Raw genomic sequence first — 102,919 nt, 5'->3', positions numbered from 1 at the left:
CAAGTTTTCAGCTATCACTATGGGCTATTCCCAATACAATGGTAAGTATGTGATGTCAGATGGAGGTGTGATTAGAAACTGCAGTATCGAGAAGGCACATTATGGTTATGGCCTGGTACAATCTCAAGCACTCCGAAATGTATTTTTTAAAGATATTTGGGGCGATGGTGGCGTTACACTACGTTTGGAGACAGGATTAAAAAAAATGAATGCTTTACAGATTGGTGGCAATCATAATATTTATGCAAAAAATGTATACTGCCAGAATGGAAATGCGGCAGTGATGATTTCGCCACATGCCATAAAAAATGGTCATGTTGAGATAAATGGAGTAGAAGCCATCAATACAGGTTTTGCAGTGAGGATTGATAGAGGTTATCTTACTAAAGAACAAGATTCGTTGGGTCTTACACCAGGGTATTATGCTAATACGAGTATTGTGAAAAATGTGAAGGGAACTTACGGCAAAACTGCACAAGTTAAAGAAAAACATTTCGGTTATTTGCCTTGCCAAGTTCGAGGATTAATCGGTGAGGAATACAATAAAGATGGGGAGAGTTACACGGCACCTGCAGTAGCTACAGTATTATACAGAGGAGGCAATGGCGATAATGCAGAAGGGTATTATAAAGTAGTAATTTCAGCCGTTGAATCCATAGGTTTTAAATATCAGAAAGCAATTATTGGTGAAGAAGACTGGATAGAGGATTGTACCAACGTACCTGATGAGCCTGAAGATCCAATTACTCCTGAAGAACCGACCACGAAGGAAGATTTATTGAATTTAGGCTACCAAGTTTATCCCAACCCAACAGATGGTGTTTTCAATGTGAAAAGCACAAAAATCACAAGCACTTCAAATCTAGCTATCTATAATATTTTTGGTCAGCAAATTAATCCGATTCTTCTTAGAAGATCTCAAAGGGTTAAAGTAGATATTTCCGCTTACCCTCCTGGAATTTATATGGTTACTGTGGATGGAGATCGTTTCAAAATCCTGAAACAGTAGGTGATAGTTTTAATGTTTGACTTTTACTCTGCCTCAGAATAAGCCAAAAAACAAAAAGGTGGGTTGAAAAAGAACTATGAAAACTTATCAAAATGTCGATTAAAAGTTGACGACAGCTTTTCGTGGATGAGGAAAAAAGTAATTCGTTATTATTTTCCTCATCCCATTTTAAAATTAAATCCTTTTCAGATATCGTACAGGAACTTCCTCAGTGAGCCAAACACCATTTTCACTTTTGAAAAATTGGAGACCATCAGCATTCATTTTGCCAGCGTAAACTTCAAACAAGATCAACTTTCCATGTCGTTTACCTACCGTTTTGGCAGTGGCAATATCAGCACTTAAATGCACGTGATGACGCTGTTTTTTCATAAGCCCTTGTTCAAGGATACCGTTGAGGTATTTGTCTGCAGTGCCATGATAAAGTAGATCAGGAGGAGTGATAGGTTGAAGATTCAGATCTACCGTAACGGAATGCCCCTGATTAGCTCTAATTTTTGTTTTATCCTCATTGAAAGAATACCTCTTTTTGTTATTGTTTTCCACTAGGTATTCTAATTCTTGAAAATTGATGTGCTTTTGGAAAGCATTCATCTGTTGGAGGAGTATATCTACATCTGTCCAACCATTTTCGTCTAATTTTATTTTTATTGTTTCAGGTCTATGTCTCAATACTAAACTGAGAAATTTCCCTTTACTTTTTAATTGTTTTTCATTCATAATACAAATGATTTTTTGATTCTGATTTAGATAATCAGATAAAGACTGAGCCCTGCTGAAATCTCGTTTCCGTTGGTAATACCTGCACCAGGAACATAATAAACAGGGTAATCTTTGTTTTCAGGATTATAAAAAACGTAGGTAAACCTTAGAGAAAGGATCATTTTAACTTTTTTCCCAAGATCGTTTTCAAAATCAATATTCGGTTCTATGCCCATTGCAAATAAGTTGTTATGAGTATATTCACCTTTATAATCTCCAAAATATTCACCTTCTAAAACATAACTATTGTTGATAGAATAGTTGGAAACAAGAAAGTTTAAAAAGGCAAAATTCTTTTTGCCCAAGGAAGTACCAATCCCAGGTTTAAGATAAAAGCCAGATGTTTTGATATTGCTGTTTACATGGACATCATCGTGTCTCGTATTACTATACCCAACCACTGCTTTGAACTTGGCACTTTTGTCTTTATCAGTATAATAATACACTGGTTCAATCACAAAACCACGACCTTTTGCAATTAAAGGAAGGGTAAGCGTTTTAGTAATATCAATGCCAAAGTGATGAGGACGCTCGTCTTGTGCATAAGTAATGTGCTGAAACAGCGTGATAAACAGCAGTAGACTAGTTATATATGATAATATAGTATTCATTTCTATTAAGTTCTTTAAGTAATGATTGAGAAGATGTAGAAGTAAAAATTGTAACACTATCAAAAGTGGTTTCTTTAAGGTTTTGAAAATCACTTAAGGTCACAGTGTAACCGCATTCTTTAGACTCGAAATCAAAGTTTCTTGTGTATTTGATGGACAACGTATCTATTTGTTCATTATTGCTAAATATCAACGTAGTGGTGTCAGATACAATAGAAAGTGGATATTTTAATGAATGACTAAATGTTAAGACACTATCACTTCCTGCTAGGATTACCTTATCATAATCAGGTGGATAATATTCCCCTTCGTGATTAGTATGATCATGGGTAAACTGAAGGTTCATCGTTGGTTCTGAACCATACTCACAGTCATTGCAGGATGTGAAAATCAACGTGAAGATGATGAGTTGAAGAAATCTTTTCATAATATATAATTTGAAGTTTGCTTACATGAAATGAGACTAAAATAGTGCTTTTAAGTTTTTTTGCATGAAAAATGTAAACAGTTTAGTCTTTAAATCATTAATTCAAAATAGTATTACAAAGTTAACAAAGGAAGATGAATTTAAAATTAATTTTTTCAGCAAAAGTAATAAAGACTGCCACAAAGCTCTCATTGATAGTAGGCACTATACTGGGATTGATCAATCACGGAGAAGATATAATTAGTAATACATTAAGTAACAAACAAATTGTTCAAATCCTCACAACTTACTTAGTACCCTATATTGTATCTACCTATTCGTCGGTTAAAGCATTGTCTGATCTTGATCAAAAATAGAATTCTGAAGTTTTGTTTATTCACTATTGTACTGTTTCCAAGTCAAAAAATTTGATTTGGACAGATAAAAGAATCGCAATGAAGTGTTTAAAAAGCAGGTCAAATGCAAGCAGACAATTCTACTTTAGTGCCATTTTTTCATACTCCATTCTATTGATAAAACCTAAAGCCATCAATTCATTTTTAAAGGATTTGATACGTTGTTCATTTTCGTAAACAAAAACTTTTCCGTCTTCATGCTTTAGTTCTAATGCTGGTTTACTTGGTCTTTTCTCTTTCATGAATCATTTATTTTAATTCAAAAAATAGGTCTCATTTCACTATAATTGACACTAAAATAAGGGATATGGTTCCAATAACTTCTGTTAGCCTTGTTAATGAATCTTTCTATTTCAAGAAAATAACTTAATTAATTTATACAAATTATAGGTATAGTTATAAAAAATACCTTTATTCGATCTTCTCAAGTTTAGGGTTTCACAAGATATTTTTTCCAAATTTTAATTAAATATTCACTTCAAAAATAGTATTTTTTTATTTTGAATGACGAACAAATCAGGGTCCTAGTTTCTTTGAATTTTAGAGGTGTTTTATTGGAAAAACAACTGTAGTGAATAATGTTATACATCCTTTTAAAAGGAACAAAATCAAATAATTAAATCAGAAATAAATAATGTTATCACTATTTTGGAAGTAGGTCAATGGGAGGAGTGGAAGATTATTAATGAATAATTATTACAGTAAAAAAGACATCATTTAAACCCTTTTTCTTTCAAATAGACCTCTTTAATATAATTTATCTTAATTACCTTTGAGACAACAAATAACAAGTGGTGGATTACTTAGATAATTACACTTTACCACAAGTAGTTATTTTTCTAATAATTAACAAACTATCTAATAATGAAACGTATCACTCAAGCAGTGAGAACATTGGTCATGTGTGTGACTATGACTTTAATCTCTACATCTATGCTCTATGCACAAAACCGTATAACAGGAAAGGTGCAAGAATCAAGCAATCAAACACCAATTGAATATGCCACCGTGGCATTGTACAATTCATCTGACAATAGCTTAGTAACAGGTGTGGTTACTGATGCTAAGGGGGTGTTCAGCCTTCCGAAGTTGAAAAAAGGGTCTTACAAATTGACCGTCGCTTTTATGGGATTCCAAACTTACACTAAAGAAGGAATTTCTGTTTCGGGTAACATAGTAAACCTCGGTTTAATTACCTTGAAAGAAGACAATCAGATGCTTCAGGAAATTGAAGTGAAAGGAGAACAATTGACTGCAGTAACAAAAGTAGACCGTCAGGTGTATGATGCCACAAAATTTGAAGCGGCAGCAGGTGGTACAGCCACGGATGTATTGAGAAATATGCCGTCGGTAAGTATCAATGCTGAAGGTGATTTGTCTGTAAGAGGATCATCCGGTTTTGTGGTTTTATTAAACGGTAAGCCTGTACAGTCAGATGCGGCAACAATCTTAAACCAATTACCTGCCAATGCGGTGAAAAATGTGGAGGTGATTACGGCTCCTTCAGCAAAGTATGACTCTGAAGGAAAAGCAGGTATCATCAACATCATCACAACCAAAGGAGCGACTGATAATCTTTATGCTCAAGTAAATGTGAGATATGGTTTGCCTGCAGTGGAGAATTATGATAATGGTAAAAATCCTTTGCGTTATGGTGGTGACTTCACAATTGCACAGCAAAAAAACAAGCTGAACTGGGCACTAGGAGCTTCTTATCAAAGAAATGACAAATCAGGAAGAAGGGAAGGTGATGTTTGGACGCAGATTGATGATGATCCGAAATTCATGTTCCCATCTGATGGAGAGCGTTCTTATGTGGAAGAAAATTATTCAGCCAACTTATCATTGGGGTATCAAGCAACTGATAACACAAGCTTCAATTTTGCCGCTATGGGTGGTATCAGAGACAAAACACGTTTGGCAGATATCTATTATAATGATAACCGTTTTGCAGATCAAGACCCTTCAGAAGCTTTCCAATATTATAACCACAACTCAAGAAACAGACAGTCTGATTTCTTCGTGACAAGTTTCGATTTCAATCACAAATTTGCGAATGCATCAAAACTTTCAGCGTCGGTGTTATATGAATACACGTTATTGGGAGGTCCTACATTTAACGACAATCAAAGACATGGATTTACAACACCTGTGGAGCAACAGTTTTATTATCTGAAAGAAAGAAATACCAATGAAAACCCTTTGAATGGTTTTAGAGCTAACATTGATTATAGCTTTAAGCCTTCAAAATTAGGGCAGTTTGAGATTGGATATCAATTCAGATCGTTGGATCATAAAGGTGATTTCTTATATGAAAGAGAGCAATTGCAGGATGGCAAACCCACTGGAGAGTGGGAAATTGTAGATAACTATTCTTCTAACTTAAACCTTCAAAGAAACATTCACTCAGCTTATGGTCAGCTTTCTGGTGAAAAAGGAGCATGGACGTATGGTGCTGGTTTGAGAGCAGAATATATGGATCGTCAAGTGGATTTCTTGGGTTATGAGAATGGTCAGTTGATGCCAGAAAACAATAGAGAGGTGAAAAACTATGATTACTTCAAATTGTTCCCATCTGCTAATTTACAATATCAAGTGACGGATGGTTTTGCATTGAAAACAGCTTACTCAAAGCGTGTACAGAGAACGACAACTTTCAAAATGAATCCATTCAAAGAGAAAGAACACTCTGAAACGTTGGAACAAGGTGATGCTGATTTATTACCAGAATTTATTGATTTGGTGGAATTGGGTGCTACTCAAGAAATCGGTGATCATACTATTTTCGCAACAGCGTATTTCAGAAACACTGACAACTTGATCAACAGAACGAATACATTTGACAGTGATTCGGTACTAAACCGTATTTATACGAATGTGGGTAATTCTAAAGTCTTTGGATTGGAGCTAGGAACTTCATTGAAATTGACAGATTGGTGGGATTTCTATGCAGGTGGTAACGTTTATCATCAACATATCACAGGTCAGTTTGATTATGATGATACAGACCGTGATTGGAAGATTACGATTCCAGTAGATACAAAAGCATGGCAATACAGCTTTAACATCAATACAACATTCCAAATTGCGAAGACCTTATCTACGAACTTCGCCTTCAATTACCTGTCGGAAAGAGTGACAGCCCAAGGTGAGGATTCAAGATTCTATAGCCCGAATTTATCGATCAAGAAAACATTCTTGGATAACCGTTTGGCTGTGAATTTCCAATGGCTGAACATGGACATGGGATTATTGGAAACCAATGAGCAACGTATTACTACAAGGGGAGATTACACGGCACGATTAGCTGATGGATCGACTCAAAGACAACAATTCTACACGACAACCAACTATGTATATGAGGTCGATCAATTGATCATCAACATTACATATAACTTCAACAGCTTGAAGAACAAGTCGAAGAAAGTGAAGTCTGAATTCGGAGCGAAAGAATTCTAGTTTTAATTAAGAGTTAAGAATGAAGAATTAAGAATGGTGTTGAAGATGCTATCTCCACGAATCCCCACTGTTTGTGGTGTTAAGCGGTAGCGTCACTACGAACTTACATATTGAATAAGTTTTCAACTTATAACAACAAACAAAAAACAAAAACCTCTTTGGTCACTACGACTGAAGAGGTTTTTATATTTATGTATTGAACAGTAAAATGTTTTAAAGTGGTACAGTGGACGTTGCAATGCAACATCCCTACAAAATGATTTAATACGACAAACTAAACCACCACCACCCTTAACTTCTTCCTCAAATGTGCCAAAGCCTGCCCAATTTGTTTCTCCACCGTTTTTGGAGAAATCTCTAAAAGTTCAGCAATCTCTTTATAAGTAAGCCCATCATTTCTACTCATTCGAAAGGCATTCTGACAAGCAGGAGGTAATTCATTGGTTAGTTGTTCAATGTAGGACGAAAGGTCTTCAGCTTCTAAATCCAGTTCGGTATGCTCCTCAAACGGTTGGTTCTGTTCAAACTCAAAATAATCAGAACCTTCACCTTCATAACGTTGTTTAGCAGAATTTTTAAAATTAAGAACAGCGTTTTTGACACTACGGAAACAATAGGCCTTTAAAGACCCTTCAATTTCAATCTTTTCCTTGTTTTCCCACAGTTTAAAAAATACTTGACTGATGATATCCTCACCATCAGAATGAGTGACACCTAAGTGATGAGTATAGAGTAATAGGTTGTCATAAAGCTCTAAATATAAAGCTTTGAATTGATGAACATCCCCATTTTGAATTAGTCGCCAAGTATTATTGTTTTCGTCTCCCATAGCAATACAAAACTACAATTTCATCCCCTGCTCAGCGTTATAGCAATTTTAAATTTTGTATTAACGACTGTAAATATTGTGAACCTTGTGTTACATAATTTATCAAAACATTAATTCAAAAATTTCTATGGGGGTACCCAATATTCGACTTTGTCTTTACTTATGAATGACAAAAAATATGACAGAAAACAAAGAAACATATAGTCTAATAGGCAAAGCACTTGCAGAAGAATTAAATGAGGAAGAAAGAGATCTTTTCATTGAGAAAATGCTTTCTGATGCTTCATTTAAAGAAGAGTTTGAGCAATCAAAAAAGCTTTGGAATGCTCCTGCAAAAGTGTCTGATGAGGCTATTAGATCAACAGATCATTTAATGCAATCTATTGAGTATACTAAGAAGGAAATGAAGGTAATTCCTTTTTATCAACAATGGAGTAGATATATAGGAGCGGCAGTGGTTGTGTTAACAACTTTTATTGGTGGCTATAATTATATTAATCAGCAAGAAGAAATATTGACACAAAGCACAGGTTTTGGTGAGAGCAAAGAAATATTGCTTGCGGATGGTACGAAAGTATTGTTGAACTCAAAGTCTTCTTTAGAATATCCTGCTACATTTAAAGGTGATTTTAGGAAAGTAAACTTAGTAGGAGAGGCTTTTTTTGATGTCACAAAAGACAAAGAGCATCCTTTTATCGTCAATGCTTCAGACTTGGAAGTAACCGTATTAGGTACCTCATTCAATGTTTCGACTTACGTTAAAGATAAAGAAAATTCAGTGGCCTTGTTAACTGGAAAGGTAAAGCTGAAAAATGCATTAAATAGTGATGTCACAACTTTGTCACCGGGGCAGACTTATGTGATTGATAAAGATATTCAGAAGGGAAGTGTCATTACTGAAAACCAATTGAATAGAACCTCTTGGCTGAGTGGTCAGGTGGTCTTTAAGTATGCTTCATTGAATGAAGTAATTCATAAAATGGAAAGGTTGTATCCAATCTCTTTTAAAGTAAAAAATCAAAAACTTTTACAGAGAAAAATAACAACAAAAATCAATAAAGGTGATCAGCTAGAAGAAGTGTTAGCACTTTTGGAGATCCTCTTAGAATGCAAAATTGAAAAGAAAAACCAACTAATAATTTTACAATAAAAAAAGGTACTAGACTGCTGCAACAGTCGAATACCTCTTAACTAATTTTCGTTACGCAAATTTATGCAATTTTCTTCGAAACTTTCAAGAGCCTTAAGAATATTTTTTCTTTTAGGAGGGCTCACTACATCCTCATTTGCCCATGCAAGTGGACTCACAGAGGGTATTTCTACGACAATCACAGTAGAAAAAATGCAATTGAGAGACTACCTTTCAAAGGCAGAAAAACAATTTAATGTTCAATTTTCTTACAGTAACAACGTGGATGATGCCAAGTGGATCAGCGTTTCAGAAGCTGCAACTTTTGAAGCAATGATTGCTCAGCTCAAAGCAGAAGGTTACGACCTTAAGAGAATTGGAGATAATATCATCATTACGCCATCAGCCAAAGAAGTACAACAGGAAGTTCGTATCAAAGGGCAGGTGACGGACAAGAGTGGTGAATCCATTATCGGTGCGGCTGTACAAGTGAAGGGAACCAATATCGGTTCTATTACTAATTTAGACGGAGAGTTTGAATTACTTGTGCCATCGTCGGAATCTGTTCTTGTCGTTTCTTTTGTGGGTTTTATCACAAAAGAAGTGGTCGTAGGAACGGCAACCAACTTCTCAATTCAGTTGGAAGACAACACGCAGGAATTGGAAGAAGTAGTGGTGATCGGTTATGGTTCTCAATCCAAAGAAGAGGTAACGGGAGCGATTTCTAGTGTCCGTTCGGATGAATTACAAAACTATGCGGCTAGTGGTCTTGATCAGCAAATGGTCGGTAAGATGGCCGGTGTTTTGATTAATGAAAATAACGCCGCACCAGGGCAAGATGCAAAGATTACGATTCGTGGTACTTCTTCATTGACAGCCGGAACTAATCCATTGATTGTGGTAGATGGAATGCCACTTTCGGAAGGAACTTCAATGAACGATATTCCTCCAAGTTCTATTGCTTCCATTGACGTATTAAAAGATGCGGCGTCTTCTGCGATTTATGGATCAAGAGCCTCTAATGGTGTGATTTTGATTACCACAAAACAAGGGTATCAAGGAAAAACGAAAGTGAGTTTCGACTATTTCACAGGTATTCAACAGGCGGCAAGTTTGGTGGATTATGCAGATGCCTATGAGTCTGCACAATTCTTTACTCATGCACGTGATTGGGGATATGTTTCTAAAGACCCTGAAAATAGAAGTATTCATGACAGCCCAGATGTAAGAGCGGCAAATGGAGCTTCAAAAAGAGAGTATAGATTGCATTATGTAGATCCATATTTAAGAGGTGAACAAGGTTTGACAAATACGAATTGGAATGATCACCTTTTCCAAAATGCTCCTATCAGCAACTACAGCGTTTCACTGAATGGAGGTAATGAGAAAACAAGTTTCTATACCAATGTTGCCTATATGGAGCAAGACGGTATTGTACCGACTACAGGTATGGAAAGATTTACAGCCAACCTTAATTTGAGAACAAAATTAAGTGACAGAGTGGAGGCAGGTATTAGTATGAATACGGCTTATTCTGTAATTGAGCAAGGGTCAAATCTTGCTATTTCAAACCTTTGGATTGCATACCCTTTCTTTGATCCTTATAACCCTGATGGTACTTTAAATATCGGTGATCAACATGAGGCAAACGCTCCAGAAGATGGTGCATTGCAAGAAAATCCGTTGGCACTTTTGACATACACAAAAGACGTAATGACTCGCTTCAGAACGTTTGGTAATGCTTATGCTAGTGTGGAATTGTTGGAGGGTTTGAAATATAAACTTTCAGCAGGTATGGACTATAATGGAGAGTTTACAGATTTCTATTCACCCAACAGCATTGGAGGATACAGACAGCCTTTCCCTACTAAGCCGGCAGAAGCTAGAGAGATCAATGACAAGTATTTTAATTATCTTTTTGAGCATATCTTAACTTACAACAAAGTCATTGGAGACCATAATATTAGTGCTTTGGCAGGGATGACGATGCAGAGAGAAGATGGTACAAGAACAAGAGTGATTGGTATGGGAATGGTCGATGATAATGTGGACAATATTGGTGGTGCCTCTTCATTTAATGTGGATGCTTACCGTTACACATGGACGCAACAATCTTTATTAGGTCGTTTGCAGTATTCGTACAAAGGAAAATACCAAATGGCACTAGCGGCGAGAGCAGATGGTTCATCAAGATTTGGTGATAATTCAAAGTGGGGTTACTTCCCTTCGGTTTCAGGTGGATGGATTTTATCTAAAGAAGACTTCTTCCCAGAACAAGATGTAGTGACTTTTGTAAAGCTTCGTGCCAATTGGGGGCAAACGGGTAACAACCAAATTGGTGCTTACGGATCAAAAGCTTTGGTGACCCAAACAGATTATATTTTTGGAGGGGGATTACACCCAGGATATTCAGCAACTACGGCTCCTAACCCTAACTTATCATGGGAGACCAACGATTCTTACAACATTGGTTTTGATATGCAGTTGCTAAAGAAAATCAACTTATCGGCCAACTATTATAATTCCATCACAACGGACTTATTACTAGAAGTTCCAGTGCCGGAACAGTCGGGTTATTCTACCTCATTACAAAACATCGGTTCTTTAAGAAACAACGGTTTTGAATTAGAATTACAAGGTTATGATTTCCATATTGGTGGCGTAACAATTGGTTTTAATGCGAATATCACAACGAACAACAATGAGATTTTATCATTAGCTCCGGGTCAAGAACAGATCATTACAGGTTACAATGGCTCATTTAGAACGAGAGTGGGTGGCCCAATGGCAGAAATGATCGGTTATGATATTATTGGTGTATATAAAGATCAAGGAGAGATTGATAATTCGGCTCACTTACAAGGGACACTTGTAGGAGATTATATTGTCAGAGATGTGAATGGTGATGGTGTAATTGATGAAAATGACATGGTTTCTTTGGGTACTTATGAGCCTAAATTCCACTACGGTTTTGGAGCGAATTTAACTTACAAAGGGTTTGATTTCTCTTTCACTTTCAATGGTATTCAAGGGCGTAAGATCTTTGATAGAGACATGATGCAGTCGAATACAGGTGAAGGTTTTGCCGTACCAACCAAAGATTATTATGATAATTACTACCACCCAGAACACAATCCAAACGGTCATTATGCACAGCCAAACATGGGTAATTTCTCAGCAGCAAGAAAGAACACAAGAGGTAGTAGTATTGATGTAGTAAGTGGTGATTACTTACGCTTAAGAAACGTGACTTTAGGCTATAATTTGCCAAAATCAGTGCTTCAAAAATTAAATATTGCAGGACTAAGAATCTACGCTACAGCCAACAATCCATTGACGATTACAAGTTATAAAGGTATCAATATGGACGGTTCAAACACCAATAACTTGGAGCAAGGCTGGATCACAAATAACCCTCACCCCATTGTAAGGTCTTACTTACTAGGTGCTAATCTTAAATTCTAAATCAAACACAATCATGAAGACTAGAAATAGTTTATATATATTAATTTTTACTGTTTTACTATCGTCATGTGACTTTAGTTTAGACCAGAACCCAATCACTGAAAAGGATGGAGATAAGTTTTACAAAACGGAGGTTGAGATTGAAGAAGCGGTAACTGGTGCTTACAGTATGTTGAGAGGAAATGGCCTTTATGGTACCAATATGCCAGTTTTAGGTGAAATTCCTTCAGACAATACTTTTGATGAAGTACCTGCTAATGACGGTGGTAATTATGGTGAATTGGATGAGTTTACGACAATCCCTACCAACAGCGTAATCTCTTCTAATTGGAGAGAATCTTACCGAACGATTCAGAGGTGTAATACCGTTTTAAATCGTATTACTGATATCGCTTTCAAAAATGAGGAAGTGAAAATCAACCGAATGGGAGAGATGAAGTTTATCAGAGGTTTGATGTACTTCAATATGGTTCGTCTTTTTGGTGATGTTCCTTTGGTGATTACAGAAACAACAGACGTAAATGATCATTTCGGGCAAGGTAGAACAGATTTGAATTTGATCTATGAGCAAATCATCATCGATTTAGAAGAAGCGATTGAAGAATTGCCTGTAAAAGGAGATATGGATGGAAGAGTTGAAAAAGGTGCCGCTCAGACTTTATTGGCCAAAGTATATTTGACATTAGATGATAAAGTGAATGCAAAGAAATACCTCGATGAAGTAATCAATTCTAACCAATACCAACTTTTGGAAAAGGGTGAAGAAGTATTTACAATTGCCAATAAAGGAAATGCTGAAGTGATTTTTGCAGCAAAGTTTGCCTCTGGAATCAATGGTAATGCAATGGGATCTCAATATTACAGAATGTGTTCTCCATCAGGACATTTCGCAGGTGGAAAAGGTCATAATATCCCGACCCAGCAATTGTATAATTTATATGATGATAACGATGCTCGTAAGGATCAATTTGTATTGCCTGTAGAGACGATCTATTACGTTTCTGGAAAAATGGAAGCTCCCGTTACGGATCAAAATGATTGTGGTAGCGACTATGTCATCCTTCGTTACGCAGACGTAGTATTGATGTCCGCTGAAATTGAAAATGCGTTAGGCAATACTTCTTTAGCATTAGAAAGGTTGAACAGTATCAGAAGAAGATCGAATGTATCAGAAGTTACATCAACGACTGATTTGGAAGCTGTAATTGCAGAGGAAAGAAGATTGGAATTAGTAGGAGAAGGGCACCGTTGGTTTGACTTATTAAGAACAGGTAAAGCGATTGAAGTTATGAACGCTCACTTTGAAGAAAGAGGTCAAAACATCACTGTTCCCGAATTCAGATTATTGATGCCAATTCCTCAATCACAGATTGATACAGATCCGGCGATTAAGCAGAATCCGGGGTACTAATACCTTGTGGTGTCCCTAGCGCAAGTGTTAAGCGACAGCGTCACTTGTGCTTTACAGATCATCAGAAGTCTCTGACTTCTAAGAAACAAACAAGAATTTTAGATTGGATTAGATCAAGCGGTGCCGTGAGTTAGGGCGGTGCCGCACCTCCAAAAAACAAAAATATGAAACCGATTATTTCCCTTTTTATCAAAATTGGAGCTGTATTATTATGGTCATTATCAGCCCAAGCACAACAAAAATCAGCACAAGACTGGATCAATATTCTCCAAGATCATCAAGCAAAAGAAGTAATGGTGATTGCTCATAGGGGGGATTGGAGAAATGCGCCGGAAAATTCTTTGCAGGCCATTGAAAATTGCATTAAAATGGGAGTGGCTGTAGCAGAAATTGACATTCAAAGATCGAAAGATGGACACTTTGTATTGATGCATGATAGAACCATTGACCGTACAACTAATGGAAAAGGCAAAGTCGAAAACTATACATTAGCGGAGCTTCAAGCTTTTTACCTAAAAGACGGATTAGGAGTTCCTCAACCTGTTTACACGATTCCAACATTAGAAGATGCTTTGAAAATTTCGAAAGGAAAAATCCTATTGAACTTGGATAAAGCCGACAGATGGTTGGAGGAAGTTTTGGCTTTAGTGGATCGAATGGAAATGAGAGATCACTGTATTTTCAAATCTTCAAAACCTTATGCAGAGGTAAAGGCACAAATGGGTGATGAATTAGAAAAAGTATGGTTTATGCCAATCGTTCGCCCATCCAATCCTAATGTGATGGAAGACATCAAAGAGTACCAAGCGAAGATCAAACCTGTAGCTTTTGAAGTGTGTTTTCCAGAATACAATCAAACCACTCAAGATATCTTCGATGCTGTAAAAGAGGGCAATGGAAAAGTATGGATCAACTCACTTTGGGATTTCTTAAGTGGAGGACATTCCGATGAAAGAGCCATGGTTGAAGGTAAAGACCAAACGTGGGGTTGGATTTTGGAACAAGGAGCAACTATGATCCAAACAGACCGTCCAGAAGCATTAATCCATTTCATCAAAAACGAAAAACAAAATGAAGAACTATAAATTATATATCACTTTAACATTAGCTATTGCCTTAGGAGCATGTAATGTAAAGCAAGGTCAGGCACCACTTCAAGAAGCAAAAGTAGCCTCGCCAATTGCTTCAAAAAGCAGAGCTGAAAAGATCTTAGACAAGATCAAAAATCCTACAAAAGATTATGTTTTAGCCGTTGCCCATCGTGGAGATTGGCGATACGCACCAGAAAATAGCTTATTGAGTATTCAGCGTTGCATTGATTTAGGAATTGATATCGTGGAGCTTGATTTCCGTTTGACAAAAGATGGTCATTTGGTGGCGATGCATGATTACACTGTAGATAGAACAACGACTGGAAAAGGGAAGGTTTCTGATATGACATTGGCAGAGGTCAAAGCTTTACGATTGAAAAGTAATTGTGGTATCCGTTATTCCCGTCAGCAAGTCCCTACTTTGGAAGAAGTGATGGAACTTTGTAAAGGGAAAATCATGGTAAACTTGGATAAAACGGAAGGAGAAACTGTACAAGAAGCTTTTGATGTTTTAAAGAAAACAGGAACGGTAAATCAAGGGATTTTCAAAGGAGATGATTCCATTGAATTTATGCGAGAGAAGTATGGCCCATTGATGGACAGCATCATTTATTTCCCTAAAGTATGGCCAAGAACAAAAGACAAAACAGCTTTTATCGCTAATTATAACAGAGAAATTGCCCCGATTGGTTATGAAATGATTTTTGATGAAGAAGAATGCTTTATCACAGAGGAAATCAAAAGAATGAACCAACAAGGAATTACCATTCAAACGTGTGCATTGTGGGATGATCTTGTGGCAGGGCACAATGATGAGAGAGTATTGATTGATGGACCCGATGCCGCTTGGGGTTGGTTGATCGACAATGGAACCAACGCTTTGATGACTGATCGACCTGAAGAATTGATTAAGTATTTAGAGGAAAGAGGAGTAAGAAACCTGTAATGAGGTGTATTATTGAAAGTGAGTCAACCCTAGCAATGGGGTTGGCTTTTTTGTTTTGAAGAAAGATAAAGAGCAAGGAAGCTGGAAAACAGAACATTAATATCTTGCAGAAATTCCAATTGATAGTTGAGGGTAGTTTATTATATCATTGAGTAGGTCGTAATAAAAAAACAAAGCTAGCCCATTTTACTGAGCTAGCCTTTTAAGTTTGTTAAAACACTGTGAACTACTACAGTGTTTTTGGATTGAAAGTAGAGAGAGTTAGCGACGATTATATTTTTAAACTTCAGCAGGTGCTTCCGTTAATTTATTCTTGATTTTGTCTTCGAATGCTGAAAGTGCAGCTTTTGAACCTTCGCCCATTGCAATCACAATTTGCTTGTAAGGAACGATAGAGACATCACCTGCAGCGTAAACACCTGGTACAGAAGTACGGTTATGTGCATCAATCTCAATTTCACCCATACGGTTTGTTTCTATAATATCTTTGAAAGCATCACTATTGGCTTTTAAACCGATCTGAACAAATACACCATCTGTAGTGATCGTTTGTACATTTCCAGTTTCTCTATTATTGTATTGGATACCTGTAACTTTACTGCCATCACCGTCTACGCTTAATGTCTCAGCGTTAGTAACTACGGATACATTTGGAAGATCGTTTACCTTGTCTTGTAAAACTTGATCGCCTTTTAAGGTGTCCATATATTCTAAAACAGTCACTTCAGATGCAATAGCGGCTAAGTCAATTGCAGCCTCTAAACCTGAGTTACCACCACCAACAACTACAACTTTTTTACCTTTGAAGTAAGGTGCGTCACAGTGTGTACAGAAGGCTACACCAGAACCGATGTATTCCGTTTCACCAGGAACACCTAATTTTCTCCAGCTTGCACCTGTAGCAACGATTAATGCAGGAGCAGTGAATTTCTCACCCATTGAAGTTGTGATTTTCTTCACACCATCTACCACTTCAACCTCTTCCACCATACGGTTTTCTAAGATGTCGATAGGGTAGTCTTTCAAGTGACTGTATAAGTTGGCTGTCAATTCAGCACCTGTTGTTTTTGTAATTGAAATCATATTTTCAATACCCACAGTTTCTTTTACCTGACCACCGATTACACCAGCAATCACAGCAACTTTGAAACCTTTACGAGCAGAGTAAACTGCTGATGAAACACCGGCAGGTCCACCACCAACAACAATTACATCATATTCTTTTTCTACTGCAGCAGAAGCGTCAAAGCTAGTACCCGCAATATTCTCAATTTTACCTAACAACTCACCTAATGAAGCTCTGCCTACATGCAATTGCTCACCATTGGCTGTTACTGTTGGTACAGCTTGAATACCTAAGCTTTCCACTTCCTCTTTATTGATACCCCCATCAATGATATGATGTTCGATATTTGGATTGTAGATGGCCATAATGTTCAAGGCTTGTACAACTTCTGGACAGTTGGTACAAGTCAAAGAGATGTAGCTTTTTACAACCACTTTTTCATTGATCCCTTTAATTTTTGCTGTAATACCTTCGTCCGGTAAGTTTTTACCGATTCCTTCCATATTCAGAACAGCCATCAAAAGTGTTGTGAACTCGTGCCCTGTTGGTACTGCTCTGAAAATGATGTTATTTATTGTCTCACCATTTTTACTGATTGTAAAAGAAAGACCTTCTCCCTCTTTTACTTCTAAGGCAACTTTATCTGAACAAGAAGCTACATCTTCTAATAAATCTAATAAAGATTGTTTGCTAGGATGGTTCGCTTCAATTTCTACATTGAAAGTATATTTGTTGTTTAGATTTTGAAAAAGTCCTTTTACTTGGTTTTTTAATGCTTGTTCTAACATGGATTATTCGGTTTTTATATTTTTAATGTCCTTTTTATCACTGTTGATGGAACAAATTTAAGAGGACTTTTACGATAAGTAAAATTGATTGTTCCTATGATGGTATAAATAAATCTTATGTAGCATTTTATTATTATCTATTAAACCTTCTAGCTTCTATTTTCAAACAATCAATCTCTTCTTCGTTTTGTCTTTGTACTTAACACAAAAAAGAAATAAAAAATTCAAGGGAGATGGACGACTTTAAAATGATGAGTTTTACCAAACCTTCCAATTGTTTTCTATCGTTTCATTTCGACTAGTGGGCTGTTGTAAGCCATTGGTGATTTCTTGTACCTGTTGACTGACGGCCTTTTTGAGTTCTGAAACAGTAATTGTTTCTTTGTTCATCATCTGATTCAAAATACAATAGGTAAACACTCCATTTCGGAGATCTCCTCTTTCTTGAGCAAATTGAGTTCCTGCAGCGGCGGAGATAACTGTGGTACCAGTAGATCTGTCTATATTATTGAAAAGTTCTTTCATCAGTTCAAAACTGTTTTTAAGGCCCACTTTTGTCTTTTTATTCATGATGACGATCAAACCTTTCAACCCTTCTTTTTCGTTCTGAACTTTTCGGATAGAAGCAATCTCGTCTTTGTCCACTTCACCGCTGTGGCAAGCATCAATTAATAAGAGTTTCTTTCTTGATGGAATACCATCTAACAAAAATTCTAATTCTTCATAAGGCAATCCCTGTTCCTGTGGTTGCTCAAAATTGACATTATAGGTAGCCAAATAATAATCCAAATCTTCTGAGAGTAAACCATGCCCAGAAAAGCTGATCAACACCTTATCATCTACAGAAGTGTTTTTCAACCTTTCTTTTAATTGAAGAATATTGTCAACTGTAACGTTCTGATCAAACAGCGTATCTATAACAATTTTATCCCCATATTTTATTTTCAGCTGACGCGAAAGGTCACGGATATCTTTGACAGAATATTGTAGGTCATAGCCTTTTTCTTGATAGTGATCTACTCCAATTCCTACAAAAAACAGCTTTTCATCAAGAGTTTTCTTGGGTGTGTAATTCACATTCAAGGGAAAACGATAGCTTTCAATTCCATTATTATTAGTTACAGAAACTTCTATTTTATTACTGCCTTTTGAAAGCTTCAAAGCAATGGTTTTTGCAATACTATGTGTTTTATTTTTTCTAATTGAAATGCCTTTTTCACCAAAAACCGGTACCTCATTGATCCACACATTGTATCGGTCCAAATAATATAAACTATCCACAGCTTTGATTTCCAATAACAATTCACCTTTCGTCTGTTCATAGGCAATACCATTACGGTTTTCAATTGTGCATTCTGGAATGGAAAAGCCCGTATCGAAACTTGCCGTATCAATGTCTAATTTTTTTATTCGTTTCTCCCAAGCTTTTCGGTAAGCTTTGATCATAGTAGAATCCACTGCACCCGAAATTTGATCAATGATAGCCAAAACTTTATCTGGACGATTGTACTTTACATCCAATTGTTCAAACCCTACAGTCTGAATCCCTTTTTTATAAAATAACCGTTGGGCAGAGGCCTTTGTTGCCATGTAATATCCATTAGGGAGCAACCAAACAGGGTATTTCTGCTCAAAGACCAATTGTTTTAGAATAGGTTTTCCAGTTTTGAGATCCCAGAAAATGGTGCTTCCATCATAAGAAGAAGATACCAAGTAGTGAGTATTATTTATAAATTGAAAAGAAGTAATCAGATCTTGATGTTCTGTGAGTTTGTGGAGTAGTTGATTCGTTGAAGAGACATAGACATTCAAAATATTTTGATCATAATCATTCACCACTTTATACTGTTGATTTGAAATTTCACCACTTTTTCTTTCTTTTTTTGGAGGTAGAGTAATGGTCATTAATTGTTTAGGAATAGTAAGGTCCCATAGCATTTGCTGTTCATTTTCTAGTACTAAAAGCAGTTGATTTTTCTTTTGAAAAAACTGAGCATGTTTAACTTTTGAAGGAAGAGGAGTAATGTCACAAAGCATTTTTCCTGTTATGGCATCCCATACTTTAGCGGTTTGATCCAAGGAAGCAGTAATGGCAATCTTTTGATCTTTGCTTAATTCAGTAAAATAAACGGTATCAGTATGACCAATAAGATCCATATAGGGCGTCACCCAACCATTATCGTCTTCTTTATTAAGGTGAACAATTTTTCGATCATCATAATCCACTTCAATTAAATCAAACATCGCTTGACCATAACTGTTGGAGTATTTCACATCTTTAATATACATCAAATCTCCTGTTTCAATATCCCACACCCATTGGGAGTCTTGATTAAGAATTTCCGCTCCTAAATCACTACCCGTATCAATGGCTCTTTGATCAGAATATGTGATCAAGTACTTATGATCGTTGGTGAATTCAGAAGTGACGGCGTATTCCGTTTTTAGCACATGCTTTAATTGTCCGTTGGTCAGATCAAAAAAAGTGGAAGCATAAGAATGTGTAATATTGGATAAGTACTTTCGGTCTTCACTTAAAGTACAGGACATTAATTCATCTACACTTGAGAAAAAAGCATTGATAAACTGTCCACTCTGAGCATTGAGAAGTAGAAAACCATTGTTGGCTCCAATTTCTGCTACGTAATCATTAATAGAAGCACAATCTACAACAGATAAATAATTCTGATCGGCACTGACCCTGAAACCGCATAGCCCTTCATCAAACCCATTAATTCTGTATACTTCTTTTCCAGAGTCAATCAGTTGAGCCACTAAATTTCCATCTTTCAGTTGTAAAGCCATTGTATTTCCTTTCTTGTCTTTCAGGAAATCAAGCAGTGTGGATTGATCCGTTTTCAACAACTTATTTTTTGTCTTTTTCCGAAGAAATATTTTTGAACTATCATTCTCAAAATTAATACCCCAATAAGCTCCCTCTTTATCAAATGTCACATCATGAAATTGATGTTGAAAAGTATGTTTTTGAAGGAGTGCACCGTCTGTTTTTCGATAAAGGAGGACACTGGATTCATCATTGATGATTGCAAAGAAATCTAGATTTTTGAGTAATTGTATATATTGTCTCCCTTGAGCAGGTTCAATTTGATATTTTGCCTTTAGTGTTTTGATATCAATGGCTTGGTATTGTTCCAACTTCATCAGCAACGTTTCCTGATCTACAAAACCTTTTAAATATCCTTTTAGCTCTCCTTTTTTACTCAAAGTTCCTGTATCCCAAATTTGAGTGATGCCATAATAATTGGAATAGGTAGCCACCCATTGACCATCAGGAGAAAGGTAGGCAGAGGTGCCTTTGAATGTTTTCAATAATTGCCCTTTGTCAAAATCCCATAGATGAATACTATTTTTTCGGTGATGTACTGTGAGTAGCAATTTTCCTCTCTCTGAAGTCTGAAGATCCTGAAAACGATATTGTTCACCATCAAGTTTCTTTATAAAACGACCCGTATAAGTTTCCCATAGATAGGTGCCGTCATAGGCCGATGAGATAATGTATTGACCATCATCTGAAAACTCAGTGAAACTGATGGGTGATTTATGCCCAAGAGGAAGCCCAAGTTCTAACTGTTGAGCCAGCAAAGTGGTATTAAAACTGTAAGAAAAAAGGAGTGTAGAAATGAGTAGAATATAGAACCTGATCATCAGTAAAAAATAAGATTAAAGTAAAGGTTTGCATTATATGACGAATTGGACTTCAATATAAGAAGTAATCCCTAAATAAAGCACATTATGAGTAGTGTGTACACTTTGTTTACTGGCGATTATAGTTGTAATTTCACACACATAACTAACTCCTTTAAATAATGAATATTACAAAAACACTTTTACCGGAACAGTCTCTATTAAATCAAACAAACTTTGAATACACGGATAGCTTTCAAGGCACATTAAAAGACAAAAATAACCTTCTGAATATTAAAGATATCGGGAAGGCTTTTTTTACCTCTTCACCAAAATGGATTGAACATTTATTTACACTCCGTAATAAAATAGTAGCCGTTTTTGGTTTGAAAACAGCTGGTAAAATCACAGATAGAGCAACACAATTGAGCAACTTTCAGTGTGAGCCCAATGAAAAAATGGGCTTATTTAGAGTTTATCAACGCAATGAAAACGAAGTGATTTTAGGAGAAAACGACCATCACCTCAACTTCAGAGTTTCATTATATTGTGCTCCCTCTTCAGAAAGTAACGAACATAAAAACCTGATCATTTCTACGACAGTACAATTCAATAATAAATGGGGTAGACTTTATTTTTTACCCGTCAAACCTTTTCATCAGCTGATTGTACCTACAATGTTGAAAGGGATCATCCGTCAGCTTGAAAGGCAGTTGGCTCATCAATATCAAAAATAAGGTACTGAAATTCAATGTTGGGCGAATTCTTATGAAACATTATAAGAGAAGGGGTAAAGGATCATTTGAGTAAATTCTTGAATCTTCTAACTTTGACCTTGCAACTTTAAATATGGGGTTGTTATCAGCAAGACGTCACACAAATTATTTTAATAAAAATGAAATCAAAGAAAGAGCAGTTAGAGGAGTTGGAGAAAGAGTTGGAACAGCATTTAGGAACTTTAAAACAAGATCTTGAAGTTTTACCCTCACTAAAAAAACAGCAAAAATTTGTCAAGAAGGCAAAAGAATTAGAGGAGAAGATCAAAGCACTGAAAGAAGGGTAATTGATTTTCAAAAAAGTGAAATCTTGAAGGGAAAAGCTAAATTTCATTTCTATTGCCTCATTGATTTTAAACTCGTTGTGCTCAAACATCAAAATCATTATTAACGGCTTAACCCATGAAATTTTTGACGCTTTCCCTTCAAGACTAAGTGTTGTACTACCAAACTAAAAAGGTAGAAAGCTCATCGGTATAAATACCTTGATACTGTCTAGAATTAAATTATAAAAGGGCGTCTTTATTCCTCTCAAAATAGGTTTCTGCACTTGTATATTCTTTTCCTGTGATGTTTTTATAATCTTCACCATATCCTGCGCTCCATCCTTGCTTGATGATGTAGTTTAGTTCCATCATAGCATCCACAAGCCATTCAGGCATTTGATTCTCCAGCATGCTTTCCCTTGCTTGGTCTTCAGGAACATCAATATAAGAGATCTTTCGGCCTAAAGTATCACTGATGATATTTGCAATTTTGTCGTTGGAATACTTCAAACCACTCAATTCATAAGTCTTACCATAATGCTCTTCACTTGTTAAAGCGATAGCGGCAATTTCTCCCAAGTCGCTAACATCCAGTAAAGACAACTCTGCATCACCATTTGGAATGTAAAAACCATTGTAATCTTTGATCGTTTGACCATAGTAATTGATATAGTTTTGAACGAAATTGTAAGGCCTTAAAATAGTAAAATTAAGAGAAGATGCTTTAATCAGATCCTCACTGTTTCCTGCCCATCGAGCCATCTGAATTTGTCCGTTGCTATCGGCTCCAGCAGCTGTACTTCTTACAATATGTTTTACATTATTTTTTTGAGCAGATTGAAGTACTTTTTCAGTAACAGCCTCTGGATTTTGCATTAATGGAGTTACAAGAAAAACTCTATCTTTTCCTTTTAAAGCCTTGTCTAAACTCTCTTGATCCGTAAAATCCACCAAAATAGGAGTGGCATTGTAACGGTTTACTTTATCAAAGTCAGCTTCTTTTCTTACCCCTGCAAACACCTCAACATTGCTATCTTGCAAGTGTTGTAAAACAGCTTGACCAATATTTCCTGTAGCACCTAATACGATTATTTTTTCCATTGTTTTTAAATTTTTGTTTCTACAAATGTCGGTCGAAAACGAAGGCACCTGATAACCAAAAACAATGGGATAATGACCAAAATTACATCAATTGATTTCGATACTCTTTGGGAGTAGTTTGTGTTTGGTTTTTAAAAAAACGAATGAAATGTGTGGGTTCATCATACCCTAAAGCGTAACTGATTTCAGCGATATCATCTGAAGAATATTTCAAATAACGTTTTGCTTCTTGAATGATCTGGTCAGAAATAATTTCCTTGGCTGTTTTGCCCGCAACAGACTTTACAGTTTGATTGAGCGTATTAGAAGATACCGAAAGTAAATTGGCATATGTACTCACCTTTTTATGCTTGATATAACTGTTTATCACCAGGTTTCTAAAACGATGGACCAAGTCTTCTTTCTTAGAAAGTTTTTTACTCTTATTGCCTATTGCTTCTTCTATACTTTTACATTTAAACAAAAGAGAAAGGAGAGAAGATTGTAAAATTTGATGACGATAGGTGTTAGAGGTATAGAATTCCTGATATAGTTTTTCAAAGTCTGTAATGATGCTTTTTAGATCCTCCTCATTCAGTTTCAGAAAGTTTTTATTGGAAAGGTCAAAAAGCCCAAACTCATTTTTGAAGTTACCACCAAAAAAATCAAGAAATTCAGCTTTGAAAAAGACATTAAAGCCTGTCATTTTGATATTTCTTTGCCAAGAAAAGATGTGATCAGGGGAAAGAAAATAGAGGGTGTTGCCAAGCTGATCAGTAGATTGTACATCAATGGCCGCACTTGCATTTTCGCCATTGAGCATTAATGCTACCTGATAGAAATCCTTTTGATAAGGAGGCATTTTTAAAGCCGTATCAAGGTTAAGCTCTTCAAATCGAAAAACAAAAAACTCTGGAATATCTGTTCTTTTTTCAAAGCCAGTAGTTTCAAAAAACGCGTTGATTTCTTTAAATCGTTTTAACTCTATTTTCAATGTTTAGGTTAATTAAGATGAGGAGGTCTATTCTTTTTATTTTACTTTAAAACTAACGGTTTCCTGTTGTTTATGTTTTAGAGCATGTTTGGAATGTCTCTTCTTTTTCATTTTGTCCTAAGACAAAACGAATTTAAAATGCCAAGATTAAGGTAAAGGTTGTGAATTAATTACTTGGTGATGTGGTGATTATTATGAATTGAAAGAAGTCTCAAAACTTCAAAAATAAAATGGTATTGAAGTTTTGAGACTTGATCTACTATTCTAACAGCAATAGGTTATAATGGCTAGCTGATTGGAATAGTGAATTAAAAATTATACTGAATCATTCCTTTTAGATAGAAGGGATTACCTGGTGTGAAGTGTAGTTCTTCCACAGGTTCTGATTCGTTTGGTAATCTTGATTCAGTGGCAAATTGTGTTTCATTCCACTCGACATCAAAGAGGTTCTGAATTTGAATACCAACACTCATTTTCTTCATTTTATACCCCAAGTTTAAATCAGTCACTGTATACCCATGCGCTACAATGGAATTGTCTTCATTGGCTGGGCGATCGTTGATATGACGTAAATTAATACCACCGTACAACCCTGATTTAAATTGGAAATTCAGACCGGTGATAAATGTGAAATCAGGAGCTAAAGGAATATAATTGGCTCCTTCTGGCTCATCAATGGCACGGGCGTGGGTATAGTTGAGGTCCACATTCCAAAACAACCATGATAATGGCTGATATCGATAACTTAATTCGACCCCTTGACGTTTTGTTTTTCCACTTGGCTCAACAACTCCAGCATCGCCGACATAGACAAACTCCTGCTCCATATACAAATACCAATAAGCCATACTCAACAACATCTTTGGAGTGGGTTTCCAAATATATCCAACATCAAAGCCATAAGCGGCAGGTAAAATCTCAGAACCTTGCTCTGCTACTACAACTCTACTATCATTGGAGTGGAACCCTTTTCCTGACTTTAAGTACAATTGAAGTTCATTGGTTGCATTATAAAAAACATTCAACTTTGGACTGATAATGGCCTTTTTCTCAGATAGTGTTTGGTAAGCTGTTACGAGTTTATCGTTGTATTGGAAATTGAAATAATCTACTCTTACAGAAGGATTTAAAGTCCATTTATTGAGGTCAATAAACGTTCCCACATAGGCACCAACATTGGTTTCGTTGATGTCTCCCAGCTTCATATATTCTAGTGTTTCCGTTCTGTTGGCAGTGTGTGAAAGCTCGTTGTTCATGCTCTGATCATTACGTAATGTGATGCCTGCTTGCCAGCTTCCGCTAAATGAATTGGTAGTGAAAGACTTATTGTATTCACTGCTAACTCCAAAAATATTTCTGCTTTCTTTTTGCTTTATTTGATCACCATTGACTGGATCATCAAGGAAGAAAGTAAAGTTGGAATAGAGCTCAAAATCATATTTACTGAAATAAACTTTACTTGTGATCGATGAATTTTCGTCTATGATTTTAGTATGATCTACAAGAATATTACTTCTAGAAGTGGCTCCACCTTCTGTATCATCAATGGCTCCAAAACGAGAAATCAAACCTGTATCTACTGCACGCTGAGGGATCTGTCCAGAGGCATCCCATTTACTGTCAAAATATGAAAAAGTTACTCCTAGAAGATCATTGCTTGTTGGCTGACTTGTATATTTACCTAATACATTGACTCTGTTGAAATTCTGCGGACTCTCAAAAAAGCCATCAGTAGAAAGGAACTCCGTAGCCACATAAGCATTTTGTTTCTCGCTTTCCATCAGGTTAAACATTCCCAGAAGCCTGTAGGTCTCAAATTGTCCAGCTTCCACCTTCAAAGTGCTGTGGTCCAATCGCTGTTTAGTTCTAAAATCCACATAGCCTGCCGTTGTGAAATTGCCTCTTTTTTGATAATAAGGTCCTTTTCCAAAATCAATTTTCTCTACAGTTTCAGGAATTACAAAGTGAAGGTCAGCATAACCTTGGCCATGAGCGTGTGATACCATATTGACAGGCAAACCATCAACGGTGATGTTAATGTCGGTGCCATGATCGAGGTCGAAACCTCTTAAAAAGATTTGCTCGGCCTTACCGCCACCTGCGTGCTGTCCGATGATGATACCCGGAATTTTTCTTAAAATGTCTTGAGAGGAATTAACAGGAGTAGTTTGTATATCCACATCCGTAAGGATATGATGTGCGTCCACTTTCGAAGAAATACTTACTTCTTCTAGGTTTAAAACCTGTTCTTTTAAAAGAATTGTAAGTGGTTGCTCCAAATCTTGGACAATCACTTGGAGTGTATAATACCCCACCATAGAAACCTGAAGAGTATCTCCAAGTGTACAATCTTTAGATTGGAATTCCCCGTTTTGATCCGAGTGGGAATGATAGCCAGTACTTTTATTTACAACATTGGCACCCGAAATACCATTACTCTTTGCTCCAACCACTTTACCTGTAATGGTTTGAGCAAAAAGAGTGCTACTGAATAGCAATAAAATGAAGGTCAAAAAATGTGATTTCATCCAATTATTTTCTTTGAAGTTTTTGTAGTAGAATAATGTCAACGATGTATGAATCTGCTTTACTGAAATATCGTATGACATTTTACTTATTTTTTGTGTAATTTTTGTTTATCAACAAAAGACAACATGAGGTAAGCTTATTTTGACCGTACTTATTGTAATACAATTTTTTGCATTGAAGATGGAGAGATAAAATAAAACGTTGTTTGTTGTAGTATTTTGTTGAAGAGCTTTTAGGAAATACTATCGTATTTCGTTTCGCTTAATGTACTTTCAGAAAGTATAGTTTTATTGACTGATTTGATTTTTGAACATATTATTTAGTTTAGAATAGATGAAAAGAAGTTTGATGTTAGCGATCACTAACATGTCTTATATGATAGAATGAATCACTATCATATACTTTGTTATTAGTTTTGAGGGCGAAAATAATGATTTCTTCTAGAAAAGAAAATGATGTGAGTATTACCTATTTTATTTTTCAAAAAATGCGTAATACTTAAATAAGAAAACTATTCTCAACGGTTCATTTCATGAAATGTACTTTATAGATCACAAAATGCTTGGCTTATATTTGGGTAAAGTGATCTCTTTACTATTGTATCATACGTTACTCTCCACCGTACAGTCTGTGCGGTGAAGAAAGAGTATATCATAAAAGCTTTAAGAATTACATCTTTATTAAAGACTCAATTTTATTCATTGTGGCATGTCTAATTTTCTCCTTGTATAAAATCCAACCTCCAAGAGCACCAATTATACTCCCGATCACAATCTGTTCAAATCGCAAGGCAATGAGAGTATTTGTATTGAAAAGGGGATTAGCGGCTTCATTTAATAAGATAGTAAAAGGGGTAATAAATACCACGGCAACTGCATATTGTTTTACAACTAAAATCTCAATGAAAAACTGGAGAATAATAATCGATAGGCATATTGAAAACGGACCATAATCGATAAAATGAAATAAACACCAAGTAAAGCAAATACCTACAAATGTTCCAATAATTCTTTGAAACATACGCTGTCTGATATGATATAGAGAAACTCCTTGCATCACAGCCGCACATGAGATGGGAATCCAATAGGGATTGTCAAGCTCAAAATAATGGGCAATGGCCAAAGAAGTTGACATAACTCCTCCATAGATTAGGGTTTCCCAAATGTCAGCATAAGGGTTTTGTTTGAATATGGGAACAATTTTGTCTTTGGAAGAAATGGGTTCTTTGTAAGATAAATACAAAAGATAAACAAGGGCAAACATACAAGTTAGCATGGTCCCTAAAGCCATTAACCCTACTTTGATGGGAATAGATTCCATGTCGAAAGGTTGACAGATCGACATAGCGGCAATTAAAATGAAAAAGAAGCTTTTGGGGGCCGATGTTTTATAAAACAAGATAATCCAATGCACTATCATGGAAAATAGACCAAAGGCAATGATAGATACGATCGGATTGAAACTGAGAAGATACCCAAACGCAGAAGACACCATAAACCCGAAAGAGCAAACTAATAAGGTTAAAATTCTATTGGTATAAGTGCCCGATTCAGGTAGGTATATGATCACTAAACCACTTAAACAGGCATTTAATCCGTATTTAATATTTCCGAGGAACAAACCCATCAGCAACGGAACTCCAATACTAATGGTGGTTAATAATGGTTTTTGCCACTTATTTTTAGAGGCTTTAAATTCAAATAGGAGTCGAAACTCCTCAATTAATTTTTCAGTCATAAGTTATTGAACTCTATTCCTTTTGAAAGAGGAGGAGTTGTATGGTTTGTAGTTTTTACTTCAAAAAGGCACACTTTCTTTTGCACAAAGATAATTTAATCTTCTAGCAGGGGCAAGTAATCTGAAAAATGAATAAGTCTTTGTAAAATGAGAATCTTACTTATCTTTCCTGAATAATAACATTATACAAAGTGATAGAACAGTCATATGGAAGCGTTTGAAAGTATAAAAAATTATTACAAACCAATTCAGCCAGCGGTAAAGGCTGATGATGGCAATATTGTCTATATCGAGGTGAAGCCTTCAAAAGCAATCGAAAATTTTGTGTACTGTTTTTGGCAATTGAAAACAACAAATCCTTTAAAAGAAGATTATAATTACCGAGTGGTGTCTGATGGTTGTATAGATATATTTTTCAATCATAAGGATCCAGTTGAAAACTTTGTGATGGGCTTTTGTAGAAAATTTACAGAATTCCCCATAGGAAAGGAATTTGATTATATAGGTATTCGATTTTTGCCTTCTGCATTTCCTCTTTTGTTTGAAGTGAATGCCAAAACATTGAGTCATCAATCTGAGGAATTAAGACATGTATTGCCTGATGTTTCTGACTGGATCAGTTCAACTATTAAAGTAGCTGCTACTTTTGAGGTTATAATTCAAAGTCTGGATGATCAATTGATTGCACTTTTAGAGCGGAAGGATATTCAATACGATCATCGTTTTTTTAATGCCTTAAAGTTGATTTTTCAGAAGAACGGACATCTTGATACTGAGAAAGAATTGACGACCGGTTTAAGTGCTAGACAACTTCAAAGAATCTTCAATTTTTATATTGGTACTACAGCCAAATCATTTAGCAATGTGGTCCGCTTTCAGTATATTTTAAATGCAAACCCAACAAAATATAGTTTGAAAGAAAGTAAGCTTTACTTTGATGTTGGCTTTTTTGATCAAGCACATTTTATCAAGAGTTTCAAAACTTTTTATGGAGTTACCCCTTCTGAGGCTTTTCGTTGATCTTGTCCGATTTTTACAATATTCTGATTTTTGGTCTATCTAAATTTGTGAGTATGAAAACACTTTTACTCATCGCGTTTGTATTCTGTTTTGGAATATCAAATGCACAGACCACGCAGAAAATGAAACTAAATGCAGGAATAATCACGGAAAAACTCGAAGAAACAAAACAATTTTATACAGAAGTTTTGGGTTTTGGAGTCAGTTTTGAAAATGAGTTCTACTTACTGCTTCATACGCCTGACCACACCGCTGAAACCAGTTTTTTGAAGCCTAAACACCCGAGTCAAAAACCAATTTTCCAACCTCCTTTTAATGGAAAAGGAGTCTATCTTACGATTGAAGTTGAAGATGTGGATAAAGTATATCAAGCATTAAAAGAAAAAGGAACTGCCATAGAAATTGAGATTAGAGATGAAGTGTGGGGTGATCGTCATTTTGCTATTATTGATCCTAATGGTATTGGAATTGACATTGTGACTTATACAACACCTGAAGATTAAGGTCACTTTAGTCCTAAAAAATGCAGTAGGAACAATTCAAAATGGCTCCTACTGCATCTAATTTTCTATTCAAAGTCTAAGATATTACTCAAGGATATTATAACCTTTCAAGGCATTATTGGGCTCAATAAGATCTTCTTCAATACCTTTTTCGTTCATTCTATCATTTTCAAGATCAACCCAAATATTGTATTCAAACTCATTCAATATCTTTTTGATTTGCAGTTTGTATTTTTCGTAATTCTTATCTCTAATTTTTAAGTATTCTGGAGGGTTATCACCATACTGTATAATAGCATTTCTGTTGGCGATAAAATAGGTTTGGGCGGCCATTTTCCATAAAGCTTTGGTCTCATTTGAAAGCAGAAAGCGAACACCCATACTCGAAAGTTCAGAGTTTAGGACAATGTCACTCATCTCTATTGATTTTTTATGATCAATAGAAGACGTGATATACATTAATGGATCATATCTGTATTTATGTCCTGTAAAGGTTTTGGGAGAAGTAAAGTCAATGATTTTTTTACCGTCTCTTTTTATTCTGACGTTGATTTTAGTTTCCCCGTTTTTTTTGATGTAGAAATCGCTGATGCCTTTTTTGGCAGATCCTACCAGCTTGTTATTTACATAAACTTCAGCGGGTGATTTCAACAATGTCACCACTTCAATCATTGCTTCTCCTTTATAGTTATCCTTCTTAGTTTTAATGGTAAACTTATCTCTTTCACCTATTTCATCAGGATAAAGGTTTCTGAAGGCCACATAAGTCATTTCCTCTTCTACTTTATTTTCTTTTTCATTCCACTGATTGATATAATAACTCAAAAGTGATGATAAGGCATAGCCATTATGGATCTCAGGGTTCAGGTTATTGGATAAGTTGTATAAGTTCCATGAAGAGAGACTTAACAATTCAACATCAGCACTCAGTGACATTTCCAATAGCGCTCTAAACTTCTTTGTTCCAGCAGGGGTATTAGCCATTAAATAAGTCTCATCAATAGGACGGTTTTTAGTAACATAAACTCTTTTACCATTCTTCTTACTGATAAATGAATTAGGCATATAATTCAAATAGAGATGAGGGAAGAATTTGACATTACTATTAGAAAATTTATCAATCAGTTTTTGATAGTCCTCAAAACTTTTCAGATAAATAAAAGAATGAGTTACAGCATCAAACTGCTTTATGATTTCATCTTGTACATCTGATAAATACGTTTGTACATGATAGACAGGGACGATGTTGAGTTTACTTTTTTCAATAAGGTCGTCAAAGAAAGTTCTGATGATTCTAATATCATCTTTGACAAACTTTTTAGGTCCTTTTAATTTGACATAGGAAATAATGTTTTTCGTATTTCCGGTAAATAAAACGATTTCATCTTTGGTGTTTCGAAGCCATTTTTTTGACATACGAGTACTACCATAAATTTCTCCCAAATCATTGGATACCCTAGCAAAGAGTTCATCTCTCGTATATCTAGTGCCCTTATTCTTTGGAAAAAAGACATCTAAACAGAAATTGAAATCAATGTTCTTATCTTCCGCCACTTTTACAGTGAGCGCTAGAAGTTGTTTAAAGTTGGTCTTGTATTGCTCACTGCCGAAAACATTGTATTTGATCTTAAAAACGTCAATACCATACATTTTTGCAGTTCTCAGCTCCACTTCAATGGCATCTTTCACCTCCAATAAGTTCACCTGCAATGAAGTTTCAGACACTGCAGTTTTGTATTTGTTTTTGATCATACTCTGATCCATTCCCAAAGTATAATCATACTTATAGGCTTGAAGGTTAGAAGATTCATCACCCAAAATATTATTCAGGTTGTAGGTAGCCATTACTCTTTTTTTCTTTAAAAAAGGCGGTGACGAGTCGGCAACTTGTGCAGAAGTAAGAGGGGCAGTAAGTGACAGTATTAATAGTAGTACAAATAAATTTTTAATAAACATCTTAAAAAGTAATTAGTATTTAGTAGTTTGTTTGTGATATACAATCTTGAAATGATTTTAGGCCGCAATTTTACATTTATTTCATAACATAACCAAATAAAGTAGATGAACTTTCATTCACAAATGTTCAACTTTTATAAAGTATTTTGATATTGATTTTGTTAAGTATTCAAATTCAAAAGGTTAGTCTAATTTTACAAATGAGAAACTTTATTCTAAAACTTAAGAAAAGCATTAAAATGTTTCCTAGAATCAACATCATAATCATTAAAAAGGACACCTATAAAAGAGTGTCCAATCATTTTAATATCAATTATTTTTTATTATCAAGGAAGGGATTATACATCATCACTGCATGGTTTTCTACCAGTAATTTTTCCTTCTTAAATGCTCCCTCTTTTTCAATTTGAAAAATCTGATTATGTCTAGAATAACCGCCCCACATTTGCTGTTTCATCTGATGATTTCGTTCAACTACTTCATACTCCTGGTGTACCTTGTCTTTACTCCATAACGATCCGTTAAGGTACGTTTGATCCAGCCATAAATTGAGCTGGAAAGTGTTCTCTGTCTCGTTTTTGATTTGTAAATCAATATGATTGTAAGAGAGTGTTGCTCCCGCACCAAATGGTACTTTTCGGTTAATGTCAGGAAACACATCAAAGCCGTGTCTATACCTCTCCGTGATGCTTAATGGAGAATGAGCAAAAATCCAAAAGAGCAGATTTCCCAATTGACAAAGGCCTCCTCCAATATCTTTACCGATTTTTCCCTGATTCAATATCAATCCTTCTAAATATCCTTTTTGCTTTGTAGGTCTTCCCACAAGTTTCCAAATAGAGAAGGTCTCACCTGGTTGGATTATGATTTTATCAAGATGCGAAACGGCAATTTTAAGATTCGTCCTTTTGTTTTCTTGCAAATACATATCAACATCCTTAAGTGGTCTTAAGATCATTGATTTATGCTGAAAGACATTATTATCAAATAGTTCTGTTTGTCTTGTAGTGGCCCATTTTTTATCACCAAAAAGCCAATCCATTTTTCGTTTTAATATGTAATATTCTTTCCCCAGCTTTTGTCTTAAAAGGCCCCTTTTAATAGGCTTTTCAATTTCGTTCATCTTTTAAAAAATTTGAATGTTTCCATCAATACACAGTAACAACATCTTATTGACTTCAATATAAATGATGCTTTCTATTATTCAACAATAGTTAACCGCTTCAAAGATCTTAAAAAATTGGAGATTTACTACTTAATATAGATAGAAAAGAATAGGTCAATTACAGATCTGCAACTGCTGTGACAGATATTTCAATCAGAACATCGCCCTCTAGGTCAACACCCAAACAGGCTCTTTGGGGCCAGTGATCTGGGTTGTCCCCAATCCATTTTTTCCATATTTCATCCATTACAGGTTTATCTTTGATATTAGCAAGATAGACTTGTGCAGAGACAATTTGATGTTTGTTTGAATGAAGTTCTTTTAAATTATCATCGATGATCTGAAGTGTTTCCTGTATCTGTGTTTCCAATGGAAGAGTGGTGTCTTTTGTAGTAGCCACGGTCCATACAAGGTCTTTATAAGCCGATGATTTATTTCGTCCTGTATAGGCACCTCTTTTTCTTGTAATCATTTTTAAGTGTTAAGTTTGTTTATGCTTTATTGAGTGTATTGAACTCCACCCATTGCAAAGGGCTTGCCAATTGATGTTGATTAAATTCTAGATGAATCACCCTTCTTCTTTTGCCGTTTACAGTTCTGTTAGAGGCATGTAATGTCAATGGTTTCATTAGCATTGCTCCACCTTTATTGATGGCACAGATGTATTCATCCTCCATATTCCATTCTTTCTGATCAATTTGAATGACACCTTTTAGATGAGATTCAGGAATAACTTTTAACGCACCGTTTCCTTCGTTTGTGTCATCTAGATGAATACGTACAGTGATTGTATCTTCCAAAACATGAAGAGGAGGTTGTACACCATATTGCCCTTTTTTATAGGTCCAATTGCTATAGCCATTCAGTTCCAATTTTTGATCAACAGTGATACTTAAATCCTGATGATAAGCCACAAACCAATTAGAATCGCTTGGTTTATCAAAGTAAATGGCCTTAGAAAGGAAATAGTTTGTATTTGAAAATGTACCAATTAGTTTTAAAAGGTTTTTATTCAATAATAAGCCTTTCAATTCTGGAATATGATTGATCAACTGCCTGATTGCAAATACATCTTTTGTTCTGACACTTCCTGAAGCGTCAGAAGCCTCCAAACAATTTACGATATCCTTTATTTCTTGTTCTGTATAGAGCCCATTCACAAGTGAATACCCTTGTTTTTCTAGCTCATCTTTATTTTTTGTGAAGTTCATAATTAGTAGTCTGATTATCAATGTTAACGTCCTTTGAAAGTGGAATCTATAAAAGCTTGTAGTAAGATCGACTGGACGTTAACAACAACTTAGCGATGTTTCAAACATGCTCTTAATGGTTACTCTGTTTCCAATCCACTCATTTCAAGCTTTTTATTTAATGGTAAACTTTGAACTTCAAAAGTCCTTTCCACAGGAACAGTCAGTTCTTCAATACCATTTGTATCAAGCTTCAATTTTTCCGCTTTAACAAAGTCCGTAATATCACTAATTTCTAATATCCATTCTTGGCAAAATTTTTCTAATGTGCTTCCTTTTAATCCTAATTGAATGGCTTTCCGATCTTTCTTTTCACCGTAAGGGTCATGAGCAGGGTCCCATTGTAATCTCACATTAGAATGATTCATAGCTTCTTTCCATGCTTCATGCGTAGAATAAATATTGGGTTTGAAAGTCGAATGAACGGCTTCTTCTAAAATTTCAATAAAGCCTTCTTTTTTGATGCGAATGGCCAAAATCCTTTCCTGATTTTCCTTGCTGGCCCATCCCGCACGGTACATCATCCATAAGAAATTGGGTTTGATCCAAGTCATACGGTTAAAGCTGAAAGAGCCTCCAAAAGTTTGATGAGCGACAGCATAATTGGCTATTTTAGAATTATATGCTTGATAAACAATGATTGATTCATCATCGTATTGCCCTATAATGTGTTTACCTGTTGAAGGTAGTTTGTTTTCTTGTATTGTATATTTTTCGTGATTAATGTTCATCATAATTATGTGTTTTTTTGTTAGTCTATAAATAGATAAAACCAGTGTCAAAGTACTGCCTCAGGTCAAAATCAAATTATATGTATGGCCTTTTACCTATTACTGAAAAGCAAAATATCGATGTCTTTCAAAGAACAAATAGTGTTTATTTTCGTCATAAACGATCAGGTCTTTATAAAAACCAATTTTATCTTCTTCCATTGACCGCAACTCATAAGATCCATTTTGAAGCGTAATAATGGTATCATGGTCAGGTGGTTTTGCATAGATAAAAATGGAAATTCCATCAGAAATTTCATCACCACGTAAAAGCCTCAGCCTGGCACTAAACGTTTGGTTGTAAAACTCTGCAAAACTGATTGAATTGCTCAGCTCAATTATTTCAGAGGTGTTCAATGGAAATTGGTGTTCGAACTTGAAAGTAGAATCGAGTCGTATTAAAGTTCTAAAAATTACTTCCCTATCCAAAGCTTCTTCAATGATCATTGCTTGATAAATAACATCATGATTTGCAGAGGTTTTCAGATAAGACGGAATACTGTGTTCTAAGAAATCAGTATTTTCAGCAATTAAAGCATCGCTGAAAGGTTGACCTTGAAAATGAATATGATTAGGTCTGGTTGAAAAGTAGATGAATACTATGATTGCAATGAATAGAGAAGCAACACTAAAAAGACATCCCAATTTAAATATTTTTGATTTGCTCATTCTTAAGTTTGGCAGATGTAATGATACCCTTAATTATTAAGTTTGCTTCTGCAAAGTTCGAAAAAAGTATTTACTTTTCAGCCATTATTTTCAATTTTTCATTCATCAACTCAAAACCTTTTTGTGTATTTGCTACATTTAGAAGGCCGGTCAAAAGGCCACTAAACCTCTCATTTTGTATGAATGTCGTAGTTCCGTTGCCATGATCAATCAATTCAAAACGATGTTCTCCATCAAAAATACCTTTAAAAAATAGATGACCTACCCACGTTAATTCCTTATTCATTTTATAGCGGACTACTTTAGGTTTGAAGGTCATTCCCTTGCCTTTTGGTGGAGTGATTTCCACTTTTATTGTATTCCCTATCTTTACATCACCAGTCAGCGATTTAATAAAAGGGTTCCATTGAGGATAATTTTTAAAATCGGTTAGTATAGTCCATACTTTTTCAGAAGTTGCATTGATTAGAATTTTCGTTTTAATTTCCATTACCATAATATTTTAAGGTTAGACATTTTTTATCTGTTTATTTACCTTACAAAGGTCTAACACTTGGATGGTATTGCTCTTGACAAATATCAAGAATTCAGGAAAGTCGCTTTTTTCGTATTCTGCTAAATGTTTCAGCAGACATGCCTAGCATAGAGGCGATGTATTGTAATGGTACCTGATTAAAGAGGTCCTTATTATTCTCAAAAAAACTTTGATAGCGTTCTTCAGCTGACATAGATAAATGACTAAAAACTCTATCTTCCAACATCGTAAAACACTTTACAATAAAAAGCTTTTCAAGCTCACTCCACTTGGGTGCTATTTCATCTATTTTTTTATAATCGTCCTTTGTCAATACATAGATCTCTGTATCTACTAAAGCTTGGATGTTCCAACGTGAAGGAGTCTCAAAAATAAAGCTCGATAAGTCTATTGAAAATTGTCCCTTAGTAGAAATCCATTGAGTTACTTCTTTATCTTCTGTTTGAGCAAATATTCTTAGAAGGCCGGATTGCACAAAACATAATTGATCACTTTTCTTTCCTGTTTGTAATAGAAACTCACCTTTTTTTAATAAAGTTAATTTGAAAAGTGAGCTGATTTGATGGAGCTCTTCTCTTTGGACAACCCCAAAATAGGAATTAATGTATTGTTCAAGTTCTGTCATCTTAGATAGGGGACTCTTTATTTTAGCTTAAAAGTAGGGAAAAGTTATTGAAGTGTAGTTAAATAGATTGTTAGTTTTTTATTTGCCTAACACTCTAGCTCAATGCATTATAAACAAAAAAGGCAGAATATCACTTCATTTGGAAACGATATTCTGCCCATTAACTTAATATATTTTCTAGGTGTTTAGTGCCCTGAAAAATAGCCAGACATTTGCATGATAAATAAACCAATGCCTGCCAGGACTAAGTACCAATTGACAGCTTTATAAAAAGAGGGGAATTGTTTCTTTTTTCTAGAAAAAGTAATGACAAAAACAATGGGAATTAAGGCTACAATTTGACCAATTTCTACTCCAAGGTTAAAACATAAGATTTTTGCTAGAAGGTCTTCAGTTCCATTTTCAAATGACTGTAACCGGGTGGATAAACCAAAACCATGAATCAATCCGAAGATAAGAACCATGAGCAGTAGGTTGGGTGACTTGACTTTCAATTTTTCAAATCCACCTAAATTTTCAAACCCTTTGTAAAGTACGCTTAGAGCAATGACTGCATCTACCAAGTGTTCATTGGCTGTAATGCCCAAATAAGTAGCCCCAATTAGCGTAACACAGTGCCCAATAGTAAAGGCTGTAATAAACTTTACAATGTCTTTGAAGCCATTCAGATAAAAGACAACACCCGCTAAAAACAACAAATGATCATAGCCGGTTAACATGTGAGTAGCTCCAACATGTATGTAAGCAAATAAGCCTCCGTTCCTCAGTATTTCCTGATCAGCACTTGTTACATCATGAGCAAAACTCAATATTGGGAGAAAAAGGAACAATAAGGTGAATGCTTTTTTTGAATCGAGTTTCATATTTATTCCTTTGTTCTAAATACCATAAATAAAACACCAATGATGGCGATACTTCCTAATATAAAGACCCAAGTAGGGAGCTCATCATCATGGTGATGTTCGTGGTCGTCATGTGTATGTGTATGCGAACCGTGTTGATGTGTAACCTCAAAAGTTAAAGTACTCCATTTTGATTCATGTGTGATGTCACCTTTGTCGACTTTTGCCATATGAATGGTACGTAAATAGTAAATACCATCTTCTGGCAATTTGACAGTTACAATACCTTCTGCATTGGTACGTAATTGTTCGCCATTGGTGTGTGTATGATCTGTTCCGTGTTCGTGATCATGACTATGGTTTCCATGATGATCATGATGATGGCCATGGTCGTTGTGAGAATGCCCGTGTGCACTTTTGACAAAGTCTGCATAAACCAATTGATTGGCTAAGGGTTGACCTTCTAATAAAAGTTTTACATCAAGTGTTTGTCCGCTGTATTTTTCATAAGGATTGGATACAGGAACAAACTCAATGGGGTACCCTAAAACAGTTTTCCAATCTTCTGTCTTTTTATCACCCACTTGGTAAATGGCTTTTACATGTTTCTCGTAACTCTCGTTTACATCTTCATTCAGTGTATTGGTTTCGGTACGTTCTTTCAACATATCCAAGACGCCGTCATGTTTTAAATAACCATTAAAATCTTCTGCCGTTTGTTTAAGGCTATTGACTTTTGTAGAGATCCCTATCACATAAGTTCCAGCTTCACCAGCTTTAAAAGGAAGCTGTGTGATTGTACTGTCTTGATCCTTCCATTGTCCTTCATTGATTGCTGTTCTGTTGCCGTGAGCAACCACAGAAGCGTCCTCCATACGGTGACGAGCAATAGTATTTTCACTTTCCTCAAAAGTACCATTGTACAAACTGAAGATCGCTTCTTGATGAGGTTTTAAGAAATAGGAATCCATTTTGATATACAGATCATGACTGCACAAAAGAATCACGGCTGATAATAGATAAAATGGTTTAAGAATTTTATGCAACAATGTCTTTGAAAAGACGCTCTTGTTTAGTTTCATCATTGAAGCTTGTTTGTGAATTGATATGGTTCGTTATTTCCCGCAAAAGTAAGAAGTTTTAGTTTAGAATAGGAATGACATTGATAATACTTCGCGTGCAGTATGGAATATTTTAGTATTTTAAAGTGTTCGGAAGATGTTCTACTGAAACATCTCCCAAACAATCTATAAAAGGTTTTGTTGAATATTTTTACTCTGACTTCTCACTTAAGGCTACCTTTTCCATCTCTCGTATAATAATTTCAAGATCTGATAAGTCAGTACGCCAGTTGACAAATGAAGCTCTGATACCTTGTAATCCATTGAAAACCGTTGGAGTCATAAATACTTTTCCGGTGTTATTTAATGTGGTTAAAAATCGCATTACTTCACCGGCGTCATTTGTGTTTGATAAAGTAAAGCATACGTTATTCAATCGAGTAGGAGCGAGAAGTTTAAAATGTTGGCTTGATGTAATAAACTCACTGAGAATATTGGCCATTTTAACGGAATTGTCTACAATATCTTGATATCCTTTTCTACCATAAGCCGTGAGTGAAAACCAGGCAGGAAGTGCCCTTAAGCGTCTTGAGTTTTCAGGTAGAAAATTAAGAAAATTGAAATCATCGCTGGGTTCACCGAGGTATGGAGCATTGGAGTTTTTGAAGGTTTCCAATTGCAATAGCTGATGTTCTTTTTTGACCATGAAAAAAGCACAGTCATAAGGGACGTTCAACCATTTGTGGCAATCTATTGTAATACTATCTGCTTTTTCCCAATCTTCCACAAGATGATTAGTGTGAGGTGAACAAGCGGCAAAAGCACCAAATGCACCGTCTATATGCCACCAGAAATTATATTTTTCTTTGAGTTGGGCGATGGCTTTAAAATCATCAAAATCGGCCGTATTTACAGTTCCTGCACTAGATATCAAAATGAAAGGTTTCCCATTCAAGGCAATAATTTTTTGTTCCAAGTGTTGGATATTAATAGCCTCTCGGTTTTCTCCATCCACCTCAATGATTTCAACATTATTTCTTCCAATTCCCAACATTGACAATGACTTGATGGCAGAGGAATGTGGAACAGCACTCAAGATTTCAATCTTCTCAGAAATTCCATCCTTAGCAAAATCTTTTCCCAACTGAGCACCGATCCATTGTCTTGCTACAGCGAGACATGTGAAATTGGACATTGTGGCACCTGTTACAAAACCACCTTGAAAACTGTTTGGCAAGTTGAATAATTCTAAAAGGAGTTTGATGGTTTCTTTTTCAATCACAATAGAGACATCACCTTGAGCCGTTGCAGTTTGTGGGTTTTGATCATAAACAGTGGCTAACCAATCACCAATGATTGCTGCAGGAGTGACACCACCTACTACATAGCCCAAATACCGAGGGCCTGCAGAACCAACAATCACATTTTCAAACCTTTCATTAAACAATTTTAATGTATCAATTCCTCCTAGCCCTATTTCTTGTAACTGTGATTGGAAAGAGATAGACGGTGTGGTTGAGGTTTTTCGGTCTTTGATTGTGTTCAAATAATCCAGTCCTTGAAGTTTGACTTTTTCCAATAAATCTTCAAGATTACCTAAGTCATTTTTTAATTGTTCGTTCATTTTTCTTGTTTATCGTTTAGCTGTAATTTTTTTGAAGGTCAGCCTTCAGTATCTTTTAATTTCACTCCGTAAGTATCCAAAGCACTTTCAATCTGTTGTTGTTCTGTTGTGTCAGGATACATAAAATATTTAGGAGCTAATATTTGTTTTGTTCTTACAATTTTAATTTTCGTAATGGAATTAAATGGAAATTTGCCATTCGTCATTTGAAGTAGCAAAGGTTCCAGTTCGTGAAATTCAGAATGATCATGATTAATAACAACAGCATCACCTTTAATTTGTAACCCTTTTTGAGAAAAAATATCAATAAAGCTCACACAAACTTTAGGGTTTTCTTTTATATTCCTGACAGTACTTGGTGACGCTATGTTAGCAATGATGATGTTATCTTGATCATAGGCTCTAAAAATTTCTTTTGGAGAAACATTAGGTTCGCCATTGGAAGAAGCGGTAGCCAACCAGCATAGGACACTTTTCTCTATGCATTCTTTAATTTCTGTATTCATTGGGTGTCAGTTGATTTATAAATAGATGAAATGAAGTACCAATACAAAAGTAATTAATCGTAATTCTTCTTGTTATAATGTGGTTACTGCCTTAAAAAAAATATCAATAGAATTACTATTCACGCTTTTTTAAATTGTACTTACACAAAATATTTAAGAATTAGTTTAAGGTTAGTACTTATGATGATTCTAAATTTTTATCGTGCTTTAGTAAAAGCCATTTTTACGGCTAAACCTGTCAATACTGAAGCCATAAACCATTTCTGAATTCTAGCCCAAATCGGCTTTTGAGAGAACCAAGTTGCCATCTTAGCAGCAGAAATAACAATCATAAAATTGACAGCAAAACTTATAGTGATTTGGACAACGCCTAGTTGAAAACTTTGTCCCAAAATAGAGCCATTTTCTGGTTTAATAAATTGCGGAAAGAAGGAGAGGTAAAAGACAGACATTTTAGGATTTAAGACATTTGTCATCAACCCTATATTAAATAATTTAAGCGGTTTGTAGGACTGTAATTCTTGATTTGTATTAAAAATTTCAGTGTCGGATTTTATTGATTTATAAGCCAGGAAAAGGAGATAGCCTACCCCTAAAAATTTCACCACTGTATAAGCATACGGAATGGCTAAAAATATAGCAGTCAAACCAAAAGAAACCATTAAAATATGAAACAAAAAACCGCACATGACTCCCAATAAAGAGATGATTCCTGCATTTTTTCCTTGTGAAAGCGATCTTGAAATTAGGTAGATCATGTTGGGCCCAGGAGAAAGGACCATGATGAATGCCGCTAAGGCAAACAAAAGAATGTCATTAGTTGGTATCATATTTTGAAAGTATAAATGAAGCTTCTCTATTGGTTGTTAACTAAACCATTAAAAATAAGTTAGTTAATTGAATTTTAAAAGCATTTTTTGTGTATAGCAAGAATTGACGTAGTATCAGTTTTGAATTAATTTCAATTTTTATGGGTAATTACATTGTAAACTAATTATCGTCATCTTCCATTTGATATTCCTACAAGCTTTTTATGTTCTTCTTTTTTCCATTGATGAAAAAAAAAAGCAAAAGCTAAGGCTTAGAAGTCAAAAGCTAAATTTCACTTCAATGATTTTAAACTCGCTTTGTTCAAACAAAAAATCATTTTTTAACGGCTCAATACATGAAATTCTTCACGCTTTTCCCTTCAAGGCCAGTGGAAGCACTACCAAACAAATTGGGTAGAAAGCCTACAGGCGCGAATGTTAAGCTTCAGTGTCATTCGTGTCCTACAGATCACCAGAAATCTCCTGATTTCTAAACACTATAAATAACGAAAACTTAGTAAAGCTGTTTGAAGGAAATAGAAAAAGGTTCTCCATCTTATCAGTAAGTAGGAAAACCTTCATTGTTATATTAAAGCGTCTTGACAAAATCTTCAATAGAAAGTTGAGGTTTGCCCAATACCTCCCAAGTAGATTCAGAGACTTGTTCTTCTTTTAGTTGTTCTACATAAGTGAGAAGATGTTCCATAAAATCTTCATCCTCTTTACTCGGCAAACCAAGATGCTGAATAATATCCATTGGATACTCTGTCACTTTAATATTGGGGTTATAAGCGTTTAAGAATCGTTTTGCTACTTCTGGGAACGAAATACCTTCAGTACCTTGGATAGTGAACGATTGATTATAGGCTTTTTCATTGTCAATTGCATTAAAGATATTTTCAGACAAGTCTATTGTATTTGTGAAGAACACTGGAAATTGATGATGTCCGATGATGGCAAATTCTTCCTCTTGAATAAAAGTTGGGAAGGAATCTAAGAAAACAGAACAATGGAAGTAAGTATAATTCAATCCTGATTTCTTCAAATGATCCATGGCTGGTTTTCGAATCAGATTGGTTTTATAAATCATACCAGTAGTAGCAAATTCTGGGTTAGAAGAGTCAATGCCTACAATTTGCATGATATGTTTTACACCCAATTCTTTACTAATATTTACCACATTTATGATGCCCTCACGTTCGGGGTAGAAGGTAGCATTTTCATTCCAAGAAGTTGTATTCAAATTAAGGTAAACGGTCTCTGTACCCGTTAAAGCTTCTCTAAGACTATCTTTGTCGGCTACATCACCATAGACTATTTTAGCTTTTTCAGGTAATAGTGATTGTGCCTTTTCTACATCTCTAGCAACAACTTTAACCTGAACTCCTTTTTTTATTAATTCTTTTGTGATGGATGAACCAAGTGCCCCTGTAGCCCCAATGATTGTGATATTTTTCATAGTAATAATTTTAGTGACTGAGTTTAATACCTATTATTCCGATAACGATAAGTGAGAGAAAGAGAAGTTTACTCCAATTGAAAGGATTATCGAAGAAAAAGAAACCCATTAATATGGTTCCGCTGGCCCCAATTCCAGCCCACACCGCATAGGCCGTTCCCATCTCAATGCTCTGCATCGATTTCAATAACAAGCTAAAACTTAGTGCTCCAAAAATGAAGAAACCTACAATGCCTTTCCAGTTGGAAAAACCCTCTGACATTTTCATGGAAGTTGTAAATGCAACTTCAAACAAACCGGATAATAATAAATAGATCCAACCCATAGTGTTTTGTATTTTTTGATTACAGAACAAAAGTAGGGGAGGTCGATGAGAATTCTTTTTACATATGTTAAAATGTGGGGGCAATCCTATGTGATTGCCCGAAGGGTCACAAAAAATATGAAATGTATTTTAGAAATGGTTTGAAGAAGCTATTTCTGTGCACGAATACGACTCAATGTCACCTGCGTAATACCCAAATAAGAAGCAATTTGTCCCAGTTTCACCCTCTGAAGAATTTGAGGATGCTTTTCAATTAAAGAAAGGTATCTCGTTTTAGCATCCGTCACTTGATTCAATAGTATCTGCTGTTCCATTTCCAGCAAGCCAGTTTCAGCCAATTGTCTTCCAAAATTGGCCAGTTCAACATTGGTATTATAAAGTTCAATTAATTTAGTCCTATCAATTTTCAATAGCACAACATCCTCCAATAATTCTATGGTTTCAAGAGAGGGTTTTGATTCTACAAAGTTGCCTAATGAAGCGATAACGTCTCCTTCAAAACCAAACCAATACGTAATTTCTTTTCCATCAGCATTAATATAGTAACTTCTTACGGCTCCTTTTTTAATAAAATAGACCGAATGATGAATTTCACCTTTACTAATAATCGCCTCACCTTTTGATCTTGTCACTTCAGTGATATTCGAATAGAAAAGATCAAAGTTTTCAGGCGATAAACTGTATCTATTTACAAAGAGTTCTTTAATGGAATTCATTTAACGAGTAGTAAATTTTGAATTAGGAAGTAAAGATAATTCATTTCTTTGTGAAGATTAGGGCCTTTTACGCACCCATCCATTTTTCCAACTCAGGCGTCAATTTATTACAATAAGCAATGGCCTCATTATAAATGGCCTCCGTTTTATGCACTTTACGCTCCACTCTATCGACCTTCAATTCTTCCTCTGGATAAATAATATAGGCTTTACCTTGCTGTTCTAGTTCTTTTAGTTTTTTGATGGATTCATTGTATAGTTGTGCTCGGTTGACCAAGCAGGTATGCACTTTAGGATATTTTCTATAAAACCATTTTGAAAAGGAGGTGAATTTCATGTCAGATTTTACATAGCCTTCAGGCCTTGTGAGTACAACTACAATTTTATCAGCACCTTCCTCTAATGCAACATCAAAAGGGATAGAATTGGTCAATCCGCCGTCTAAATATTCTTCTCCTTTGTATTTTACAATGGGTGAGATAAAGGGCAGGGAACCACTGGCAGTGAGTACAGTGACAATGTCAGGTTTATCTAATTGATTGATGACGAAAAACTCAGCTTTTCCAGTGTTGCAATTACTGACACCAACATGAAAATCAGGGGAAGTGCGGAGTGTATCATAGTCATAAGGAAGGAGACGGTGAGCAATATCTCCCATGATAAAATCCCATGAAATATAGGAGCCATTCAATAGTAAATGTTTGAATCCCCCATAACGTTTGTCTTCCACATATGTATTCAGATGTTTATTTCGCTCAAATTGTTTGGAGGCAAAAGAAGCACCATATAATGCACCCGCAGAGATACCAAATATGGAATCAAAATTTATATTATTGATCAAAAATGATTCGAGAATTCCTGCGGTAAACATTCCTCTCGAACCACCTCCTTCAAGCACTAAAGCGACTTTGTTTTTCATAGTTTAGTTTCAAAGTAAATAATGGGTGTATCTATTTAGAAGGCTTAAAATTAATAATCCTATTGGATTATTTTTCCTTATTTCCTTAAAAGTTACCTTTTCGTAACCACTATTTTAAATGATATACTTTGTTATAGTTTCTAAAGTATACTAATATAAGTTTATTTGTGAAACAATTGAATATAACTGTGTTTTGAGCAGTTTTTAATGCGATTTTATGTAAATAAGCAATTTAAATAATGTACGTAAAACGAAACTATTCTATAAAAATAATGCTGATGTGGACACGTAGAAATATCTACAAGTTCCTGGTCATTGCTACAATTCCGACAGTATTATATGAAATATTGGATTGGAAATTTATTCATTTACCTTGGCTGCCAATTGCTTTAGTGGGTAGTGCTTTGGCTTTTATTGTGGGGTTTAAAAATAACGCCTCATATGATAGACTTTGGGAAGCTCGAAAAGTATGGGGTGGTATAGTGAACACATCTCGTTCATTTGCAATGATGACCAATGCTTATTTATCAAATGAACATGCAAAAGACGAAAAGACAGAGGAGGAATTCTTTGCAGTAAGAAAAGAAATGATATTAAGGCACGTCGCATGGATGACATCATTAAGACATGCTTTGAGAGTACCTAAACCTTGGGAGAGATCAAGTAGAAATCATTCTGACTTGGAGTACATGAAAGATGTAAAGATCAATGAGCGTATTTACACCTTGGAAGAAGAGTTGGAAGGCTATTTATCTGAGTCTGAAAAGAAGTATGTATTAAGCCAAACTAATAAGCAGGGAGCATGTTTGAATCTTCAATCCAATCAGCTTAAGAAATTAAAGGAAAGCGGTCATATTTGGGAATTTTCTTTCTTGGAAATGGAGAATCAGCTGGTGGAGTTATTTACCTTACAAGGTAAATTGGAGAGAATCAAAAACTTTCCATATCCACGTCAGTTTGCTACATTGAACCTGTTTTTCATCTGGATCTTTATATTATTACTTCCTCTAGGTGTAATCAACGTATTTGATGAAATAGGCACTGCGATTTTAAACCAATACAATGAACCTGCTCCCTATGTGAGGGTGATCAGTGAGGGATTTGTTTGGCTCTCTATACCTTTTAGTGTGATTATATCGTGGATTTTCCATACAATGGAGCGAATTGGTGAGGTGTCAGAAAATCCGTTTGAAGGCATTGCCAATGATGTTCCAATTACAACCATGGCTAGAGGAATCGAGATTGATATCCGTCAAATGATAGGAGATGATCCAGCTTCTATTCCTGCCCCAATTCCGGAGCAAAAAGGAATGCAGATGTAAAGTATCTCTTTAAAAGAAACCACTCCCATCTTCAAATTATTATCGAAGGAGGGAGTGGTTGTTTGAGGTGAAATAGTTTAAAGCCCAAAATGATTAATCGGACCATTTCCTTTTCCTAAAACCTTATCTTTCCCCTCAGTAATGGCATTGTTGACATAACTGCAACCTTTCTTCACCGCATTTTCCAGATCATTACCTTTACCTAAAAATGTAGCAATACTAGACGATAAACTACAGCCTGTGCCATGCGTATTTGTTGTATCTACTCTTGGGTTTTTAATAACGGTAGTTTTGCTTGTCGGAAATTCATAAAGCACATCATGCATTTCAGCAGTACCAAAGTGACCACCTTTCAGTAACACTGAAGTTTTGAATTGTGATCCGATTTCTTTAGCAGTCGCTTCAACATTTTCCTGATCAATAGCATGGCCAATTAACAGTTCCGCTTCTTTATGGTTTGGTGTAATGATAGCGACTTGAGGAAATAATTTCTTCAAACACTCAATAGCATCTTCTGTAATCAAAACATCACCAGAAGTGGCTACCATCACCGGATCGAGTACAATGTTTTTGGCGTTATACTCCGAAATCTTTGAGGCAATTGTTTCAATCACCTCACAAGAATGAAGCATACCGATTTTAATCGCACTAAAATCGATATCACTAAACACTGCTTCTAGTTGCTTTTCAAGATGGGCAACTGGAAGAGCGTGAATATCTGTCACTCCTTGTGTATTTTGAGCCGTAGTTGCCGTAATTACGCTTGCCGCATAAGCACCGCAAGCCGAAATACTTTTGATATCGGCTTGAATACCTGCGCAACCGCCAGAATCACTTCCAGCAATAGTCAATACACTTTTATAAGTTGTTTTTATACTTTCCATGCTTCTTTGTTGTATGCACTGTCCCAAAACATCCATTCCAATTTCGATGCTTTTTCGAAGGCTTCATTCATTTTTTCAATTCTTTCAGGAGAAGCTTCACTTGCCAATTTATTGGTAATATCCACCGCCTTTTTTACAGAGTTAGCAAACGCTTCACCACCATAGGTATTGATCCAATCTTGATAAGGGTTGTCGCCTTTGTTGCTTTGGTTGGCAAGAATATAATCCCCCACTTCTTTATAAATTGTAAAACAAGGCAATACTGCAGCAAGACCTTCTTCTAATGATTTTGTATGTACAATTCTCGATAAATAACTGATGTACAATTCGCAAGTAGGAGAGGCTTGAGTTGTTCTTTCTTCACCAGTTAAGAAATTCTCATGCAAAGCATCTTCAACATGAATAATACCCGTGGCTGATCCTAAGAAAAACTGAGTATCTTGATCGTCTTCGCATCTTATCCCCACTTCCGCCAAGATCTTTTTGTATTCCGCTAAATAGATAGAATCTTGATTGATATAAAAGTTGAATACTTCCTTCGAAAGCGTACCTTCCATTAAATCTTTGATGAAAGGATGTTTATATATTTCTTGTAAAATGTAATCAGTTTTTTCACTGATTGCTTCATACCAGTTTGTCATAAGATGTTTTAAGTTTTGGTTGCTTGTTAAGCTCTTTTCTGTTTAAGAGCAAAGTAAATCATTTAATACAATATTTCCTTACCTACTAAGAAGTAAGTGAAGTGTTTTAAATGGAGTAAAGATTTTAGAATTTTTAAAGAAATAGTGAAGATAAAAAAAACTCTACCCATTTTGAATTCATGAGTAGAGTTGTCCTTGATTAAAATTTTTGCTCAATATAACTTTTGAGCTTTCCTTTTTTATCCTGTTTGACGAGTTTTTCCATATCAGAATTTTTTCCAAGCTGTGCTTTATTTTTTATATAAAACTCAATGCTATTCTGAGCACCAGCTACTGCACATTCTACATTGTCTTTTGAGTAGTTATTTTGCAGACTGTATTTGACCCAACCACTCATAAATGACATTAGACAATCTGGAGAATCAAAAGGAACAATCCCCGGAACTAAATTAATAGAAACCGACGGACTTCCACCCATCCATTTCATTAAGAAATCATTGACCTCATTTCGCTTTTTAGCTTCTTCTGAAATTGGCGTTTTCAAAAGCCAGTCTGTGGCTTCTAGTACCAGTTGTTCTGTTTTTTTGTAATCATCAGCACTTTCAAATTTGACATTGGATGGAATCTCAACATTTTGTGCCCACAAGTTTGTACTTACGAATAGTAAAATAAAGAAAGCTTTAGAAATCTTCATGTTTGTTTGATTTGTAATCATTAATTGCCAATAGCCCTCACTAACATTAATGAGGCTAATTTCAGCATTGATTTATTTAAAATAGTTTACTGCACTAAAGATCTGAATTATTCTGTTAAGAAAGAAATTTTAATTGGTATTGCGGAATAAAGAATGCAGTTATAAACTGTGGATATATTGTTTAATTTCTTCACTTTTCTTGTATTCAGATTTTGCTAGTAGATCAAGAAACGTTTTGAAATAGGCAGAAGCCCTTGAATCAGGATGCTTTTGGGTTACTTTTGTCATTTGATGAATAAGTTTTGGGTTAAAACTATGTGTGGTAAATTCAAAAGAAGGACTGTTATCTTGTCCTTCAAAAATAAGGTATAGATAATGCTTAAATGTATCTTCACTAATTTCTGCATATTTTAATTCTTCCGATTTTTTAGACATTTCACCCCATCGATAGGCTCTTTCTACAAGCTCTTTCTCATCAATAATTATTGATGCATCTTCACAGCAAACCTTATCCAATTCATCACAATAAAGATTGATAAATTCAATTGAGGTAGAGTCAATCTTGTCGAGTAAATTCTTTTTTATGAAAGAAGTATTTTTGGAAAGGAAAATCATCCCTTCAGACATTGCCACTGTAAACCCATTGTCTTCTGCTTGTATTTCAAAGTTTATAGCCACTTCATAAATAGTATCATTAGGTGCATAGGCTAAAGTATTCAGAGAATCATAGTTTGACAATGCAAATAATTGTTCATTGACCTTATTTTCTATGACAGAATATTCTTCAAAAAATTGATAGATATAGGTATCGCATTTTGTCGGATTAGCATTAATCTGTTCTAAGAGTAATGCTTTTGCTTTTTTGACACCACCCCAGTCAATAATTACTTCTTTAGTTTCAAAAGGTAATTTTTCATCATTCTGCACTAAAAGATTAACCTCGAAGCCAATGAATGATAAATAAAGAAACGTCAAATTCAATAGAATGCTCATAGTATAGATATTAATTATAAACTAGCTTTTCATTTTAAAATTATTCCTTTGGTGATCAACCAAAATTCCCGCCGATTCTACCAAAATAACCATCAGCTTTCCATGCCACTTCATTTCCAAGAAGCATCCGTTGTCCTTTTGAGGGTGAAAGCTGAAAACTATTTTTTAATAGAAACTCTAAACCTATCTTGTTTTCTTCTGGAATCACAGCTTTATCCACAGTCGAGTACTTTAATTTCATCAATTCAATTCCAGCTTCTGGAGTGGTAGCTATGATAAGACCTTCACCTAAATTGGGCAGAAAGGCTCCTTGTATAAGATCCTTTTCTTTGAAAATAACGGCATCTTTTAAGCTCTTCATTAAAAGTGGTCGCCTATGTTCACCTGTGATTTTATAATCAAGTTTTAGAATTTCCGGGTAATGTTCTTCCTGATAAGGAATCAGTTTTTTGGATTCTAGATTTACCTTCATAATACCACTTTCTCTTTTTAGAAAAAGATAATTTGATACTGTTTTAAAACCCACTTTTTTGTAAACATGAGCACCGAGATCAGTGGCTATTAATAAACTTGATTCAACTCCATTTGCTTTATGAAGCTCAAGTAAATAGTTTACAATTGCAAGCCCAATTCCTTTGTTACGTTGCTCTGAATCTACAATGATATGAGCCAACCAACCTGTTTTTTTAAATACAATGGCACAACCTATTCCCACAATTTCGTTATCAATACTGACCTTGATAGGAAAAGAAAATTCCTGATCTATGTACTCCTCAAATTTTGGAATAATGTCAGGCCATCCCTCAGGTTGAAGTGCTCCAATTGCTTCTAAGTCTGATATGGTGCATTCTTCGAATATCATATAAAATTACTTGCTTTGAGTTTCAGGTTGCTGTTTATACCAGTTAATAAAACCTCTGATATTAATGATAAAAAAAATGGCATTGCCGATGGCCGTACCTAAACTGTTCATGGGAAATAAGCCTAAGTAAACCCAAACAATATTAGACAATGCAAAGATGATAAACCCCCATTGATTTTTGTTGCCTAACATGTATACCGCCAAAAGGCTAAGGGATATACCAAGCCAGTCTACTAAGTAGTATTCAAATATATTATCCATCGTTTAATTTGTAAGTCTAACTTGTCAATTTATTCGCTTAATAGAGCAAAATATTAATAACATTATAAACTAAACTTGCATCAACTATCAATTGCAATTTTTCTATTTTCTGTTTTCAATCTTTCTTCTTTTTTTTCTGAAAAAGAGAAGAAAATAGAGTTAATGAAGTGGACTTTTTTACCTTCTAGCAAGTGCAAGTTTTACTCCCATTGCAATAAAAATACCTCCTCTTAATTTATCCAATCGTTTCTGTAGTCTATAATTTTGTCGGATTTTATGGGATAATTTAGAAGCGAATAATGCTAGTATTAAACACCAAATGGTTCCTGTTGTGAGGAAAGTGAAACCGAGTATCAAAAAAGGAATGGAATCAGTGACATGATCTTCTTGAATAAATTGAGGAAGGAAAGCGAGGAAAAACAATGCCACCTTAGGATTTAAAACATTAGTCAAAATTCCTGATAAGTAGATTTTTTTATAGTTAGCCTCTTGAAGTTCTTCCTTGATTGAGAACTCCTCTTCTTTTTTGGGAAGGATTGTTTTTATCCCTAAAAATGTCAAATAAAGAGCTCCTGCATATTTTAAAACAGTAAATGCCATGGCGGATTTTGCAAGTAGAACAGAGAGTCCTAATGTGGCAAATAAGATATGAACTAAAGCACCGGAAGCAATCCCTAAAGCCGAAAGAATTCCCGCTTTTTTACCTTGTGAAATACTCCTGCTGAGAATATACATGGTATCGGAACCTGGAGTAATATTCAAAATAATTCCTGCGAGTAAGAAAGTTTCAAAGTTGACAATGCCAAACATAGTATAGATTGAGAAGTTTTGATTAAAAGTTTAGTATCCCAAAGATCTGATAAAAAATCTTTTATTCACTTGAAGAGGATTGAAACGTAATGATTATCGCCTTCTTTAAAATATTTTCGAGTAAATGTAAAAAGCTATTGTTGGTTTTGAAAAGGAAAATGTCAAACTGTTTTTGTAGTAACTTTCTCTTTGTTTATCTTGATTTTATCCCTCCATTTGATAATTGGAAGTTCGTAGAATTTGTAAATCAGCACTGATCCTAATACGGTTAAACCCCAATACAACCCATACTTTAGAGGCACAAAAATGTAACTACTTTCAATATAGTTTCTCCAAGGAATGACATTGATAAAACTTAATTGCACTACTGACAAGTTCAATAAATACATGGAATAGGAGATGAGACTGATAAATGAAACTCCTTTGTAAATGATGCCTTCGCCTGATTTTAAATCACTGAAGTAAGGAAGAAGAAACGCCGTAGCTAAGGAGATGACTGAAAATGAAAATACGCAATTATAGGCTCCAGTAATTGTGATAATTTGAGCGAGGTATAAGCTTTTAATGATCACAAAAATTGCAATGCCAATAAGGAGTAACTGTTTCTTGTATTTCAACCAATTGCTTTTGGAGTAGTATTGTATGTAGGCACAAATTACACCGAACATCAAACTGTCAAGTCTTGTAACCACTTGTTTTCTAAACAACAAATCCCAGTGGTCAAATGTATTGACTTCGAGGATTGAGAATCGGTAAAAACGGAAGAAAAGTACCGCAGTTAAAATAGTAAAAGCTAAAGTGATGATTGCTTGCTTGGGTTTAATTTTGAAGACAAGTATCAAGAAATAAAGGCATAGGGGAGTGATCAAATAAAACCATTCCTCAATACTTAAACTCCACGCTTCAGGGAAAAAGTTGGGGTGTTCTGAAAATAAGTTTTGACTAAATAACATGTAATCTTTGAGGACCCAGAAATTCAGATTATTTCCAAAGTAAACATTAATGCCACACAGTATAAAAAGGATCAAAAAATAATTGGGCAGTGTTCTTAACCACCTTCTGGTCCAGAAATCAATAAGGAGTGTTTTGGTCGGTTGATGCTGGTCCAGTAATTGAATTAATATTCCCCCAATCAGAAACCCGCTGAGTACAAAGAAAATGGATACACCATCAAAATCGATCATATCATGAAGAAAGAAAGTTCGGTTGGGTAACAAGTATTTACCGTGACTGATCACCACTAATAAAATGGCGATGGCTCTGAGGATATCTAGTCCATAAATTCTTTTTTTACTGATCTCTACTGTTAAAAACTTTGTCATGAAGTCAGAATGCTATATTTATCACCGTAAATATAGCATTCTGAAAACAAATTAATTTTGATTCGCATGTTCAATGTATTCTTTGGGGCTCAGCCCCGTTTTTTTCTTAAATAATCGAGAGAAATATTGAGGATATTCAAATCCAAGTTTATAAGCTGTTTCAGAAATGGAAACATTAGGACCAAGCAACAGGTTTTTTGCTTCTTCTACAAGGTATAAATTGATTTGGTCCACGGCCGTTTTTCCTGTTTCTGCTTTGATCGTATCCCGCATATAGCGGTGGCTTACTCCCAGTTGACTTGCTATCCACTCGGCAGTTGGAATGCCATTCTCTTCCAGTTGATTACTCTGGAAGTATTGGTCCAATATGTCTTTAAAACGTGTGAAAAGTGCTTTGTTGATGTCTTTACGGTTTAAAAATTGACGTTTGTAAAAACGGTCAGCATAGCGTAATAAAGCTTCCAAGTGGGTAAGGATGATGTCCTTACTGAATTCATCTTGATTGTTTTGATACTCTGTCTCAATCGTCTTAAAAATAGTTTTGATGGTATTTTCTTCCTTTGGCGAAAGATGCAGCGCTTCATTGATATTATAATTAAAGAAATTGTAATTTTTAATGCGTTTTCGAATGTCCGTTCCAGCAATAAAATCTTCATGAAATGCTATAAACCACGATTCAGAACTTACAATAATATCTTCTAAAATATACGTTTGATCAGGAGAAGAGAAAAACATGGTTCCAGTTTCACAATCATATTTTGTTCTGCCATAAATTAATTCACCTGATACAATATTCTTCAAACTAATAATATAAAACCGATTGGTATAACTCACTTCGGTTTGAGATGAAACACAGTTTTGAATTTCCTCAGCACTCAAAATCTTGCATCCCACCGTAAAAAGAGGGTTTTCTGGAGCAGGTAAATTTTGAGCCTTGTTGAATTCTGTGATATTATTAAAAACGATATTATTCATTTTACTATTGATTAGAAGTAAAAGCGTCTAGCTCAACTTTATAATTTTCCAACCTTGCTTTTGCATTACTGTCAATGACGGTAAAGACCATCATGGTGGCCACGATTGCTACACCAGTAGCTTGCCAAACCGGTTTTTGCATAAACATAATCAATAAAGCACCTAATATTGCAATGGCAGGGAAAACTTTAAAAGCAGCAGTTTGATAAGTGGCAATTGTTTTATCCACACGTTCTATCTCCGATATAACAAAAGCACTAGCATCTTCGGTATAAGCAGACTCAAAACTAGCAACTCTTGATTTATTAGAGAAGAATAAACCAAGTCCTGATACCAGCATAAAAATACCAGCGATGGAAATAGGGTAGATGAATCCTCTTGCAAATTCAGTTTTACCCAATTGCCAGAAACCTAAGCCTGTAATGATAAATAGAATTCCGAAGAGAATGAAAAATGAGATCGAAAATGCCTCTGCTCTTCCCCAATCTGTTGCTGCTTTTAAAATATCCATAGTTTTATATTGATTTTGTAATGATTATTCTTTGAATTCAATTTTCATTGACTTTCACATGATGTGTCTAAAGTGACGCATATAGAGTTTCAATGTAGTATGCCTAGAAATTCCACTGACAATCTGTTTCCTTTTCAGACAAAGTCCATAATCTGCTCATCACATCTTTATTCAATGCATGAGGCTCCAATTTACATTCACCTACTGGCCCAGTCCAATAATTCATTCCTGTTGGGCCATAAAACGCTTTTTGTTTTAATCCTTCTTCAGTGGCACACATTAATTCAGGATAAGAACCTTTTTCGGCAGACTGTACCAAAGGTGAAGCAGCCAAAATAGCCCATGTAATTCTGGTCACTAAAGGAGCATCTTTTTTAATCAATGAAGTTTTAGAAGCTCCAGGGTGACAAACGAAAACACTCACATTCTTATTGCTCTTTTTGATATGATCTTGCAATTCATAAGCAAACATCATTTGTGCAAGCTTGCTTTGGGAGTATACAGCATTTGCTTCATAGTTTTTATCCCAGTTCATATCATCAAACTGAATGGTTTTGATCCCCATTTTATACCCCTCACTTGCCACAACCACAATTCTACCGTTGGATTGTTCTATCTTATCAAACAATAAATTATTCAATAGAAAATGTCCATAGTGATTGGTACCTAGCTGACTTTCAAAACCATCTACTGTAAATTCTTGTTTAGCCACTTGAGCAACAGCGGCATTACAAATCAGTACATCAATTTTAGGAACAGTTTGATTTACTTTTTCCGCTGCTTTTCTCACAGAAGCAAGGTTTGCTAAATCCATTTCTATGTAGGAAATCTTTGCATCAGCACCAAATAGTACTTTCAGGTCTTCAATAGCCTTTTCTGATTTTGCCGCACTTCTGTTGAGCATGACTACTTCAGCACCTTTTCTCAGAAGAATTTTTGTAGCTTCGAAACCTGCACCTCCATTGCCTCCAGTGATCAAATACGTCTTCCCTTCTAAGTTACCGATTCTTTCAGGAGTCCATCCTTTTCTACCAAATTGATTAGCCATGATAATTACTATTTAGTGAATACAAATATTACCTTACAAAGGTCGCTAGCAATGGATCCATTTCACTTAAACATTTTGGCATCCGATGTGCACATTTTGGTAAACTGCTAGTTTTTAAGGTGTTGTTAGCTCAATATAGCGATAAACTAAATACATTGTAAACTAGATTACCGTGAACTTTCAGTCAATTATTCTACAGGCTTTTATGTCCTACTTTCAAGCTTCCTTCTTCTTCATTTTTCCATTGATGAAAAACGAAGAAAAAAATCTAGGCTTAGAAGTCAAAAGCTAAATTTCATTCCACTCGCCTCAATGATTTTAAACTCGCTTTGCTCAAACAAGAAAATCATTTTTAACGGCTCAATTCATGAAATTCTTAACACTTTTCCCTTCAATGCCAGGGGGAGTACTGCCAAACTATAATGGTAGAAAGCTCAATGGCGGGAATGTTAAGCGTTAGCATCATTCGTGTCCTTCAGATCATGAGAAATCTCCTGATTTCTAAATACTATAAATAACGAAAACTTAGTTTACAGTGTACTAAATATTTTCCTTTGAACCTGTAAAGACTGGTAATTAATGATTTAACATGACAAAAAAGGAGCTTGGACCCTCTAAAAGATTAAATTATCTTTAGATTGTTTTTATTAATATTCAAGAATTTTCTGATGACCTATTATTTACATCAAATGTATTTACCATAATAGTTGGGCAAATAACAGCCTCTAGCTACTATTAAATTATCTTCTCTTCACACACCCCAAATCATAAATAAAATGAGATTAAAAAAGAAATTCTTCGCACTACTACTTCTATGTTTTTCATTTTCATTCGTTCATGCACAATACGAAATCAAACCAGAAAAAGGATATTCAACCCAAATTGGAATAATGGTGGATATGCTGGAAGACTTGAAAGGCAGGATCACCGAAATGACAGCTGATTTAGATCAGGCGGAAACAGATTTTATGTTTGACAAAAAAGCAAACAGTATTGGAGCCTTAATTATGCATTTGGTGGCTACTGAATCCTATTATCAAGTAGAGACATTAAAAGGACGAACTTGGACTGAAAAAGAAGAAGAATTTTGGAGTGTTGCGAGTAGTTTAGGCGAAAAAAGCAGAAAGGAATTAAAAGGCAAACCGATTAAGTATTATCTAGATCTTTGGGATCAAGTGAGAAAAGAAACACTCAAAGGTCTTAAAACAAAAGATGATGCTTGGTTTGCAGAAAATGTAGATGAAGGTATCAATAATCATTGGGTATGGTTTCATGTAATGGAACATTCAGCCAATCATATGGGGCAAATAGCATTGGTGAAAAATAGGCTCCCTGAATAATTTTTCCATAATAGTTCATTCTAGTCTGCCCTTGCAGTTCCCCTACTCAACTTACAGAACATTGATAAATGGCTAACCTATATGTCATTGAAAAAAAAATATGATTAAACAAACCATAAAATATTGGTAGAACAAAGTCATCTCTTTAAATCCAGGAGTTACTATTGAAGAAATTAATACTGTTGAAAAAGAAGTCAACTTTGATTTTCCTGAAGATTTCAAAACTTTCTATAATCATATCAATGGATTTCGTAATTTGGATTGGACTCCTAATATGTTTTCTTTATTTCCAATCTAAAGAATAAAAGAGGAGTATGAATCTCATCAGAACTCAAAAGACTTTATTCCGATTTGCGATTATCTAATTTCGAGTCATCATTTCGGGTATATAAAAGACAAAAAGGGAATATTCAATAATCACTACACTAAAGATTTTGTTTGCAATACAATTTTAGAACTACTACAACTCATTGATGAAGATTCCGAAAAAGTCTATTAAATCCATACAAAATTATCTCCATCGTAAACCCAAGAATTAATGCATGGGTTTATGATGGAGATAATTTTGGCTTGGTACTTAGAGCATGTTTGAAATATCTTGCTTAATAAAAATTCAGTTCCAGTTGATCAAAAAAGAAATAATACTTAAAAAGTAATTGATCAATCCATGATTGCACATTAAGTGCACCTCCATGCCCTGCTCCTTCAGTCAAATAAAGTAAGTATTTGGATGTAGGATCACCTTTTTCCTGCAATGTTGCTAAAAATTTAAAAGAATGTAAGGGAGGAACTCTATCATCATGATCTCCTGTGATTAATAAAACATTAGGATACTTCACTCCTTCTTTAACATTGTGCAGTGGAGAATAAGAGACCAAATTCTTAAAGTCTAAAGAATCGGACACACTGCCAAATTCATTTAAATTGGTACTCACTGAACCCACTGTAAATTTTTCAAAACGAAGCATATCTAATGCACCAGCATCAATAATTGCGGCATGGAAAAGCTCAGGTCTTTGTGTAATTGTTGCCCCTACCAATAAACCTCCATGTGAGCCTCCATTAATACCTAATCTTTTACTGTTAGTATATTTTTGATCAATTAAGTATTCGGCCGCACTAATAAAATCATCAATAGCATTTTGTTTATTTAATCTTCTTCCTTCCTTCGCCCATTTACCACCAACGGCTCCACCTCCCCTGATATTTGGAATTGCTAAGACTCCACCATGCAACAACCATAATGCTTTCGCTTCATCAAAAGAAGGTTCAACCGTATGACCATAACCACCATAACCATAAATGATTGTAGGATTTTTACCATTCAATTTCAGTCCTTTTTTACATGTAATATACATTGGAACCTCTGTGCCGTCTTTGGATTTATACTTTACATATCTAGTTTCCAACATATCAGGGTCATAAGGAACAGAAATTGTTTTGCTTGGTTTTACAGATAGGTCTCCCAAATTAATCTGATACCATAAATCAGGATGATAGAATGAAGAAATACAAAATTCTGTAAACTTTGCATTCTCATTTTTTTCCCCTAAATAACTTATTTTCTTTCCTTCTTCAATATCAATTTTCTTTAATACTTTCCCTTCTAAATCAAAAACAAGTACCAAGAAGCTTCCTTCTTTTCTATAAATATTAGCTATTTTATCTTTACCCAATCGATAAACTCCTCTGAGCAATACATCATATTCTGGAATAATTTCAAAAAGCTTATTACGTTCTTTAAGATTAGCGCCTAATACTTTCCCATTGGGTGCATTCCAATTGGTCTGAATTAACACTGTATCTCCAAAGACATCTTTTACAGTAAGGGAGATCTTTTTATCATTCGGGTATATAATGAAATCCTTGAGGTAGAAAGACTCAGGATCATTATTTGCATAAGAAAGTGCTTTTAAAAACTTGTCTTTGTGTTTATAATAATGTTGAAAGAAGATTTTGTCTCCCATTTTTTTATAATAGAAGTGACTTGTTCCTGTAACATCAATGTGTTTATAAAGACTTTTATCTTCCGTCTGATCAGTTCCTAGCTTGTGGTAAAAGAGTTCTTGGCCAACGGCCTTATTTAAAAGTTCTTTTCCTTCTTCAGGTTGCTTGTACCGGTCATAATATACGTTTCTACCATTCCATATAATCTCACTTGATGTTCTCAGATACTTTAGATGATCTTCCAATCGCTCTCCAGTTTTCAAATCAAAGAAATAGGCTTCTCTCCAATCACTTCCGTTATGAGACATAATAATTGCCACCAATCCTTCTTCATCATTGACTACTTTTCTCAATATTACAACATTATCACCTTTGTTTTTTTGAAAGTCTTTTACCTTAACTAAAGTTTTAAAGTTACCTTTTCCTCTTAATCTGTAACTAATATCTGGCGTACGGCTCACATTTTTGAATACATTTTTAAATTCATATTTACTCTTTAGTTTCCGCTCTCTTTCTACATAACTCTTCATTCTTTTTTGTTTCACATCGACATACAAACTTGCAATTTGTTCTTTCAATGTGGCACTTCGAGTATGGCTATTTTCCTCTTTCTTGGTCAATTTCCCTTGTTGTTCCAACCATACATTCAACCTCAGATCACTAGGGTTCTCCATCCACTGATAAGGGTCAGTGATTGTTGTATCAAAATACACATCCGTAAAATCTCCTTTAGGAGCAAGAGGATACTTGTATTCCTTCTGTGCAAATACTGCCAAATGACTGAAAAAGAGAAAGATAATAGTGTACAAACAATAGTGATTGCTTTTATTGAAGTTCATTATATTAGTTTTTTGTATTATTAAAATAATTTACTTTGTTAGGTTTTTATCTATTTGCCTCAAATATAAATTAATTCAAAGATTTATCCCTATTCTTCTTCACCCAAAAATAAAACATTATTGGAACGTCTATAGTTTATATCTTTGATATGTATAAATAATTTACCGAATGGTTTTAAGTGAGAACGTCGAATTTCATTATTATAGGATCATTTTGCAATTCTCTTTTACTTCTCACAATCATTTATTAAATTATTATTGTGAAAATTATGATTGACACAACAAGTCAACCCAAAACTGCTTTCTGTCCATAAAATCACTAACTATTTTGTTCCTAATGGAACCGACTACTATTATTATTAATACACTATGTCTACTAATTATTCGGAAGGATTCAGAAAAGATTCCTATAACCAAATTTTAAAAGAGAAAGATCAAATACTATCTCTTATTTATGATACCGTTGGAGATGTGATTTTTGCTCTAAATGTTGATAATTCAGGAGATTACATCTTTAGTTCTGTCAATCAAAGTTTCTTGAACGCCACAGGTTTAAAACGTGAGCAAGTGGTAGGTCTAAATGTAAAGGATGTAATTCCAGAACCTTCTTTATCAATGGTTTTAGGAAAATATGAAACTGCAATTGCAACAAAAGCAAGTGTAAGTTGGGAAGAAATTACTCCTTATCCCACAGGCACTAAAATTGGAGAGGTAAGAATTGCTCCTATCTTTGATCACTTCGGAAAGTGTAAAATGCTTATTGGCAGTGTGCATGACATTACTGAAAGTAGAAACTACGCTAAGAAATTAGAAGATTCTATGGAGAAAATTGCCCAGAAAAACTATGAACTAGAGCAAATGGGTTACGTTACTTCACATGATTTAAGTGAGCCTCTTAACACTATACAAAGTTTTTCAATGTTGCTACAAGAAGAACTCCAAAATGACGAATCCAATGCAACATCAATAAAATATCTTGATTATATAGAAACTGCGACTAAGAGAATGAAAGTGCTTCTTAAAGGCATGATTGATTATAATATCATAGGGAAACAACTTGAATTGGATAAAGTGGATACCAAAACAATCGTAGATGGTGTGCTAGAGAATCTAGCAGGAACAATAATGAATGAGAAGGCTGAAATAATAGTCAATGACCTTCCTACAGTAAAAGGTTATGAATCTGAGTTGAAAGTTTTGTTTCAAAACCTGATAAGTAATGCTATCAAATACAAACATCCTGAAAGAACTCCAAAAGTAGAGGTTGTGTGTATTGAAGAACCCCAAAAGTGGAAGTTTGAAGTAAGTGATAATGGTATTGGCATTGATGAACAATATTATGAAAAGGTTTTCCATGTATTTCAACGATTACATAAGAAAAATGAATTTGACGGTTCTGGAATTGGTCTATCGATCTGTAAAAAAGTAATTGACCTGCATGAAGGACAAATATGGGTGGAGAAAAACAATCCCGAAGGCACTAAGTTTTGTTTTACGCTTTGTAAGAAATTAAAATGAAAAATAAATTAGATTGCATTATGTGCATTGATGACGATGAGGCAACAAATTTTTTTAATGCAACAATCATCAAGGCCATGGATATTGTTCATCACCCCGTCTTTTGTGAAGATGCAGAAGAAGCTTTGGAATATCTTTCAAAACCCCTTTCTACCATTCATATCCCCAACCTCATTTTTCTTGATCTCAATATGCCAAGAATCAATGGATGGGAGTTTTTGGATAAATATTTATTAAATGATTTTGATGAAAAATTCAAGGATACCAAAATTGTTGTATTGACCACATCAGTTAACCCTTTGGATAAAATGAAAGCGGATTCTTATAGATGCGTAACAGAACTTATCAATAAGACTTTGGACAAAACAAAAATCAAAACTGTATTAGCCACTCATTATGGTTTCAGGTTTGATGCTTAAACCAGATCTTTAGTAAAACAAAAAAGCAGTACTTCAAGAATAATACCTTGAAAATACTGCTTTGCTTTTAAATCGGTAAGCTACTTAACTATTACATCACATTATATTGATTTTCTTAGTTGTTATTTTACCCTCAGTCATTAACTTGATTAGGTAAACACCAATATTCTGACCTTTTAGGTCGATTGTTGAAATCGATTCACTTTGGGCAAGTGTTTTATCCAATACTACTTGCCCCATTAAATTGTACACAATTATTCTTGAGTTCTGTGTCAGCTGTCCCCACTTGATATGGAAAACACCTTCAGTTGGATTAGGATAAACCGTTACTCCTTCTTTTCCAAATGTATCATTTGAAGAAACGATATCATCAGAACCATTTAGTTTAAACTTCTGCCAATCTGTAGCTTCTTCACTTGTACAGAACATGTTATTTCTTAGATATAATTCATTATTACCTTTGATGGCATAAATATCATCACCAAAATCTTCCATCATGAATTTTTCCAATTCACCGATTGTAGTACTTTGACAAGTCAATGCTTTCAATCCATTCTCTGAACTGATATACATTCCATTGTGACCTTTAAATGAAAAAGTACCATCCGTATTTTCTATTATTTCAAATAACTCGGTGTCTCCAACATTTTCTGATTCACAATTCAGCAAACTTGGATCTGCAGCGCTGATATAATTAAAACTACCTTGATTCTGAAATGAGAATAACTTTGTTTCCTCTTCACCTGTCACTTCAAAAGAAAAAGAATCTTGGGCTAAATAATTACCCTCTCCTGCACTTGCTTCTTTAATACCCACTTCAACTTTATAACTTTCACCTGGTGTCCAGTTGAATGCTTGTGAGATGGTGAATACCAACGATCCTTTACCAGCTTTTACGCTTTGTTGAAGCTTTGTCAATTCTTCTCCTAAAGGTGAATAAGTCACTGCTATAATTTCATGAGAAGCTGTTGATTCATAACCTACTTTTATATCAAAACTTTTACCTGTTTCAACAGATTGAGGAGCACTTTCTATTCGAATTGAATTTATATTGGGAAGGTCTGTAACAGGTACCCAATCTGCACCAGGAATCCACTTTTCACCACCTTTTTCATAAGCTCCAATATCTGGAGCATCACCAACATAATCGCCAGTAAAATCAGCAATCACTTTTCCAGCATCTATTAACACTGAACCTTCAGCAGGCTCAAAATTCATATTTGCAGGGTCTACAAACGGAGAATTGGGATCAATAATATTTTCTGCTTGGATATCTGTACCGTACCAAGGAGCAATGTCTGCATAGTTATTAATCACAACTACATCATCCATAGTATAGCCATTCTCCCATCGCCCCATGGCTTCAGATGCTTTATAAATTGAGTTATTATAGATGTCTAATCCCCAATTGTCCCAATTAATTTGAATACCTGACCACGATACGTTGTACACTACATTATTGTACACTTCATATCCTTTACTGTGGTTATCTAAATAAATCCCTGCCACTTTATAACCTGCATGCGGAGCGGCAGTTGAACTGTGAAACCAATTATGATGAATGACAGAGTTTTTATAATCTGCGTTACCTACTGTATAGAAAACGCCACCATCGGCATTCATTTTCATAACATCAAAGACATTATTGTAAGCAATTACGGCTTCTCCTCCACTCACATATACTCCACTTCTTCCACTTCCAGATACTGTATTATTTTCAATCACTGTTCCTGGACAATTTGAACGGATAGGCTCTGCATGAATTCCAATGGTATTGAAGTTTCTAACAATGTTATTTCTAATTGTTGTATTCTTTGATCCTTTCCATGAAGCTAACATTGATATTCCATTGGCTGTTCCATATTCAATCAAGTTCTTTTCAATCAATGTATTTTGACCTTCAACAGTAATTGCCCCAGATCCAATTTGTGCGTCTGTATTATCCAATTCATCCAAAATTGGAATACCATGTCGGATGATTGAATTTCTGATAACGTTATGATTGCCAGTAGTCAGTACTATTCCTCCAAACGTCTCAATCCCGTCAAGAACGATGTAATTTTTCTCTAACTTAAAAGTGTATTTACGAGCTCTATATTCACATTGCCCTTCCGAAGGATTCTCACCTGAAGGTGCTTTAAAATATACTTCTTGATTTGAAGCATCATAATAATATTCTCTTTCTATATCCAGTGCATCTAAACTATTAAACAAGTAGAAAATACCTCTATGCCCATTTCTTTCAATTGTTGGGTTATGTACACTAAAAGGCCACTTATTTATGTCAACTGCATCAAACTCAATACTTGATGTTGAATATGAATTAATTTTCCTTGTCCAACTAGCACCAGAGTGTCCACCTAAATACCAGATATATCCCTCACTCCAGTCAAAACTTGGTATTCCTGCATATTCAATATGAGCACCAGAACCTCCTTTTATATATTCGGCATCAGGCGTATAAGGATCATTATCAACATTGTTGGGCCAACGTGCAATATCCATCATGTTTCCATTATAAAATAATGCGTTTTGCTCCATACCCAACGTCATACTTACATTTGCCTTATAAATATTATCTGTCATCAGTGTCCAGCTTTTGATAAGTTCTCCTGCTGATACAATTACTTTTTCACCTTCCGCTGCTTTAAAAACAATGGGGCTACCCTCTGTCCCATTTTTAGAGGGCACAACAGTTTCACGATAAATGCCTTCATGTATGATCACTACATCACCAGCACTAGCTACATTCGCCGCTTTTTGAATTGTCAAATAAGGACTTGAAGATGTTCCTGAATTGGCATCATCCCCATTTTTAGAAACATGTATTTCAGTAGCACAAGAAATTGCACTGAAACACACCCAAAGGAAAAGAGTGAGTATTTGTTTATTCATAGTTTTGTATAAGTAAATTAATTCGGTAATAACTACCTTTCATTTCATTGTTTAGGTGTTACTCACTTCAATTGAAGACGGATGCTTCCAGAAGAAAAGAATTCCTAATTTGTATGTTGCTCTAGTTGCATTAAAATTAGATCAAACCGTTTTGCTTTAATGGAATATTTAGACAGTTTAAGGGTCTCATTCAATATGTACCGTTTAATGAGAATGTAATCTCCCCCTTTTTAAAAGAAAAAAGTAGTAATATTTTTAGAAATTTAATTCCAAAACATTACTACTCTTTCTTTATAATTAGAAGATTGGTATTACTATTTTACTGACGAAGTAAATCCATAATAAAATGATTATATTTTTCACCCATCGGAATTTCATAATCTACTTTGATTGCATTTCGGCGTACAATCACTTCTTCTTCTTTAAGAGGATTCCAACCTTTTTTATCTACTTCTGTCCAGTAAAATCCAATTCCTCTTTTTTGCCAACTAGGTAGATCATTGAAATTAATACCATTTTCAAATAATAACTCATTTTTAAAAGCAGTTGATTTCCCTTCAATTGCCTTAGAAGCTTGAACAGCCGTCTGTCCTTTCTCTCTCAACAGCCAGTAACAGTGTGCATTGAGTGCATTTCTATGGGCGTCTTCATTTCTCCATCTGAAATAATCTACCACGTCTTGTTTTCGAGGCAACTGTGAAATTCTACAATCAAAAGCACCAATATCTCCTAATAAAACAGAGAATTTTGCACTTGCTTCACCCGCCAATACAGAATTGTACTTTCTCAACTTTCTTGAAAAAGCGTTAATATTCAGATCAAACAGTAAAGAAATTTCATCGCTTTGTGTGAAACCATAGATGACTTTAAACCCGCAGTTCATCAAATGTTTTACTGTCTCCACCATTATATCTCTAAAACTTTCATCAAATGGCCTTTTAAAAGGATGAGTTTGTTTGGTCAATTTTGTAAAACCTCTTCCATCAATTCTGGCCACTAAATAAATATTGGGTGGAACACAAAAATCAAAAGCCGTTTCATATACTCTCAATTTTTGATCTAATTCATCAAATCTCATCTTTCCAGTCTTCTATTATAAATTCATCATTGACTATTCTTACAAAATACAGCTTATCAAAGCCTTCCTGCATTTTCGGAATTTCCATTTTTCTATAACAACTTCTTACACCAACTTCAGGTATTTTTTCTTTACCTGTTCTTAAGTCATTTCTCTTCAATGCCTCATGAATAGGTGTACTAAAGTAATACCCTACTACTTCATATTTATTTTCCTTCGCTTGTTGGATGTATTTTTCTCTTTCTACTTTAGAAGGATTAGTATTATCTACTACAAACCTTGATTGTGTTTTAAAGCAAGTTGCCAGAAACTGACTTTCTTTATTTCTTGTATTCAACTGATCCATACTTATCCTAATATGACTGTTGAAGAAATTGTTCTTATAAAAAGTAGATTTGCCTGAAGCTTGAATTCCAATAAAAATAATAGCTTGCATATCTTTTTGTTTCTTATTGTCTAAGTTTTTCTCTTACTTTCATGAGGATTTTTCCTAAACGATTCTTTCCACTTCCATCACCTGCATCTCCCCAATATGCATCATTTTCGGTATGTTCAATTAAAAGAGCATCATTTGTACTAAGTAATAATTCTTTTAACTCATAATGTTGAGAGAATTTTTCTAAGACTGCCTCATACATCACATTATCTTTCATATTATCCCAATTCTTTTTGATACGTACTTTTCTCGACCTTCCTAGTTCAGCCGCTTTCATTGGACTAGCACTCTTTCTTATTTTTTCTTGGTAGGCTTTATCTTCAAATTTTTGAGCTTGAAAATAATGTTCACTAGTGCTCCATAGCTTTCCTTTTATCTTAACTGAAAAAAGGGCAAAGTTAGAAAACTCACCCCATTTCGCATTTTCGCTATAAAATTTTATTTCTTCTCTCTGCATTTATTCTATTTTGGCTTAGTACTTAAACTCTTTAATTTATCTTTTATTTCATTTAAGATGGTCTGTGTTACTGAGGTCTCCACACCTGTTTCTTTACCATACTGAATAATTGCTCCCGCAAAAAGTTCTAATTCATTTTCGGTTTTACCTGAATTGACATCCAACTGTAATGAAGTGGGTGTCGATGAAGGAAATGAAGAGGCTTTTTTAAAAGTAAGATCGATGAGATCTTCCTTTAATTGTATGTTTTTTTTCTGAGCAATCAATCTAATTTCTTTCATAATATTGGTAGCTTCTATTCTTTGTTCATTATCTGCACAAACAGCTCCAATTGAAGAATTATGCTTGGCTGTCACCAATCCAAAACTTGCTATAAAGAAGAACTTAGTCCATATCGCTTTTTCAGAATTATCTGTAAATTCAAAATCAATTGCACTATTTTCAATGATCTCTACTACCCAATCAACATCAGAATGGAAATGTTGAGGATCTCTCCCGAAAATAAGTTTTCCAGCTTTTCCCTTGTGTTCTACTACTCCTTTTTCTTTGATATGCGAAGCGACGTAAACGCAAGAGGGTAAGATAGTATTGTGAAGAATTATTTTTCTGATTCTATCATAAATATTCGCTCCGTTCATCATTGGAAGAATTACAGTTTTCTCAGTGATGACGTGTAATAGTTGATTACAAACGTTTTCAAGGTCGTATTCTTTTACGCAAATTAATACCAGATCAGGGGCCTTTATTTCAGCAATATTTTGCAATACAAAATCAGGCTTTGTGACTTTTATCTTATGCTCCTCTGACAATAAAGTCAATCCATTGTTCTTTACAACATCATATGTTTTTCCTCTCGCGATAAAGGATACTTGATGCTTATGCGCCCTTTCATTGGTTTGATTGATCTTAAAACCAAAATAGCCTCCAACACCACCAAGGCCAATAATTATTATGTTTTTTGCTTCCATGTTTATTATGTGATTTTATGCAAATGTCCATAATTCAAAAATTATAATTACTTGACAAATGACAAGAAATCAGATTTTACCAATCTCTCTTCTGATTCTACTGAGAGAACTGTCCGTGATGCCTAAGTATGATGCAATAATTTTTAAAGATACATTTTGGAATATATGAGGTTGTAGTTTTAACAGATTCATATACCTTGTCTCTGCTTTTTGGCTAGACATGGCAATCAAACGATCATTAAGTTTGTGATAATTCACTACAAATAATAATCGTGAGAACTCTCTAAAATCAGGTATATTATGAAAGTTGAATTGGACGTTTTCTAAACTTGTTTCCCAAAATGAACACTCTGTAATGGTTTGGTAAGATTCTTTAGAAGGCTGTTGTTTAAAAAAAGAAAGGAAGTCATTTACAAAACATGGAGCCGTATAAATATTTGTAGTGACTTGTTCTCCATCTTCATTCAAAATAAAAGATCTCATATAACCTCTTTCAAGAAAAAAAGTTTGAGTACTCACTGTATTCACATCAATTAATACCTTATTTTTTTCAAGCTCAAAATAGCTAAAGGATTCGGTGATCTTCTCCACGACTTCTTTTTCTATAGGAAATAAGGAATGAAAATATTGATTCAAGGAAGCTTTGTTCATTATTATTAGTCAGAAACTTCTATTCTTCTAGATCCTATTATTTAAGAATCTAGAAGGACGGGTGATAATTGAATGGATTATTCTTCCTCAAATTAAAAGCATTCTGCCCTTTTCTCAAAACAGTGATCAATATTGAATTATATCCTGATAAAGCTTAAGATTTTCATCATCAAAACAAACAAAAAATAGTTTTTCAACCTTTTCGCCCTTCCATTGTTTCACTGTATCTATAGCAATTGAGGCCGCTCTACCCTTCGGAAATCGATATATGCCAGTACTGATATTGGGGAACGCAATGGTTGTAATATTGTTCTCTTCAGCAATTTGAAGAGCAGTGATATAACACGATTTTAGTTTTTCATCTTCGCTAGATTTACCATCATTCCATCTTGGTCCTACAGTATGAATCACCTTTTTTGAAGGGAGATTTCCAGCCGTAGTTATTACTGATTCTCCAACTTTACATCCCCCTTGTCGGTTTCTAATCTTCTGGCATTCTTCTAAAATCTGCTTGCCTCCTTTTCTATGAATTGCACCATCAACACCACCGCCACCAAGAAGTGATGTATTGGCCGCATTCACAATTGCATCCACTTCCATAGTGGTAATATCCCCTTTAATTATTTCTATGATCATGACTTTTAATTTCTTTTTCTTTTCCAAGAAGATACTTAACATTTAATTGTTCAATTGCCGTTAATTGTTCTTCTGTTACTGCAACCTTTTCTGGTTTATACCATTCAAAACTAGAGAAATAATGCTTCATATCAGCAGATTTGAAAATGTATCCATAATCTGCAAAAATTTCATTTCTCATAATCCTCAATTCCTTTTGGGATAAGTTTTGGATGTCTTTTTCATTCAAAATTTTAGAAGAAGCTATTTTATATTTCCGTTGCTCACTAATTGTTTTTGAAGGCTCAAGTATGACCACTTCACTATGAAGAAGTTGTAAGTAATGATATTGATCTGAAAAAACGGTTTTCTGATTATGAAAAGAGAAGCCCGTTTTCATATTGAAATTTTCATCATATGTGGAAGTATCAGCAACCGTTTCTGTTGATATGTGTACCTCTATTAAATCATCTTTTAAGAATTGATAAGATGCAGATGTCGCTTTTGCATTTGCTCCATCTTGATCAAAAGACCATTCCAAACTATAGGCTTTTTCTACCTCATCCTTGATCACATATAGGTTGGTATAATTCCCCACTGATATATGCTGATCGACAATAATATAGATCAAACTATCAAATACTCTTCTATACCTCAAATACACAGGCTGTATTTCTCCTAAATAATTTCTAGTAGCACCAAGATGCTTTTCTGCAATTTCATTAGGAATTTGAGTATTAACTTGAAGCTTTTTTACCTCATCAAAAAACGTTGACTCTTGTGCAAGAGAGTTAGATTTAATTGTGAAGAGAAAAAGTATGAAATAAATAGTTGCTCGCATAAGTATAAATAACATTAACCTCAAAAATAAAAATACTTCAACTAATAATGTGAAGTAATAATTTTACTGAAAATTAAATTAATAATAATCCTAATATTCTCAAAAACATGTTTGGAACTCAATGTATTTCATCATTCAATTCCAAACATGCATAGTTAATGTATTAATGCGTTTTCTTGGGTCTAATCTTCATTGCATTGATCATCCAATCCCCTGAAAGAGTTAATGTTAAAAGTTCATCTTCAAGGATTTCTACTTCAACTGTTTCTATCTTTTGAATTCCAGTTAGTACGTCTTCATTATTCATCAATAATTTGCCATTCATTTTAAACGACATTTTATAATTCAGTCCTTGATTATAAATCATTTCTTCTTTGATTCGGGCATCTCCCATATAATATGTAATGGTATAAATACCTTTTTTCAATCGAACATAAAAATGGGACTCTTTCTTCCCCTTAAGCCCATCTCTTTGCCAAAAAGGAATTCTTTCTGAAGATTCATTATGTGAAAATTTGATATGTTTTGCATCTTTCTTTTCCCACCCAAATTGATTTATATTTTCATTAAAAATATGCCTTTGATTCACAGGTACGAAATCGTGTGCGTCTAGCATAGCATACATCGCAAAGTTTAAATTAATTGAGGTAAGAGGTTCTGGTTTTGGATAGGTTTTTACTTTTGTTGTCTCATTGGAAAATTGAGGTATCGAGGCATAGTTTTTTTCTTTTTGGTCATTGAAAGTATTATAACTTTCAGGACATCCTAACAACGACCTCTTTTGGGTGGTTTCAGCTTGTTGGTCTGTACAAATGACTATTCGATCAAAGCCAATTCCTTTGTCCACCTGATAAACTGAAAATATATGATACCCTGCCTTATCCACTGTAATTTTAAATGGAATTTTCTCCATCTGAAGTAATACATTTTTATGCCAAGACCAAGTTTCCTTGGTTCCATCAGCCATTACAGCAGTCACCTTTTGACCTTTGTGACGAACTCCATTTAATATTTGTGGTCTTGCATCATCCAAACCTATTGCTATTTGACACGTTTTTTCTTTTCCTTCATTGAGTGTCGGAATACGGTATAATTCTCCATAGAAAGTTCCCGTTGTTGAAAAGTATACAGTGTAATCTAACCTTGGTGAATTTTCCTTAATATTACCTTCTATCTTCTGTGCACCTTTTGTAAACATCGAAGAACCAGTATACCCAAAGTCTTTGTATTCCTCCCATTGTATCTTTCCATTTACTTTATTTTTTGAGGAATAATTTTCCGCTTCTATTGCTATAAAACCATTTCCTTCCATATACGACTTTTCTCTTAGTTGTAAATCAAACTTTGTAGCTTTGACAGGATATGTCTTAACTATACCGTTTTCCCCTCTTACATTAATATTCGTTTGATGAGTACCTACATCAATTTTGCTCCAGTCTACACTCATCCAAATTCGATCTTCGACTTCTACTTCACCTGACGATTTGGTGAAATTCAACCATTCAACATCTGTTTCTATTACCCAATTTTGAGATTGAACCCCCTTGTTAAACACATCAATAAAACGCTGGTTATTTTCGAAGGAAGAAAATCTTAATTCAACATTTTCATTACCATTCACTTGTCCCTCACACACTGAACCTATATCTGATATGGCTTCCTCTGAAAAACATTCATCATAAACTAAATTGTTAGGAATATTGGCTACATCAAAAACACGTTCTTTAAAATTGTATAAAGCATATGGATCCATAATTCCATTCCATTTCCCCCCTTTCAGTTGTTGATTATAATACTTTAAATCAGCTTGAATTTCTTCTTCTGCCTTTTGAGAAAGTACTTTATATGCATTCACACTTTTGAAACGACCTTGTTTTGCATAAGCAACGTTTTTTCGGTAGTACTCTATTTTCTTCAACATTAATGTTGTAGCTCGAATGGGGTAATAAGCAAGGTGCCAAAAGGGTGCTTTTGCTTCAGTTTTTAATTCATCATAAATAGATTTTGCCTGATTTTCTAATTCTTCAAATTGTTCAATTTGACGTTGTGATTCATCTCCAAAATCAAAAAGACTATAGTAATGATACATCCAATTATTCTGAAATGTCCAATCCCAAAATGGAGTCATAGCTTCAGGTCTTTTAGGTCGGCAAAGATTATGGAATGTGGTCATCAAATCAGCAACCTCTTTCGCTTTGTAATTATCAATTCCTAATTGCTGTTGGGCACTTTTCTCTAAAAAGTCTTTGGAGGTATTTTTGGGATAAGAGTTGATATCATAAGCCAGTTCCATAAAAAATTGCAACCCTAGTTCTGCTGGCTTAATATCTCCAACATTTACAATCCAAAATTGACGAGCTTTAGCATCATAAACTTTCTGTAATTCTTCTTGAATCAATGGTAATGGTGTAGTGTACAACCAATCATATGCTGTAGGATAACCCTGATAGGCTAAGTGATAATAAATACCATTCCCTCCTTTTCGTTGTTGCTCATAAGGTCTAGGTAGTTGCCTTGCATATCCAAAATTATCTTCAGTCCAAACCATCATTACATCCTCTGGTATGCTTACTCCTTCACATTTTTCTTTACCATCCTTGCTTTCACCATTGTATAATTCTCCTGTCTCCTCATAAGGAACAAAAACTTGTGGAACGGCATCTTCAGCTCCAAAAGTTTCTTTAATCATCTGACGTTGTCGATCAATGACAGTTTGTAAAAGTTTTACTTTATTCTCTAAAGTCGGGTTCTTTAAATTTTCATATAAAAATGGAGAATCGTGGACACCTCTTATTCCTAGAGTATAAATCATGTTATAGTCTTTAGACTCTTCCAATCGTTCCTGCCAATATGCTTCTATGGTTTTTGGATTAACAGTATAATCCCAAACAGGAACTCCTTTAGCATCGTATTGATCAGCGTGAGCTTCTGCCCAATCATGCCATTCATCGTAATTATTTCGAGCCATATTTTCACAATGAGAACTTCCCACATAGATACCATATTTTTTTGCATTCAAGGGATTTATTGGTTTCCCATCTTCATTTTTTGATTCAAAGAAATAGCTACTTCTTTTCATCATTGCTGGCCAAATTGTATTTGCTTTTAAACGAAGTAAAAGTTCAAACACTCGTTGGTAAACTTCAGGACTTGGATTGCCATGTAATTTATCTTTTGATGTATTCTCACTCCACTGCGTAAGTGCCTCTTCATCATTTATAAAAATTCCCCTGAACTTTACAGAAGGTTCTTTGGGAAGTAATAAACAATCTTCAATGATAATTTCCTTTTTTTGCTGAGGTACAACATCACACCACCAATACAAAGGTGAAACTCCTATTCGTTGAGAAATTTCATAAATACCATAGACTGTTCCCATAGGATCACTTCCAACTAAAACAAGTGCATTATTAATTTTTGAAACAGGTTTTTGAACCGATTTTAAAAGAAAAGACTCCCATTTATTCTCAATTTCATCTGCCTCTGAAAGAATTCCTTTCTTATACATCTTATTGATATTTCTATCTTCGATTGTTCCAATAATAATTGTATTATTTACTACTTCCTTAAGGTTAGAAACTACTCTTGGCTTTTGTCCCGTAACCATCTTAACATCATTCTGTAAATCTTGTACTGCTCTAAGAATTTGGGGAGCGGAAGTCTTTGAAACATAAATGTCCGCCAATTTTCCATCTTTAAATAGTGGAAATGAATTTTGGCTAAAAGTATCCACACTAATCAATGTTAAGGCAATCATTATACTTATGATTACCTCTAATCTCTTTTTCATATTTTGCCTAATCTAATTATACTAAAAAATATCCCTTGGAAAAGGAATTGTTCTCTTCGAAATTATAGGCAAGTGCTCATCTAACAAATTAAAAAAGATAGAATTACGTTTTTTAACCGTTTAAAACAAAACATACAAAACTGATAAACAAAACATTACAGTCAAATCTAAAACAACTTCAAACTATATTGATGTTTGTGGATTTGGGAATAGTTCTTTAATTTCGACCATCAACTAAGGCAAATGAAAATAATCAAAGAAGAATTTACACAAGACGAAATCGTCGCTCAACTAAACAAACTTGCTTCAGACAAAGCATTTTCTCGTTCTAAGATAAACCTTAGACTTTTAAGGTTTTTGGTAGAGTCAACATTAAAAGGAGATGATATAAAAGAGGTCAGTATTGGTACTGAATTTTTTGGAGTAAACTATGACCCCATCAAATCTGATAATAAAGTCAGAGTTTATATTTACCACCTTCGTAAAAAACTAGATGAGTACTATACTACTTCTGCAACTCCTGGTGAAATTGTATTCCGAATCCACAAAGGACAGTATAAAGTTCATTTTGAAAAGTTTCAAAAATTACCCACTGTTCCTCCTTCAAAATTCAATAAGCTGTACTTACTGTTCGCTTTAATTCCACTTGGAGTGATGAGCTATTTTCTTCTTCAAAATAAAGCCAACGATTTTTGGAATACGTTAATGAAAAATGACTTTTCTACTACGGTTATATTTGGGGATTATTTCACCATTGAAGGACCTATCTCCACAGGTAGAAAAGGTATTATACGTGATTATGAGATTAATTCAGATGAAGAGCTTCAGACTTTTATTGAAGAACATCCAAATGTTGAAAATATTGATCAATTTCAAGGAAGCCGTCACCACTATTTTAATTGGATGGCCCCCTATTGTAGTAAAAAGATCACCCAGTTTTGGAGTGAATATGACTATGCTTTCGATATCACACAGGTTTCAGAATGGAATATAGGGCAAATTGAAAATCGGAATTTAGTATACTTCGGGCAATCGAAATCGATGGGATTACTAAAAAACATATTGAAAGAAAACTTTCCGCAATACTCCTACAGTAGTCAACAGTTATTTAGGAAAGATCCAATTTCTAAGGAAGAGACCTCGTATAATGATTACGTTACAAAAGAAGGAAAAATTATAGATTACACAGTAGTTGCCAAAATAACAATGCCTGCTGGTAATGAAGTGCGATTTTTCCTTTCAGACCAAGACTGTGGTGTCATCAGTGCGGTGAGTTATTTTACTGATTCAGAATCTGTCGATGCATTTTATAAAAGACATCAACTACATCAAAACGATGACTTCTTTGCTTTATTCAAAGTTTCTGGTTGGGAAAGAAAATCATATGAAATGGAATTTGTGTTGCTTGATAGAAAAAACTAGTAGGCTATCGGGAGTTTCTGTTGAATGTTGCTTGGTTTGTCCATCTGTTCGCAACTGTTCAATAATATAATAGTGCCTAGGTTCCATAATAAGATTGAAAAATATATCTAACATTTTTTGTTGAATAAAATTTTTCGAAAGCGTTCAATTACACTAGGCTTTATCAAGTTCAAATAATGTGATTTCTGGTCTCACATTAAATCTCACTTGCCATAAATGGCCCACTGCTCTATTGATATACAAAGTTCTTCCATCCTCTAAATCTATTTCTCCTTGAGCGTATTTTTTGTTTTTCACTGGAAGTATTGGAGCTTCTAAAAACGGAGGTTTACATTGTCCTCCATGAGTATGCCCTGCTAATATCCAACCTTTATACCCATTCCAAACATCCAAATCACAAACATCGGGATTATGGCATAGAAGGAGATTTGCTTTTTTATGATCGTAGTCATTCATCACCTTTTGAGGGGCAAAATTCACCGCCCAGTAATCATCAAAACCTATAATATTTAATCCTTCAAAATCGGATTGAGAATTTCTGAGTACTTGTACTCCTACATCAGTCAATCGGGTAGCAATTTTATCTGCTACATCTTGCTCTGACCAATTTTTGCCATAATCATGATTTCCAAGAATCCCTGCAGTTCCAAGTTTTCCTTTCACTATATATTGAAGAACTTCATCCAACTGATTCAATTGTTCTTTATCCTCATAACTGACATAATCACCTGTATAAACAACAAAATCAGGGTTAAAACTTTGTGCCTTTTAAATGATTCAATGATATAATCATAATCAAACCGGTTTCCGATATGAATATCACTAATTTGCATTAAAGTTTTTCCTACAAGATTGTCAGGAAGATTTTCTATTGGCATTTTCTTCTTGACAAATTCCAGCCAAAAAGGTTCTACTTGCCAAGTATAAAGGCCTGTCATAACACCTGCTCCAACTGTACCAAATAAAGTTTGCTTTAAAAATTTTCTTCTGTTCATGATTTTAAAATAGGTTGCTTTTAAGATTGTATGTCAAGTTAGTTATTTTTCAATATAAAATTATTCATCTTCATCAGGATAGGCATCAAAACTACCTTCAACTCTTTCCTCACAAGTTTCAAATCCTATAATATTATCATCCATTAATTCATCCAAATAATCATATACCTCATCATATTCTCCATTTGGACTTACATCTAAAGAAAAATAGGTTGCATTCAACCCTTCAAATGAAACACCTAAGGTTTTCATGGATTCAAGCAGTTCCAAACGTTTTTCATTTGGAAAATGCTCTTCAAAATAAATACGAAATGTTTGATGTCCACTAGTTTGGACCAACTCTTTGATCTCAAAGACTCCATTCTCCTCATGCTTGACTGCTCGAACGGTATCATAAAGATTTAATCCATATGCATAAAAAGGGACATTGTCGATCTGATACAGATCTTTCCCCAATGGTTTTGCCCACAAAGATTCACCTCCAATCGCCCAATGATTTGGCAGGTCAATATAAACTTTCACTAAATGTTCTTTATCCATAATTGCAGATTTTTTTATTCCAATCTCAGTTTTTACTTATAATGCTCATAAAACTTATTACTAAATAGTTCGTCAGGATCATATTTAAGTTTCTGCTTGAAAAAGTGATCCGAATTTGGATATGCTTTTCTCATTTGCTCTTTTGTATAGTGCAAGCGATAAGGCAAGTAAAATGTACCTTCATTTTTGAAAGCAATATCTACTAAAATCAGAAACATATTTTTTATAATAACTCAGATATTTATCAGCACTTATATGCTTGAATTTAAACTGTAAAGCTTCATTGTCTACCACTTTGAGTTTCACATCTAAAATAATGCCGAACAAACCATAGCCACCAATGACCAACTTAAACAATTCCTGATGTTGAGACCTACTACATTCAATAATTTCGCCATTCTCTTGAAGTAAAGTAAATGATATAACACTTGCAGCAATAGGTGGAACATCTTTTTGCCAACTATAACCGTTTACACTGATTGAACCACCTAGTGAGAATGAACTAAAAGCCTGCATAATCGCTATTGATTTCCCATAATTATCCAAATATTCCAATGCCATCACTGTCACATAATTCTTGAGCATTATTTATCCATCTTAAAAAATCTACCACAACAGGATCTAACGAATCTTAATAATTAAAAAACTTAAAGCAAACAATTAAAAGAGAATATACTAACAGGAAGAATTTCTCAAGACAATCTACTTCTATAAAATGATTGTACAAAGAAGCCTTCTGGTAGATTAAACAATCAAAAGGCTTCTTTGTTAAACTTCATTCATCACTAAATAAATGGTGTATATCATATAAAATCCAAAGAGAAACCCTGCTTCCCAACGGTCTAATTTTTTTCTTTGACCTGTCCACATTGAGGTTAAAAGAAAAACAGTCCCTCCAATCAATATATAGAGATCAAGATCAAACTTTGGGTTGTATTCGATTGGTTGAATGATGCTACTTATAGATAAAATCAAAAGTATATTGAAAATATTGGAGCCAATAACATTTCCAATAGCAATATCACTATTCTTCTTTACTGCAGCAACAACAGATGTAACAAGTTCTGGTAATGATGTTCCCGCCGCGACTATAGTTAATCCAATGATTTTTTCACTTATACCAAGCGTATTCGCTATTTTTACGCTATGGATAACTACAAGTTGGCCTCCTAAAATCAGTCCGACCAAACCAAATATTATCAGTCCAATAATTTTTAGTGTTGTTTTTTTGTTCTCCGCTGTGATATTTTGAGGTTCAGTCTTAACCTGACAAAATACATAAAAGAGAAAAAAGCCAAATAACACCAACAAAATCAAACCATCTATTCTACTTGAATAAGTAGTTCCAGAGAAAATAAAATCATTCAAAAGAAAGAGAAGTAATACAGAAATCAGAAGTGAAATTGGTATTTCTTTCCATGCTGTTGATGATTGTACTTTTATAGGTAATATTAACCCAGTTATCCCAAGAATAATGAATAAGTTGAAATTGTTACTACCTATGATATTCCCTAAAACAATATCTGAGTAGCCATTTATTGAGGCAATACTATTCACCACAAGTTCCGGTGCGGATGTACCAAACGCAACAATCGTCAAACCAATCACTAGGTCAGAAATATTGTATTTCTTTGCTAAAGAAGAAGCTCCATCCACTACCCAGTTCGCCCCAAAAATCAATGTCACGAACCCCGCTGCGACTAATAAAATTGGTATAATCATGCTATTATTTTTTATAACCAAAAAGCTAAACGGAATTGAGTTTTGAATGTTGCAATCCCCTTTTTTTTTGTATAAAACAATTTTAAAGCATTTCTATTTAGTCTGATGCTAATGATTTTCGCAAAATGATTATTGACCAGATTGATGAGGTATAGATTCGTTTAGTGTCCTAAATGCCGTTGAAATTGGTACATTTTCAGGAGAGACGATAATCGCAAAGTGCCACCAGTTTTTAGAAGCTTCTTCAAGATCATCACCCGAATAATATCTGTCTTTGCCTTTATAAGAAGTATCATCATACATTTTGTTCATACTGTAAGGATCATATACTTCAAAATAGACTTTATCTTCCATTTTTTTATAACCTTTCAAAATGATAAAATGTCCCCATCCAGTAGTATTGGCAAGATAAAACTTATCCACTCTCCACTTGCTCTTCTTTTCACGCTGCACGTAATACATATCTAAACAAAGTATCACAATATTACCCTCATCAATTTGATGAGTTAAGGAATCACAATGCTCAATCTCTTCTGTATAAGGATATAAACCGTTTTTTAGTAGATAATTTGTAATATCATATGTGTACCACCAACCTCCTTCAGGACGATAAGTATTTCGAGCATCTTCTGCTGTTTTATTAAAATTAGGATTGATCCATTTGATAGACATAGTCGCAACTGATGGTCCACAGTTTTCATAATAATAGGTTCCTGTGTTTTTTTGATCTATATACCATTCATGCTCCACATTATTACTCTTTTCCTCAATCACCTCAGTTCCTAAACCCCATTTCCTAGCATTGGTAGTTTGAGGTAAACGGATCGTCTTTATCAAAGTATCAGAGAGTATTCCATCACTTACTATATGGTGAACTTCAATTTCTTCCTCTTTTTCTAAAACAGGCAAATAGATATAGGCTTTTTCTGAGTTGTGACTGTTGATTTTTATGAGTTCACTTTCTGTGCTCCATATAATAGACAATGAATCTCCATCTTCGTCAGTTGAATTAGAAACCAACTCAAAATTGTCTATCAAATCATTAAAATCAAAGCTTGCAATTGGGGCTTTATTCGGAATTGTTTCTTCTTCGATGACATCTTTTGTACAAGAAATAATACAAAAAATCGATAATAGGAATAGGTAATAGTTAATGTTTAGCTTCTTCATAATTTTATAAGTACTAAGAGATTTTTAATACTAATTCTATTTATTGCTTGTCGATTACTTCCTTCAAAAAAACACTAAATAGAGTCACTATTATTACTTTTTAGCGTTGTATTAGCAAAATATAAGTTACAATTAATTATGATCTATTTTTGACATAGTATTTAAGGTTAATAATCTATATGAATAAATTGTTTGTCAGATAAATTTGTGAACTTCAATAGGATTTTAATAAATCTACTGAAGTCTGCTTCATTTCATTTGTTTTATCTCTTTCAAAGAACGTGATTTAGTTTTGAATTACCTTGTATTTTGTTTCCAATTTTTCAACTTCTTGAACTGATCTTTTCTGAAGATTTTCTTTTTCTTTATTTAAGAAAAAAGTCCTGATATTTAAATATCAAGACTCTTTTACTGTTAACTCTTCAATGTTAAGTACTAAGCCAAAAATAAATGATAATTAATTCTTAGTTATTTTTTGTGAGTACAACGCTCAAAAACGTATAGATAGTAGTTCTATTTAAAGTTTTTGCAAGGCAGTAATCGGAAAAAATAATATGAATTAGTATTATATAATTTTGTCTTAGTACTTAGAACTTAATTCCTACAATCAACATATCATCAACTTGTTCCCAATCTCCTACACTCCTCCAATCATTGATTGTATTTCCTAAAACTGTTTTCTGTTCTTCTGCTGAATGAACGGAAATTTTGAGCAACAATTCTCTTAACTTTTTCACCATAAACTTCTTAGCGAAAGGTCCTCCAAACTGATCTTGGTAACCATCTGTTGCCATGTAAAGACAATCTCCTTTCTGAATTTCCCAGAAATGTTCTTCATAAGTAAGATTAAGCTCACCTCCAATCGACTTACGTGTAGCTTTCAATTTATGAATCTCATTATCTCTCACCAGATAAATAGGATTTTTGGCACCTGCACAATACAATTGATTGCCTTTTACTGCAATAATTGACATGTCCATACCATCATTGTTCATGGTTTTATCTTGCTGAAGATTACGGACCACAATGTTGTTCAGCTCTTTCAGAATTTTTGAAGGAGAAAAAATCTTCTTACCCCTTACAATTTCATAAAGTGAGCTTGCTCCCATCATTGACATCAGAGCACCTGGCACACCATGACCTGTACAATCTATACAAGCATAAATTTTCCATTCATCCTGCTCAGTGAACCAGTAAAAGTCCCCACTTACAATATCTTTAGGCTGATTAAAAATAAAGTTATTTGGAAATGCATGATCAATCACCTGTTGAGATGGAAGGATTGATGATTGAATCAATAATGCACTCTTGATACTGTTTGAAATTTTCTGATTCTGATGGTTCAACTGCTTCCCTTGAGCTTCAGAATGTTCTAATGTTTCTTTTAAAATATCATTTTTCTTCAACAGCTCTTCATTCACATTTTCAATCTCAATATTTGCCATCTCAATTTTATCCAAGGCGGTTGTAAGCTTGAAATTAAGTTTCTTTGTCTTTCTCTGATTTAAATAGATATAATAAAGGAATACCAAAAGAATCAATACAATAATTACAGCGAAATAGATAAATTTTCGTTGTGCATCTAAACGGTGACTTGATTTCAATTCAATTTCTCTTAATACATCATTTTCATCTTTCTGGTCTTCTACCTCATGAAAAGCCTGCATATCAGCCACTGCTTCACTTTTCTGTATATCAAATAAACTATCAGACAGTACTATACTCTTTTCATAAAAATAGATAGACTGATCTTTATTTAAATGTTTTAGTGTTTCCGCTAACTTCAAAGCTACTTCATATTCATAATCCAATAGCTTATTTGACTTTGTGATCTTGTAAGCCATTTCATATACCTCGTATGCTTTATTGAATCGTTTTCTTTTTAAGTAATAATCACCTATAGCCAAATAAGAATTTAATTTTGGAAGAGGAAGGTCCTTTTTATTGGCTTCTTTTACTGTAATTAAAAATATCTTTCTTGCTAAAGAGTAATCACCCTGACTCATTGCCAACTGCCCTTTCAAGATGGAAAATAAAACGTAAGACTCAAAATCGTTGTCTTTCGTAAATATTTTCATGTTATTAATTCTTGTCAACACCTTGGCCAATTCATCGTATTCTTTAAATACTAAATGAATATCAGCAATGTTCAACAAAGCTGTACCTTTTATTCTATCAAGATGAATGTTATTTGAATCAACTTTAATTTTCAGAATATCCTCAAAAACTTCAAAAGCCTGAACGTATTCTTTATGTTGTATGTAGATATAACCGATGTTATTGAGAGTATAAGCAAGATCTACTTGATCAACTCTTTGCTTATCAATTTCATAAGCAACCTTCAGTAAATTTAATGCTGTAGCAGTCTTTCCTTGAGATGTGTATACAGTAGCGAGATTTGTATGTCCAGTAGAAATTAATTGCAGGTCATAAGCTTTCTCTGCAACTTCTATCGCTTTTTCACAATAATACTCTGCTGTATCAATAGAACCCTTATACTCATAATAAGTACATAAGTTAGAGAAGAAGTAAAATTCTCTATTATAACTGCTTGAAACTTTCACACAGTCTGCCTCTAAGTCCAACCAATGTTTGGCACTGTCCAGTCTACCTAGAGTTAACGATTCGCTTATTTTCCATTCTATATATTGTTCACTAAAGGTTGAATCTTCAGTATTTAGTACACTTTCATTTAGTTTAGCATATGAACAATTATATATATTAAAAAAAAATAGTAGTAATGCTACTTGTTTCAAAAATTTAGTCCAGAACATATTTTAAATAAGAGTATCGGCCAAAAATACAAAATCACTTCAATAATTCTGTATAATCCGTGAGGAAAAGTAAAAATGATTTATTAAAATTAACCTCAAAGAATTTTAATTTGATTAAAACTATTGATTATGAAGCAATTTTTGGGCGTAGACATTGGAGGCACAAATGTCAAATTTGGCGTTGTGGACGCTGATGGTAACATTATCAAGAAAAAAAAATACCCTACTGCAGAAGTTTCTGAAGGTGGTGACTTCTGTGGCAACTTCTCCAAACTACTGGCTAAAAGGCTGAAAAAGTTCCCCGATATTGCTTCTGTGGGAATTGGAATTCCTGGTACTATTTCAGCAGATGGAAATTCTACCCTTGATTTACCCAATGTTCCTGCTCTAGGAAACCAACCTCTAGTAAAAATCTTAAAAAATGATTTTCCAGGACTACCTATTGCCATGGATAACGATGCTAATGCTGCGGCTTTAGGTGAATTGCATTTTGGCTTAGAGGCAATTCCTAAGACTTACCTTTTTATTACTCTTGGCACTGGTGTTGGCGGTGGATGTGTTATTAATGGCCAAGTTTTTAAAGGTGGCGACGGTAATGGTTTAGAAATTGGTCATGTTATGTCAAGTACAGGACGTACTATTGAACAAAACATTGGTAAAGCCGGGATCATTGAAATGGCTAAGAATTACATAGCTGAAGGTAAACTCTCTACTACTCTTTCAGGTGATTTTGATGCAAAAATGGTTGCTAATGCTGCACATGAAGGAGATGAATTGGCTTTACAAGTTTATCACGACATGGGTAAATATGTAGGTGAACTAATTGTATCTGTGGTTAGAATACTAGACATCAAGACTATTTTGATTGGCGGTGGTGTTTCTGAAACATTCAGCTACTTAAAACATAATATGCACGAAGTGATCAACGCTTTTTTACCACCCTATTATACCAAATCATTAGACATTCGTCTGGCTACACTTGGCAATAATGCTGGTATTTTAGGAGCAGCTTCTTTAGGTATCAATGCTATTGAAACAAAATAAAAGATACTTTTTTCAGAAAACTGCTGAAGACCTTTATACATAGTGTTTTCAGCAGTTTTTTTGCAAAAAAAATGATTGAAGTTGTTTTTGGTAAGCGGATATAGAAATTGGAATGGCAAACCTTACAAAAGATAGTTCTCAAATTACTGTTTTTAATAGAATACCTGTTTATCTTTGCAGAAACTAAATTAGCATCATGAAAAAGATAGGTATTTTTGCATCAGGAACGGGTTCGAATGCTTTTAAAATCATTAAACATTTTGAAAGAAACGACAATGTAGAATTTGTTGTACTTTCCAATAATAAAGATGCTGGCGTATTAGAAAAAGCAGCATCACTTGGCATTCCTCATTACAGCTTTCTGAAAAAGGAATTTTCAAATGGAACAGTTTTAAGTTTCCTTCAAGAAAATGATGTAGAGCTTATCATTTTGGCAGGTTTCCTTTTATTAGTGAGCGAGGATATCATTGATCATTATCCTAATAAAGTGATCAACATCCACCCTGCTCTATTGCCAAAATATGGAGGAAAAGGAATGTACGGTATCAATGTACACCGTGCTGTTGTAGAAAACAAAGAGGCGATTTCTGGTATTACCATTCATTATTGTAATCATGAATACGACGAAGGTCAGTTCATTTTACAAGCCACTACACAGTTAGACGCTACGGATACTCCTGAACAAGTGGCCGCTAAGGTTTTAAAGCTAGAGCATTTTTATTACCCTCGTGTAATTGAAAATATTTTAGCAGAATAGAAAAGGTGAACACACTATTTTGTATCTCTATTGAAAGTTATAAATTAGTGGTTTGATAAAAATAACGATTTACTTTTTGGAGAAAATACTCCAATTTGTAGCAAAAAAATAAAAAAATGGGAAGAGCATTTGAATTTAGAAAAGGAAGAAAATTAAAAAGATGGGCACATATGGCAAAGACCTTTACCCGTCTAGGTAAAGATATTGTAATTGCTATTAAAGAGGGTGGTTCTTCTGATCCTGATTCCAACTCTAGACTTCGTGCGGTTTTACAAAACTGTAAAGCTGAAAACATGCCTAAGGAGAACATCGAACGTGCTATTAAAAGAGCAACAGATAAAGATACTTCTTCTTATGATGAAAAACTGTTTGAAGGGTATGCTCCTCACGGTATTGCCGTATTAGTTGAAACTGCAACAGATAACAATAATAGAACTGTAGCTAACGTTCGTAGTTACTTCAATAAATGTAATGGTAGCTTAGGAACTTCAGGTTCTGTTGAATTTATGTTTGAGCATAAATGTCACTTCAAAATTGCCAAAGGCGAATTAGACATTGAAGAACTTGAATTAGAATTAATTGATTTTGGTGCGGAGGAAGTTTTTGTTGAAGAAGCTGAAAACGATGAAGATACTGAGAAAATCATGATCTACGGTGAATTCAAGAGCTTTGGTTCTTTACAGAAAGCATTGGAGGACATGGGCGTTGAAATCATCAGTTCTGGTCTTGAAAGAATCCCTACTACAACCAAAAAACTTACTCCTGAACAAGAAGAGGAAGTAGACAAACTAATTGAAAAATTAGAAGAAGATGATGACGTACAAAGCGTATATCATACAATGGAATAATAAAATATGATTTTGGAGAAAAAGGCACTTTTTGTTTATTCTTTCTCCTCATATTACATATTAAAAAGCCATCTTTTTATGTAATTAAAGGGATGGCTTTTATCTTATTCAGAATAATATGGATTATTCTAAGAGAAATAATACATTTTTAATTTCCGTTCGATAACTTTCAGTTGCTATCAATTAATAACCCTTTTTTAAATTTATGAAACATTTAAAATTTTTGTTTTTGATCGGTTTGTCAATATTCATGTTCTCTTGTAGTGACGACGACGATACCACATCAGGAAAAGATGTCAATCCGATCTATTTTTCATTCGGTGAAAGCATAACTTTAGACGAAGACTTAGAAATTGAAAATGTCCAAGTTTCATTTGACCACTCAAGCAACAAAATTCGTGTAGTATCACAACTCAAAACTAGTGTAGAAGACTTGGGTAGTGTATCTGTTGTTTTTGATGCCACGCTTAACCTTACAAGCACATCAAGATCTGACGATTACAAATACACATTTACTGCTGACTCAGGTGCTACTTACTCACAAAGCTTACAATTAGCGGCAGGTTGTTTAAATATCAATCCTGACCCTGAATTTGGAGTTGGTGTAGTTCAAAGTGACGTTGTTTTCGAAGACTTTGTACAATGGGATGATTCAGCCTCTAAATACTATATCTCTACTTCAGATTTATTAGTATTCATTCTAGGTTTGGTAGATCCTGGCTTCACATTGCCTCCAGGAATCGACCCTGATTTTGGTCAATTCCCTAAGATCTGGCAAACCGATGGATCAATTAAAGGATGTAGCGAATTGCCTACTCTATTCCTTTAATACTTAGGATTTTTAAAGCAAAAAAATAGCCTTAGTTTACTACTAAGGCTATTTTTTTTGAGTGAAGTATCAACTAAACTTGAGCCGCTACTTTCGCTTCTAATTCTTTTTTAGCTACTGCTCCAATGATCTTATCTACAGGCTCACCACCTTTGAAAACTAACATTGTAGGAATTGAACGAATTCCAAATTTAGCAGCTGATTGAGGGTTAGCATCCACGTCTAATTTACCGATAACTGCATCTGTCATTTCAACAGCTAACTCGTCAATTACTGGAGCCATCATTAAACAAGGTCCACACCAAGTTGCCCAAAAATCAACTAAAACTGGTTTATCTGAATTTAATACTACTTCCTCGAAGTTAGCATCTGTGATTTCTACTGCTTTTCCCATTATATTAAAATTAATATTTTACGTATGAACAAATTATCATATTTTCAATTACATATATAAAATACGCGATTGTTATAATTTGGTTGCACAAATGTAGCAAAAATAAAGGCATAGTTACAAAGATTAAATCTATACCTCTATAGTTTTTATTTATACAAAAATGTAAGTGGTTTATCTTACCCAAGTTACCTTTTCCTTGATATCCTTACGTTTACCAATTTTGTTTCCTTCACGTATCAATCCTAAATAAAATAAACCTAAAAATTCATCATCCTCCCCTAACCCAAAGAATTCTTTAGACTCTTTAAACTTTACCATTCCACCTGTACTCCAATAACCACCATACCCTAAAGCAGTCACGGTCAATGCCATATTTTGTACCGCACAAGCAACTGCTTCTATCTCTTCCACTTTGGGTATTTTAGGATTGTTACCTCTTTTCATTATAATCGCAATCACATGAGAGGACTGTAAAGGAAGTTTTGAAAGTTTTTCAAATCGAGCTTGCTCAAATTCACTTTCAGGAGTATTTTCTTTATAGATATTGCCTTGTGCTTCTGACAATGCCTTTAATCCTTCTTTTTCAAATACAAAAAAACGCCAAGGTTCTGTCAATCCATGATTTGGGGCCCAATTAGCATTTTCTAATATCAAATCAATATGTTCATTAGGAATCTCTCCCTCAATATATTCGTGCGGGTAAAAGGATCTTCTTTCTTTTATTAAAGAAGAAATCTGTTCTACTTTATTCATTATTAAGTATTGTTGTCAATTATTAGCTTAAAATTAATCACAATATTATAAATATATTTAAACGAAAAGTAAAAAAACTCCAACAATATTCTATTTTTGTTGTTACAATACGCATACTATGGTTTGAAAAAACCGACTACTTCTTACATCGATATATATTAAACATAAACAAAATGGTTGACACATCTACAGTAAATTTTGAAGATACAAAAACGGCCTTTGAGTGGAGAAATGATAATGAATTAAAGCAAACATATGCATTGTTTGCAATGATGCACTCGCCGGGTTTAGTAAAGGTTGGCACCACAATGTTGAATCTTTCTTTCAAATTAGGTTTGCCAATTAAAGGAATAGTAAAGAAGACTTTGTTCAAGCAGTTTTGCGGTGGAGAAACAATTGAGGACAGTAACGAAACTATTGCTACTCTAGGGAAATATAACATTGGTTCTATCTTGGACTACTCTGTTGAGGGCGCTCAAAACGATAAAAGTTTTGATACTACTGAAGCTGAAATTATTGAAACAATCAAGAAGTCTAGTAAAGATCAAAATGTACCTTTCTCTGTTTTTAAGCTAACAGGTATTGCAGCTGTAAGTCTTTTAGAAAAAGTGCACGCAGGGGAAATTTTAAGCGGTGAGGAAGAAGCACAATGGGCAAAAGTTGTCAAAAGAGTTGAGAACCTTTGTCAAACAGCCTATGATCACGATGTGAGAATTTTTATTGATGCTGAGGAAACTTGGATGCAGGGCCCTGTAGATCAATTAGCCTATGATATGATGGTGAAATACAATAAAGAAAAAGCTATTGTATATAACACTTATCAAATGTACTTGCACAGCAAGTTGGGACAGTTGAAATCTGATCTTGCAAAGGCACAACAAGAAGGTTTTATCTTGGGTGTGAAGCTAGTAAGAGGTGCTTACATGGAAAAAGAAGGGGAAAGAGCAAAGAAAATGAACTATCCTACACCAATTCAGCATACTAAGGAAGCTACCGACAGAGACTTTGACAAAGCTTTAGAATTTATCATGGAGAACCATAAAGATTTTGCTTTATGTGCTGGTTCTCATAATGAGAATAGTAATCAATTACTTGTTGCATTGATGAATAAATACAATGTGAGTGACAACAATCCAAATTTCTTCTTCGCACAGTTATTTGGAATGAGTGACCATATTTCATTCAACCTTTCAAAAGCAGGTTTTAATGTAGCAAAATATTTACCTTATGGTCCTGTAAAAGAGGCACTTCCTTATTTATTTAGAAGAGCTGAAGAAAATACTTCTGTGGCTGGACAAGCTGGCAGAGAGTTGACTCTAGTTTCTAATGAATTGAAAAGAAGAAAATAAACGTAGCATTACGTCAATATTTACAAAAATTAAACTCTTAATAGTTAAAATATGACTATTAAGAGTTTTTTTTACATTTTTAAACAGCTCATTGTTAATATATTAATAAATAATTACATATATTGCTGTTGATTATTAGATTAACGCATACAACTACTTACAACATGAAAGCAAAATTATTATTTTTTTTCATAGGATTATTTTTTTTAGTCTGTGCACATCATATAATGTCCGCTAACAACTCTGAAAACAAGCAGAGTGAAGCAAAAGTAAAAACACTTTCAATGGAGAAAAGTGCTTCTACTTTAGAATAAAATTTATTCTTCTTTTAGAACTTCCACTGAAGGTACTTTTGAGAGTGTTCTCATAAAAAGCACACCTATCAATATCGTCATTAGAATCACAATACCTCCTAATATTATGCTATCTTTGAAAGCAATATAAAACGGAAGGTCAAATACAAAGTAAGCAAGGCACCAAGAGCCAATCCATCCTAATATAATTCCTGTTAATGTTGAAATACTTCCAATAGAGAAATATTCAATCAGTGAAATTCGTATTAAGTGTTTTTTCTTTGCCCCAATTGCACGAAGGACTCCAGCTTCTTTCTTTCGTTGGTATTTTCCTATGGACATAAAACTCCACAACACGAGCAATCCTGTGAAAATACATAAGCCACCTAGCCATCGGAATACGAAAGAAACCCTGCCTAAAATCTCATTGATTGAGTTGAATACCAACCCTAAATCAATGGCTGATACATTAGGGAATTGAGCGATTACTCTGTTTTGTATTTGAGCAATTTTTGCCTTTTCCTTTATATTCAAAGCAAAAACATAAATACTTGGAGCAGCTTCAAGTACACCTGATGGGAACAGCACAACGAAATTGGCCTCCATTCTTGCAAAGTCTACCTTTCTGATATGTGCTATTCTTGTTTTCAATGCAAAACCCTGTACATTGAAAGTCAAGATATCATCAAATTGGAGACCTGAGGATTCTAAAAAACTTTCAGATACTGAAATAGGAACAATCTCATTAATAGTTGATTTACCTGTAAATTCTCCTTTTACTGTAACTTCATTAGGTTTTAAATGATCACGGTAAGTCACTCTATATTCTCTATCAAAGACCCACCTTTTTATTTTTTTTGTTGAATCTTGAAGGGTTGTTTTCTTATTTTCCTCATTCAAATATTCCAAAGACATAGTCACCACAGGTGCTTCTTGTTCCACCTTCAAGTTTTCACTATTGATCATATCTTCCAATTTTGCCTTTTGTGATTTCTGCACATCATAAAGAATCAGGTTCGCACTTCCATCATTTCCAACTTCACTCACTTTATCCATCAAAATACCACGAATGGACAGCATACATATAATCAAAAAGACGCCTAACCCAATAGTTGTTCCTAATAACAAGGTTTGGTTGTTAGGTCTGAAAAGCTGAGAAATTCCATATTTAAAACTAAATGAGAGATGATTTAAATCTTTCTTTTTCAATAATGTAATTAGAGAAAGACAGATTCCACCAAGAATCACAATGACAACAAAAATTGCAATCAGAAATAAAAAGGATTTGGTAATATCTTCTAGTAGCCAGTAAGAAAAGAATAAAACAAATCCACTGATTGTAATAAACAGAAGAAAAGTAAGCTTTTTATTATTCACGGAATTCCCTTCCAATAAAAATGATCGTAGCACATATATTGGAGATACATTTAAAATCTGCAATAATGGATACCAACCAAATAATATAGAAATGACTACACTCAACAGTATACCAATCATGATGGCTTTCATCGAAATATCATTACTCAAATCAACCATCAATAAATCTCCAAACAGTGCAGGGAAACTGAATTGAGCGACAACACCAATGGTTGAACCAATTATTCCTCCCATTAAACCAAGAAAAAGAATTTGAAGCAGATAAATCATAAAGGTTTCCATTGCAGTAGCACCAAGGCACCTTAAAATTGCAATTGACTTCAGTTTACTTTTGACATAAATAAATATTCCACTAGAAACACCAATACACCCTAAGAGCAATGAAACAAAAGATATAAGCTTCAAAAACGCATCAATATCATTAAAAAAGCGTCCGATTCTAGCCGTGTTGTTTTCTGATGTCACTGCACGAACACTTTCCTCTTCTAAAAAAGTATCATTCTGATTGATAAGATTCTGAATATTGGTTGTATCAGAATAAGCCCAGAAGTACCGGTAGTTTACTCTACTTCCTTTTTGAATTAATGAAGTTGAATCCAAGTACTTGAATGGGAAATAAATTATGGGAACTGCAGCCGCCATAATTGCACTTTGTCCTATTCCTTTTTTTAATGTTCCGGCAATTTCAAAAGTAGTTCTCCCAAACCTCAATGAATCTCCAATGGATAAATTCATTTGATAGAGAACAGCACTATCCACCAAAGCAATTTTCTCTTCATTCTCCCATCTTTTCCATGCTGATTTTGGTGAAATTTCAAGAGCTCCATAAAAGGGATAACCCTGTTCTAAAGCTCTTAAGTCAACCATTCTTGAAGTTTCATGTTTGGGAGAAAAAGCCATTGAGGCAAAGTTATATTGCTTTGCCATTTCACTCTGATTTTTTTCAAAAATGGAAAGTAGAGAATCTTGAATCAGATGATTTGATCTAAGTTCCAGATCTGCCCCAAGCATTTCTTTAGCCTGATTGTCAATATCTTTCACTACATTCTCAGAGAAGTTTGTCATGGCAACCAATGTACCAATTCCAATAATTATTGAAATGATAAATGGTCCTATTTTATAAATACTATTTGAAAGATCTCTCCTAGCATTATTAATTACGAATTGAATTCTCACTTTTATTTGCTTAATGAATCCTTAAAAAAGATAAATATTTCAATTATACCACATAAATTGTGTATACAGAATATTATGACAGTTTAATTTAAATAAAATTTACTAAAAACTTATGGCGTCTTTTCTTGGCTACTCCCATGAGGATCTTCCTGATTGGGTAAAGAAAGTAGAGCAATTTCCAGTTGTTTTATATGTACTAAAATGGGCATTGATTGGTACATTTGTGGGCGGTTTAACGGGTATAGGTTCAGCACTTTTCTTGTGGGGACTACACTGGGCCACAGAATGGAGAGAACTTCACAAATGGATTATTTTTGCTTTACCTGTTGGCGGTTTCTTAATTGGAGCCTGTTATTATTACCTGGGACAAGATGTTGTAAAAGGAAATAACCAGTTACTTGATGAGATCACAAGACCAAATCGAATCATTCCATTAAAAATGGCCCCTCTTGTAACGATCGCCACTATTGCCACACACTTTTTTGGAGGTTCGGCAGGCCGAGAGGGTACTGCTGTTCAGATGGGTGGTGCTATTGCAGATCAATTCACCAAGATCTTCAAACTCGATAAATATGATAGGAAAATTTTGATCATTTCGGGTATTGCCGCTGGTTTTTCCTCTGTTTTCGGAACTCCACTTGCGGGAGCAATCTTTGGCTTAGAAGTTTATATTATTGGCAGAATGAGATACGAAGCTATTTTCCCTTCCTTCTTTACTGCTATTGTTGCCAATTATGCTACACATACCTTTGGACATCATTTAGGAATCACTCACACAGAATATAACATCCCAATTGTCCCTGAAATGACATTGGAAAATTTATCATTATGCGTCATTGCAGGTGTAGCATTTGGACTGACAGGAATGTTATTTTCTAAAGCATGTCATTATTGGGGTGGATTATTTAAATCGAAAATAGCATATGCACCTTTAAGACCAGTGATCGGTGGTATTGTCTTAGCCATTGGAATTGTAGTCATCAATTATAATCATGGACTTGACTATAGTAATTATGATTTAAAATATTTCGGATTAGGTGTCCCTACAATTGTCGCCGCTTTTGATACACAAATGCATTGGTATGACTTCTTAATGAAAACTTTAACCACTTCATTTACTTTAGGTGCAGGGTTTAAGGGCGGTGAAGTGACTCCGTTATTTTATATTGGATCAACATTGGGTTCTTTCCTTTCTAATTATATTTCATTGCCAGTGGCTTTGTTGGCTGGAATGGGATTTGTGGGTGTTTTCAGTGGTGCAACCAACACACCAATGGCATGTACAATGATGGGTATTGAACTATTTGGAGCTCCTTCTGCAGTGTTTATTGCAGTTGCTTGTATTACAGCTTATATGTTCTCAGGACACACAAGTATCTATTCTTCTCAAATTGTTGGATCAGCAAAAAATCAGGTGAAAGAACATGAGAAAGGAAATACGCTGTCTGAAATTGAAGTTATCAGAGAAGCCGAAAAGAAACATATTCAAAATAGAGAGAAAGGAGAAGACAAATAATCAACTTTGATTTTAAGATAAACAATAAGACCTCATCAAATACATGATGAGGTCTTATTGTTTTAATACATATTTATTGTGTATTGGTTCCGAAGAATGTATGACGCTCTAAGAACCAATTACTTTGTTTTGAGCTTCTTTCTTCTTCCTCATCAATAAGTTCATTTAATGATAAGTCTCCAGATCCTCTTTCCCTTACTCCGTCTTGATTAAAAATTGATGTTTCAGTAATGGCTGTAACAGTACTGAGCATCAAAATATTATCTGTAGTAAATGGAGGTGAAACACTCAATAAATCAGGATATCCAATCAGGATTTCATCTTTATAATCACCGCTTGGGTCCTTCATGATTTGCTCAGTATTATTTTCTACCGAAGAGTTTGTCGCAGGAAATAACAGTTTCATAGATCCATCACTTGTCAATAAGAAAATATAAAGGTAACGGTCCTCCATATTCCAGCTATCGTAAAGATTATTATCCTTATAAAGCGCCAAACCATATTCTTCTCCTTCTACCAAAGCTCCATTTTTTACCAAAGCTCCAGTAGAATGCTTTTTCAGTGCAAACTTAAAAGGGAAATTTGCATTATTGGGAGGAACTTCCATTGTCAGCCACCCTTTCAATTCTCCAAGTCTTTCAGCATAATTTGACAATGTGAAAGTTCTATGTGGAGCTACCCAATCCGTATACGAAGGCAATGGATTATGCTTTTCCTCTTTTTGAGCACCAAATCTAACCCAAGAATACTCTAATTCATTTTTATCATTAAACCTTCCAATCAAACAGTAATCAAACTTTTCTTCAGCTTTTACAGCTTGAATCTTTGGCTGACCTGATAAACTTCCGTTCAATTCTTGATATACCGCTGTGCTTGGAGGCACTTCAATAAATATTTTGTTATTAGGAGTTTCTAACTTTGAAATCACCTTTTCCAATTTTTCAAAAGAAGGAATTGAATGACCAAATGATATAGATTCAGAAGGCGAATAAAACCCTTTCCATTTGTCATCTTCTTTCTTGATGATGAACCCAACATTTTCTTCATAAGGAGCATATTCAAGTACTCCTTTATCTGCCAATAACCTTTCTAATTCTTTCAATGCGTTAATTTCAATATCAGAAATACCCATTTCACCAAAGTATACCTTTAGACGATTTTTGTTGTAAGGAGCCCATTTTGTCACCTTTACAAGATCGCCTTCCTCTAGTGCTTTATCCCCTTGAATTACTTTGCCATAGCAGCCATTTACACCAAACAAAGCAGTTACTTCAACCACCACCTCTTTTTTCACATGTGTCAACTGTGTGCCCGGAACAATGCCCACTGCACTACCACCATCTAAAGTAATCTTGTATTTATTTTCGGCATCCACAATTCCTACCTGAACTCCAATTGAAGGGTCTGCTACGCCACCAAACAAAGGTTGCTTCATTCTTTCCTCCTGACCTTCTATCACCGGATCTTGTCTAGGAACAGCATTGTACAAAATGATTGAATTGACTCTTTTAAAAATATCCTCTGCTGATTCATTGACTGAACTCATCTGCATTGCTTTCATCAAAGCATACGTAAATACACCATGAGACTGTCCTCTGTTATCTTTGTATTCTTTTGCCAACTGATAATCTTGAGCTGCTGATACAACCAAAGCTCCTCTTTCTGCTGCAGATTTTTGCTTTTTATAAGTCTGATCAATGTCTATATCACTGATAGGTACGTAACGTGACTGCAGACTGTTAAGGTCAATAGCTCCTCTTGTGCCTGAACCGCTAAAACAGTTATCAAAAATCACAGTCAGCTCAGCTTCTTTATCCAGCAACCTGTTTAACAATTCATTGATTTCAACATCCAATAAAAAGTTATTTGTTCTTAACACATCAGAAGGAACTATTGCTTCGTGTTTTTTGTCTAATTCATAGAATTTAGAATTCTTTATTTGTGCACCATGTCCAGCATAGTAAATACAAACTTGATCACCTTTACTAGCGGACTTAATTAATTGATTAAACGCCTTGACAATGGATTTTTTAGTGGTTGATTTTGGAGAAACTAATAATGTCATATCTTTTGTACTAAACCCATATTTAGATTTCAAAAGATTGTACATTACGGTAGCATCATTTACAGCACCATCAAGATCTTGCCATTCAGCATATCTTTCTTTTTCTGAATCATAATAATGATCTATTCCAATCAATAACGCTTTTTTCCCGGAAGAGTAAGAAATATGACAGATTGTGAACAAACAAAAAAACAAAAAATAATTTTTGAGTTTCATTCTCATTTTTTTCTCTTTATTGTATAATATATAGTTGAATATTACAGATTGTAACTTTAAAATGTTATTTTGTATAATAACCTTTATGAAAATTAATTCTAATGTGATTCTTCATTATGTACCTGAAATAACTCCTAAAATCATAGAAAAGTATTTTAATTTGCTGAAAAAGGAAATATAAATAATACGTTAAACGTTATATCTACAATCCGGGAAGAATTCGATAAAATAACTTTCGTGATCTCTGGATTACTATGATCCCATGTACAAAATAGACGAATATTAGAATTCTAATATAACATCTTTTTTCAATACCAACACAACATTTGCTTTTATATGCGAGTCCTAAACTTATTACTTTTTCTACTTACTGCTATTCTTTTCCCTGCTATTGCTCAAAATACTACTCCTTCTGTAAACCTAGATGATTTAGTAGAAGAATTAAAAATTGAGAATGACATCCTTTATTTTCTGGACAATGATGAAACAGAATTTAGTAAAATAAAAGACGCCCCCGAAGATTATTTTATTAAAGCAGATGATGATCTCAATTTTGGATTTCTTGAGCAGACTTTGTGGTTGAAAATACCGATTGAGCATGAAGTAGACCACAATAAAAACTGGTATTTCGAAATTGCTAATCCTAACATTGATTATTTAAAAGTGTACTTGATTGAAAACGGTCAGAAAAACTTTATATCCTGGGAATTAGGAGATATTTTCCCGTTCAATTCTAGAGTAATCAATCATAGAAACTTCATTGTTCCTTTTGAACTAAAGAAAGACACTAAGTATAATGTATATGTAAAAGTCTACTCCAGTAATGGTATCAACCTTCCAATGAAAATTTACACAGGAGACGCTTTTCTAGAATACAGTCTTTTTTCAGAGATGTTATATGGTTTATATTTTGGTATCATCTTGATTATGGTCCTTTATAACCTAATGATTTTCTTCTCATTGAGGGACATCAATTACCTACTTTATGTTTTACCAATTGTAGGCAATGTGATCTATTTCTCCAGCGATAGTGGGCATAACTTCCAGTATTTACACCAATGGAGTCCGGGGCTTCAAAAATACATTGCCCCATTGGCTATTAGTTTTTGGATTATCACCTCAGCCATCTTTACGCTTTCTTTTCTGAAAGTAAGAAACTATTCCAAATATGTTTATGGGGCATTAATTGGAATGATTACTTTAGGTCTGCTATTGTTTGGTTATACCTTCTTCGGCAACTATCAAACTGTAATGGAACTCTCCAATAAATCAACTTCTATCAATGCTATTGTTTTAATTTCCTCTGGTATTTATGTATATCGGAAAGGAAATAAATTTGCTCGTTATTTTATTATGGCATGGGCATTTTTCACTTTGGGGATCTTAACACATACATTGACTACCGAAGGGGTTATAGAATCCAACTTAATGACACGTTATGCACTAGCGTTTGGTACCATTATGGAAATTATGTTACTTTCACTTGCATTGAGTGATAAGTATAAGTTTATTCAGGAAGACACAGAAAAAATTCAAGAATCACTTATTCAACAACAGGAAAAGGATAGAAAAACGCTAGAGCGACGAGTAAAAGAAAGAACACGTCAGCTTGATAAAGTATCGCAGGAAACAGATAGATATACTCGTAAAATTGAGGAGGCTTATGGTGAAATTCAATCAATGAATGCTAGTTTAGAAAAGCAGAATGAAGAAATAGAAAGTCAAAAACGTGAGCTTTCCAAGAAAAATGAGAAAATTACAGCTAGTATTAATTATGCACAAAGAATACAGAATGCTATACTTCCAAGTATAGAAGCGATACAGCATTCTTTTCCTGAATCATTTGTACTTTATAAGCCCAAAGACATTGTATCTGGAGATTTTTATTGGCACTATGAAAGTCAAACACATTCTTTTATTGCAGCTATAGATTGTACAGGTCATGGTGTTCCTGGAGCATTTATGTCTATGATTGGAGAACGTCTTTTAAAACAGATTGTAATTACTGACCGCACCACAGATCCAGGACATATATTAGATCAGCTCAATCACTATATTAAAGTTGAATTGCACAAGCAAGCAGAAGGGAAAGGTGCACTGAAAGACGGTATGGATTTATGTATGTGTGTATATGATAAGAAAAATTCTATTCTTACATTTGCAGGGGCGAAAAACCCTCTTTACTATATTGAGAATAATAATTTCGGACATATAAAAGGTGATAAATGTAGTATTGGATCTGCAAATCTGGATACTTTTGAGTTCACAACACACAAAGTAAGAGTAACTTCTCCTACTGTTTTTTATATTTCTTCCGATGGTTATCAAGATCAATTTGGTGGTCCAATCAATCGAAAAATTGGCGGTAAGAAGTTTAGGGACTTATTGGAGATGATCCACAAACTTCCAATGGATAAGCAAAAAATGGCTTTAGATCAATTTTTAATCAGATGGATGACCGGTGAAGGTAAAACAGAACATCAAATAGATGATATCCTAGTTATAGGCTTTCATCTCAAACCTTAACTCCAACGATGCTAAAATTTTTATTTCCTCTAATTTTATTAACTTCATTTTTAAGCACAGCACATGGTCAATGGAAAAATGAAAACCTAAAAGGAAAATGGATAGGAACAGCTGATTTTGATTTATATCCAGATTTAATGTTTGTTGATATTGATTCTGTAATCAAAGTCAAACTATTCTATCATCAAGAGGAAACAGATAAAGTAAATGATTACACTGAAACTTCAGATTCTTTAAAGTTTATCATTGACACGCCTTCTATGGCTGCATCTTATAGAGGTGAAATATTGAATGACTCAACTATTATGGGTAAGTTTCAAGTAGGTTATAAAGAATTTGATTGTAACCTCATTCGCCTCTCTCCTATACATATTGCTGATTTAGGTAACCTCTTGGGCTACTTCAGTTTTGAAGATGGACGAATTATTCAAATAGAACCCTTTTATATTGATGGATCTATTAACCCATTAAGGGTACTTGATTTTAAAAATGGCAAACAAAGAGTACTTTACCCTACTTATAAAGATGAGCGACAAATTACTTTTGCAGCAGGACCTAAAATGGCTTCTTCTTATCCTACAGATTTCACAATCACTTTATATAAAAATGAAAATGGTGAGGCAGAACGCCTTCAATATGATTCTTACACTGAAGGAACTTCACTAAAAGAAGGGAAAAGATTGCAAGAGCTCAGTGATTTTAAAGATATTAGTATCAAAAATGACAATGTAGAAATTGAAGGAACACTGACTTATCCGAATGTGGATGATAAGAGTATCCCACTCGTTATTTATGTACCTGGTGCAGGGGAACAGTTTAGAGGAAATATTTTTGATGAATATGTAAAGACACTTCCGTATTATGGTGTTGCCACTTTTGTGTATGATAAAAGGGGTTGTGGAGTTTCAACTGGAGACAGAAAAAGTGCTGATTTCTATGATCTTGCTTCAGATTTAAAAAAGGTGATTCACAAGCTCAAGAAAACAAAACGTATTGATGAAAAAAGAATTGGGCTTGTCGGTTTTGATCAGGCTGGATATGTAATGCCATTAGCAATTGAGAACGATGAGGATATTCAATTCATTGTCAATATTTCTGGTGCAATGAGTAAGTTTGTGGATCAAGAAAGACAGGGGTTAGAAAAAAGATTGATTGCAGACGAATTTACTCCTGACGACGTAAAAATCACATTAGAATATCAAGATGAATTAATAAAATACCTGGCATCTGGAAAAAAAACTGAAAGCTTGATCCAAGCACACAACAAGATTCTAGTCACTCCAATGATTGAGTATGTCACAACTCTTGATGAGACAGAATATATTGAATGGTGGAAAAGATACTATGATTTTGATGCGAAGGAAGCATGGGAAAAAGTGAATGTTCCTGTTCTTACTTTGTATGGCGAAAGAGATAAGCTTCTAGATCCAGTAATGAATAAAAATAGAGTTGATACGTTTAAAAATGCTTCTTTGTTTGATACGAGAATTCTACCAAAAGTGAATCACTTACTGATTAAAGGTGGAAAACGTGGAGATGTTCAATTGACAGAAATTGAAGGGTATCATCCTTTCTTATTCAAAACAATCAATGAGTGGATTGGTACACAAGTCGGATTGATCAAATAAAATGCTTTAATGATGAAAAGCCTTCCATGAAACTAATAAATCATGGAAGGCTTTTTTATTGAAATATTATCGAGCTACTTTCTTTTTTGAATTGTTGATATCCTTAATTACTGAACGTATTAAATTAACTTTTGACAATGCTCCTGCTGACAAGAGTTTAACGATCCAATTCTCTTTGAATTTCAATGTTTTAAATATTTCTTTTTCATCCATCCCTTTTAGATATAAGTCTGCAACTGAATGAAATGAAGTTTCTAAAAAATTGAGTTTATCCCTAAGTTTCTGTTTAGGGTTTTCTAATTGAGGATTATGATTACAAAACATTACTTTAAAATCATAATTCAATATTTTTTCAATTGAAGAAATTTGTTGCTGAACGCTTTCGCTGTATAAAAAATATCCAATATAGGAATTGATATAAAGATCAGCAGAAAACAACCATTTTTCATTCGGTTCATATAAGGCGACCATATCAGAAGCATGACCTGGAATTGGAATGATTTCAAAAGTATAATTTCGTGTTTTTATTTCATTTTCAATAGGTATCAAATTACCATACGTTTCTCGGTCTCCCCAGGTGATTTTCTGAGCGAAACTTAGTGACGGTGGATTATTCATCAATTGTGCACACTTATCAGAGCTGTACACAGGACATTGGAATCGTTCTTTTAAAGGAAGAATGTTTCCTGTATGATCTTCATGATGATGTGTGACAAAAATCTGATCTACAGAAAGGTGATCAATTTTATCTAATAAAACTTCTCTTACCTTGCTCTGTCCAGTATCAATTAAAAGGCCGTCAATGAAATAGATATAGGTAGATAATTTTGGTTTCCCAATAAGGCTGTAACCAAATTGGTACCCTTTTACATTTTCATAGTTAAGTGATTTGGTAGTTATCATTTCTGGTGTAGTTATTCAACTTAATAGTGTATAGTTTCAATAAACCTGTCTGCAAATCTAATTGTTTTCAAACAGGCTTATATAATTTCTCAATTAAATAAATTAATTGAAATGATTAAAGTGAATAACTACTTTTGCAATAAAACCTTACGGGATTAGTAATACTTTACTAGAACTCTTGCCACCTTCCAGATATTCATGTGCTTTCTTTCCTTCTGAAAGTTTGAAACTGACAGGTTCCTTTATTTTTACTTTTCCTTGTTCTATCAATTCAAATAGAGCATTAGCTCTTGTCATTCTCTCATGATGATTGACCAAATAACTCCAAAGATCTCCACCAGTTAATGTTTTACTTGTATCCATCAACATTCTTGGATCAATGGCAACCGGGTCTCCTCCACTCATACCATAAAATACTACTGTACCAGTATCTTTTGTGACTTCAAAAGAATCCATGATTGTAACACCAACGCTATCATAAACTACATCAACTCCTTTTCCGTCAGTGATTTCTTTTACTTTATTTCCCCAATTGTCATCCAACTGTAATGCATGATCTGCATTGGTTTCCAATATAGTTTGTAGCTTATTTTCACTTCGAGTGAGCCCAATGACTTTAGCTCCTTTTGATTTACAGATTTGAGATAAGATCTGTCCTACCCCTCCAGGCATGGCATGAATTAATACCGTTTCACCTTTGCTCACAGCATAACTATCATTGGCCAAATAATGAGCCGTGAGACCTTGTAATAATACTGATGCAGCCAATGAAAAATCCACCTTTTTAGAAATAGGAATCACATGATCTTCGGGTACAACGATGTACTCTGCATTTGCAAACGGAACATCAGTGTAAGCAATTCTATCACCAACTTTATATTTATCAGACTTTGATTCAACTACTACTCCGGCGCCTTCATATCCGGCGATAAATGGAGGTTCTCCTTTTAAGTGATAATTTCCTTTTCTTCTATAGATGTCAGCAAAATTAAGTCCGATGGCTTTATTCTCCACCAATACTTCATTGGCTTTGATTTCTGGTTTTGACACCTCAATATATTCTAATACTTCAGGTCCACCAAAAGATGAAAAAGTAAGTGCTTTCATTAATATTTATTCGATTGGAAGTAAAAAAGTATATCTCGGTTAAGTATCTGGAATAAAGTAAATGAACATTTTATCTTTTCCCATGTACTTATTGATATACTTTATGTGGGTGCAATACTAATAAAATTTAGAATTCGAACCTACAGATCCGTATCGAAGTAATATATGCTAATCTTCGGTAACATTCTTTTTTTGTTGTAATTGTATCATTCTAATTCCAGCAAATGATCCCCAAGTTGATATACACATAAATAAGGGAGGAATCATACTTCTTAACATTTCTTTTCCATATACAGCTGACATATAAACAATTAGCACCAGATAAGCCAAACTAAATACTCCCATACCATTAACGAGTAGTTTGGAAAGTATTTTTTGTCTAGACCCTAATCTTAGTTCTTTGATAATCTCATTAAAGTGTTTAATAAAATCATCATAGTCATTTTGAACTGAAGGTGACTTTTTAGGAGGGTGAAACAAAAAGCTAAAGGATTTAAACTTGAGATGCAATGGATTCTTCTCTCCTGACATAACAGATGCTTTTCTAAATTCATAACGCTCCAAGTCTTTGAAATTCATTTTTTCCCCATTGATAGAGATACTCTCTTTGTCTAACTCAACTTCCAAATCCACCCAATGTATTTTACTAAAATTCAAGTAATAGAGAATACTTAAAAGTGCAAGAACCAATAACATTGATAATGTATACACATTTAATCCATAGATAAGAGGAAAAAATAATGAGGGACAACAAACAGCCATAATAAAATAAAATACAGACATTGGGTATTTTATCGAATGAAAGTTATAAGTCATTTTTAGTTTAATTTTTAGAAAATAATTAATCATAAAAAAATAACATGTTACAAATTAAATTATAACATGTTATTTACCTAAATAATAATCAAATTTAATACTGATGGAAAGACTTCGTAACAAATTCCAATACAGTTGGTAAGGCGCTTCTCCAATAACTCCAATTGTGTCCTCCATCTCTCATTCTAAATTCATGAGGGATCTCTTTATTTGTCATCAAGATGTGCATTTTACTATTGTCAATTGAAAGATGGTCATCATCACCACAATCAATATACCAACGGATTCTGTTGTTCCACTCGATTTTTTCTGGAAGCTGTTCCATTAATACTAATGGATTATTTCTTTCATAATGGGCTTGAATTTCTTTCTTTGATTTCCCTTCATAATACGGAGCCATTTCCTTTTTTCTCTGCTCATAATCTGCTTCTCCAAACCAAGCACTCAAAGGACAGGCGGCTACAAATAATTCAGGGTGATGTAATGCATAAATAAAGGTACCTCCACCTCCCATGCTCAAACCTGCAATGGCACGATAACGCTTTTCATTTCTTGTTCTATAAGTGGCTTCGATGTGTGGTATCAATTCCTCAAAGAAATAATCTTCATAATTCCATTTTCCATCAATGTTGTTGGTATAACCGATTCGATCCGTGTCTGCATCAGGCATCACAATAATCATTGGTGTTGCTTTACCTTCTTGAATAGTCAGATCCGCTATACGTTGAACTTCACCAAATTGTATCCAACCGGTATGATTATCACTGTAACCATGCAATAGATAAAGCACTGGATAGCTTCTCTCTGACTTTTCATATCCTTCCGGAAAATAGATAGAATACTTTTTCTCTACTCCCAAAATTTCACTTTTTACAGTTTTGGTTTCAAAGACTTTTGATGTTTGGCTGAAAAGTGTAAATGATAAGGTAAACAGAGATAATGTAAGTAGTAATTTTAAGTAATAATTCATTCGTTTGTAATTGATAAGTTTAAAAAGTTGAATCTAAATAGATTTGCTTAATGGGGCAAGAATAAAATTTTATTCATAAAAAAAGGAGCGCCGTAATCGCAAACGGCACCCCCCATTATCTCACAAATTATAGGTATATATAATTTCAGAATTAATTTTCCACTTCATCCTCTTCCAAAAGTAACGTAAGTACTTTCTTCGCTGAATATGGAACTCTAGTACCAGGACCGAAGATCGCTGCTACTTTGTTGTCATAAAGGAATTGGTAATCTTGCTCTGGAATTACACCACCTGCAAATACCATGATATCCTCACGACCTAAACGTGCTAACTCTTCAATTAATTGAGGAATTAACGTTTTGTGACCTGCTGCTAATGATGATGCACCTACACAGTCCACATCATTTTCAGCCGCTTGACGAGCCACTTCTTCTGGAGTCTGG

The 102,919-nt window shown here is 34.4% G+C and carries 93 protein-coding genes (1 of these 93 running past the window's edge); 28 read left to right on the top strand and 65 right to left on the bottom strand.

Annotated elements, in window-relative coordinates; genetic code table 11:
- Positions 1 to 1,009 (top strand): T9SS type A sorting domain-containing protein (locus AVL50_RS30195; protein ID WP_157491696.1); only part of this gene is annotated, 1,009 nt, incomplete at its 5' end.
- Positions 1,010 to 1,183: 174 nt separating this feature from the next.
- Here AVL50_RS30195 and AVL50_RS30190 read toward each other — a convergent pair.
- The 3 genes from AVL50_RS30190 to AVL50_RS30180 are packed head-to-tail and all read right to left on the bottom strand — an operon-like array spanning position 1,184 to position 2,809.
- Entirely contained in the window at positions 1,184 to 1,729 is a 546-nt protein-coding gene (locus tag AVL50_RS30190) for an RNA 2'-phosphotransferase (RefSeq protein ID WP_062621368.1), read from the bottom strand.
- A gap of 26 nt (positions 1,730 to 1,755) precedes the next feature.
- Positions 1,756 to 2,382 (bottom strand): hypothetical protein, encoded by a 627-nt coding sequence (locus tag AVL50_RS30185; RefSeq protein ID WP_062621366.1) that lies wholly within the window; start codon positions 2,380 to 2,382, stop codon positions 1,756 to 1,758.
- A complete protein-coding gene (locus AVL50_RS30180) occupies positions 2,354 to 2,809 on the bottom strand; it encodes a DUF6452 family protein (RefSeq protein ID WP_062621364.1) in 456 nt (151 codons plus the stop codon). The genes AVL50_RS30185 and AVL50_RS30180 overlap by 29 nt, the downstream gene beginning before the upstream one ends.
- A gap of 134 nt (positions 2,810 to 2,943) precedes the next feature.
- On the opposite strand from AVL50_RS30180, the gene nrtS reads away from it, so the two are divergent.
- Positions 2,944 to 3,165 (top strand): nitrate/nitrite transporter NrtS, encoded by a 222-nt coding sequence (nrtS, locus tag AVL50_RS33875; RefSeq protein ID WP_062621363.1) that lies wholly within the window; start codon positions 2,944 to 2,946, stop codon positions 3,163 to 3,165.
- 119 nt (positions 3,166 to 3,284) lie between these two features.
- Here the strand turns inward: nrtS and AVL50_RS33190 are convergent, their stop codons facing one another.
- Positions 3,285 to 3,446, bottom strand: coding sequence for a hypothetical protein (locus tag AVL50_RS33190; protein WP_157491694.1), 162 nt, complete (start codon positions 3,444 to 3,446; stop codon positions 3,285 to 3,287).
- A 622-nt stretch (positions 3,447 to 4,068) separates the two neighbouring features.
- Between AVL50_RS33190 and AVL50_RS30170 the strand changes: the two genes are divergently transcribed.
- Positions 4,069 to 6,663: an outer membrane beta-barrel family protein gene (locus tag AVL50_RS30170; RefSeq protein WP_082796073.1), complete on the top strand. Its 2,595-nt coding sequence runs from the start codon at positions 4,069 to 4,071 to the stop codon at positions 6,661 to 6,663.
- Positions 6,664 to 6,937: 274 nt separating this feature from the next.
- Here the strand turns inward: AVL50_RS30170 and AVL50_RS30165 are convergent, their stop codons facing one another.
- The gene (locus AVL50_RS30165) at positions 6,938 to 7,492 is read right to left on the bottom strand and encodes an RNA polymerase sigma-70 factor (RefSeq protein ID WP_062621360.1); all 555 of its coding nucleotides are present in this window, start codon (positions 7,490 to 7,492) and stop codon (positions 6,938 to 6,940) included.
- 178 nt (positions 7,493 to 7,670) lie between these two features.
- Between AVL50_RS30165 and AVL50_RS30160 the strand changes: the two genes are divergently transcribed.
- The 5 genes from AVL50_RS30160 to AVL50_RS30140 all read left to right on the top strand — a co-directional run bounded on the left by AVL50_RS30160 (position 7,671) and on the right by AVL50_RS30140 (position 15,534).
- On the top strand, positions 7,671 to 8,642 hold the full coding sequence (locus AVL50_RS30160; RefSeq protein ID WP_172826952.1) for a FecR family protein: 972 nt from the start codon (positions 7,671 to 7,673) through the stop codon (positions 8,640 to 8,642).
- A gap of 63 nt (positions 8,643 to 8,705) precedes the next feature.
- Entirely contained in the window at positions 8,706 to 12,086 is a 3,381-nt protein-coding gene (locus AVL50_RS30155) for a TonB-dependent receptor (RefSeq protein WP_062621356.1), read from the top strand.
- A 13-nt stretch (positions 12,087 to 12,099) separates the two neighbouring features.
- The gene (locus AVL50_RS30150; protein WP_063851005.1) at positions 12,100 to 13,497 is read left to right on the top strand and encodes a RagB/SusD family nutrient uptake outer membrane protein; all 1,398 of its coding nucleotides are present in this window, start codon (positions 12,100 to 12,102) and stop codon (positions 13,495 to 13,497) included.
- A 164-nt stretch (positions 13,498 to 13,661) separates the two neighbouring features.
- Positions 13,662 to 14,582, top strand: coding sequence for a glycerophosphodiester phosphodiesterase family protein (locus tag AVL50_RS30145; protein ID WP_062621352.1), 921 nt, complete (start codon positions 13,662 to 13,664; stop codon positions 14,580 to 14,582).
- Positions 14,569 to 15,534, top strand: a complete 966-nt coding sequence (locus AVL50_RS30140) for a glycerophosphodiester phosphodiesterase family protein (protein ID WP_062621350.1) — start codon at positions 14,569 to 14,571, stop codon at positions 15,532 to 15,534. Before AVL50_RS30145 ends, AVL50_RS30140 begins: the two co-directional genes overlap by 14 nt.
- A 279-nt stretch (positions 15,535 to 15,813) precedes the next feature.
- Here the strand turns inward: AVL50_RS30140 and ahpF are convergent, their stop codons facing one another.
- Together ahpF and AVL50_RS30130 are read right to left on the bottom strand one after the other, a co-directional pair.
- The gene (gene ahpF / locus AVL50_RS30135) at positions 15,814 to 17,388 is read right to left on the bottom strand and encodes an alkyl hydroperoxide reductase subunit F (RefSeq protein WP_062621348.1); all 1,575 of its coding nucleotides are present in this window, start codon (positions 17,386 to 17,388) and stop codon (positions 15,814 to 15,816) included.
- Between the two features lie 258 nt (positions 17,389 to 17,646).
- Positions 17,647 to 21,054, bottom strand: coding sequence for a caspase family protein (locus AVL50_RS30130; protein WP_082796072.1), 3,408 nt, complete (start codon positions 21,052 to 21,054; stop codon positions 17,647 to 17,649).
- Positions 21,055 to 21,215: 161 nt separating this feature from the next.
- Here AVL50_RS30130 and AVL50_RS30125 point away from each other — a divergent pair, with 161 nt between their 5' ends.
- Both AVL50_RS30125 and AVL50_RS33185 read left to right on the top strand, forming a co-directional pair.
- On the top strand, positions 21,216 to 21,770 hold the full coding sequence (locus tag AVL50_RS30125) for a DUF2867 domain-containing protein (RefSeq protein WP_062621344.1): 555 nt from the start codon (positions 21,216 to 21,218) through the stop codon (positions 21,768 to 21,770).
- A 158-nt stretch (positions 21,771 to 21,928) separates the two neighbouring features.
- Positions 21,929 to 22,096, top strand: a complete 168-nt coding sequence (locus AVL50_RS33185) for a hypothetical protein (protein ID WP_157491692.1) — start codon at positions 21,929 to 21,931, stop codon at positions 22,094 to 22,096.
- Positions 22,097 to 22,315: 219 nt separating this feature from the next.
- On the opposite strand, the gene AVL50_RS30120 is transcribed toward AVL50_RS33185, so the two are convergent.
- The 4 genes from AVL50_RS30120 to AVL50_RS30105 all read right to left on the bottom strand — a co-directional run bounded on the left by AVL50_RS30120 (position 22,316) and on the right by AVL50_RS30105 (position 28,415).
- The gene (locus AVL50_RS30120; RefSeq protein ID WP_062621342.1) at positions 22,316 to 23,176 is read right to left on the bottom strand and encodes an NAD(P)H-binding protein; all 861 of its coding nucleotides are present in this window, start codon (positions 23,174 to 23,176) and stop codon (positions 22,316 to 22,318) included.
- An 82-nt stretch (positions 23,177 to 23,258) separates the two neighbouring features.
- A complete protein-coding gene (locus tag AVL50_RS30115) occupies positions 23,259 to 24,149 on the bottom strand; it encodes an AraC family transcriptional regulator (RefSeq protein WP_062621340.1) in 891 nt (296 codons plus the stop codon).
- A gap of 308 nt (positions 24,150 to 24,457) precedes the next feature.
- On the bottom strand, positions 24,458 to 26,758 hold the full coding sequence (locus AVL50_RS30110) for a TonB-dependent receptor domain-containing protein (protein WP_253764338.1): 2,301 nt from the start codon (positions 26,756 to 26,758) through the stop codon (positions 24,458 to 24,460).
- Between the two features lie 589 nt (positions 26,759 to 27,347).
- The gene (locus tag AVL50_RS30105; protein WP_062621338.1) at positions 27,348 to 28,415 is read right to left on the bottom strand and encodes an FUSC family protein; all 1,068 of its coding nucleotides are present in this window, start codon (positions 28,413 to 28,415) and stop codon (positions 27,348 to 27,350) included.
- A gap of 207 nt (positions 28,416 to 28,622) precedes the next feature.
- Here AVL50_RS30105 and AVL50_RS30100 point away from each other — a divergent pair, with 207 nt between their 5' ends.
- Both AVL50_RS30100 and AVL50_RS30095 read left to right on the top strand, forming a co-directional pair.
- Entirely contained in the window at positions 28,623 to 29,435 is an 813-nt protein-coding gene (locus AVL50_RS30100; RefSeq protein ID WP_062621336.1) for a helix-turn-helix domain-containing protein, read from the top strand.
- Positions 29,436 to 29,488: 53 nt separating this feature from the next.
- Positions 29,489 to 29,938 (top strand): VOC family protein, encoded by a 450-nt coding sequence (locus AVL50_RS30095; RefSeq protein ID WP_253764337.1) that lies wholly within the window; start codon positions 29,489 to 29,491, stop codon positions 29,936 to 29,938.
- Between the two features lie 84 nt (positions 29,939 to 30,022).
- Here the strand turns inward: AVL50_RS30095 and AVL50_RS30090 are convergent, their stop codons facing one another.
- From AVL50_RS30090 to AVL50_RS30030, 13 genes are all read right to left on the bottom strand, one after another.
- Entirely contained in the window at positions 30,023 to 31,894 is a 1,872-nt protein-coding gene (locus AVL50_RS30090; RefSeq protein ID WP_062621334.1) for a hypothetical protein, read from the bottom strand.
- 313 nt (positions 31,895 to 32,207) lie between these two features.
- Positions 32,208 to 33,017, bottom strand: a complete 810-nt coding sequence (locus tag AVL50_RS30085; RefSeq protein ID WP_062621333.1) for a VanW family protein — start codon at positions 33,015 to 33,017, stop codon at positions 32,208 to 32,210.
- Between the two features lie 160 nt (positions 33,018 to 33,177).
- A complete protein-coding gene (locus AVL50_RS30080; RefSeq protein WP_062621332.1) occupies positions 33,178 to 33,531 on the bottom strand; it encodes a Rid family hydrolase in 354 nt (117 codons plus the stop codon).
- 19 nt (positions 33,532 to 33,550) lie between these two features.
- A complete protein-coding gene (locus tag AVL50_RS30075; protein WP_062621331.1) occupies positions 33,551 to 34,270 on the bottom strand; it encodes a phytanoyl-CoA dioxygenase family protein in 720 nt (239 codons plus the stop codon).
- 119 nt (positions 34,271 to 34,389) lie between these two features.
- The gene (locus tag AVL50_RS30070) at positions 34,390 to 35,043 is read right to left on the bottom strand and encodes a DUF4291 domain-containing protein (protein ID WP_062621330.1); all 654 of its coding nucleotides are present in this window, start codon (positions 35,041 to 35,043) and stop codon (positions 34,390 to 34,392) included.
- A gap of 96 nt (positions 35,044 to 35,139) precedes the next feature.
- On the bottom strand, positions 35,140 to 35,748 hold the full coding sequence (locus AVL50_RS30065; RefSeq protein WP_062621329.1) for a hypothetical protein: 609 nt from the start codon (positions 35,746 to 35,748) through the stop codon (positions 35,140 to 35,142).
- Between the two features lie 70 nt (positions 35,749 to 35,818).
- Positions 35,819 to 36,238: an SRPBCC domain-containing protein gene (locus AVL50_RS30060; protein ID WP_216639105.1), complete on the bottom strand. Its 420-nt coding sequence runs from the start codon at positions 36,236 to 36,238 to the stop codon at positions 35,819 to 35,821.
- 97 nt (positions 36,239 to 36,335) lie between these two features.
- On the bottom strand, positions 36,336 to 36,908 hold the full coding sequence (locus AVL50_RS30055; RefSeq protein WP_082796071.1) for a Crp/Fnr family transcriptional regulator: 573 nt from the start codon (positions 36,906 to 36,908) through the stop codon (positions 36,336 to 36,338).
- A 185-nt stretch (positions 36,909 to 37,093) separates the two neighbouring features.
- Positions 37,094 to 37,771 carry a HupE/UreJ family protein gene (locus AVL50_RS30050; protein WP_062621324.1) on the bottom strand — a complete coding sequence of 226 codons (678 nt, stop codon included), beginning with the start codon at positions 37,769 to 37,771 and terminating at the stop codon, positions 37,094 to 37,096.
- Positions 37,772 to 37,773: 2 nt separating this feature from the next.
- Positions 37,774 to 38,835, bottom strand: coding sequence for a DUF4198 domain-containing protein (locus AVL50_RS30045; RefSeq protein WP_253764336.1), 1,062 nt, complete (start codon positions 38,833 to 38,835; stop codon positions 37,774 to 37,776).
- A gap of 187 nt (positions 38,836 to 39,022) precedes the next feature.
- Positions 39,023 to 40,435 (bottom strand): pyridoxal-dependent decarboxylase, encoded by a 1,413-nt coding sequence (locus tag AVL50_RS30040; RefSeq protein ID WP_062621321.1) that lies wholly within the window; start codon positions 40,433 to 40,435, stop codon positions 39,023 to 39,025.
- A 38-nt stretch (positions 40,436 to 40,473) separates the two neighbouring features.
- On the bottom strand, positions 40,474 to 40,941 hold the full coding sequence (locus AVL50_RS30035) for a pyridoxamine 5'-phosphate oxidase family protein (RefSeq protein ID WP_062621320.1): 468 nt from the start codon (positions 40,939 to 40,941) through the stop codon (positions 40,474 to 40,476).
- 197 nt (positions 40,942 to 41,138) lie between these two features.
- Positions 41,139 to 41,771, bottom strand: coding sequence for a LysE family translocator (locus AVL50_RS30030; protein ID WP_062621318.1), 633 nt, complete (start codon positions 41,769 to 41,771; stop codon positions 41,139 to 41,141).
- Positions 41,772 to 42,106: 335 nt separating this feature from the next.
- On the opposite strand from AVL50_RS30030, the gene AVL50_RS33180 reads away from it, so the two are divergent.
- Positions 42,107 to 42,244 (top strand): hypothetical protein, encoded by a 138-nt coding sequence (locus AVL50_RS33180; RefSeq protein ID WP_157491690.1) that lies wholly within the window; start codon positions 42,107 to 42,109, stop codon positions 42,242 to 42,244.
- Between the two features lie 95 nt (positions 42,245 to 42,339).
- On the opposite strand, the gene AVL50_RS30025 is transcribed toward AVL50_RS33180, so the two are convergent.
- From AVL50_RS30025 to AVL50_RS30010, 4 genes are all read right to left on the bottom strand, one after another.
- On the bottom strand, positions 42,340 to 43,209 hold the full coding sequence (locus AVL50_RS30025; protein WP_062621316.1) for an SDR family oxidoreductase: 870 nt from the start codon (positions 43,207 to 43,209) through the stop codon (positions 42,340 to 42,342).
- 10 nt (positions 43,210 to 43,219) lie between these two features.
- Positions 43,220 to 43,534 (bottom strand): multidrug efflux SMR transporter, encoded by a 315-nt coding sequence (locus AVL50_RS30020; RefSeq protein WP_062621314.1) that lies wholly within the window; start codon positions 43,532 to 43,534, stop codon positions 43,220 to 43,222.
- A 149-nt stretch (positions 43,535 to 43,683) separates the two neighbouring features.
- Positions 43,684 to 44,250: a Crp/Fnr family transcriptional regulator gene (locus AVL50_RS30015; protein WP_062621312.1), complete on the bottom strand. Its 567-nt coding sequence runs from the start codon at positions 44,248 to 44,250 to the stop codon at positions 43,684 to 43,686.
- A gap of 67 nt (positions 44,251 to 44,317) precedes the next feature.
- The gene (locus AVL50_RS30010) at positions 44,318 to 45,169 is read right to left on the bottom strand and encodes a patatin family protein (RefSeq protein ID WP_062621311.1); all 852 of its coding nucleotides are present in this window, start codon (positions 45,167 to 45,169) and stop codon (positions 44,318 to 44,320) included.
- A 239-nt stretch (positions 45,170 to 45,408) separates the two neighbouring features.
- On the opposite strand from AVL50_RS30010, the gene AVL50_RS30005 reads away from it, so the two are divergent.
- Entirely contained in the window at positions 45,409 to 46,491 is a 1,083-nt protein-coding gene (locus AVL50_RS30005) for a bestrophin family protein (RefSeq protein ID WP_062621309.1), read from the top strand.
- A 77-nt stretch (positions 46,492 to 46,568) separates the two neighbouring features.
- Here the strand turns inward: AVL50_RS30005 and thiD are convergent, their stop codons facing one another.
- The 11 genes from thiD to AVL50_RS29950 form a co-directional block, all read right to left on the bottom strand.
- Positions 46,569 to 47,375 (bottom strand): bifunctional hydroxymethylpyrimidine kinase/phosphomethylpyrimidine kinase, encoded by an 807-nt coding sequence (thiD, locus tag AVL50_RS30000; protein WP_062621307.1) that lies wholly within the window; start codon positions 47,373 to 47,375, stop codon positions 46,569 to 46,571.
- Positions 47,363 to 48,016, bottom strand: coding sequence for a thiaminase II (gene tenA, locus AVL50_RS29995; protein WP_062621305.1), 654 nt, complete (start codon positions 48,014 to 48,016; stop codon positions 47,363 to 47,365). The genes thiD and tenA overlap by 13 nt, the downstream gene beginning before the upstream one ends.
- Before the next feature lie 199 nt (positions 48,017 to 48,215).
- Entirely contained in the window at positions 48,216 to 48,710 is a 495-nt protein-coding gene (locus tag AVL50_RS29990; protein ID WP_157491688.1) for a hypothetical protein, read from the bottom strand.
- A 159-nt stretch (positions 48,711 to 48,869) separates the two neighbouring features.
- Positions 48,870 to 49,703, bottom strand: a complete 834-nt coding sequence (locus AVL50_RS29985) for a hypothetical protein (RefSeq protein WP_157491687.1) — start codon at positions 49,701 to 49,703, stop codon at positions 48,870 to 48,872.
- Between the two features lie 55 nt (positions 49,704 to 49,758).
- Positions 49,759 to 50,565: a GNAT family N-acetyltransferase gene (locus tag AVL50_RS29980; RefSeq protein WP_062621300.1), complete on the bottom strand. Its 807-nt coding sequence runs from the start codon at positions 50,563 to 50,565 to the stop codon at positions 49,759 to 49,761.
- A 6-nt stretch (positions 50,566 to 50,571) separates the two neighbouring features.
- Positions 50,572 to 50,826 (bottom strand): nicotinamide mononucleotide transporter, encoded by a 255-nt coding sequence (locus AVL50_RS29975; protein ID WP_063850997.1) that lies wholly within the window; start codon positions 50,824 to 50,826, stop codon positions 50,572 to 50,574.
- Between the two features lie 177 nt (positions 50,827 to 51,003).
- Positions 51,004 to 51,636: a LysE family translocator gene (locus AVL50_RS29970; RefSeq protein ID WP_062621296.1), complete on the bottom strand. Its 633-nt coding sequence runs from the start codon at positions 51,634 to 51,636 to the stop codon at positions 51,004 to 51,006.
- 161 nt (positions 51,637 to 51,797) lie between these two features.
- Positions 51,798 to 52,958, bottom strand: a complete 1,161-nt coding sequence (locus AVL50_RS29965) for an acyltransferase (RefSeq protein WP_062621295.1) — start codon at positions 52,956 to 52,958, stop codon at positions 51,798 to 51,800.
- 51 nt (positions 52,959 to 53,009) lie between these two features.
- Positions 53,010 to 53,933, bottom strand: coding sequence for an AraC family transcriptional regulator (locus tag AVL50_RS29960; RefSeq protein ID WP_062621292.1), 924 nt, complete (start codon positions 53,931 to 53,933; stop codon positions 53,010 to 53,012).
- A gap of 4 nt (positions 53,934 to 53,937) precedes the next feature.
- Positions 53,938 to 54,444 carry a hypothetical protein gene (locus AVL50_RS29955; RefSeq protein WP_062621290.1) on the bottom strand — a complete coding sequence of 169 codons (507 nt, stop codon included), beginning with the start codon at positions 54,442 to 54,444 and terminating at the stop codon, positions 53,938 to 53,940.
- Between the two features lie 103 nt (positions 54,445 to 54,547).
- Positions 54,548 to 55,492: an SDR family oxidoreductase gene (locus AVL50_RS29950; RefSeq protein ID WP_062621288.1), complete on the bottom strand. Its 945-nt coding sequence runs from the start codon at positions 55,490 to 55,492 to the stop codon at positions 54,548 to 54,550.
- Positions 55,493 to 56,268: 776 nt separating this feature from the next.
- Between AVL50_RS29950 and AVL50_RS29945 the strand changes: the two genes are divergently transcribed.
- Both AVL50_RS29945 and AVL50_RS33870 read left to right on the top strand, forming a co-directional pair.
- Positions 56,269 to 56,832 (top strand): DinB family protein, encoded by a 564-nt coding sequence (locus AVL50_RS29945; RefSeq protein ID WP_062621287.1) that lies wholly within the window; start codon positions 56,269 to 56,271, stop codon positions 56,830 to 56,832.
- Between the two features lie 139 nt (positions 56,833 to 56,971).
- Positions 56,972 to 57,130, top strand: a complete 159-nt coding sequence (locus AVL50_RS33870; protein WP_157491697.1) for an SMI1/KNR4 family protein — start codon at positions 56,972 to 56,974, stop codon at positions 57,128 to 57,130.
- A gap of 304 nt (positions 57,131 to 57,434) precedes the next feature.
- On the opposite strand, the gene AVL50_RS29940 is transcribed toward AVL50_RS33870, so the two are convergent.
- Positions 57,435 to 59,618, bottom strand: a complete 2,184-nt coding sequence (locus AVL50_RS29940; RefSeq protein WP_082796070.1) for a prolyl oligopeptidase family serine peptidase — start codon at positions 59,616 to 59,618, stop codon at positions 57,435 to 57,437.
- 369 nt (positions 59,619 to 59,987) lie between these two features.
- On the opposite strand from AVL50_RS29940, the gene AVL50_RS29935 reads away from it, so the two are divergent.
- Together AVL50_RS29935 and AVL50_RS29930 are read left to right on the top strand one after the other, a co-directional pair.
- Positions 59,988 to 61,136 (top strand): ATP-binding protein, encoded by a 1,149-nt coding sequence (locus AVL50_RS29935; protein WP_062621279.1) that lies wholly within the window; start codon positions 59,988 to 59,990, stop codon positions 61,134 to 61,136.
- A complete protein-coding gene (locus AVL50_RS29930; protein WP_062621278.1) occupies positions 61,133 to 61,555 on the top strand; it encodes a response regulator in 423 nt (140 codons plus the stop codon). The genes AVL50_RS29935 and AVL50_RS29930 overlap by 4 nt, the downstream gene beginning before the upstream one ends.
- Positions 61,556 to 61,651: 96 nt before the next feature.
- Here the strand turns inward: AVL50_RS29930 and AVL50_RS29925 are convergent, their stop codons facing one another.
- From AVL50_RS29925 to AVL50_RS29885, 9 genes are all read right to left on the bottom strand, one after another.
- On the bottom strand, positions 61,652 to 64,450 hold the full coding sequence (locus AVL50_RS29925) for a T9SS type A sorting domain-containing protein (protein ID WP_062621277.1): 2,799 nt from the start codon (positions 64,448 to 64,450) through the stop codon (positions 61,652 to 61,654).
- Between the two features lie 319 nt (positions 64,451 to 64,769).
- Positions 64,770 to 65,528 carry a tRNA(His) guanylyltransferase Thg1 family protein gene (locus AVL50_RS29920; RefSeq protein ID WP_062621276.1) on the bottom strand — a complete coding sequence of 253 codons (759 nt, stop codon included), beginning with the start codon at positions 65,526 to 65,528 and terminating at the stop codon, positions 64,770 to 64,772.
- Positions 65,518 to 65,964: an AAA family ATPase gene (locus AVL50_RS29915; RefSeq protein ID WP_062621275.1), complete on the bottom strand. Its 447-nt coding sequence runs from the start codon at positions 65,962 to 65,964 to the stop codon at positions 65,518 to 65,520. The genes AVL50_RS29920 and AVL50_RS29915 overlap by 11 nt, the downstream gene beginning before the upstream one ends.
- Before the next feature lie 13 nt (positions 65,965 to 65,977).
- The gene (locus AVL50_RS29910) at positions 65,978 to 66,421 is read right to left on the bottom strand and encodes an NADAR family protein (protein WP_062621274.1); all 444 of its coding nucleotides are present in this window, start codon (positions 66,419 to 66,421) and stop codon (positions 65,978 to 65,980) included.
- Between the two features lie 5 nt (positions 66,422 to 66,426).
- Positions 66,427 to 67,389 carry a ketopantoate reductase family protein gene (locus tag AVL50_RS29905; protein ID WP_062621273.1) on the bottom strand — a complete coding sequence of 321 codons (963 nt, stop codon included), beginning with the start codon at positions 67,387 to 67,389 and terminating at the stop codon, positions 66,427 to 66,429.
- Positions 67,390 to 67,458: 69 nt separating this feature from the next.
- Positions 67,459 to 68,040: a Crp/Fnr family transcriptional regulator gene (locus AVL50_RS29900; RefSeq protein ID WP_062621272.1), complete on the bottom strand. Its 582-nt coding sequence runs from the start codon at positions 68,038 to 68,040 to the stop codon at positions 67,459 to 67,461.
- Positions 68,041 to 68,166: 126 nt separating this feature from the next.
- A complete protein-coding gene (locus AVL50_RS29895; protein WP_062621388.1) occupies positions 68,167 to 68,676 on the bottom strand; it encodes an O-acetyl-ADP-ribose deacetylase in 510 nt (169 codons plus the stop codon).
- A complete protein-coding gene (locus AVL50_RS29890; RefSeq protein ID WP_062621271.1) occupies positions 68,657 to 69,496 on the bottom strand; it encodes a YARHG domain-containing protein in 840 nt (279 codons plus the stop codon). The genes AVL50_RS29895 and AVL50_RS29890 overlap by 20 nt, the downstream gene beginning before the upstream one ends.
- A 163-nt stretch (positions 69,497 to 69,659) precedes the next feature.
- The gene (locus AVL50_RS29885; protein ID WP_062621269.1) at positions 69,660 to 73,286 is read right to left on the bottom strand and encodes a glycosyl hydrolase 115 family protein; all 3,627 of its coding nucleotides are present in this window, start codon (positions 73,284 to 73,286) and stop codon (positions 69,660 to 69,662) included.
- 243 nt (positions 73,287 to 73,529) lie between these two features.
- Here AVL50_RS29885 and AVL50_RS29880 point away from each other — a divergent pair, with 243 nt between their 5' ends.
- Complete coding sequence (locus AVL50_RS29880) at positions 73,530 to 74,708, top strand: helix-turn-helix domain-containing protein (RefSeq protein ID WP_062621262.1); 1,179 nt, start codon at positions 73,530 to 73,532, stop codon at positions 74,706 to 74,708.
- A gap of 153 nt (positions 74,709 to 74,861) precedes the next feature.
- Here AVL50_RS29880 and AVL50_RS29875 read toward each other — a convergent pair whose 3' ends face one another.
- The 7 genes from AVL50_RS29875 to AVL50_RS29845 form a co-directional block, all read right to left on the bottom strand.
- Positions 74,862 to 75,404, bottom strand: a complete 543-nt coding sequence (locus tag AVL50_RS29875) for a metallophosphoesterase (RefSeq protein ID WP_371259063.1) — start codon at positions 75,402 to 75,404, stop codon at positions 74,862 to 74,864.
- On the bottom strand, positions 75,401 to 75,703 hold the full coding sequence (locus AVL50_RS33590; RefSeq protein ID WP_216639104.1) for a hypothetical protein: 303 nt from the start codon (positions 75,701 to 75,703) through the stop codon (positions 75,401 to 75,403). The genes AVL50_RS29875 and AVL50_RS33590 overlap by 4 nt, the downstream gene beginning before the upstream one ends.
- A 60-nt stretch (positions 75,704 to 75,763) precedes the next feature.
- Positions 75,764 to 76,243 (bottom strand): DUF4265 domain-containing protein, encoded by a 480-nt coding sequence (locus AVL50_RS29870; RefSeq protein ID WP_062621261.1) that lies wholly within the window; start codon positions 76,241 to 76,243, stop codon positions 75,764 to 75,766.
- Positions 76,244 to 76,423: 180 nt separating this feature from the next.
- A complete protein-coding gene (locus AVL50_RS29860) occupies positions 76,424 to 76,828 on the bottom strand; it encodes a hypothetical protein (RefSeq protein WP_062621256.1) in 405 nt (134 codons plus the stop codon).
- Positions 76,829 to 77,011: 183 nt separating this feature from the next.
- The gene (locus AVL50_RS29855; RefSeq protein ID WP_062621254.1) at positions 77,012 to 77,965 is read right to left on the bottom strand and encodes a calcium/sodium antiporter; all 954 of its coding nucleotides are present in this window, start codon (positions 77,963 to 77,965) and stop codon (positions 77,012 to 77,014) included.
- Between the two features lie 129 nt (positions 77,966 to 78,094).
- Entirely contained in the window at positions 78,095 to 79,135 is a 1,041-nt protein-coding gene (locus tag AVL50_RS29850) for a hypothetical protein (protein ID WP_062621252.1), read from the bottom strand.
- 587 nt (positions 79,136 to 79,722) lie between these two features.
- The gene (locus tag AVL50_RS29845) at positions 79,723 to 81,909 is read right to left on the bottom strand and encodes a SpoIIE family protein phosphatase (RefSeq protein WP_062621250.1); all 2,187 of its coding nucleotides are present in this window, start codon (positions 81,907 to 81,909) and stop codon (positions 79,723 to 79,725) included.
- A 129-nt stretch (positions 81,910 to 82,038) separates the two neighbouring features.
- Between AVL50_RS29845 and AVL50_RS29840 the strand changes: the two genes are divergently transcribed.
- From AVL50_RS29840 to AVL50_RS29825, 4 genes are all read left to right on the top strand, one after another.
- Positions 82,039 to 82,953, top strand: a complete 915-nt coding sequence (locus tag AVL50_RS29840; protein ID WP_062621248.1) for an ROK family protein — start codon at positions 82,039 to 82,041, stop codon at positions 82,951 to 82,953.
- 196 nt (positions 82,954 to 83,149) lie between these two features.
- Positions 83,150 to 83,710 (top strand): phosphoribosylglycinamide formyltransferase, encoded by a 561-nt coding sequence (locus AVL50_RS29835; protein WP_062621247.1) that lies wholly within the window; start codon positions 83,150 to 83,152, stop codon positions 83,708 to 83,710.
- A gap of 116 nt (positions 83,711 to 83,826) precedes the next feature.
- Positions 83,827 to 84,558, top strand: a complete 732-nt coding sequence (locus AVL50_RS29830) for a YebC/PmpR family DNA-binding transcriptional regulator (protein ID WP_062621245.1) — start codon at positions 83,827 to 83,829, stop codon at positions 84,556 to 84,558.
- 205 nt (positions 84,559 to 84,763) lie between these two features.
- Positions 84,764 to 85,387, top strand: coding sequence for a hypothetical protein (locus AVL50_RS29825; protein WP_062621243.1), 624 nt, complete (start codon positions 84,764 to 84,766; stop codon positions 85,385 to 85,387).
- A gap of 73 nt (positions 85,388 to 85,460) precedes the next feature.
- On the opposite strand, the gene trxA is transcribed toward AVL50_RS29825, so the two are convergent.
- Together trxA and AVL50_RS29815 are read right to left on the bottom strand one after the other, a co-directional pair.
- Positions 85,461 to 85,781 carry a thioredoxin gene (gene trxA / locus AVL50_RS29820; RefSeq protein ID WP_062621241.1) on the bottom strand — a complete coding sequence of 107 codons (321 nt, stop codon included), beginning with the start codon at positions 85,779 to 85,781 and terminating at the stop codon, positions 85,461 to 85,463.
- A gap of 171 nt (positions 85,782 to 85,952) precedes the next feature.
- Entirely contained in the window at positions 85,953 to 86,534 is a 582-nt protein-coding gene (locus tag AVL50_RS29815) for a nitroreductase (RefSeq protein WP_062621239.1), read from the bottom strand.
- A gap of 173 nt (positions 86,535 to 86,707) precedes the next feature.
- On the opposite strand from AVL50_RS29815, the gene AVL50_RS29810 reads away from it, so the two are divergent.
- Positions 86,708 to 87,883, top strand: coding sequence for a proline dehydrogenase family protein (locus tag AVL50_RS29810; protein ID WP_062621237.1), 1,176 nt, complete (start codon positions 86,708 to 86,710; stop codon positions 87,881 to 87,883).
- A gap of 164 nt (positions 87,884 to 88,047) precedes the next feature.
- A complete protein-coding gene (locus tag AVL50_RS33170) occupies positions 88,048 to 88,197 on the top strand; it encodes a hypothetical protein (protein WP_157491683.1) in 150 nt (49 codons plus the stop codon).
- Between the two features lie 3 nt (positions 88,198 to 88,200).
- On the opposite strand, the gene AVL50_RS29805 is transcribed toward AVL50_RS33170, so the two are convergent.
- On the bottom strand, positions 88,201 to 90,729 hold the full coding sequence (locus AVL50_RS29805) for an ABC transporter permease (RefSeq protein ID WP_062621235.1): 2,529 nt from the start codon (positions 90,727 to 90,729) through the stop codon (positions 88,201 to 88,203).
- A 112-nt stretch (positions 90,730 to 90,841) separates the two neighbouring features.
- On the opposite strand from AVL50_RS29805, the gene AVL50_RS29800 reads away from it, so the two are divergent.
- Positions 90,842 to 92,245 (top strand): voltage-gated chloride channel family protein, encoded by a 1,404-nt coding sequence (locus AVL50_RS29800; RefSeq protein WP_062621233.1) that lies wholly within the window; start codon positions 90,842 to 90,844, stop codon positions 92,243 to 92,245.
- Positions 92,246 to 92,318: 73 nt separating this feature from the next.
- Here AVL50_RS29800 and AVL50_RS29795 read toward each other — a convergent pair whose 3' ends face one another.
- Positions 92,319 to 94,526, bottom strand: coding sequence for a caspase family protein (locus AVL50_RS29795; RefSeq protein WP_172826951.1), 2,208 nt, complete (start codon positions 94,524 to 94,526; stop codon positions 92,319 to 92,321).
- 336 nt (positions 94,527 to 94,862) lie between these two features.
- Between AVL50_RS29795 and AVL50_RS29790 the strand changes: the two genes are divergently transcribed.
- Positions 94,863 to 97,052: a 7TM diverse intracellular signaling domain-containing protein gene (locus tag AVL50_RS29790; protein ID WP_062621229.1), complete on the top strand. Its 2,190-nt coding sequence runs from the start codon at positions 94,863 to 94,865 to the stop codon at positions 97,050 to 97,052.
- Between the two features lie 8 nt (positions 97,053 to 97,060).
- Positions 97,061 to 98,680 carry a serine aminopeptidase domain-containing protein gene (locus AVL50_RS29785; RefSeq protein ID WP_062621227.1) on the top strand — a complete coding sequence of 540 codons (1,620 nt, stop codon included), beginning with the start codon at positions 97,061 to 97,063 and terminating at the stop codon, positions 98,678 to 98,680.
- 66 nt (positions 98,681 to 98,746) lie between these two features.
- Here AVL50_RS29785 and AVL50_RS29780 read toward each other — a convergent pair whose 3' ends face one another.
- The 5 genes from AVL50_RS29780 to scpA form a co-directional block, all read right to left on the bottom strand.
- Complete coding sequence (locus tag AVL50_RS29780) at positions 98,747 to 99,583, bottom strand: MBL fold metallo-hydrolase (RefSeq protein WP_062621225.1); 837 nt, start codon at positions 99,581 to 99,583, stop codon at positions 98,747 to 98,749.
- A 147-nt stretch (positions 99,584 to 99,730) separates the two neighbouring features.
- Positions 99,731 to 100,690 (bottom strand): quinone oxidoreductase, encoded by a 960-nt coding sequence (locus AVL50_RS29775; protein WP_062621223.1) that lies wholly within the window; start codon positions 100,688 to 100,690, stop codon positions 99,731 to 99,733.
- A gap of 168 nt (positions 100,691 to 100,858) precedes the next feature.
- Complete coding sequence (locus AVL50_RS29770) at positions 100,859 to 101,473, bottom strand: hypothetical protein (RefSeq protein WP_157491681.1); 615 nt, start codon at positions 101,471 to 101,473, stop codon at positions 100,859 to 100,861.
- A 127-nt stretch (positions 101,474 to 101,600) separates the two neighbouring features.
- A complete protein-coding gene (locus AVL50_RS29765; RefSeq protein ID WP_062621219.1) occupies positions 101,601 to 102,476 on the bottom strand; it encodes an esterase family protein in 876 nt (291 codons plus the stop codon).
- Positions 102,477 to 102,627: 151 nt separating this feature from the next.
- On the bottom strand, positions 102,628 to 102,919 hold the final stretch of the coding sequence (gene scpA / locus AVL50_RS29760) for a methylmalonyl-CoA mutase (protein ID WP_062621217.1). It continues 1,859 nt past the right edge of the window; 292 of the gene's 2,151 nt are visible here — the last part of the coding sequence; its start codon lies off the right edge, out of view; it ends in the stop codon at positions 102,628 to 102,630.

Source organism: Flammeovirga sp. SJP92, from assembly GCF_001583495.1.
GTDB lineage: Bacteria > Bacteroidota > Bacteroidia > Cytophagales > Flammeovirgaceae > Flammeovirga.
Note: the sequence above shows the minus strand (reverse complement) of the source record. Positions and strands in the feature narration are given on the sequence as shown.

What these genes read in the sequence shown, in the direction of transcription:
- AVL50_RS30170 (WP_082796073.1), top strand. Translation starts at nt 4,069, where the DNA reads ATGAAACGTATCACTCAAGCAGTGAGAACATTGGTCATGTGTGTGACT.
- AVL50_RS30180 (WP_062621364.1), bottom strand. Translation starts at nt 2,809, where the DNA reads ATGAAAAGATTTCTTCAACTCATCATCTTCACGTTGATTTTCACATCC.
- AVL50_RS30025 (WP_062621316.1), bottom strand. Translation starts at nt 43,209, where the DNA reads ATGAAAAATATCACAATCATTGGGGCTACAGGGGCACTTGGTTCATCC.
- AVL50_RS30035 (WP_062621320.1), bottom strand. Translation starts at nt 40,941, where the DNA reads ATGAATACAGAAATTAAAGAATGCATAGAGAAAAGTGTCCTATGCTGG.
- AVL50_RS30065 (WP_062621329.1), bottom strand. Translation starts at nt 35,748, where the DNA reads ATGAGCAAATCAAAAATATTTAAATTGGGATGTCTTTTTAGTGTTGCT.
- AVL50_RS30090 (WP_062621334.1), bottom strand. Translation starts at nt 31,894, where the DNA reads ATGTTTATTAAAAATTTATTTGTACTACTATTAATACTGTCACTTACT.
- AVL50_RS30030 (WP_062621318.1), bottom strand. Translation starts at nt 41,771, where the DNA reads ATGATACCAACTAATGACATTCTTTTGTTTGCCTTAGCGGCATTCATC.
- AVL50_RS30185 (WP_062621366.1), bottom strand. Translation starts at nt 2,382, where the DNA reads ATGAATACTATATTATCATATATAACTAGTCTACTGCTGTTTATCACG.
- AVL50_RS30105 (WP_062621338.1), bottom strand. Translation starts at nt 28,415, where the DNA reads ATGACTGAAAAATTAATTGAGGAGTTTCGACTCCTATTTGAATTTAAA.
- AVL50_RS29795 (WP_172826951.1), bottom strand. Translation starts at nt 94,526, where the DNA reads ATGAAACTCAAAAATTATTTTTTGTTTTTTTGTTTGTTCACAATCTGT.
- AVL50_RS29955 (WP_062621290.1), bottom strand. Translation starts at nt 54,444, where the DNA reads ATGGATATTTTAAAAGCAGCAACAGATTGGGGAAGAGCAGAGGCATTT.
- AVL50_RS29830 (WP_062621245.1), top strand. Translation starts at nt 83,827, where the DNA reads ATGGGAAGAGCATTTGAATTTAGAAAAGGAAGAAAATTAAAAAGATGG.
- AVL50_RS29915 (WP_062621275.1), bottom strand. Translation starts at nt 65,964, where the DNA reads ATGCAAGCTATTATTTTTATTGGAATTCAAGCTTCAGGCAAATCTACT.
- AVL50_RS29970 (WP_062621296.1), bottom strand. Translation starts at nt 51,636, where the DNA reads ATGTTTGGCATTGTCAACTTTGAAACTTTCTTACTCGCAGGAATTATT.
- AVL50_RS30150 (WP_063851005.1), top strand. Translation starts at nt 12,100, where the DNA reads ATGAAGACTAGAAATAGTTTATATATATTAATTTTTACTGTTTTACTA.
- AVL50_RS33190 (WP_157491694.1), bottom strand. Translation starts at nt 3,446, where the DNA reads ATGAAAGAGAAAAGACCAAGTAAACCAGCATTAGAACTAAAGCATGAA.
- AVL50_RS29885 (WP_062621269.1), bottom strand. Translation starts at nt 73,286, where the DNA reads ATGAAAAAGAGATTAGAGGTAATCATAAGTATAATGATTGCCTTAACA.
- AVL50_RS29965 (WP_062621295.1), bottom strand. Translation starts at nt 52,958, where the DNA reads ATGACAAAGTTTTTAACAGTAGAGATCAGTAAAAAAAGAATTTATGGA.
- AVL50_RS29980 (WP_062621300.1), bottom strand. Translation starts at nt 50,565, where the DNA reads ATGATATTCGAAGAATGCACCATATCAGACTTAGAAGCAATTGGAGCA.
- AVL50_RS29840 (WP_062621248.1), top strand. Translation starts at nt 82,039, where the DNA reads ATGAAGCAATTTTTGGGCGTAGACATTGGAGGCACAAATGTCAAATTT.
- AVL50_RS29775 (WP_062621223.1), bottom strand. Translation starts at nt 100,690, where the DNA reads ATGAAAGCACTTACTTTTTCATCTTTTGGTGGACCTGAAGTATTAGAA.
- AVL50_RS29945 (WP_062621287.1), top strand. Translation starts at nt 56,269, where the DNA reads ATGAGATTAAAAAAGAAATTCTTCGCACTACTACTTCTATGTTTTTCA.
- AVL50_RS29815 (WP_062621239.1), bottom strand. Translation starts at nt 86,534, where the DNA reads ATGAATAAAGTAGAACAGATTTCTTCTTTAATAAAAGAAAGAAGATCC.
- AVL50_RS29850 (WP_062621252.1), bottom strand. Translation starts at nt 79,135, where the DNA reads ATGAAGAAGCTAAACATTAACTATTACCTATTCCTATTATCGATTTTT.
- AVL50_RS29860 (WP_062621256.1), bottom strand. Translation starts at nt 76,828, where the DNA reads ATGCTCAAGAATTATGTGACAGTGATGGCATTGGAATATTTGGATAAT.
- AVL50_RS29975 (WP_063850997.1), bottom strand. Translation starts at nt 50,826, where the DNA reads ATGGATAATATATTTGAATACTACTTAGTAGACTGGCTTGGTATATCC.
- AVL50_RS29950 (WP_062621288.1), bottom strand. Translation starts at nt 55,492, where the DNA reads ATGGCTAATCAATTTGGTAGAAAAGGATGGACTCCTGAAAGAATCGGT.
- AVL50_RS29825 (WP_062621243.1), top strand. Translation starts at nt 84,764, where the DNA reads ATGAAACATTTAAAATTTTTGTTTTTGATCGGTTTGTCAATATTCATG.
- AVL50_RS29770 (WP_157491681.1), bottom strand. Translation starts at nt 101,473, where the DNA reads ATGTCTGTATTTTATTTTATTATGGCTGTTTGTTGTCCCTCATTATTT.
- AVL50_RS30140 (WP_062621350.1), top strand. Translation starts at nt 14,569, where the DNA reads ATGAAGAACTATAAATTATATATCACTTTAACATTAGCTATTGCCTTA.
- AVL50_RS30085 (WP_062621333.1), bottom strand. Translation starts at nt 33,017, where the DNA reads ATGAACGAAATTGAAAAGCCTATTAAAAGGGGCCTTTTAAGACAAAAG.
- AVL50_RS29925 (WP_062621277.1), bottom strand. Translation starts at nt 64,450, where the DNA reads ATGAATAAACAAATACTCACTCTTTTCCTTTGGGTGTGTTTCAGTGCA.
- AVL50_RS29765 (WP_062621219.1), bottom strand. Translation starts at nt 102,476, where the DNA reads ATGAATTATTACTTAAAATTACTACTTACATTATCTCTGTTTACCTTA.
- AVL50_RS29785 (WP_062621227.1), top strand. Translation starts at nt 97,061, where the DNA reads ATGCTAAAATTTTTATTTCCTCTAATTTTATTAACTTCATTTTTAAGC.
- AVL50_RS29800 (WP_062621233.1), top strand. Translation starts at nt 90,842, where the DNA reads ATGGCGTCTTTTCTTGGCTACTCCCATGAGGATCTTCCTGATTGGGTA.
- AVL50_RS29810 (WP_062621237.1), top strand. Translation starts at nt 86,708, where the DNA reads ATGGTTGACACATCTACAGTAAATTTTGAAGATACAAAAACGGCCTTT.
- AVL50_RS29895 (WP_062621388.1), bottom strand. Translation starts at nt 68,676, where the DNA reads ATGATCATAGAAATAATTAAAGGGGATATTACCACTATGGAAGTGGAT.
- AVL50_RS29835 (WP_062621247.1), top strand. Translation starts at nt 83,150, where the DNA reads ATGAAAAAGATAGGTATTTTTGCATCAGGAACGGGTTCGAATGCTTTT.
- AVL50_RS30155 (WP_062621356.1), top strand. Translation starts at nt 8,706, where the DNA reads ATGCAATTTTCTTCGAAACTTTCAAGAGCCTTAAGAATATTTTTTCTT.
- AVL50_RS30080 (WP_062621332.1), bottom strand. Translation starts at nt 33,531, where the DNA reads ATGATTACAAGAAAAAGAGGTGCCTATACAGGACGAAATAAATCATCG.
- AVL50_RS29790 (WP_062621229.1), top strand. Translation starts at nt 94,863, where the DNA reads ATGCGAGTCCTAAACTTATTACTTTTTCTACTTACTGCTATTCTTTTC.
- AVL50_RS30190 (WP_062621368.1), bottom strand. Translation starts at nt 1,729, where the DNA reads ATGAATGAAAAACAATTAAAAAGTAAAGGGAAATTTCTCAGTTTAGTA.
- AVL50_RS30145 (WP_062621352.1), top strand. Translation starts at nt 13,662, where the DNA reads ATGAAACCGATTATTTCCCTTTTTATCAAAATTGGAGCTGTATTATTA.
- AVL50_RS30055 (WP_082796071.1), bottom strand. Translation starts at nt 36,908, where the DNA reads ATGACAGAACTTGAACAATACATTAATTCCTATTTTGGGGTTGTCCAA.
- AVL50_RS29780 (WP_062621225.1), bottom strand. Translation starts at nt 99,583, where the DNA reads ATGATAACTACCAAATCACTTAACTATGAAAATGTAAAAGGGTACCAA.
- AVL50_RS29910 (WP_062621274.1), bottom strand. Translation starts at nt 66,421, where the DNA reads ATGCAGAGAGAAGAAATAAAATTTTATAGCGAAAATGCGAAATGGGGT.
- AVL50_RS29890 (WP_062621271.1), bottom strand. Translation starts at nt 69,496, where the DNA reads ATGCGAGCAACTATTTATTTCATACTTTTTCTCTTCACAATTAAATCT.
- AVL50_RS33590 (WP_216639104.1), bottom strand. Translation starts at nt 75,703, where the DNA reads ATGAACAGAAGAAAATTTTTAAAGCAAACTTTATTTGGTACAGTTGGA.
- AVL50_RS30020 (WP_062621314.1), bottom strand. Translation starts at nt 43,534, where the DNA reads ATGGGTTGGATCTATTTATTATTATCCGGTTTGTTTGAAGTTGCATTT.
- AVL50_RS30160 (WP_172826952.1), top strand. Translation starts at nt 7,671, where the DNA reads ATGACAGAAAACAAAGAAACATATAGTCTAATAGGCAAAGCACTTGCA.
- AVL50_RS30125 (WP_062621344.1), top strand. Translation starts at nt 21,216, where the DNA reads ATGAATATTACAAAAACACTTTTACCGGAACAGTCTCTATTAAATCAA.
- AVL50_RS29985 (WP_157491687.1), bottom strand. Translation starts at nt 49,703, where the DNA reads ATGAGCATTCTATTGAATTTGACGTTTCTTTATTTATCATTCATTGGC.
- AVL50_RS30070 (WP_062621330.1), bottom strand. Translation starts at nt 35,043, where the DNA reads ATGATGAACATTAATCACGAAAAATATACAATACAAGAAAACAAACTA.
- AVL50_RS29855 (WP_062621254.1), bottom strand. Translation starts at nt 77,965, where the DNA reads ATGATTATACCAATTTTATTAGTCGCAGCGGGGTTCGTGACATTGATT.
- AVL50_RS30050 (WP_062621324.1), bottom strand. Translation starts at nt 37,771, where the DNA reads ATGAAACTCGATTCAAAAAAAGCATTCACCTTATTGTTCCTTTTTCTC.
- AVL50_RS29880 (WP_062621262.1), top strand. Translation starts at nt 73,530, where the DNA reads ATGAAAATAATCAAAGAAGAATTTACACAAGACGAAATCGTCGCTCAA.
- AVL50_RS30015 (WP_062621312.1), bottom strand. Translation starts at nt 44,250, where the DNA reads ATGAATTCCATTAAAGAACTCTTTGTAAATAGATACAGTTTATCGCCT.
- AVL50_RS29960 (WP_062621292.1), bottom strand. Translation starts at nt 53,933, where the DNA reads ATGAATAATATCGTTTTTAATAATATCACAGAATTCAACAAGGCTCAA.
- tenA (WP_062621305.1), bottom strand. Translation starts at nt 48,016, where the DNA reads ATGACAAACTGGTATGAAGCAATCAGTGAAAAAACTGATTACATTTTA.
- thiD (WP_062621307.1), bottom strand. Translation starts at nt 47,375, where the DNA reads ATGGAAAGTATAAAAACAACTTATAAAAGTGTATTGACTATTGCTGGA.
- AVL50_RS29935 (WP_062621279.1), top strand. Translation starts at nt 59,988, where the DNA reads ATGTCTACTAATTATTCGGAAGGATTCAGAAAAGATTCCTATAACCAA.
- AVL50_RS29930 (WP_062621278.1), top strand. Translation starts at nt 61,133, where the DNA reads ATGAAAAATAAATTAGATTGCATTATGTGCATTGATGACGATGAGGCA.
- AVL50_RS29990 (WP_157491688.1), bottom strand. Translation starts at nt 48,710, where the DNA reads ATGAAGATTTCTAAAGCTTTCTTTATTTTACTATTCGTAAGTACAAAC.
- AVL50_RS33185 (WP_157491692.1), top strand. Translation starts at nt 21,929, where the DNA reads ATGAAATCAAAGAAAGAGCAGTTAGAGGAGTTGGAGAAAGAGTTGGAA.
- AVL50_RS30100 (WP_062621336.1), top strand. Translation starts at nt 28,623, where the DNA reads ATGGAAGCGTTTGAAAGTATAAAAAATTATTACAAACCAATTCAGCCA.
- AVL50_RS30060 (WP_216639105.1), bottom strand. Translation starts at nt 36,238, where the DNA reads ATGGAAATTAAAACGAAAATTCTAATCAATGCAACTTCTGAAAAAGTA.
- AVL50_RS30010 (WP_062621311.1), bottom strand. Translation starts at nt 45,169, where the DNA reads ATGAAAAACAAAGTCGCTTTAGTGCTTGAAGGAGGTGGTTCGAGAGGA.
- AVL50_RS33170 (WP_157491683.1), top strand. Translation starts at nt 88,048, where the DNA reads ATGAAAGCAAAATTATTATTTTTTTTCATAGGATTATTTTTTTTAGTC.
- nrtS (WP_062621363.1), top strand. Translation starts at nt 2,944, where the DNA reads ATGAATTTAAAATTAATTTTTTCAGCAAAAGTAATAAAGACTGCCACA.
- AVL50_RS33180 (WP_157491690.1), top strand. Translation starts at nt 42,107, where the DNA reads ATGAAATTCTTCACGCTTTTCCCTTCAAGGCCAGTGGAAGCACTACCA.
- AVL50_RS30110 (WP_253764338.1), bottom strand. Translation starts at nt 26,758, where the DNA reads ATGTCATACGATATTTCAGTAAAGCAGATTCATACATCGTTGACATTA.
- ahpF (WP_062621348.1), bottom strand. Translation starts at nt 17,388, where the DNA reads ATGTTAGAACAAGCATTAAAAAACCAAGTAAAAGGACTTTTTCAAAAT.
- AVL50_RS29845 (WP_062621250.1), bottom strand. Translation starts at nt 81,909, where the DNA reads ATGTTCTGGACTAAATTTTTGAAACAAGTAGCATTACTACTATTTTTT.
- AVL50_RS30095 (WP_253764337.1), top strand. Translation starts at nt 29,489, where the DNA reads ATGAAAACACTTTTACTCATCGCGTTTGTATTCTGTTTTGGAATATCA.
- AVL50_RS30130 (WP_082796072.1), bottom strand. Translation starts at nt 21,054, where the DNA reads ATGATCAGGTTCTATATTCTACTCATTTCTACACTCCTTTTTTCTTAC.
- AVL50_RS30005 (WP_062621309.1), top strand. Translation starts at nt 45,409, where the DNA reads ATGTACGTAAAACGAAACTATTCTATAAAAATAATGCTGATGTGGACA.
- AVL50_RS30045 (WP_253764336.1), bottom strand. Translation starts at nt 38,835, where the DNA reads ATGATGAAACTAAACAAGAGCGTCTTTTCAAAGACATTGTTGCATAAA.
- AVL50_RS29940 (WP_082796070.1), bottom strand. Translation starts at nt 59,618, where the DNA reads ATGAACTTCAATAAAAGCAATCACTATTGTTTGTACACTATTATCTTT.
- AVL50_RS30075 (WP_062621331.1), bottom strand. Translation starts at nt 34,270, where the DNA reads ATGAACTTCACAAAAAATAAAGATGAGCTAGAAAAACAAGGGTATTCA.
- AVL50_RS30040 (WP_062621321.1), bottom strand. Translation starts at nt 40,435, where the DNA reads ATGAACGAACAATTAAAAAATGACTTAGGTAATCTTGAAGATTTATTG.
- trxA (WP_062621241.1), bottom strand. Translation starts at nt 85,781, where the DNA reads ATGGGAAAAGCAGTAGAAATCACAGATGCTAACTTCGAGGAAGTAGTA.
- AVL50_RS29920 (WP_062621276.1), bottom strand. Translation starts at nt 65,528, where the DNA reads ATGAGATTTGATGAATTAGATCAAAAATTGAGAGTATATGAAACGGCT.
- AVL50_RS29870 (WP_062621261.1), bottom strand. Translation starts at nt 76,243, where the DNA reads ATGGATAAAGAACATTTAGTGAAAGTTTATATTGACCTGCCAAATCAT.
- AVL50_RS30120 (WP_062621342.1), bottom strand. Translation starts at nt 23,176, where the DNA reads ATGGAAAAAATAATCGTATTAGGTGCTACAGGAAATATTGGTCAAGCT.
- AVL50_RS29905 (WP_062621273.1), bottom strand. Translation starts at nt 67,389, where the DNA reads ATGGAAGCAAAAAACATAATAATTATTGGCCTTGGTGGTGTTGGAGGC.
- AVL50_RS29900 (WP_062621272.1), bottom strand. Translation starts at nt 68,040, where the DNA reads ATGAACAAAGCTTCCTTGAATCAATATTTTCATTCCTTATTTCCTATA.
- AVL50_RS30165 (WP_062621360.1), bottom strand. Translation starts at nt 7,492, where the DNA reads ATGGGAGACGAAAACAATAATACTTGGCGACTAATTCAAAATGGGGAT.